104 protein-coding genes, 1 tRNA gene and 1 pseudogene (2 of these 106 only partly in view) are annotated in these 113,663 nt (G+C 70.0%); 69 read left to right on the top strand and 37 right to left on the bottom strand.

The genetic code is table 11. The annotated features are described in order from the left end of the window. A protein-coding gene (locus tag ACZ4S3_RS15960; protein WP_467933129.1) for an HAD family hydrolase crosses the window boundary here: on the bottom strand, positions 1-444 show its 5' portion. It extends 231 nt beyond the left edge of the window; the window shows 444 of its 675 coding nt (coding positions 1-444); the start codon lies at positions 442-444; its stop codon lies off the left edge, out of view. An 84-nt stretch (positions 445-528) separates the two neighbouring features. Further along, a complete protein-coding gene (locus ACZ4S3_RS15965; protein ID WP_467933133.1) occupies positions 529-1,476 on the bottom strand; it encodes a pseudouridine synthase in 948 nt (315 codons plus the stop codon). Between the two features lie 325 nt (positions 1,477-1,801). Here ACZ4S3_RS15965 and ACZ4S3_RS15970 point away from each other — a divergent pair, with 325 nt between their 5' ends. The 5 genes from ACZ4S3_RS15970 to ACZ4S3_RS15990 all read left to right on the top strand — a co-directional run bounded on the left by ACZ4S3_RS15970 (position 1,802) and on the right by ACZ4S3_RS15990 (position 9,314). Beyond that, positions 1,802-5,668, top strand: a complete 3,867-nt coding sequence (locus ACZ4S3_RS15970; protein ID WP_467933138.1) for an nSTAND1 domain-containing NTPase — start codon at positions 1,802-1,804, stop codon at positions 5,666-5,668. Positions 5,669-6,371: 703 nt separating this feature from the next. Beyond that, entirely contained in the window at positions 6,372-6,674 is a 303-nt protein-coding gene (locus ACZ4S3_RS15975) for a hypothetical protein (protein WP_467933143.1), read from the top strand. Then, positions 6,674-7,957, top strand: a complete 1,284-nt coding sequence (locus ACZ4S3_RS15980) for a hypothetical protein (RefSeq protein ID WP_467933147.1) — start codon at positions 6,674-6,676, stop codon at positions 7,955-7,957. The genes ACZ4S3_RS15975 and ACZ4S3_RS15980 overlap by 1 nt, the downstream gene beginning before the upstream one ends. Further along, complete coding sequence (locus ACZ4S3_RS15985) at positions 7,954-8,688, top strand: hypothetical protein (RefSeq protein WP_467933148.1); 735 nt, start codon at positions 7,954-7,956, stop codon at positions 8,686-8,688. The genes ACZ4S3_RS15980 and ACZ4S3_RS15985 overlap by 4 nt, the downstream gene beginning before the upstream one ends. Beyond that, a complete protein-coding gene (locus tag ACZ4S3_RS15990) occupies positions 8,685-9,314 on the top strand; it encodes a hypothetical protein (RefSeq protein WP_467933152.1) in 630 nt (209 codons plus the stop codon). Before ACZ4S3_RS15985 ends, ACZ4S3_RS15990 begins: the two co-directional genes overlap by 4 nt. 653 nt (positions 9,315-9,967) lie before the next feature. On the opposite strand, the gene ACZ4S3_RS15995 is transcribed toward ACZ4S3_RS15990, so the two are convergent. Next, positions 9,968-10,519, bottom strand: a complete 552-nt coding sequence (locus ACZ4S3_RS15995) for an EF-hand domain-containing protein (RefSeq protein ID WP_467933157.1) — start codon at positions 10,517-10,519, stop codon at positions 9,968-9,970. A gap of 277 nt (positions 10,520-10,796) precedes the next feature. Continuing rightward, complete coding sequence (gene hemC, locus ACZ4S3_RS16000; protein WP_467933160.1) at positions 10,797-11,768, bottom strand: hydroxymethylbilane synthase; 972 nt, start codon at positions 11,766-11,768, stop codon at positions 10,797-10,799. A 60-nt stretch (positions 11,769-11,828) separates the two neighbouring features. On the opposite strand from hemC (ACZ4S3_RS16000), the gene hemC (ACZ4S3_RS16005) reads away from it, so the two are divergent. Next, the gene (hemC, locus tag ACZ4S3_RS16005) at positions 11,829-12,764 is read left to right on the top strand and encodes a hydroxymethylbilane synthase (RefSeq protein WP_467933164.1); all 936 of its coding nucleotides are present in this window, start codon (positions 11,829-11,831) and stop codon (positions 12,762-12,764) included. Here the strand turns inward: hemC (ACZ4S3_RS16005) and ACZ4S3_RS16010 are convergent. The 4 genes from ACZ4S3_RS16010 to ACZ4S3_RS16025 all read right to left on the bottom strand — a co-directional run bounded on the left by ACZ4S3_RS16010 (position 12,751) and on the right by ACZ4S3_RS16025 (position 15,254). Continuing rightward, positions 12,751-13,713: a hypothetical protein gene (locus ACZ4S3_RS16010; protein ID WP_467933168.1), complete on the bottom strand. Its 963-nt coding sequence runs from the start codon at positions 13,711-13,713 to the stop codon at positions 12,751-12,753. The genes hemC (ACZ4S3_RS16005) and ACZ4S3_RS16010 overlap by 14 nt on opposite strands. Positions 13,714-14,128: 415 nt before the next feature. Further along, a complete protein-coding gene (locus tag ACZ4S3_RS16015) occupies positions 14,129-14,431 on the bottom strand; it encodes a hypothetical protein (protein ID WP_467933173.1) in 303 nt (100 codons plus the stop codon). Positions 14,432-14,475: 44 nt separating this feature from the next. Next, positions 14,476-14,844 (bottom strand): hypothetical protein, encoded by a 369-nt coding sequence (locus tag ACZ4S3_RS16020; protein WP_467933177.1) that lies wholly within the window; start codon positions 14,842-14,844, stop codon positions 14,476-14,478. Then, on the bottom strand, positions 14,838-15,254 hold the full coding sequence (locus tag ACZ4S3_RS16025) for an ATP-binding protein (protein ID WP_467933182.1): 417 nt from the start codon (positions 15,252-15,254) through the stop codon (positions 14,838-14,840). The genes ACZ4S3_RS16020 and ACZ4S3_RS16025 overlap by 7 nt, the downstream gene beginning before the upstream one ends. Before the next feature lie 1,054 nt (positions 15,255-16,308). On the opposite strand from ACZ4S3_RS16025, the gene ACZ4S3_RS16030 reads away from it, so the two are divergent. Together ACZ4S3_RS16030 and ACZ4S3_RS16035 are read left to right on the top strand one after the other, a co-directional pair. Continuing rightward, positions 16,309-16,749, top strand: coding sequence for a hypothetical protein (locus ACZ4S3_RS16030; RefSeq protein ID WP_467933186.1), 441 nt, complete (start codon positions 16,309-16,311; stop codon positions 16,747-16,749). Beyond that, entirely contained in the window at positions 16,740-17,249 is a 510-nt protein-coding gene (locus ACZ4S3_RS16035; RefSeq protein ID WP_467933191.1) for a GNAT family N-acetyltransferase, read from the top strand. The genes ACZ4S3_RS16030 and ACZ4S3_RS16035 overlap by 10 nt, the downstream gene beginning before the upstream one ends. On the opposite strand, the gene ACZ4S3_RS16040 is transcribed toward ACZ4S3_RS16035, so the two are convergent. Next, a complete protein-coding gene (locus ACZ4S3_RS16040; protein ID WP_467933197.1) occupies positions 17,236-17,490 on the bottom strand; it encodes a hypothetical protein in 255 nt (84 codons plus the stop codon). The genes ACZ4S3_RS16035 and ACZ4S3_RS16040 overlap by 14 nt on opposite strands. 59 nt (positions 17,491-17,549) lie before the next feature. Between ACZ4S3_RS16040 and ACZ4S3_RS16045 the strand changes: the two genes are divergently transcribed. From ACZ4S3_RS16045 to ACZ4S3_RS16065, 5 genes are all read left to right on the top strand, one after another. Beyond that, positions 17,550-17,879: a histone-like nucleoid-structuring protein Lsr2 gene (locus tag ACZ4S3_RS16045; RefSeq protein ID WP_467933200.1), complete on the top strand. Its 330-nt coding sequence runs from the start codon at positions 17,550-17,552 to the stop codon at positions 17,877-17,879. 466 nt (positions 17,880-18,345) lie between these two features. Then, positions 18,346-18,609: a hypothetical protein gene (locus tag ACZ4S3_RS16050; RefSeq protein ID WP_467933204.1), complete on the top strand. Its 264-nt coding sequence runs from the start codon at positions 18,346-18,348 to the stop codon at positions 18,607-18,609. Positions 18,610-19,054: 445 nt separating this feature from the next. After that, a complete protein-coding gene (locus ACZ4S3_RS16055; protein ID WP_467933209.1) occupies positions 19,055-19,291 on the top strand; it encodes a hypothetical protein in 237 nt (78 codons plus the stop codon). 163 nt (positions 19,292-19,454) lie between these two features. Further along, complete coding sequence (locus ACZ4S3_RS16060) at positions 19,455-19,718, top strand: hypothetical protein (protein ID WP_467933213.1); 264 nt, start codon at positions 19,455-19,457, stop codon at positions 19,716-19,718. Positions 19,719-20,304: 586 nt separating this feature from the next. Beyond that, positions 20,305-20,637, top strand: a complete 333-nt coding sequence (locus ACZ4S3_RS16065; protein WP_467933218.1) for a hypothetical protein — start codon at positions 20,305-20,307, stop codon at positions 20,635-20,637. A 119-nt stretch (positions 20,638-20,756) separates the two neighbouring features. Here the strand turns inward: ACZ4S3_RS16065 and ACZ4S3_RS16070 are convergent. Next, positions 20,757-20,844 (bottom strand) — tRNA-Leu (locus ACZ4S3_RS16070). A 307-nt stretch (positions 20,845-21,151) separates the two neighbouring features. On the opposite strand from ACZ4S3_RS16070, the gene ACZ4S3_RS16075 reads away from it, so the two are divergent. The 3 genes from ACZ4S3_RS16075 (at position 21,152) to ACZ4S3_RS16085 (ending at position 23,931) form a co-directional block, all read left to right on the top strand. Next, on the top strand, positions 21,152-22,477 hold the full coding sequence (locus tag ACZ4S3_RS16075; protein WP_467933221.1) for a M20/M25/M40 family metallo-hydrolase: 1,326 nt from the start codon (positions 21,152-21,154) through the stop codon (positions 22,475-22,477). A gap of 164 nt (positions 22,478-22,641) precedes the next feature. After that, a complete protein-coding gene (chpH, locus tag ACZ4S3_RS16080; RefSeq protein ID WP_467933224.1) occupies positions 22,642-22,875 on the top strand; it encodes a chaplin ChpH in 234 nt (77 codons plus the stop codon). A 168-nt stretch (positions 22,876-23,043) separates the two neighbouring features. After that, the gene (locus tag ACZ4S3_RS16085) at positions 23,044-23,931 is read left to right on the top strand and encodes a chaplin (RefSeq protein ID WP_467933228.1); all 888 of its coding nucleotides are present in this window, start codon (positions 23,044-23,046) and stop codon (positions 23,929-23,931) included. A 91-nt stretch (positions 23,932-24,022) separates the two neighbouring features. Here the strand turns inward: ACZ4S3_RS16085 and ACZ4S3_RS16090 are convergent, their stop codons facing one another. Further along, a complete protein-coding gene (locus tag ACZ4S3_RS16090) occupies positions 24,023-24,211 on the bottom strand; it encodes a DUF5703 family protein (RefSeq protein WP_400066394.1) in 189 nt (62 codons plus the stop codon). 47 nt (positions 24,212-24,258) lie between these two features. Here ACZ4S3_RS16090 and ACZ4S3_RS16095 point away from each other — a divergent pair, with 47 nt between their 5' ends. Then, positions 24,259-24,951 (top strand): hypothetical protein, encoded by a 693-nt coding sequence (locus ACZ4S3_RS16095; RefSeq protein ID WP_467933231.1) that lies wholly within the window; start codon positions 24,259-24,261, stop codon positions 24,949-24,951. Between the two features lie 164 nt (positions 24,952-25,115). Here the strand turns inward: ACZ4S3_RS16095 and ACZ4S3_RS16100 are convergent, their stop codons facing one another. Continuing rightward, the gene (locus ACZ4S3_RS16100) at positions 25,116-27,437 is read right to left on the bottom strand and encodes a helix-hairpin-helix domain-containing protein (protein WP_467933235.1); all 2,322 of its coding nucleotides are present in this window, start codon (positions 27,435-27,437) and stop codon (positions 25,116-25,118) included. Continuing rightward, the gene (locus ACZ4S3_RS16105; protein WP_467933239.1) at positions 27,434-28,417 is read right to left on the bottom strand and encodes an aldo/keto reductase; all 984 of its coding nucleotides are present in this window, start codon (positions 28,415-28,417) and stop codon (positions 27,434-27,436) included. The genes ACZ4S3_RS16100 and ACZ4S3_RS16105 overlap by 4 nt, the downstream gene beginning before the upstream one ends. A gap of 127 nt (positions 28,418-28,544) precedes the next feature. Here ACZ4S3_RS16105 and ACZ4S3_RS16110 point away from each other — a divergent pair, with 127 nt between their 5' ends. Both ACZ4S3_RS16110 and ACZ4S3_RS16115 read left to right on the top strand, forming a co-directional pair. Continuing rightward, positions 28,545-29,600 (top strand): LLM class F420-dependent oxidoreductase, encoded by a 1,056-nt coding sequence (locus ACZ4S3_RS16110; RefSeq protein WP_467933243.1) that lies wholly within the window; start codon positions 28,545-28,547, stop codon positions 29,598-29,600. Positions 29,601-29,857: 257 nt separating this feature from the next. Beyond that, a complete protein-coding gene (locus ACZ4S3_RS16115) occupies positions 29,858-30,646 on the top strand; it encodes a ferritin-like domain-containing protein (RefSeq protein ID WP_467933246.1) in 789 nt (262 codons plus the stop codon). A gap of 64 nt (positions 30,647-30,710) precedes the next feature. On the opposite strand, the gene corA is transcribed toward ACZ4S3_RS16115, so the two are convergent. After that, on the bottom strand, positions 30,711-31,703 hold the full coding sequence (gene corA, locus ACZ4S3_RS16120; RefSeq protein WP_467933249.1) for a magnesium/cobalt transporter CorA: 993 nt from the start codon (positions 31,701-31,703) through the stop codon (positions 30,711-30,713). Between the two features lie 59 nt (positions 31,704-31,762). Here corA and ACZ4S3_RS16125 point away from each other — a divergent pair, with 59 nt between their 5' ends. The 4 genes from ACZ4S3_RS16125 to mshC all read left to right on the top strand — a co-directional run bounded on the left by ACZ4S3_RS16125 (position 31,763) and on the right by mshC (position 35,403). After that, positions 31,763-32,461 carry a histidine phosphatase family protein gene (locus tag ACZ4S3_RS16125; protein ID WP_467933253.1) on the top strand — a complete coding sequence of 233 codons (699 nt, stop codon included), beginning with the start codon at positions 31,763-31,765 and terminating at the stop codon, positions 32,459-32,461. 122 nt (positions 32,462-32,583) lie between these two features. Further along, a complete protein-coding gene (locus ACZ4S3_RS16130; protein WP_467933257.1) occupies positions 32,584-33,174 on the top strand; it encodes a DUF3090 domain-containing protein in 591 nt (196 codons plus the stop codon). 5 nt (positions 33,175-33,179) lie between these two features. Continuing rightward, positions 33,180-34,052 carry an SCO1664 family protein gene (locus ACZ4S3_RS16135; protein ID WP_467934220.1) on the top strand — a complete coding sequence of 291 codons (873 nt, stop codon included), beginning with the start codon at positions 33,180-33,182 and terminating at the stop codon, positions 34,050-34,052. 121 nt (positions 34,053-34,173) lie between these two features. Then, the gene (gene mshC, locus ACZ4S3_RS16140) at positions 34,174-35,403 is read left to right on the top strand and encodes a cysteine--1-D-myo-inosityl 2-amino-2-deoxy-alpha-D-glucopyranoside ligase (RefSeq protein ID WP_467933261.1); all 1,230 of its coding nucleotides are present in this window, start codon (positions 34,174-34,176) and stop codon (positions 35,401-35,403) included. A 463-nt stretch (positions 35,404-35,866) separates the two neighbouring features. Here the strand turns inward: mshC and ACZ4S3_RS16145 are convergent, their stop codons facing one another. Together ACZ4S3_RS16145 and ACZ4S3_RS16150 are read right to left on the bottom strand one after the other, a co-directional pair. Next, entirely contained in the window at positions 35,867-36,340 is a 474-nt protein-coding gene (locus tag ACZ4S3_RS16145; protein WP_467933265.1) for a hypothetical protein, read from the bottom strand. Between the two features lie 74 nt (positions 36,341-36,414). Beyond that, positions 36,415-37,527 (bottom strand): PAC2 family protein, encoded by a 1,113-nt coding sequence (locus ACZ4S3_RS16150; protein ID WP_467933269.1) that lies wholly within the window; start codon positions 37,525-37,527, stop codon positions 36,415-36,417. A gap of 289 nt (positions 37,528-37,816) precedes the next feature. On the opposite strand from ACZ4S3_RS16150, the gene ACZ4S3_RS16155 reads away from it, so the two are divergent. From ACZ4S3_RS16155 to ACZ4S3_RS16190, 8 genes are all read left to right on the top strand, one after another. Further along, positions 37,817-39,148, top strand: coding sequence for an enolase C-terminal domain-like protein (locus ACZ4S3_RS16155; RefSeq protein ID WP_467933271.1), 1,332 nt, complete (start codon positions 37,817-37,819; stop codon positions 39,146-39,148). Next, the gene (locus tag ACZ4S3_RS16160) at positions 39,145-39,933 is read left to right on the top strand and encodes an SDR family oxidoreductase (protein WP_467933276.1); all 789 of its coding nucleotides are present in this window, start codon (positions 39,145-39,147) and stop codon (positions 39,931-39,933) included. Before ACZ4S3_RS16155 ends, ACZ4S3_RS16160 begins: the two co-directional genes overlap by 4 nt. Before the next feature lie 36 nt (positions 39,934-39,969). Next, entirely contained in the window at positions 39,970-41,001 is a 1,032-nt protein-coding gene (locus tag ACZ4S3_RS16165) for a sugar ABC transporter substrate-binding protein (protein WP_467933280.1), read from the top strand. 2 nt (positions 41,002-41,003) lie between these two features. Then, positions 41,004-42,599, top strand: coding sequence for a sugar ABC transporter ATP-binding protein (locus tag ACZ4S3_RS16170; RefSeq protein WP_467933285.1), 1,596 nt, complete (start codon positions 41,004-41,006; stop codon positions 42,597-42,599). A 22-nt stretch (positions 42,600-42,621) separates the two neighbouring features. Continuing rightward, positions 42,622-43,716: an ABC transporter permease gene (locus tag ACZ4S3_RS16175; protein ID WP_467933288.1), complete on the top strand. Its 1,095-nt coding sequence runs from the start codon at positions 42,622-42,624 to the stop codon at positions 43,714-43,716. 14 nt (positions 43,717-43,730) lie between these two features. Next, positions 43,731-44,741 (top strand): aldo/keto reductase, encoded by a 1,011-nt coding sequence (locus ACZ4S3_RS16180; protein WP_467933292.1) that lies wholly within the window; start codon positions 43,731-43,733, stop codon positions 44,739-44,741. Continuing rightward, on the top strand, positions 44,741-45,583 hold the full coding sequence (locus ACZ4S3_RS16185) for an amidohydrolase family protein (protein WP_467933297.1): 843 nt from the start codon (positions 44,741-44,743) through the stop codon (positions 45,581-45,583). The genes ACZ4S3_RS16180 and ACZ4S3_RS16185 overlap by 1 nt, the downstream gene beginning before the upstream one ends. Before the next feature lie 196 nt (positions 45,584-45,779). Further along, positions 45,780-46,547: a 3-oxoacyl-ACP reductase family protein gene (locus ACZ4S3_RS16190; protein WP_467934223.1), complete on the top strand. Its 768-nt coding sequence runs from the start codon at positions 45,780-45,782 to the stop codon at positions 46,545-46,547. Positions 46,548-46,636: 89 nt separating this feature from the next. Here ACZ4S3_RS16190 and ACZ4S3_RS16195 read toward each other — a convergent pair whose 3' ends face one another. The 6 genes from ACZ4S3_RS16195 to ACZ4S3_RS16220 form a co-directional block, all read right to left on the bottom strand. Next, the gene (locus tag ACZ4S3_RS16195; protein ID WP_467933301.1) at positions 46,637-47,308 is read right to left on the bottom strand and encodes a FadR/GntR family transcriptional regulator; all 672 of its coding nucleotides are present in this window, start codon (positions 47,306-47,308) and stop codon (positions 46,637-46,639) included. A 98-nt stretch (positions 47,309-47,406) separates the two neighbouring features. Then, entirely contained in the window at positions 47,407-48,447 is a 1,041-nt protein-coding gene (locus ACZ4S3_RS16200; protein WP_467933306.1) for a hypothetical protein, read from the bottom strand. Between the two features lie 180 nt (positions 48,448-48,627). Then, positions 48,628-50,232 carry a glycerol-3-phosphate dehydrogenase/oxidase gene (locus ACZ4S3_RS16205; protein ID WP_467933311.1) on the bottom strand — a complete coding sequence of 535 codons (1,605 nt, stop codon included), beginning with the start codon at positions 50,230-50,232 and terminating at the stop codon, positions 48,628-48,630. A 2-nt stretch (positions 50,233-50,234) separates the two neighbouring features. Continuing rightward, complete coding sequence (gene glpK / locus ACZ4S3_RS16210) at positions 50,235-51,797, bottom strand: glycerol kinase GlpK (protein WP_467933315.1); 1,563 nt, start codon at positions 51,795-51,797, stop codon at positions 50,235-50,237. Between the two features lie 49 nt (positions 51,798-51,846). Continuing rightward, positions 51,847-52,635, bottom strand: coding sequence for an MIP/aquaporin family protein (locus tag ACZ4S3_RS16215; protein ID WP_467933320.1), 789 nt, complete (start codon positions 52,633-52,635; stop codon positions 51,847-51,849). A gap of 227 nt (positions 52,636-52,862) precedes the next feature. Next, positions 52,863-53,627 carry an IclR family transcriptional regulator gene (locus ACZ4S3_RS16220; protein ID WP_467933325.1) on the bottom strand — a complete coding sequence of 255 codons (765 nt, stop codon included), beginning with the start codon at positions 53,625-53,627 and terminating at the stop codon, positions 52,863-52,865. Positions 53,628-53,865: 238 nt separating this feature from the next. Here ACZ4S3_RS16220 and metH point away from each other — a divergent pair, with 238 nt between their 5' ends. From metH to ACZ4S3_RS16240, 4 genes are all read left to right on the top strand, one after another. After that, positions 53,866-57,375: a methionine synthase gene (gene metH, locus ACZ4S3_RS16225; RefSeq protein ID WP_467933327.1), complete on the top strand. Its 3,510-nt coding sequence runs from the start codon at positions 53,866-53,868 to the stop codon at positions 57,373-57,375. A gap of 171 nt (positions 57,376-57,546) precedes the next feature. Further along, positions 57,547-58,248 carry an HAD family hydrolase gene (locus ACZ4S3_RS16230; protein WP_467933330.1) on the top strand — a complete coding sequence of 234 codons (702 nt, stop codon included), beginning with the start codon at positions 57,547-57,549 and terminating at the stop codon, positions 58,246-58,248. 375 nt (positions 58,249-58,623) lie between these two features. After that, entirely contained in the window at positions 58,624-60,231 is a 1,608-nt protein-coding gene (locus ACZ4S3_RS16235) for an ABC transporter substrate-binding protein (RefSeq protein WP_467933334.1), read from the top strand. Between the two features lie 157 nt (positions 60,232-60,388). Further along, positions 60,389-61,987 carry an ABC transporter substrate-binding protein gene (locus ACZ4S3_RS16240; protein ID WP_467933336.1) on the top strand — a complete coding sequence of 533 codons (1,599 nt, stop codon included), beginning with the start codon at positions 60,389-60,391 and terminating at the stop codon, positions 61,985-61,987. Between the two features lie 120 nt (positions 61,988-62,107). Here the strand turns inward: ACZ4S3_RS16240 and ACZ4S3_RS16245 are convergent, their stop codons facing one another. Both ACZ4S3_RS16245 and ACZ4S3_RS16250 read right to left on the bottom strand, forming a co-directional pair. Beyond that, complete coding sequence (locus ACZ4S3_RS16245; RefSeq protein WP_467933340.1) at positions 62,108-62,779, bottom strand: response regulator; 672 nt, start codon at positions 62,777-62,779, stop codon at positions 62,108-62,110. A 13-nt stretch (positions 62,780-62,792) separates the two neighbouring features. Further along, positions 62,793-63,764: a RecB family exonuclease gene (locus tag ACZ4S3_RS16250; protein ID WP_467933343.1), complete on the bottom strand. Its 972-nt coding sequence runs from the start codon at positions 63,762-63,764 to the stop codon at positions 62,793-62,795. Between the two features lie 175 nt (positions 63,765-63,939). Here ACZ4S3_RS16250 and ACZ4S3_RS16255 point away from each other — a divergent pair, with 175 nt between their 5' ends. The 3 genes from ACZ4S3_RS16255 (at position 63,940) to ACZ4S3_RS16265 (ending at position 67,145) form a co-directional block, all read left to right on the top strand. Beyond that, a complete protein-coding gene (locus tag ACZ4S3_RS16255) occupies positions 63,940-65,199 on the top strand; it encodes a site-2 protease family protein (protein WP_467933347.1) in 1,260 nt (419 codons plus the stop codon). 230 nt (positions 65,200-65,429) lie between these two features. Beyond that, a complete protein-coding gene (locus ACZ4S3_RS16260) occupies positions 65,430-66,365 on the top strand; it encodes a tRNA (adenine-N1)-methyltransferase (protein ID WP_467933351.1) in 936 nt (311 codons plus the stop codon). A gap of 192 nt (positions 66,366-66,557) precedes the next feature. Next, positions 66,558-67,145, top strand: coding sequence for a hypothetical protein (locus tag ACZ4S3_RS16265; RefSeq protein WP_467933356.1), 588 nt, complete (start codon positions 66,558-66,560; stop codon positions 67,143-67,145). 84 nt (positions 67,146-67,229) lie between these two features. Here ACZ4S3_RS16265 and ACZ4S3_RS16270 read toward each other — a convergent pair whose 3' ends face one another. After that, positions 67,230-67,517 (bottom strand): ferredoxin, encoded by a 288-nt coding sequence (locus ACZ4S3_RS16270; RefSeq protein ID WP_467933360.1) that lies wholly within the window; start codon positions 67,515-67,517, stop codon positions 67,230-67,232. A 249-nt stretch (positions 67,518-67,766) separates the two neighbouring features. Between ACZ4S3_RS16270 and arc the strand changes: the two genes are divergently transcribed. From arc to prcA, 6 genes and pseudogenes are all read left to right on the top strand, one after another. Continuing rightward, positions 67,767-69,533, top strand: a complete 1,767-nt coding sequence (arc, locus tag ACZ4S3_RS16275; RefSeq protein ID WP_467933364.1) for a proteasome ATPase — start codon at positions 67,767-67,769, stop codon at positions 69,531-69,533. Positions 69,534-69,810: 277 nt separating this feature from the next. Continuing rightward, positions 69,811-71,322 (top strand): depupylase/deamidase Dop, encoded by a 1,512-nt coding sequence (gene dop / locus ACZ4S3_RS16280; RefSeq protein ID WP_467933368.1) that lies wholly within the window; start codon positions 69,811-69,813, stop codon positions 71,320-71,322. A 203-nt stretch (positions 71,323-71,525) separates the two neighbouring features. Continuing rightward, positions 71,526-71,744 (top strand): ubiquitin-like protein Pup, encoded by a 219-nt coding sequence (locus ACZ4S3_RS16285; protein ID WP_363151457.1) that lies wholly within the window; start codon positions 71,526-71,528, stop codon positions 71,742-71,744. Between the two features lie 36 nt (positions 71,745-71,780). Then, positions 71,781-72,122: pseudogene (locus tag ACZ4S3_RS16290) on the top strand (endonuclease domain-containing protein); the annotation flags it as partial. Then, positions 72,074-72,919, top strand: coding sequence for a proteasome subunit beta (gene prcB, locus ACZ4S3_RS16295; RefSeq protein ID WP_467933372.1), 846 nt, complete (start codon positions 72,074-72,076; stop codon positions 72,917-72,919). The pseudogene ACZ4S3_RS16290 and the gene prcB, both read left to right, overlap by 49 nt. Positions 72,920-73,011: 92 nt before the next feature. After that, the gene (prcA, locus tag ACZ4S3_RS16300) at positions 73,012-73,887 is read left to right on the top strand and encodes a proteasome subunit alpha (RefSeq protein WP_467933376.1); all 876 of its coding nucleotides are present in this window, start codon (positions 73,012-73,014) and stop codon (positions 73,885-73,887) included. 33 nt (positions 73,888-73,920) lie between these two features. Here the strand turns inward: prcA and ACZ4S3_RS16305 are convergent, their stop codons facing one another. After that, the gene (locus ACZ4S3_RS16305) at positions 73,921-75,045 is read right to left on the bottom strand and encodes a LacI family DNA-binding transcriptional regulator (RefSeq protein WP_467933380.1); all 1,125 of its coding nucleotides are present in this window, start codon (positions 75,043-75,045) and stop codon (positions 73,921-73,923) included. A 122-nt stretch (positions 75,046-75,167) separates the two neighbouring features. Between ACZ4S3_RS16305 and ACZ4S3_RS16310 the strand changes: the two genes are divergently transcribed. The 10 genes from ACZ4S3_RS16310 (at position 75,168) to tatC (ending at position 83,613) form a co-directional block, all read left to right on the top strand. Continuing rightward, complete coding sequence (locus tag ACZ4S3_RS16310; protein WP_467933385.1) at positions 75,168-76,427, top strand: MFS transporter; 1,260 nt, start codon at positions 75,168-75,170, stop codon at positions 76,425-76,427. Between the two features lie 9 nt (positions 76,428-76,436). Continuing rightward, complete coding sequence (gene pafA, locus ACZ4S3_RS16315; protein ID WP_393541284.1) at positions 76,437-77,798, top strand: Pup--protein ligase; 1,362 nt, start codon at positions 76,437-76,439, stop codon at positions 77,796-77,798. A gap of 168 nt (positions 77,799-77,966) precedes the next feature. Continuing rightward, positions 77,967-78,956: an FKBP-type peptidyl-prolyl cis-trans isomerase gene (locus ACZ4S3_RS16320; RefSeq protein WP_467933393.1), complete on the top strand. Its 990-nt coding sequence runs from the start codon at positions 77,967-77,969 to the stop codon at positions 78,954-78,956. Positions 78,957-79,107: 151 nt separating this feature from the next. Further along, entirely contained in the window at positions 79,108-79,482 is a 375-nt protein-coding gene (locus ACZ4S3_RS16325; protein WP_467933397.1) for an FKBP-type peptidyl-prolyl cis-trans isomerase, read from the top strand. Positions 79,483-79,599: 117 nt separating this feature from the next. Beyond that, positions 79,600-80,568: a helix-turn-helix transcriptional regulator gene (locus tag ACZ4S3_RS16330; RefSeq protein WP_467933401.1), complete on the top strand. Its 969-nt coding sequence runs from the start codon at positions 79,600-79,602 to the stop codon at positions 80,566-80,568. Positions 80,569-80,584: 16 nt separating this feature from the next. Further along, the gene (locus ACZ4S3_RS16335; RefSeq protein ID WP_467933404.1) at positions 80,585-81,535 is read left to right on the top strand and encodes a helix-turn-helix transcriptional regulator; all 951 of its coding nucleotides are present in this window, start codon (positions 80,585-80,587) and stop codon (positions 81,533-81,535) included. A gap of 60 nt (positions 81,536-81,595) precedes the next feature. After that, the gene (locus ACZ4S3_RS16340; RefSeq protein ID WP_467933409.1) at positions 81,596-81,856 is read left to right on the top strand and encodes a hypothetical protein; all 261 of its coding nucleotides are present in this window, start codon (positions 81,596-81,598) and stop codon (positions 81,854-81,856) included. Positions 81,857-81,873: 17 nt separating this feature from the next. Then, positions 81,874-82,074, top strand: a complete 201-nt coding sequence (locus ACZ4S3_RS16345) for a hypothetical protein (protein WP_467933414.1) — start codon at positions 81,874-81,876, stop codon at positions 82,072-82,074. Between the two features lie 218 nt (positions 82,075-82,292). Then, a complete protein-coding gene (gene tatA / locus ACZ4S3_RS16350) occupies positions 82,293-82,583 on the top strand; it encodes a Sec-independent protein translocase subunit TatA (RefSeq protein WP_467933417.1) in 291 nt (96 codons plus the stop codon). Between the two features lie 115 nt (positions 82,584-82,698). Next, positions 82,699-83,613, top strand: coding sequence for a twin-arginine translocase subunit TatC (gene tatC, locus ACZ4S3_RS16355; RefSeq protein WP_467933421.1), 915 nt, complete (start codon positions 82,699-82,701; stop codon positions 83,611-83,613). A gap of 96 nt (positions 83,614-83,709) precedes the next feature. Here the strand turns inward: tatC and ACZ4S3_RS16360 are convergent, their stop codons facing one another. Next, positions 83,710-83,979, bottom strand: coding sequence for a hypothetical protein (locus tag ACZ4S3_RS16360; RefSeq protein ID WP_467933426.1), 270 nt, complete (start codon positions 83,977-83,979; stop codon positions 83,710-83,712). Positions 83,980-84,217: 238 nt separating this feature from the next. On the opposite strand from ACZ4S3_RS16360, the gene ACZ4S3_RS16365 reads away from it, so the two are divergent. After that, positions 84,218-87,037 (top strand): DEAD/DEAH box helicase, encoded by a 2,820-nt coding sequence (locus tag ACZ4S3_RS16365; protein WP_467933431.1) that lies wholly within the window; start codon positions 84,218-84,220, stop codon positions 87,035-87,037. Between the two features lie 112 nt (positions 87,038-87,149). Here the strand turns inward: ACZ4S3_RS16365 and ACZ4S3_RS16370 are convergent, their stop codons facing one another. Continuing rightward, positions 87,150-88,298, bottom strand: coding sequence for an LLM class flavin-dependent oxidoreductase (locus ACZ4S3_RS16370; protein ID WP_467933433.1), 1,149 nt, complete (start codon positions 88,296-88,298; stop codon positions 87,150-87,152). Between the two features lie 393 nt (positions 88,299-88,691). Here ACZ4S3_RS16370 and ACZ4S3_RS16375 point away from each other — a divergent pair, with 393 nt between their 5' ends. Further along, positions 88,692-89,354 (top strand): MerR family transcriptional regulator, encoded by a 663-nt coding sequence (locus tag ACZ4S3_RS16375; RefSeq protein ID WP_467933437.1) that lies wholly within the window; start codon positions 88,692-88,694, stop codon positions 89,352-89,354. Positions 89,355-89,405: 51 nt separating this feature from the next. On the opposite strand, the gene ACZ4S3_RS16380 is transcribed toward ACZ4S3_RS16375, so the two are convergent. Both ACZ4S3_RS16380 and ACZ4S3_RS16385 read right to left on the bottom strand, forming a co-directional pair. Further along, positions 89,406-90,263, bottom strand: coding sequence for a siderophore-interacting protein (locus tag ACZ4S3_RS16380; protein WP_467933441.1), 858 nt, complete (start codon positions 90,261-90,263; stop codon positions 89,406-89,408). A gap of 110 nt (positions 90,264-90,373) precedes the next feature. Next, positions 90,374-91,288 carry a 5'-3' exonuclease gene (locus ACZ4S3_RS16385; RefSeq protein WP_467934227.1) on the bottom strand — a complete coding sequence of 305 codons (915 nt, stop codon included), beginning with the start codon at positions 91,286-91,288 and terminating at the stop codon, positions 90,374-90,376. 228 nt (positions 91,289-91,516) lie between these two features. Here ACZ4S3_RS16385 and ACZ4S3_RS16390 point away from each other — a divergent pair, with 228 nt between their 5' ends. From ACZ4S3_RS16390 to ACZ4S3_RS16410, 5 genes are all read left to right on the top strand, one after another. Continuing rightward, entirely contained in the window at positions 91,517-92,671 is a 1,155-nt protein-coding gene (locus ACZ4S3_RS16390) for a quaternary amine ABC transporter ATP-binding protein (RefSeq protein ID WP_467933445.1), read from the top strand. Next, entirely contained in the window at positions 92,664-95,273 is a 2,610-nt protein-coding gene (locus tag ACZ4S3_RS16395) for an ABC transporter permease/substrate binding protein (protein ID WP_467933449.1), read from the top strand. The genes ACZ4S3_RS16390 and ACZ4S3_RS16395 overlap by 8 nt, the downstream gene beginning before the upstream one ends. A gap of 235 nt (positions 95,274-95,508) precedes the next feature. Continuing rightward, a complete protein-coding gene (locus ACZ4S3_RS16400) occupies positions 95,509-97,092 on the top strand; it encodes a TROVE domain-containing protein (protein WP_467933452.1) in 1,584 nt (527 codons plus the stop codon). Between the two features lie 138 nt (positions 97,093-97,230). Further along, positions 97,231-97,665, top strand: a complete 435-nt coding sequence (locus ACZ4S3_RS16405; protein WP_467933457.1) for a hypothetical protein — start codon at positions 97,231-97,233, stop codon at positions 97,663-97,665. Between the two features lie 44 nt (positions 97,666-97,709). After that, positions 97,710-98,456, top strand: a complete 747-nt coding sequence (locus ACZ4S3_RS16410; protein ID WP_467933461.1) for a helical backbone metal receptor — start codon at positions 97,710-97,712, stop codon at positions 98,454-98,456. A 2-nt stretch (positions 98,457-98,458) separates the two neighbouring features. Here ACZ4S3_RS16410 and ACZ4S3_RS16415 read toward each other — a convergent pair whose 3' ends face one another. Continuing rightward, positions 98,459-99,640, bottom strand: coding sequence for a TDT family transporter (locus ACZ4S3_RS16415; protein WP_467933465.1), 1,182 nt, complete (start codon positions 99,638-99,640; stop codon positions 98,459-98,461). Positions 99,641-99,710: 70 nt separating this feature from the next. Between ACZ4S3_RS16415 and ACZ4S3_RS16420 the strand changes: the two genes are divergently transcribed. Continuing rightward, positions 99,711-100,640, top strand: coding sequence for a LysR family transcriptional regulator (locus tag ACZ4S3_RS16420; RefSeq protein ID WP_467933467.1), 930 nt, complete (start codon positions 99,711-99,713; stop codon positions 100,638-100,640). Positions 100,641-100,652: 12 nt separating this feature from the next. Here ACZ4S3_RS16420 and ACZ4S3_RS16425 read toward each other — a convergent pair whose 3' ends face one another. Together ACZ4S3_RS16425 and ACZ4S3_RS16430 are read right to left on the bottom strand one after the other, a co-directional pair. After that, on the bottom strand, positions 100,653-101,993 hold the full coding sequence (locus ACZ4S3_RS16425) for a uracil-xanthine permease family protein (protein ID WP_467933471.1): 1,341 nt from the start codon (positions 101,991-101,993) through the stop codon (positions 100,653-100,655). Between the two features lie 3 nt (positions 101,994-101,996). Further along, positions 101,997-103,121: an aryl-sulfate sulfotransferase gene (locus ACZ4S3_RS16430; protein WP_467933475.1), complete on the bottom strand. Its 1,125-nt coding sequence runs from the start codon at positions 103,119-103,121 to the stop codon at positions 101,997-101,999. 115 nt (positions 103,122-103,236) lie between these two features. On the opposite strand from ACZ4S3_RS16430, the gene ACZ4S3_RS16435 reads away from it, so the two are divergent. From ACZ4S3_RS16435 to ACZ4S3_RS16445, 3 genes are all read left to right on the top strand, one after another. Next, positions 103,237-103,791 carry a helix-turn-helix domain-containing protein gene (locus ACZ4S3_RS16435; RefSeq protein WP_467933480.1) on the top strand — a complete coding sequence of 185 codons (555 nt, stop codon included), beginning with the start codon at positions 103,237-103,239 and terminating at the stop codon, positions 103,789-103,791. Between the two features lie 114 nt (positions 103,792-103,905). Further along, entirely contained in the window at positions 103,906-104,187 is a 282-nt protein-coding gene (locus ACZ4S3_RS16440) for a DUF1876 domain-containing protein (RefSeq protein WP_467933484.1), read from the top strand. Between the two features lie 257 nt (positions 104,188-104,444). Further along, positions 104,445-104,816: a hypothetical protein gene (locus tag ACZ4S3_RS16445; protein WP_467933488.1), complete on the top strand. Its 372-nt coding sequence runs from the start codon at positions 104,445-104,447 to the stop codon at positions 104,814-104,816. A gap of 6 nt (positions 104,817-104,822) precedes the next feature. On the opposite strand, the gene ACZ4S3_RS16450 is transcribed toward ACZ4S3_RS16445, so the two are convergent. The 3 genes from ACZ4S3_RS16450 to ACZ4S3_RS16460 form a co-directional block, all read right to left on the bottom strand. Then, entirely contained in the window at positions 104,823-105,521 is a 699-nt protein-coding gene (locus ACZ4S3_RS16450; protein ID WP_467933493.1) for a gamma-glutamyl-gamma-aminobutyrate hydrolase family protein, read from the bottom strand. A gap of 40 nt (positions 105,522-105,561) precedes the next feature. Next, positions 105,562-107,115, bottom strand: coding sequence for an amino acid permease (locus tag ACZ4S3_RS16455; RefSeq protein ID WP_467933498.1), 1,554 nt, complete (start codon positions 107,113-107,115; stop codon positions 105,562-105,564). A gap of 158 nt (positions 107,116-107,273) precedes the next feature. Next, a complete protein-coding gene (locus ACZ4S3_RS16460) occupies positions 107,274-107,993 on the bottom strand; it encodes a FadR/GntR family transcriptional regulator (RefSeq protein WP_467933502.1) in 720 nt (239 codons plus the stop codon). 73 nt (positions 107,994-108,066) lie between these two features. On the opposite strand from ACZ4S3_RS16460, the gene ACZ4S3_RS16465 reads away from it, so the two are divergent. From ACZ4S3_RS16465 to ACZ4S3_RS16480, 4 genes are all read left to right on the top strand, one after another. Beyond that, on the top strand, positions 108,067-109,434 hold the full coding sequence (locus ACZ4S3_RS16465) for a glutamine synthetase family protein (protein WP_467933506.1): 1,368 nt from the start codon (positions 108,067-108,069) through the stop codon (positions 109,432-109,434). A gap of 11 nt (positions 109,435-109,445) precedes the next feature. Beyond that, positions 109,446-110,825 carry an aldehyde dehydrogenase family protein gene (locus ACZ4S3_RS16470; protein ID WP_467933510.1) on the top strand — a complete coding sequence of 460 codons (1,380 nt, stop codon included), beginning with the start codon at positions 109,446-109,448 and terminating at the stop codon, positions 110,823-110,825. After that, positions 110,822-111,622: a 3-oxoacyl-ACP reductase gene (locus ACZ4S3_RS16475; protein WP_467933514.1), complete on the top strand. Its 801-nt coding sequence runs from the start codon at positions 110,822-110,824 to the stop codon at positions 111,620-111,622. The genes ACZ4S3_RS16470 and ACZ4S3_RS16475 overlap by 4 nt, the downstream gene beginning before the upstream one ends. 112 nt (positions 111,623-111,734) lie before the next feature. Continuing rightward, a complete protein-coding gene (locus ACZ4S3_RS16480) occupies positions 111,735-113,009 on the top strand; it encodes a haloacid dehalogenase-like hydrolase (protein ID WP_467933519.1) in 1,275 nt (424 codons plus the stop codon). Positions 113,010-113,045: 36 nt separating this feature from the next. Here the strand turns inward: ACZ4S3_RS16480 and ACZ4S3_RS16485 are convergent, their stop codons facing one another. Continuing rightward, on the bottom strand, positions 113,046-113,663 hold the end of the coding sequence (locus ACZ4S3_RS16485; RefSeq protein WP_467933522.1) for an amino acid deaminase/aldolase. 639 nt of this gene lie beyond the right edge of the window; only the last 618 of its 1,257 coding nucleotides appear in the window; the start codon falls outside the window, past its right edge; its stop codon occupies positions 113,046-113,048.

Raw genomic sequence — 113,663 nt, forward strand, 5'->3', positions numbered from 1 at the left:
CTTCTCCGCCACGATATGGACGCCCTTGAAGTGCGGCGTCAGCCCGGACGCCGCCACCTTCCGTTGCTGCTCCTCGGTGTCGCCCTTGGTCAGCAGCAGCAATTCATGCCGCCGCGCCAGTTCCCCCAGCGTCTCGGCCACCCCGGGAATCAGCTCCACCCGGTCCCCGTCGAACGCCGCCGCCCACCCCGAAATCCGCGCCGACTCCTCGGCCGTCGCCGCCCGCCCCCGCAGCCGCGCCACGCACTCCCCGAGGCTGCGCAGAAACACCTTGCTCCCGTACCCGTGCGTCAGCGCGTTCGCCGCCTCGATCCCGTCGAGCACGGCCCGCACGCCGTTCCGGTCGAGCCCGGGACGCACCATCCACTCCAGGAACTCATCGATGACCCGCTCGAAGATCACGTTGTTCTCCCACAACGTGTCATCCGCATCAAAGATCAGCACCGGCAGCTCCTCCCAGACTTCAGCGACGCGCGTACCCTACGCAGCACCGGGCCCGCCCCGCACCGCATATTCCGCCGGGGACCGTCACCCCACCGGGCAGGCGCCCCACACTGCCGGCCGCAGCCCGCTCTCGAACCGCCGCACCCGTCCGTCCACCGGATCCGTGAACTCCAGCCGTCTTGCGATCAGTTGCAGCGGCGCGGTGAAATCCCCCGGATCCGGACCCGGATCCTGGACGACCGGATAGAGCGGATCGTTCAGGATCGGCAGCCCGAGGCCGTTCATGTGCACCCGCAGCTGATGGGTACGGCCGGTAGCCGGCAGCAGCCGGTACCGCCCCAGCCCGCCCCGCCGCTCGACCAGCTCGATCCGGCTCTCCGCATTCGGCTCGCCGGCCTCCTCGCGGGCGGCCATCACCCCGCGCTCCTTCACGATCCGGCTGCGCACGGTCACCGGCAGCGCCACCCCGGGGTCGTACGGTGCCACCGCCTCGTACTCCTTACGCACCCGGCGCTCGGCGAACAGCCCCTGATACGCACCCCGGTCTTCGGGCCGTACGACGAACAGCGCCAGCCCCGCCGTCAGCCGGTCGAGCCGGTGCGCGGGCTGCAGCGCGGGCAGCCGGAGATCGCGCCGCAGCCGGGCCAGCGCGGTCTCGGTGATATGCCGCCCCCGAGGGGTCGTGGCGAGAAAGTGCGGCTTGTCGGCGATCACGATCCGCTCGTCCTGATGGACGATCCCCACCGCGAACGGCACCGGCACCTCCGGCTCGAAATCCCGGTGAAACCACACATATCCCCCGACCCGATACGGCTCACCCCCGCTCAGCGCCCCGTCCGCCCCCACGAACCGCCCCGCCCGCAGCATCGCCTCCACCCGCGCCACTCCGATCCCGCCCCGGAACCGGTCGACCAGATGGTCCCCGACCGTCCCCCAGGCCCCCTCCGGGTCGGCGGGCAGCCGTACCCGTACGGGGTCGATGCCGTCGCGCTGGGGGAGCGGGGCGGGCGGAAGGGCGGATCTGCGTCTCACAGGGCAAGAGAACCCCAGCTCGGCCGGGATTCTCAAGCCGGGCGGAGAAGAGACCGGCCGGGGCGACGGGCCCGCAGGACAGCCGCACTCTCCGCAGGCCGCCGCGGTATGCCCCGATTACCTGACGACCGTGCTCTGGTAACTCCCGCAACGCGTACGCACACTGTCCCTGGCACCAAGTCGCATTTCACACGTGCTTACCGGACTCGGGGGACGCGGGGATGGACCAGCAACGGGCAGCCTTAGCGGCGAAGACGACGGCGACGTCGGCGGCGACCACGGTGGTGAACCCGCGCGCCACCGCCCCCTGGGAGCAGGTGCTCCCGTGACGCCCCGCCAGGACCCCGGGGAGACGGCCGGGGACATCGAGCTGCACGCCTGGGCGACCGAGCGCGGCACCGTGTACCAGTCGGCGGGGGACATGGTCGTCGTCCGCGGCGGCGTGACCCAGCACCGGCACGAGCACTACCACTCCGGCGGCGAGGAGTCCGTCAGGACCACCACCCCCTCGACGGTCGAGGAGTGCCCCTACCCCGGACTGCGCCCGTTCGGCAGGGACGAGGCCGAGTGGTTCTTCGGCCGGGAGACCCTCGTCAGCAGGGTCCTGAACCGGCTCGAACTCTGCCTGACCGACCACAGCCCGCTGGCCGTCGTCGCGCCCTCCGGCGCCGGCAAATCATCGCTGCTGCGCGCCGGGGTGCTGCCGGCGCTGGCCAACGGCCGGCTGCCCGGCTCCGGGCGCCGGCCGCAGCTGCTGCTGACCCCCACCGCCGATCCGCTCGCGGCACTCGCCTCGGGTCTGAGCAGGCTCACCGGAGCCGACGAAGCACGGGTCACCGAGGCGATGAACGCCGCTCCCGGCAACCTCAACACCCTGATACGCGAACGGCTCCACCTCCCGCCCGACGGCAGGGTGGTCCTCGTCGTCGACCAGCTGGAGGAGCTGTTCACGCTCTGCCAGGACGAGTCCGTACGCCGCCGGTTCGTGGCGGTGCTCGTCGGCCTGACCGGCCCGCAGGAGCCCGTCGCACTGGCCGTCTACGGTCTGCGCGCGGACTTCTACGGCTCCTGCGCCGCCTTCCCCCACCTGCGCGACGCCCTGGTCAACCGCCAGATCATCGTCGGCCCGATGACCGACGACGAGGTGCGCAGGGCCGTGACCAGACCGGCCGAGCGCAGCCGGCTGTCGCTCGCGCCGGGGCTGGTGGACGTCATTCTGCGCGACCTGCGCGGCGCGGCCCGGCAGGACGAGGGCGCGTACGAGGCCGGCCGGCTGCCGCTGCTCGCGCACGCCCTGCGGTCCACCTGGCTCGAGCGCCAGGGCGACACCCTGACGGTGGACAGCTACCGCGACACCGGAGGCATCGACGGGGCGGTGGCGGCCACCGCCGAGGAGGAGTTCGGGAAGCTGAGCCCCTCCGCGCAGCAGGCGGCGCGGCTGATGTTCCTCGGCCTCGTCAGGGTCGGCGAGAACGGCGAGGTCACCCGCCGCCGGCGGACCCGCCGCGATCTGCTGCTGGCGGCCGCCGACCCGAAGGCCGTGCCGGACGTCGCCGAGCGGTTCACCCTCGCCCGCCTGCTCACCCAGGGCGTGCAGCGGGAGGAGGGCGTCGTCACCGTCGAGGTCACCCACGAGGCGCTGCTGTGGGCCTGGCCACGGCTGCGCAACGACTGGATAGGGGCGGGCAAGAGAGGCGTACCGGTCCGGCAGGAGCTGGAGGAGGCGGCCGTCGCCTGGGAGCGCGGCGGGCGCAAGGACGTGACGGCCCTGTACCGGGGGGCCCGGCTGGAGCTGGCCCGCACCTGGGCATCGGGCGCGAGCCCCGAGGACCGCACCCCGCTGGTCACCCGGTTCCTCGCCGCCTCCCAGCGGCAGCAGCGCCGCGGCCGGCGGCTGCGGCGCTGCGCGGTGGCCGTCGTCGTCGTCCTGGCGCTGCTCGCCTCGGGGCTGGCGGTGTTCGCGTTCGACCAGAGCCGCAACGCCCTTGAGCAGCGCGACAACGCGATCTTCGACCGGGTCAGCGCCGAGGCGGACCGCCAGCGCGAGACCAACGGTGCGCTCGCCGCGCAGCTCGACCTCGTCGCGTACCGGATGCGGCCGACGGCCGCGCTGCGCACGCGGCTGATGACGGCGGCGGGTTCGGTGCTGTCCACGGCGCTGCCGGGGCAGTTCGGCGTCAGCCCGGCGGTCGCCTTCGGCCCCAAGGGCCGGCTGGCCACCGGCTCGGGCACGCTGCGGTTCTGGGACACCTCCGACCCGGCCCGCCCGGCCCCGCTGACCTCCGCGCTCAGCGCCGGGAAAGGGGTCGACCTGAAGGCGGTCGCGTACAGCGCGCGGGGCGACCTGCTGGCCCGCGGCGGCTCGGACGGCACCCTACGGATCCTCGACGTCTCCGACGCCGGGCACCCGGTGGCGCTGTCCGCTCCGGTGCCGACGTCGAGGGGCTATGTGGTGAGCGTGAGCCTCAGTCCCGACAACCGGACACTGGCCGTCGGCACCGTCCTCCAGGCCGGCGGCACGACGACCGGCACCGTGCAGCTGTGGAGCATCGCGGACCCGAGACATCCGCGACGGCTGAGCACCGTGGTGTCCGTCCAGCGGCAGGGCATCTCCTCCGTCGCCTTCAGCGCGGACGGCGCCACCCTCGCCGTCAGCGGCGGCACCGGCCCGGGAAGCGACCACAGGCTGCTGGTGCGGCTGTGGGACGTGTCGGACCCGGCCCGCCCCACCGCGCTGGGCGGCGAGCTGAGCGGCCACCGGGGCGTCGTCAACAAAGTGGCGTTCAGCCCCGTCGCGCCGGTGATGGCCACCGCCGGGGGCGACAACAGGGTGCTGGTCTGGGACGTCTCGAACCGGCGGCGGCCGAAGGTCAGCAACACCCTGTTCCTCAACTCCCCGGGCAACTCCGTCGCCTTCAGCCCGGACGGGCGGCTGCTCGCCACCGGGGACAACTCCGGCAGCATCAGCCTCTGGAACGTCGGGGCCGCGGCGCAGACCAGGTCGATCGTCCCCACGCTGCGCGGACACACCACCGTCGTCAACAGCCTGTCCTTCGACGCCACCGGGCGCACCCTCGCCAGCGGCAGCGGGGACGGCAAGGTACTGCTCTGGCGGCTGCCCCCGACACTGACCGTCACGAGCGGCGGTATGGCGGTCACCGCGGCGGCGATGACCGGTGACGGGCGGCTGCTCGCGGTGGCCTCCGGCCCCTACGTCACCCTCTGGGACATCTCCGACCCGGCCCGCCTCACCCCCCTCGGCGGGCTCGTCCGGTTCCGCGCGGTCGTGGACGCGCTCGCCTTCAAGCCCGGGAAGTCCGGCAGCACCGTACTGGCCACCGGTGATCTCGGCGGAGGCGTGCGACTGTGGGACGTCTCGGCTCCGGCCCGCCCGGTGGAGGTCGGCGAAGCGCTGCCCGGTCAGACCAAACCGGTCTCCGCCCTGGCCTTCGACGCCGGCGGGCACACCCTGATCGCGGCCTCGATGATCCTCCAGGGCGGTTACGTCGGCGGGCTGCGCGCCTGGGACGTCGCGGACCCGGCCCGCCCCGCGGCGCTCGGCGGAGAGCTGCGCGGGCAGCAGTTGCCGATCAAGGGCATGGCCGCCGCGCCCGGCGGCGGCTACGTCTACACCGGGGACGTCTTCGGCGCCATCCGTGCCTGGCGGACGGGCGACGGGACCGCTCCCTCTTCGGCCGGCCGGCTGGCCAGCGTCCAAGTGATCGTCTCCCTGGCCGTCAGCCCGCGCTCACAGCTGATAGCGACGGGCAACGGGGACAGCAGGGTCCGGCTGTGGGACATGTCCCGGCCGAACTCCCCGACCGCCGCCGGGAAGCCGCTGCCCACCGGGGGCATCGTGAACAGCGTCGGCTTCGCACCGGACGGCAAGCTGCTCGCGAGCGGCAACGCCATCGGCCAGATCCGCCTGTGGGACACCTCCGACCCCACCCACGCCACCGCCTACGGCCTCCCGCTCACCGGCCACAACAACACGGTCTGGGCGCTGCTCTTCAGCCCGCGCGGCGGCCTGCTGGTCACCGGCGGCGACGACGGCACCGTACGCCTCTGGCAGACCGACACCGCCCGAGCCCGCGCCCTCCTGTGCACGTCGACGCGCCCGGCCATGACCCCCGCCCTGTGGAAGCGGTACGTGTCACCGGATCTGCCTTACACGCCGCCCTGCGGCACATGACTCCGCCACCCGCCGACACCATGACGGACCATCAAGCGCATATCCGATATCGAGAAGCAACCACCCCCTCAGTAGGAAAAGGCCGTTGGGAAAGTCTCGGAGAAAGGCCCTGCCGAGAAGACGGAGTCAGCTCGTGTGGCGCACTTCATTCCGGCGCGACACCGATGCCCGCAGTGCGAAGTGCCCATACGAGTACAGGAGTTCACCCCTCCCCAACGAAGGCAAAGCGCCTCATTGTTCACGAAGCCGGATGACGCCTTCGGCTGTCCCGCCGGGCGCGAGGCTCCAAGTGCGCTGAAATGACTGGGTTTCGGGGAATGCCTACCGGGACGTCAAGCTGCGGCCGGTACTGAAAGCCGCCCAAATGCTCCGGCCTCCGCGGGAGCCGGAAGATGGCAGAATTACGGCGGTGTCCGGAGGTGCGCAATGCCCCCTTCGGTCCCGCACTGGGCATACGTCCTGCCTACGGCCGTGGCGAGTTGGTGCCGAAATCACGCAATAACGGGGGAAGCATGATCGGCCGCATCGACGTAGACAGGTGCTTATAGCGCCGGAGATTGCCGTCGGGTTTATCCGCAAGGGGGATGAACCCGTTCCGGCCGCGGGTTGGCCGGCGTCTCCGCCGACCCCCGCCACTCCCCTTGCGTCGCGAGACGAGCCACCCCCCACCTCATCGCGCCCGCAAAACAAGAAAGCGTCACATATGGGTCAGCAATTCAAGGTCGACACGGACCAACTCACCCAGTTCGGCAACTCCTTGGGACACGCCCACACGGCCCTCAATGAGGCTCGCGAGGCCCTTGCGCACGTGCGGACCGGACAGATCGGCACCAATGAACTGGACGAAGCCTGCGACAATTTCAATATGCGCTGGCATCACGGTGCCAAAGAGCTCGGTGAGCGCGTCAAGGAAATAACGAAGGGTGTCCTGGCGAACCGGGACAACTACCTCGAAATCGAGAAGGCCCTCGATGCGGCGTTCAAGAAGCAGGGAGGCGCCCACTGATGGCCGCCGCTGACCCGTACCCGCACCTCGGCTGGAACCCCGTCCCCGGCGAACTGGGGGAGATCCAGGCTCTCGCCTCCAAGATCAAGAAGTCTGCCGACGCCCTCGACGATGCCCATCAACGCATCAAGCGGCTCCTCGGCGAGAGCGACCAGTGGCAGGGTGACGCAGCCAAGGCATTCCGCGAGGCCCTGGACGGCGATCTCCCGACCTACCTGATGAACGCCAACCACTCGCTGCGCAAGGCCCTGAAGCAGTTGGACAACTGGCACGACGACCTGAACGGTTACCAGGAGACGGCCCAGAAGTACGACGACGCCGCGCGGGAGAAGAAGACCGCCCTCACGGCCGCGAAGTCCCACCACGAAGCAGCCAAGAGCAACCCGGACCTCAAGCTCGCCCACCAGCACTTCGAAAGCAAGGAGGCGCTCGACGCGGCACAGGCACGGCTGGACAGCGCCGACAAGGAGCTGACGAACGCCGGCAAGGCGGTCGACGACGCCCAGGACGCCCTGGACGACATCATCAAGAAGGCGCACGCGCTCGAGTCCACGCACAGCGACCAGTCCTCGGCCATCGCCAAGGGCCTCAACGACGCCACCGACAAGCTCGCCCCCAAGGAGCCGGGCTGGCTCAGCAAGGCCCTCAGCTCGGTCGGGGAAGCACTCAAAGGCATCGGCTCATGGCTCAAGGAGCACGCCGGGACCATCGGCGCGATTGCCGGCCTGCTGGCACTCATACCCGGTCCCTGGTCACCGGCCCTGCTGGCGGTCTCCGTTCTGTGCAGTGCCGTCCAGTTGGGCAACGACATCCAGGGCGGCGCCCTGAAGGACCTGGCGCAATGGCCTCCCAACATGAAAACGCTGGGCGCCGCCACCTCGATCGGCGGTGACGTTCTCGGCATGCTGCCCGGCGTCGGTGTCGCCGCCCGCGCCGCCTCGGGAACCATCAAGGGCGCGAAGGCCGCCGCCGCGGCCGGGAAGGCGCTCTCGGCGACCGAGACGGCGGCCCAGTTCGGCAAGAACGCCGTCAAGGTCACCAGCCGTGTGGCCCACAGCGGCGCGGCCGGTGCCAGCGGCATGGAGCGGGGTCTCGCGGGAGCGGGCGCCGGCACCACGCTGTACGGCGACCTCGTGGAGCACAAGGTGATCGGGGAGAACGACACCCGCGACAACGCCAACCAGGTCGGCAACAGCGCCTCCACCTTCAACAAGCCGGCCTACAGCGGTGCGGTGGATGTCGCGAACGACGTCAAGAACCTGGCGACGGCGGTGTTCAAGTGATCGCGAACGACCCGTTCGGCTCGGCGGTGGCACCCGCACCGCCGCAGGAGCCCGCCGCCGAGATGTGGTTCTGGCCGCCCGAGGGGTACTTCCCCTTCCCCCTGGAGGACTGGCAGGAGCCCCTGGGGAGAGTCTGGGAGGCGCTCCGGGAGATCCCCGGCGCCGCCCAGGCCGATCCCTCCCCCCTCCAGCTGCTGGAGCTCTTTGGAGGCCTCCTGGGCATGCTGGAGACGCAGGACGTCATTCATCTCTCCCTCGGCGCCCACCCGCAGGAGGACGGCTCCGCCTTCATGCTGTCCGTGCTGACGGTGTCGGAACAGCCGCTCGAGGGCGCGAGACCCGCCCTGGCCCTCGCCGGGGCGCTCGAGGCCCTGGGCGCGGACGCCGCCACCCAGGCGAACATGGTTGACCTGCCCTGCGGCCCGGCTCTGCTCACCGACGGCGTGGAACGGGCTCCGGCACCGCCCACCGGTGACGGGACGGACCCCCACGACGCCGAGGACTCCGTCTGGCGCGGCACCGTACTGATCCCCAGCCCCACCGGATCGTCCGTTTACCTCATACAGCTCACCACGGCCGCCCTTGCACACGCGGCCGAGTACCGGGAGATTTTGCTGGCCATGGCCCACACCGTTACGTTCGATTCCCCGGACGGGCCGCATCCGGCCGACGATCCGGCCGCCCTCCGGCGACGAGAACTCGAGGAACACACGCGGAAGGCATTCGGATGAGTCGGAATAGCTTGCCGGCCGACGGCCCGCAGACACCCCCGATTCCGGGAAATGCCCTGGACGATCCGCGGATGCGGGAGATCTGCCGGTCCCTGCGCATACGGGTGTGGACCCGCCTGGTGCCGGCGATCCTGATCGCCGCCGCCGTCGGGGTACTCGCCGCCCTCGGCTCCCGCCCGGCCCGAATTGCCGCCATCGTGGTGGCAATCGCCTGTTGCGTCATGATCCAGATCGCCATCAGCAATGCCTTGTGGCTGCGGCGCATCGAACGCGTCCTGCGGGTCTACCCCTGGGAGCAGCGCCCCGGAGTCAAACGCCTCGACACCAACGAGCGACGGCCCCGGAGCCCCCATGTCGTCAAGCTCTCCCGGGGCTCCGGCGGATGGTCAGCGGAGATGGTCATGAGCCCGGTGCTCGGCCACCGCACGTGGGAGGCGGACATGTCCACGGCCATCTGGTTCGCCGGCGACGAACGCTTCGGCGGAGTGGTCGCCATTCCCGGTGGCGGGGCCCCGATGTTCACCAAGCCCCGGCAATGGGACCAGCTGGAAGCCCGCAGGGCCAAGGCCGGTGCCGATGAGGTGGGCCGCGCCCGGCGAGCCGGACTCGAGGGGAAGAAGTGGTAGCAGGCCTCATCGGCCCACCACTGGGTATCGCGCTCGCGCCGGCAAGAAGAACGAGCAGAACATGAGGGAGGCGCGCCCCACTCCGGGGCGCGCCTCCCTCATCCGTCGAACCCCCGCATGCAAAAAGGCCTGGTCAGCGTACTGACCAGGCCATTTTGGGAGAGTGCCCGAAGGGTGAGTTGGACCGATACCCCACGGATCACGCCGCTCACCGCCCGGACCGTCCGGGCCGAGAGCGACCCCACCCCACACGCGCCGGACAACGAAAAATCCCCACGGCGTCAAAGAAGCCGTGGGGATTTGATCTGTGTCCGAGGGGGGACTTGAACTCTCCTCTCGGACACCAGCAAATCAGGCGTCTGACCTGCGGAAACACCGGCCTGAAGGGGGCTAGTTACCTCTCAGGATTACATGTCCATTCCTGGGCGTTTCCGAGCGTTGCTGGGTGCTACTGGTCACGCACTGGTCACGTGGCCACCCGCGCCGTGTGGCAGATCATTACGGCCCGGTAGTCCCAGCCCGGACACCAGGAGGCAAGTAACCCGCCGGTAGGTTTGCGGCCGTTTCCTGGGACTGGGGGCCGCGTTAGCGTGCCGCCGTGGCGGCACGCTGACGCTGTCATCAGCATCCTCCGCTGGATGGAGCAGATGCGGTTAGACCTGTCCGAAGAAGAGGCTGCCCGGAGCATTCGGGTCGTTCGAGTAGTAGTACTCGTGGGCCGCCCGGATGAACTCCTGCCGGGAGATGTGGCCGTCCCCGTCGAGGTCCAGCCTGTGGAAGGTCTCGATGGCGTCGGGCTGGGAGATCTTCCAGACCTTCCTCAGGAAGTTCTCGAACTCTTCCTTGCTGACCTCGTTGTCGCCGTTGACGTCCATGCAGTCGAAGATCGCGTGGCCACAGCCCTCGACCATGTTGAGCCGACTGGTGTCGACGCTCACAAGGCGGTTGGCCTCCACGAAGTCTTCCTTCGAGAGCTTCTGCCCGTTCGGCTGCGCGTGCCGGACGAGCTCCTGCCAGTACATCTGATAGAAGGCCTGGATTCCGCCGGCCCGGGGATCGTTCTTGCCGAGGTGGAAGACGCTGATGTAGCGGTCGACGAGCTGCTGGTAGTCCGACCAGTCCACGTAGCCGTCATTGTTGGCGTCCAGGGTGTCGAATGCCCGTTCAATCTTGAGCCGGACGACGTCCGTTGCCGTAGTTGTCATGACTGTGTCCCTCCGAGGGGGTGAGCTTCATGGATGTCACGCTGGCCGCAGCCGCGACACCGCATAACGTAATTGATCCATTACGGAAAGTAGCTTCAAGATCGCGTCGGTGTCCCGGGAAACCCACATGCCATCCGATCCAGGTCTGCCCTACCTGGTGTCCAGCACCCCCTGGCCTCCCGCAGCAAATGCCGGATTTACTGCGGTAGCTCCTCTACCGTGATCATCGCGACCTGCGGCGGAGCGCTCGCATCCTGACCAGACCCGCCCGATTGATTCATTCAGTCGACCCGGTGGATGACGCCTGGCCCAGTTCACGGGCCCTGTGGTGGGTGAGTTGCTGGCATACAGCCATGGCCACCTGCGTGGCATCGTCCCCCGCGAGCCGGACATCGATCACCGTGCCGCCATCACTGCTGAAGGCGCGGGCGCGGACGGTGTACGTATTGATCTCGTCGCTGTGATTCGTGGTGCAGTACCCGGCCAACGGGGCGTTACAGAAGCCGCCCATCTGCCGCAGGACCAAGCGCTCACCTTCCGCCTCGACCTCCGTGTCCGCGTGGTGCAGCCTGAAGATCTTCCTTCGGGTCTCCATATCGTCCTTGCGGGTCTGAAGGGCGATGATGGCCGCTCCGAGCGGCGGGCAGATGATCTCCGGACTGATGCGCTCGCCGATCCGGTGAGCAAGCCCCAAGCGCTCCATGGAACAGGTAGCCACGATCAGCCCGTCCACGCCTCGGTCGCCCCGCTCCAGGGCCCGCAAGCGTTCGTGCACGGGGCCGCGCATGCGGACGACGTTGATGTCCGGGCGGTAGGCGCGGAGGGCTGCTGTGCGGCGGATGGAGGCGGTAGCGATGGTGGCGCCGGCCGGGAGGGTGTCCAGGGTGAGACCGTCGTCGCGGGTGACCAGGCAATCCCGGATGTCATCGCGGCGCAGGTACGCAGCCATCGTGAGGCCGGAGGTGTCGTGGGTCGGGGCATCCTTGAGGCAGTGGACAGCAACATCGATCTCGCCTGCGAGAAGGGCAGTCTCGATCTCCTCAGAGAAGACGCCGTCCTCTTCCAGTGCCGCGCGGCCCATCACGCGGTCGCCTCCAGCGCCGTAGAACGGACGTAAGACGGTGGGGGTGGGCGCCAGGCTCGCCAAGATGGGTGCGGTTTGAGCGAGGGACATCAGGGATGCGCGGGCGCCGATACGAAGAGGCTCCACCAGGTTTCTCCTTTGGTGACAATCTGTCGGAAACTGCATGCTTCTTGTGCAAGTAGGATTGAGCGCCAACGAGCCTGCTGATGCGAGGAGTTGAGCCGAATGAGCGACGTGGTGCGAATCGGTTCCAGGGCAAGCAAGCTGGCGAGGACGCAGGTCACGGAGTGGCTGGCACCTATTGCGGAGCAATTCCCCGGCGTCCGCTTCAAGCGGGAGATCATCCTCGAAGGCGGCGACCAGGACCGCATCACGCCCACCCTCGCGGAAGTGGCGAAGACCGCTGGCGGGTCTGCGTTCTCCACTAACCAGGAAGAGGCTCTGGTCACCGGCAGAGTCGACGTGATCGTGCACTCCCTCAAGGACCTGCCCACAAGCGTCTACGAGGGCACGACCCTGCTGACCACGCCCGGACCCCGCGAGGACGTTCGTGACGTGCTCTGCGGCGCCACCCTCGACGACCTCCCCCAAGGCGCTCGGGTAGGTACCGGAGCACCCCGGCGAGTAGCCCAGCTCCTCGCGTTGCGCCCTGACCTAGAGGTCATGCCGATCCGCGGCAACGTGCCGGGACGGCTGGCGCGCATCAAGGGCCGGGATCGCCTGGATGCGGTGGTTCTTGCGGCAGCGGGCTTGAACCGTCTCGGTCTCGTGCCTGACGTGCATCAGATCCTCGATCCGGTGGTGTACCCGCCGTCCCCGGGGCAGGGCGCGCTCGGCATCCAGGTCCGCATCGACTCCCCCGCCGCCCGGCTTCTGGCGGCGGCCGGAGAACCACAAGTCGATGCATGCGTACGAGCTGAACGCGCCCTTCTGGCCGAACTTCACGGAGGTTGCTCTGTCCCGGTGGGAGCCTGGGGAAGGATCGGAGCGGATGGCCTACTGCACCTATCCGCTGCCGTCACCTCCCTGGATGGAGCCACGCAGGTCACTGCCGCAAGCACCGGACCGACGGACGATCCGGAGAAGCTGGGAGCCTGCGTGGCTGCGGATCTCCTCGCGCAGGGCGCAGCCGGCATCCTCGCGTCGATCAGGAAGTCCTGAGCTCGCGGGCGATCTCCAAGGCGCCGTAGGTGATGATCCGAGTGGCACCCGCCCGCTTGAGGACCGTGTACGCCTCGATCAACCCCTTCATGTCCCGCCCGCCGTCCTCGCGACGGTCGGTCAGGCGCAGGTACTCACCGGACACGGAGAAGGGCACGAGGGGAACTGACACCTTGTCCTTGAGGTGGACGAGGGTGTCGACAGTGTGGAGAGCGGGCTCGGTCAAGATCATGTCCGCGCCTTCTCTCACCATCTCGCGTGCGACGTGAACGGCGAGCTCCGGCTGTTTCGGGTCGATCTGGAAGGCTCGCGCGCCAGACTGAGGCGTCGCCCCCATGGTGGCGCGGTACCCCTCGTACAGAGACGACGAGAAGATCAAGTGCGGCATGACTGCCACCTGCTTGTGGCCCGCCACGTCGAGCGCCTCGCGCACAGCGAAAACCGATTCGGGGATCATCGCGGCGGGACCGACGATGTCTGCGCCGGCATCTGCCTGCATCACTGCCTGGGCGCCCATGACTTCGCTGGTCTCCTCCACGTCCATCCCACGCTTATCGGCGAGCCAGCACTCGCCGGAGTCGTTGTGGCTGCACACGCAGGTCTCCGTCATCACGAGGACGCTGGGGGCTGCTTTCTTCGCCGCCCGAATGGCACGGGCCATGAGACCGGTTGGAGACGCAGCCTGGGAAGCGCGGACATCCCTGATCCTGGACCCGGCAAAGATCTTCACCGACCGCACGCCGAGGGACTCCAGGGCCTTGACGGTGCTCGGGACTTCTCCCACGGTCAGCGTGGGCATCGGGCGTGGCTCGGTGTCGTCGTCCTCGCGCATCAGAAAGACCATGCACAGGTCGGCCGGGGCCAACCCGGGTCCGTCGAGGAAGGTCCGAGCGGCTAAGCGATGAGCGGGCATGTGCTCCTCCTGCAAGGTCATGGCGGTTGACTGCATGGGGAATTTGAGCCTGCCTCGACCGCCTCACTCATGCCGTGGGGGAATACGGATCAGAGCGGGGCACCGCGGTCGGGGCGGGCGAACTGTGGTGCAGCGGGTCAGGCGCTATCGACCTGGTGGGCCGCGGCGGCCTCCCTGATGTGCCGGAGGCTGCGCTCCGCGTACTCCGGAGTGCCCCACTCGGCGGGAAGGCTTGCCCTGAAGACGCGGCCTGCCGCGTCGAGTTGGTGGTAAAGCTCTCGCTGCGTGACGTGCCGACACCACCACTCTTCGGCTGCCCACAAGACGCTGCGTGCACGGTCGAACAAGGTTGGAGCGGGCGGATTGAGCAGACGCTGAATGTTGCGCTCGCGGACGGAAAGCTCTGGCCGAGTGTGTTTGAGGCGGAGCGCGCGGGCGATGGCCGGGCCGCTCACTGCGGACCCAAGGAGGCGAGAAGCAGGGCCGCCAGGACCGCCAGCACTGCGAAGTACGTGTAAAGGACGTGAACCACGGCGGGGTGGTACCGGCGAAGGATCTTCAGGGCGGCGAAACCGGTCTTCCCCTCGGCCTCCGCCCGGAACCCGAACAGGGACACCCGCAGAACGGCTCGTTCCGTGGGGTGGTCAGCGGCTCCATGAAGTTCGGCGAGTGCGTCAAGCTCGTCGTAACGCTCAAAGTCTCGCCAGGTGGCGATGAGCGTGCGGATGCGGCGCAAGTTCCAGAAAGCGGACATGGCGATCGGTCTTCCTCTGAGTGAGCTCTTGCTTTCCGTGGCAGTCATGCCGTTGCGGGTAATCGACCGAGGCCGCGCAGCCCGTCAAGGACGCGGGCCAGAAGTGCCACATCCAGGTCGCTGGACCGCACAGCCGCTCGGCCCTCCTCGTACCAGTGGCCGAGGTGTTGCTTCCAAGCGACCTCAGCCCGCATGGTCTCCATGCGGATCTCCCCGAGCGTCTGATGTGACTCGATATGCAGGCGCAAGAGATCCGCGGGGGTCATCCGTACAGCCTCTGGAAAGGTCTGCGCATCGCGCTCGTCGAGCGGGCGTGCGGGGTTGAAGGCGAGTTCCACGCACGCGTACGGGGTCGGGTCGTTCGCAAGCTCTTCGGCCTGCATGAGGCGCAGCGTGAAAGGGGCGGTCAGCATTCGGCCGGCACCTCCAGCTCGGCCCAGACGACCTTGCCCCAGTGCTTCTTGTCGTACCCCCACTTCCAACTCAGGGTGTCGACCAGGAGCAAGCCGCGACCGTCTTCCGCGTTGCCGTCGGGCTGGGACATCACCGGGGCATCTCGGCTCTTGTCGACGACGCCGATCCGAATCACGTTGCCGGTCTCGCGTGAGATCAGGACACGGATCATGCGACACCGGGTGTGCTTGACAGTGTTGTTGACGAACTCCGAGACGATCAGCTTCCCGGCGTCAGCCAACTCGCCTACGCCCCAGGTGTTCAGGGTGGCGGAGATGAGCAGGCGGGCCCGGTGTGCCGATTCCGGCTCGCACGGCATGGTCTCGCTGTAGCCAGGCGCACCGGTCGCCTTGGGTCTTGCGGCTGTCATGGTCACGGGTCTTCCCTCCGGGGTGGTGGAGCCACCCGGCCTAAACGGGGGAAGGCCGGGTGCTCACCTCCATGCAGGCAGGCGCCGGGGGGCACCTCTTCACTGCGACGGCGGCGACCAGACAAGTCCACTCTTGGGGCATCGCGGGCAACAGGTGAAATGGGAGGCGGCGTCATCGCATGACCCCGGTGATTTTTACCTACGGACTGTCGCCGGGCGATCTCTCGGCGCTACCGTCGAGGTGTGACTGAGAACGTCAAGCTGGCAGCCCGCATGGATGAGCAGGGCCTCTCTCAAGCCGAGTTGGCGCGCAAGATCAATACGCAGGTGGAGACGCTGACCGGCTCTCCTGGATGCCTCACTGACCGGGACATTCGGCGCTGGCTCCGGGGTGAGACGAGATGGCCACAGGACCGCATCAGGCTTTGCGCCGAAGAGGTCCTTGAAGCGTCGTCCGAAGAGTTAGGTTTCATCCCACGACGCAAGCGAAGCACCACCGCACCACCGGAGGACGGGCCCGTGCACCGTCGTAAGTTCCTCACCGCCACCGGCGGTACCGCCCTGTCCGTTGTAGGGCCAAACAGCACCAGACTTGGCATGAGCGATGTTCACCGCTTCCAGGCGAATTATGAGCGCATCCTTGAACAGGACTGGCGTATTGGTGGCATGCGCACAGTGGAGAATCGGGCTGCCGAACTCGCCCTCCGTATCCAGTCGGCGTTGTCCATGGGGACTACATCGACTCGTGTCCGAAGACGGCTTCACTGTCTGGCCTCGGACGCGTCAAGCTCGGCGGCTTTCGCTGCCATCGACGCCAAGTCCCCCAAGCGGGCGCGCGCTCATCTTGACCGCGCAGTGACGTTCGCCGGTCTCTCGGGAGACAGTGAGACGCAGTACCACGTGTGGAACCACCTCGCCATGACGGCTTGTCAGCGTGAGGACTTCTCTGAAGGAGCGGCAGCCGCGGAGGTCATGAAGGCGTCTTCCGTCGCTCGTAGAGATCCCTTGTACGCGTCTCTGGGACACATGCGCAACGCTCGGGCCCCTGGCCAAGATGAATCAGCGGAGCGACACGCTACGGGCCCTGACTGCGTCAGAGAAGGCGTTCGCGCGGGCAGAAGGCAAGCAGCGTCCGCCGTGGCTGAGTTTCTACGACCAGAGTGAAGTGGACGGCCTGGCTGCAAGTATCTGGTTCCACCTAGGGGCCTATGACCGGGCAGAAGCGTTCTTCCATCGCACGCTTGCCGGCATCCGGCCCGACATGGTTCGGAACAGAGCCCTGTACTCGGCGCATCTGGCACTGTCCCAGGCAAACCAGGGAGAGCTGGAGCTTGCCTGTGCCACGGGCCTGCGTGCGTACGAGCTGCTGCCCGCGGGGGCAGGCTCGAAGCGGACCACTGACACGCTGATAAATGTACGGAAGGCTCTGGTCGCGTCAGGGTCGGGAGCGCCCGAAGTAACGGAATGGATTGAGAGGTCTCGGCAATGGAGCTGACACGCTATGGCCACGAGGACGCCCGGGATGTCAGGGCCATGCTCCTGGATATCCACGACGAGGCGTACGCCGACGACCCTGACGAGTTCCATTCCCGCGATCGGTTCGCCGAGTTCGTAGATGCCTGGTCGAACAAGGAGACATGGTCCTGCATCGTCGGCTTCGAAGAGGGGGCACCGGTCGGGTATGCCTACGGCGCGCTGTTCAGCCCTGGTGCGTGGTGGCGTGGAGTTGAGACGCCGGACTGGCTTGCGGAGGAGACTCAGGTATTCGCCCTGTCTGAACTCATGATCGTGCCGAGGTGGCGCAAGACAGGAGCCTCGGCCCAGATCCACGACGCGCTGATCAAGGCCCAGGACGCCTACGCCGTCACACTGTTCGTTGACTCGGCTCACCCGAAGGTTCAAGCACTGTACGAGAGCTGGGGATACCGCAAGTTCGACGAGTCAAGGCCCTTCGAGGACGCACCCTTGTACGCAGTCATGGTCAAGGAGCTGTGATCCCGGGGCCGCCGACGTCCCGCCTGCTGGAGAGGGCCGCCTGAGCGATCTTGGAGAGCGCCAGGGAGCGGTCGGCGTCGACGACGAGCCAGCCCCTCTCAAGAAGCGTCTGGAGCTGCGGTCGGACCTCGTCACCCAGCTCGTCCGCCAGGTCGTCGTCCGTCGGGGAGTCGCCGGCCCTCAGCCGCTCCGCGATGCGGAGCACGAGGGCCTCCTCTTCCGCTGTGATGTTGAAGTCCATGAGGCGAAGGTACGGGCGCAGCCTCATCAACGCCCTCTTTCCAGCCCTATGATTTCCGCATGGCACAGAAGATCGTCACCCTTTACATCGATGACCTCACGGGCGAAGAAGCTCAGGAAGCTGCCACCCACACGTTCTCGCTGGATGGGGTGTCGTACGAGATCGACCTGGGCCCCGAAAGCTACGAGCAAATGCTTCAAGCCTTCGGCCCGTTCCTCAAGGCAGGGCGAAAGGCCGGCAGGACCCGCAAGCCCTCAAAGGCCACTGCTGCCTCCAGCCGTGACGACAGCGCGGCCATCCGGGCATGGGCCAGGGAGGCCGGCTACACCGTTTCCGACCGCGGGCGTGTGCCGGCCGACGTGCGCGAGGCATACGCCAAGGCTCACTGACCTCTCGGTCCGGAGCCGCGAGCACCTGGAGACTGGCTGCCAAACTCAACGGTCGCCCACGCAAGGCGCTCGGCTGGGGAACCCCAGTCGAGCGCCTGTCTGTCAGGACGGACAGCACACCGCGGTGGTGGGCCCGAGATGTGGGAGTAATGACATTTCCTGCACCTGCCGAGGCTGATCCCTGACGGATGAACCAAGAACCGTGACGCAGGCCAACTATTAATTCATTCATGCATCGGCGAAGGCTCAGTGAGCCGCATACCACGAGGTACTGCGGCTCGGGTGCGGCTGTGGGCCGTCAAATGGGTGCTGTCCATGCTGGCGTGGTCGTGATGACTGCACCCATGAAGGTGAACGTGCAGGCGCGTCCTGGTCCCGTTTCGTTCTGGTTCGAATACGGCCGAAACACTGGTGGTGGCACGGCCAACGACAAGAGCAGCCGTGGCAGTCAATCAGAGGAGATGACATGACCGAGTCCGGGTGCGCCATGTTCAAACGATTGGCCAAGGAGGGACAGATCGCTATTGCTCATAAGGAATTGCAGATCCGCAGTCTCGACGACACGATCCGCCGCCTGCTCAGCACGCCCCCGGTTGACCAAAACCACGTTCAAGCTCTGGAGGCGCGTAAGCAGCTCCTGGAGAGCCAGCTTCCTGATGACCTCAATACGCAGGCGACACTCGAAGACGTGATTGCTGAAGTTTGCACTGAACCATTTCCAGGCTCATGACGTGGCCAGGGCCGCGGCATAGTGCAGCTTTGATTGCCTTGTGACAGGGCTGTCCGGATGAGCCGGCTCGGATGCAGGACAGGCGCGGTGATCCAAGATCATGTGGGTGTCTACGCCTCATGATCACGAACCGGACATCACGCGACCTTGCCGAGGCCCTGACCACGAGGCCCCAGCCAAGCGCCCTCACCCACGCTTGCCTCGCCGTTTCGCTTGATATGGGGCCAGGTTGTAGGCGGAAGCGCGTAAGCGCAGGCGGCACAGGGAGCACCGCTTCGTCAGGATGCGCCAGCAGCCAGGAAGTGCCACGATCGAATGTGTGGACCTCGCTGGGCGAGAAGCCCATGGCCCAGATTCACGGCACGCGGAAGTTTGGCACGGACGCCACCCTGGATTATTCGCAAGGGTGATGCGGCAAATAAGAGCATACATAGGAGGCACAGTTATGGCCAAGTCCAGCCCCATAGACTGCGCGTCGCTGAAAGCCACAGTGAAAAAGTGCCAGTCCGATATCAAGAGCGATCGACATCGAATTGTGGGGGTAGAAGATGAGCTCCGGCACGTTAAAGACCCGACCAAAATTGCGAAACTTAGAGAGGAATTGCATGCCCTGCAATCAGATATCCACGGGGCCGAGGCGCTCGAAGAACAAACTCTGATAGAAATTAACGAACGCTGCTGACCTCCCAGGGGCAGCAGTGTTCGACTAGGCATCCTCGGGTAGCGCCGGGGGGCGACTCCCTTCGTACTGGTAACACGATCACTGGCGGGGGCCATCGCGATGGTTGCAGCAAGCCAAGCGCTGCTACAGCACGGGACAGGAGAAGCAACGGAGGAGAAGAGTCATGACCCATCGCAGCGGACACTCATGTGACGGCCTACGGAGCCAGATCGCAGGGACCAAGGGGCTTATAGTGCGGGACGAACACCAAGTCAGCCTGAGGCGAGCAACGCTTGATCGACTGAAAAGTCAGCCGCATCCTGATCCAGAAAAAATCACAACAGCCCAGCAGGACTTGGACGCAGCATCGCAGAAGGTAGATGATGATCGACAAAACCTGGTGGATCTTCAAGACGAATTCGACACGATCTGCGCTGGCGGCCGCTAAGGCGAACCGGAGAAGAGCCTCCACGAGGAGGCTTTTCATGGAGGTATATACCCCCCCCGCACTAAATACGTACCTGTTATCGGCGTTGAACCGTATCGCCAGCCGCTCAAAGTGAAACCGAGGCCACTCCGCGGGTGGCCCAACAGAGGCTTCATTCACCGTGCTGGAGCCCAGATCCCCCAGGTTTTATGCCATAAAAGCCCGCAGAAATGTTTCTAAGGGCCTTGGATCGCATTCACTGAAGCCGGCGGGTACAACCGGGTCAGTCAGTGGCGCCGTGGTCCTTTCATACCCGTACACGGTCCGAGGAAGGCACCCCCGGTGGGTCCTCATTGAATGAATGAGCGCATTACCCCTGTCATGTGTGGGATAGGTCACGCAATTGATTCATTCACGCGGGCCACCCGAGGAGACGCACCCATCAGGGGAACGGACATTCCTTCGATTGCGGTGAGTGAATTATTTCCCGTTCATGATCACGCACGGTATAACTCCAGGCGGCTTCGCATGATCGTGATCACTTGAATAGCCATTAACTTCGCCGGTGAATGCATGCCACGCGCATGAACGCCTCGGGCAAGCCTGGGTGGATCACGGACTGCCGTTCGCCCGGGACGGCTTCAAGCTCCAGCGGGACGGCCGGGCCGGAGGCCCCCAGGACCCTGAGAAGGTGTCAGCACGCTGGCGCACCGCTCGGAACCGGCTAAAGCTCCCGGACAACTTCCGGCTGCACGACTGGCGCGCCTCGAAGATCACGAACGACTTGGACAGCCACGAGAACCCGGTGGAGGTCTCCGCCAACGCTCGGCACCACTCACCGGGCTACACGATGGCGCGGTACGGCAGGCGCCGCGCCGAGGGAGCCAAGAAGCTGGCCGCCTCCAGCGCCGCCCGCATTGGCCTGTCGTCCCTGGTCTGACCCCGCTGAGGCGGTGGTCACACCGCCGGTCACGGGAAGTCCAGAATCCTACTGGTCACGCTACTGGTCACACTGAGGGGCAAGAAACAGAAAAACCCCAGCTCAGCTGGGGTCTCTGGTGGTGTCCGAGGGGGGACTTGAACCCCCACGCCCGATAAAGGGCACTAGCACCTCAAGCTAGCGCGTCTGCCATTCCGCCACCCGGACAAGGTGTCTGCCGCTCCGGCGTGGCCGGTTCGACGTGGAAAACAATAGCAAACGATCCGGGGTGGTCGATCACCTGCTCGTCCGGCCGGCGGTGGGGCTGTGACCAGGGGATGTCGGGAGTATTGCGGCCTTGGGCGCGGGGGGCGGGAGGGGGAGGATGGCCGTGGACCCCCGCCGCGGACCGTGCTCCTTCGGGAGCGCGACGCGGCCGTGAACCAAGAGGAGGCAGTGTGAGCGAGCTCCGCGAGCGAACCAACGAGAGGTGCGAGTCCTGCGAATGCGGGGCCGAGCGAAGCGAGGTTCCGGCATGAGCGAGTCGCAGCCGGGCCGTACGGTCACGGGGGAGGACGAGGTCGTCGACCTGTGCCGGGACCTGATCAGGATCGACACCAGCAACTATGGGGACCACTCGGGGCCGGGGGAGCGGGCCGCTGCCGAGTACGTCGCGGAGAAGCTCGCCGAGGTGGGGCTGGAGCCGCAGATCTTCGAGTCTCACAAGGGCCGGGCCTCCACCGTGGCCCGGATCGAGGGGGAGGACCGTTCGCGGCCCGCGCTGCTGATCCACGGGCATACGGATGTGGTGCCGGCCAATGCCGACGACTGGACCCACCACCCGTTCTCCGGCGAGATCGCGGACGGGTGTGTGTGGGGCCGGGGCGCGGTCGACATGAAGGACATGGACGCGATGACGCTGGCCGTCGTACGCGACCGGCTGCGTACGGGGCGGAAGCCGCCGCGGGACATCGTGCTGGCGTTCCTCGCGGACGAGGAGGCGGGCGGTACGTATGGCGCGCGGTTCCTGGTGGACAAGCACCCCGAGCTGTTCGAGGGGGTGACGGAGGCGATCAGCGAGGTCGGCGGCTTCTCCTTCACCGTCAATGACCAGGTGCGGCTCTATCTCATCGAGACTGCCCAGAAGGGCATGCACTGGATGAAGCTGACGGTGGACGGCAGTGCCGGGCACGGTTCGATGATTCACAAGGACAACGCGATCACCGAACTGTCGGAAGCCGTGGGGCGGTTGGGGCGGCACGAGTTCCCGGTGCGGGTGACCAAGACGCTGCGGTCGTTCCTGGACCAGCTCGGGGACGCTCTGGGCACCGATCTCGACCCGGAGAACATGGACGGCACGCTGGCCAAGCTCGGCGGTATCGCGAAGCTGATCGGCGCGTCGCTGCGGAACACCGCCAATCCGACACAGCTGGGCGCCGGCTACAAGGTCAACGTCATTCCGGGGCAGGCCACCGCGCATGTCGACGGACGCTTCCTGCCGGGCTACGAGAAGGAGTTCCTGGCCGATCTGGACCGGATTCTGGGGCCGCGGGTCAAGCGCGAGGACGTCCACGCGGACAAGGCGCTGGAGACGACGTTCGACGGGGCGCTGGTCGACGCCATGCAGTCGGCGCTGCAGGCCGAGGACCCGATCGCGCGGGCCGTTCCGTACATGCTCTCGGCCGGTACGGACGCCAAGTCGTTCGATGATCTGGGCATCCGCGGCTTCGGCTTCGCGCCGCTGAAGCTGCCGCCGGAGCTGGACTTCGCCGGGATGTTCCACGGTGTGGATGAGCGGGTGCCGGTGGACGGACTGAAGTTCGGAGTGCGGGTGCTCGACCGGTTCATCGACCAGAGCTGAAAAGTGGTGGAGCCGCAGCTGAATCCGGTACGAAATTCCTGCCTTTCGTGCCGGGTTCGCTGAAATGGGTGAAAGCTGCGATGTGTTCGTAGCTTCAACGGCTCGGCCCTCGTTGCAGAGTGTGCGGTCCGCGGCTGGGATCGCATTGTCTACAAGGAGGAATAATGATCAAGAAGATCGTCGCAGCTGCGGCAGTCACCGGTGGTCTCGTGCTTGCCGGTGCGGGCCTGGCCGTTGCCGACTCGGGTGCTCAGGGCGCGGCCCTGAACTCCCCTGGTGTGGGGTCCGGTAACACCGTCCAGGTGCCGGTCCACGTGCCGGTGAACGCCTGTGGCAACACGATCTCCGTGATCGGGCTGCTGAACCCGGCCTTCGGCAACACCTGCATCAACAAGTGACGTTCTGACGTTCTTTGACGTTCTGCGTGAGCCCGTAAGGGCGTGATCCAGCTCGGCTCCGGAATGTATGCCATGCGTTCCGGAGCCTCTGGGTATTTCTGCACCGAGTGGATCTCCCAGGAGATCCACTCGGTGCATCCGGTACAGCACAAGGCAGGGGAACAACCTATGAGGCAGGTCGCAAGAAAGGGTCTGATCACGATCGCGGCCGCGGGTGGCGTACTCGCCGCCCTCAGCGGAAACGCATACGCGGACTCGGCGGCCGCGGGCGGCGCGGCGAATTCGCCCGGCGTGGGGTCGGGCAATTCGGTTCAAGTACCGGTCCACGCACCGGTGAACGTGTGCGGGAACACCGTCAACGTCGTCGGACTGCTCAATCCCGCGTTCGGGAACGACTGCGCCAACGGCGGCAAGCACGGGGGCAGTTACCACGGTGGACACGGCGGCGGGCACGGTCAGCACGGGGGCGGCCATGGCGGCGCCACCGCCGGAGGCGGGACCACGCACTCGCCCGGCGTCGCTTCGGGCAACACCGTCCAGGTGCCGGTCGACGTTCCCGTCAACGCCTGCGGCAACAGCGCCACGATCGGCGGGCTGCTGAACCCCGCATTCGGGAACGACTGCGGCAACGAAACCCGGCCGCAGCACCCCGGGAGCCCGCACCACCCGCAGCAGCCGCCCACTCCGGGGAAGCCCCACCACCCGGGGAAGCCGCACCATCCCGGTAAGCCCCACCACCCGGGGAAGCCGCATCACCCGGGTAAGCCGGAGCACCCGGGGAAGCCGGACCACCCCGGTAAGCCGGACCACCCCGGTAAGCCGGAGCACCCGGGCAAGCCGCAGACCCCTCCGGGTGGCCACGGCACCCCGGAAGGCCCGGGAGTGCGGCCGCAGACCGAGGTCCCGGGGAAGTCGGCGATCGTCTCGACGCCGAAGCCCGGCGCCGAGCTCGCCCACACCGGCACCGGGATGATCGGCTCCGCGGTACCGGCGAGCGCCGGACTGCTCCTCGGCGGGGCGGTGCTCTACCGCCGGACGCGCACCGCGCGCAGGTGATCCGCGCCACGTAGCGCGGAACACACACAACGGAGCGGGCCCTGGAGGTACGGGACCCGCTCCGTCTGCTGCATACACACCTTTTCGGCGATCACCACGTGGCGCGGAGCTGTCGGATGATCCGGCGGCGCAGCCGCACTCTGCGGCTCCCGTCGGGGTTGAGTCGAAGGCGGTCCAACTCCCAGTGTCCGTACTCGGCATGGTCGGTCAGCAGGCGTGTGGTGGCCGACCGGGAGACTCCCCGGGGCACATACACATCGCAGAATTCGTATTCCGGCATCGCATCTATTGTGCGGGACCGGCCCCGGTACGGATAGCGTCTGCACTATGTCTGATGCTGCGCAGCCTTCCGCTGCCGAGGTACGTGCCGCCGCCGAGGCGGTAAAAGCCGCGCTGGACCGTCACCTCGACGCGGTCGAACGCCGCTCGGGGCAGGACGATCCGGCCGTCTATGCCGCGTTCGACGAGCTCGCCGCGGCGGCTGAGGTCTATGACGAGCTGCTCTACGACACCTACGACGAGGTCACCCCCTTCGAGATCCCCGGGAACGAGGCGCTGCCCGCCTACGCGGGCCCCGCGGAAGCGAGCGCGCTCAGCGTGCTGATCCGGCGCGATTACACCGTCGCCGAACCGCAGCGGCTGCTGCATCAGGCGCAGCGCATCGCCGACCTCGATCCGGACGCCGTCGACGAGGGCGCGGTGAACGGCTCGGGCGAGGCCGCGGGCGTCGTCGGCACCAGCGTTCATGCGGCGCTCGGTGTGCTTTTCGGGGAGTTCGAACCCGACGAGATCGCCTCCCGGCACAAGGAGTTCGGTCTGGAGGAGGGCGACTCCACGCTGTGGGTGGCGGCCGTCGACGATCCCACCGAACCGGGGGAGTGGCTGTCCGCGCCGTTCGACCAGGCGGATCCCCAGCGGGTGGTGTGCCGCTTCGACGTCAGCTCGGTCTTCGATGAAGAGCTGGCCGATGACGAGGATGAGGACGACGATCTGCTGGGGACGTCCGGCCGGGGTCGCTGAGACAGGACCGCTGAGACAGGGATCGCTGAGACTGGGATCGCTGAGACTGGGATCGCTGAGCCAGGACCGGTGAGACTGGGACCGGTGAGGCCGGGGCGGGGAGGGGGACGGGCGCGCCGTTCCGTCCTCCCCGCCCCGGCGCTTCATCGGCCGGTGTGCGCGGCTCAGGCTTCCGCCGATGCCTCCGTCGCGGCCTCCATGGCCTGCATCTGCAGCAGGGTGCGCAGCCGGCTGGTGCGCTCCTTCACGGGGACCTCGGCGACCGCGCGCGGCAGGGCCTGGTCGGCGCCCTGGACGACCGAGAGATGCCGTTCGCCGCGGCTGAAGGCGGTGTAGACCCAGGCGCGGGTCAGGCCCTCGGCCGCGTCGCCGGGCAGCACGACCACCGCGGCGGGCCACCGCGCGCCGGCCGCCTGATGAGCGGTGAGCGCCCAGCCGTGGCGAACCGCTCCCGCCTCGACCTGCTCGCGTGGGACGACGACGGCGGTGCCGTCGCAGTCGAGACTCAGGCCCGCGGCGTCGGCGCCGGTGACCGTACCGGGGACCGTACGGCCGAGCGCGGCGGTGTAGGCGACGCGGTCACCGGGGTCGAAACCGCCGAACCGGCCGGGGCCGGGATTGAGCCGTTCCTTCAGGGCGGCGTTCAGCGCGCGGGTGCCGGCCGCGCCGCCGTGGCCGACGGTGATCACCTGGGTCCGGTCGGCGGGGACGCCGAACGCCCGGGGTACGGAGTCGGCGACGAGCTGGACGGTGCGGTGCACCGCCTCGCCGGCGTCGCGCACCGGGACGATCACCACCTCCTTGCCGGGCGCCTCGACCTGGCTCAGCTCGCCGACGCCGATGCCCGACACCAGCTCGCCGATCGGGCCGAAGTCCGGGGTACGGGAGGCGACCTGGGGGCAGCAGCGGGCCGCGAGGAGGTCGGCGAAGAGGCGGCCGGGACCGGCGGACCACAGGACGCCGGGGTCGCCGCTGAGGACCAGCCGGGTGCCGTCGGTCAGCGACTCGACGAGTAGCGCGGCGGTTTCCAGATCCAGCTGCGGCGCGTCCAGTACCACCAGCAGGTCGAGGGCGAGCGCGCCGTCCGCGTCCCGGCCGGGGCCCTCCTGGCCGGAGAGCAGTCCGGATACGGTGACCGCCGCCGCGTCCAGGCCCTCGGCGGCCGCGCCGGTCGAGGCCTCGGCGAGGTGCGCCGTCAGGCGCCGGCGGCCGTTCTCGGTGTGGGTGGCGCCGTAGGCCCGCAGGCCCAGGGAGCGGGCGGCGGCGATGAGCGCGGCGGGCTCGGCGCGGGCCGCCTCGGCGCCGGTGTGCGCCACCAGGCCGCTGCCCGCGGCGGCCCGGATCAGTTCGGCGGCGGACGGGGTGGGGGCGGCGGCCGCCGCGGCCTCCCACCCGGCGGCGGAGGGGCGGGCGGGCCGGGGGGCGGTTTCGCCGGGGGCCTCGTCGCTCTCGGCGTCGCTCTCGGCGTCGGCCGTCTCGGTGTCCGGGCCGTCCCCCGCGTCCACGCCGTCGCTCGCGTCCGGGCCGTTCGCCCCGGTCGTCTCCTCGAAGGCGTTGAGCAGCCGTGCCAGGCCGTCGGCCACGCTCTCCTCGGCCATCGCGAACCGGTCCAGGCCGAGCAGGATCCGTACCGGCCGCTCCTCGTCGTCGTCCTCGCTCGCCGCGGGACGGGCCTGGCCCGGGGTGTCCAGCGCGTCCTGGAAGACCAGCACCGCACCCTCGGCGATCGCCGTCTGGAGGGCGTCATCGGGATCCGGGACGGCCCGCTGGGCGAGCGCGGCGCGCAGCGCGGGCGCCTCCAGGGCGGAGTGGCCCGCCACGGCGGCCTGTTCCAGCAGCCACAGCACCAGGGCCTGGCCGCGCCGCTCGTCGTCCGGGCCGCAGGCGGGGCCGAGCAGTGCCCGCGCGAAGCCGTCGGCCTGCTCGGGGCGCACCCCGGGGACGCCGAGCAGCTGCCAGGGGTCGGCGCTCAGCGTCTCGGCGGCCCGCTCGCCCAGCGCCTCGGCGGTCTTCCCGGCCAGCGCCGGCGGCGCACCGCCGGCCGTCAGGATCTGCCGTACGCCCTCGATGCCGGGGGCCGTCGGCACGGCGGGACGGGGAGCGGGGGCGGGGGCTGTGGGCGGCGGGGCATCCGGGCCGTCCGGGGCGTCCGAGGTCGCGGGCCGGCCGGCCGCGGGCTGTGGTGCCGCCTCCGGTGCCGGACGGGGGCGCTCCGTCGGCCGGGCGGCGACCGGCTTGGCCGCGCGTGGCGTCTCGGCGAAGAACGAGGCGGCCGGCCGCTCGCCGCTCTCCACGGCCCGGACCGCCGCCGCAAGCTGCGCCGCCGTCGCCGCGGCCGAGCCGGCTGCCCCGGCGCTCACCTCACCCGTCTGCGCGGCCGCGTCGCCCGGAGCCTGCGCGGTGTCCTCGGCCGGCTGGGCATCCGTAGTGCCGGGCGCGGCCTCCTGCTCGGGCGGGGTCTCGCCGGCGAGGCGGTCGGTACTCACAGCGTGCTCCAGTCGTGATCGGGATAGTGGTGCACCGGAGCCGATACATCGTCCAGCGCCCGGCGGATCTCGTCAGGAAGACTAAGGGTCTCCACTGACAATGCCGCTCTGAGCTGCTGCGCTGTGCGGGCGCCCACGATCGGTGCGGTGACCGAGGGACGGTCGCGGACCCAGGAGAGCGCGACCTGGAGCGGGGTGACGGCCAGTCCGTCGGCGGCGGTGCTCACCGCTTCGACGACCCGGCCCGCCGTCTCGTCCAGATAGGGCGCGACGAACGGCGCCAGATGCTCCGAGGCGCCCCGCGAATCGGCGGGTGTGGCGTTGCGGTACTTGCCGGTGAGCACGCCGCGGCCCAGCGGGGAGGAGGGCAGCAGGCCCAGGCCGAGGTCGGCGGCGGCGGGCAGCACCTCGCGCTCGACGCCGCGCTGGAGCAGGGAGTACTCCATCTGCGTACTGGCCAGCCGGTTGCGTACACCGGGCGCCGCCAGCTGCCAGGTGGCGGCCTTGGCGAGCTGCCAGCCGGAGAAGTTCGCCAGGCCCACGTAGCGCGCCCGGCCGCTGGTGACGGCCAGGTCGAGGGCCTGGAGTGTCTCCTCCAAAGGGGTGTGCGGGTCGAAGGCGTGCAGCTGCCACAGGTCGACGCAGTCGGTGCCCAGCCGCTCCAGGGAGGCGTCCAGCGCGGCGAGCAGATGGCGTCTGGAGCCGTCGACGCGGCGGTCCGCCTCCAGGACGCTGCCGGCCTTGGTGGCGATCACCAGGTCATCGCGCGGAACGAGACCTTCCATCAGCCGGCCCAGGAGGTATTCGGCGCCGCCGTCGGCGTAGATGTCGGCGGTGTCGACGAGGGTGCCGCCGGCCTCCCAGAATGTCTTGAGCTGGTCGGCGGCTTCCTGCTCGTCGGTGTCGCGCGCCCAGTTGAGGGTGCCGAGTCCGAGGCGGGACACGCGAAGGCCCGTACGGCCGAGGTGCCTTTGCTCCATGGGCCTTGAGATTACGCGCCGCGAGGCGGGATCAGGGGACCTGTGGACAACCCGTCGATGACGGCCGGAGGCGGTGCGCGCTAGAGTCCCCGCAACAGCGACGTTACTGATCAGTAAGGGGAGCGGCATGAGGCTTGGCATCAACCTCGGCTACTGGGGTGCCGGGATGGACTCGGACAATCTCGCGGTGGCGCAGGAGGCCGACCGCCTCGGTTACTCGGTCTGCTGGGCCGCCGAGGCCTACGGCTCCGACGCCCCCTCCGTCCTGTCCTGGGTGGCCGCCCAGACCGAGCGCATCGACATCGGCTCGGCCATCCTCCAGATCCCGGCCCGTACGCCCGCGATGACGGCGATGACGGCCGCGACGCTGGACTCGCTCTCCGGCGGCCGCTTCCGGCTGGGCCTGGGTGTCTCCGGTCCGCAGGTCTCCGAGGGGTGGTACGGCGTCAAGTTCGACAAGCCGCTGGCCCGCACCCGCGAGTACGTCGACATCGTCCGCAAGGCGATGTCGCGCGAGCGTCTGTCCTACGAGGGCGAGCACTGGACGCTGCCGCTGCCCGGCGGCCCCGGCAAGCCGCTCAAGCTCACCGTGCACCCGGAGCGCGAGCACATCCCGCTCTACATCGCCGCGATCGGCCCCAAGAACCTCCAGCAGACCGGCGAGATCGCCGACGGCGCACTGCTGATCTTCCCCTCCGCCGACCACCTGGAGGAGACCGCGATCTCCGCCATCCGGGCGGGCCGCGAGAAGGCGGGCAAGACGCTGGACGGCTTCGATATCTGCCCGACGCTGCCGCTGGCCGTCGGTGCGGACAAGGACGTCAGCGCGCTGGCCGACATGTTCCGCCCGTACACCGCCCTGTACGTCGGCGGCATGGGCAGCCGCAAGCAGAACTTCTACAACCAGCTGGCCCGGCGCATGGGCTACGAGAAGGAAGCCGCCGAGATCCAGGACACGTACCTGTCCGGCGACAAGGACGGCGCGGCCGCCGCCATCCCGGAGCGGCTGATCGACCAGACCACGCTGCTCGGTTCCGTCGAGCGGATCGCGGAGCGGATGCAGGCCTATGCGGCGGCCGGGGTCACCACGCTGACGCTGGCTCCGGCGGGCTTCACGCTGGAGGACCGGCTCGCGTCGCTGCGGGCCGGCACCGAGGCCCTGGAGCGCGCGGGACTGGCCTGAGCGGCACCGGCGTAGGACGGCAGAAGGCCCGGCGCCGAGGGGCGCCGGGCCGGTGAAGCACTGCGGCCGTGGTGGGGGCTCGGGGGTCTTCCCCGCCACGGCCGTCACGCAGCACAACGCCCTGATGGCGTGCTGGTTACGCCCCTGCACCACAGGGCGGGTAGATCGAACGGGCGCATGAACCGGCACTGCGGTTGCCGCTCCCGGAAGGCCGCATTTGACTTGACTGCGGTGCGGCTTTCCGGAAGGTGGTACGGATGCTCTCGGCCAGGAGTGTGTTCCAGGAGATCGTCGACAACGACGATGCCTACCGTCTGTTCTGCTCCATCGCGGCCAGCGGGGAGTCCCAGGGCGGATGGGAGAACGGCCGGATCGCCGCACTGCTCCCCGCGTCGATGCGCGCACTGGCACCCAAGGTCACCCGGCACGGCGCCGACGAGGACAAGCACGGCCGGATCTTCCAGGCCCTGATGCGCAAGCGCGGGCTGACACCCACCCACGTCCCCGAGGCGACCGACTACACGATGCTCCTGGAGCGGCAGGGCATCGGCCTGGCCCACGACAAGCTGCGCCGCGACGAGCCGCTCACCGAGCTCGACATCATCACCTACCTCGCGCACAGCCGGGTCACCGAGCAGCGCGCCGCCGACCAGATGGAGATGCTCAAGTCCTGCTTCGGCGACCACCCCGAGGTGGGCAAGGCGATCCGGATGATCTCCCAGGACGAGGACAATCACCTCGCCTACTGCCATGAGGAGCTGCTGCGGCTGGCCCGCGCCGGGCACGGCCGGACCATTCAGCGGATCCTGCGCGACTGCGCGCTCGCCGAGATCGGCATCTACCGCGACGTCAGCCTGACGGTGATGGCCCACATGGGCCGCATCCTGGGCTGGCCGGCGGCCAAGTCCGGTGTGCTCTCCGCCGCGATCTGGGGGGTGTACGCCTATGAGCGGGCGTTCGGCTGGCGGCGGATGGTCGGTCTGCGGATGCCCGAGCGGCGCAACGCGCTGGGCGGGCCGGCCACCTCGGCTCCGGAATTCGCCTGAGGAGGGCGGGCCGAAGCCGCACACCGGCGTTCCGGGACCCGGCGCCGCCCCGGGCCGGGCCCGCTCACAGCCACCCGCGCCGCTTGAACAGCCGGTACAGGGACACCTCGATGGCGACCATCACCAGCACGATCCCCGGATAGCCGAACTGCCACTTCAGCTCGGGCATGTGCTCGAAATTCATGCCGTAGATACCGGCGATCAGAGTGGGTACGGCGGCCAGCGCCGCCCACGCCGAGATCTTGCGCATGTCGTCGTTCTGCCGCACGCCCATCTGCGCGAGATGGGCCGAGAGAATGTCCGAGAGCAGCCGGTCCAGGCCGTCCACCGACTCGATCGCGCGGGTGAGGTGGTCGTCCACATCGCGGAAGAACGGCCGGGCGTGGTCGTGCACGAACGGCACCCCGGGGTTGCGCAGGCGAGCCATCGGCTCCGCCAACGGGCCCGTGGCGCGCCGGAATTCCATCACCTCGCGCTTGAACGAGTAGATCTCCGCCGCGGTGTTCTTGGTGTCGCCGCGGACCGGGGAGAACACCTCGGCCTCCAACTCCTCCAGGTCCAGCTGGAGTTCGGTGGCGACCTCGATGTAGTGGTCGACCACCGCGTCGCTGACCGCATAGAGCACCGCGGTCGGGCCGTGCCGCAGGATCTCCGGCTGGTGCTCCAGCCGCTTGCGCACCGCGCGCAGCGGGCTGGCCGCGCCATGGCGGACGGTCACCACGAACGAGTCGCCGACGAAGACCATCAGCTCCGACGCCGTCACGGTGTCCGCGCTCACGTCGTAGGTGATCGGCTTCAGCACCAGGAACAGCGAGTCGTCGTACACCTCCAGCTTCGGCCGCTGGTGTGCGTTGAGGGCGTCCTCGACGGCCAGCGGATGCAGGGCGAACTGGCTGCTGACGCTGTCGAACTCCTCCTGCGTCGGCTCGTACATCCCCAGCCACAGGAAGGAGTGGCCTTCTGCCCGTGCCTCGTCCAGGGCATGCGAGAAGTCGGTCGCGCACTCGATGCGGCGACCTTCCCGGTAGACGGCGCAGTCCACGATCACACCTGGCATTCTCACCCGTTACCCGGCGGCCTGCCAGGAAGAGCCGCCGGGCACGTAGGGTTGCGGTCATGCCCACGCTGATCCTGGTGCGGCACGGCCGCTCCACCGCCAACACCTCCGGAGTGCTCGCCGGACGGCTGCCCGGCGTCGCCCTCGACGAGCGGGGCGCCGCCCAGGCCGCGGCGCTCCCCGCCCGGCTGGCGCACATTCCGCTGGCCGCCGCCGTCTCCAGCCCGCTGCAGCGCTGTCAGGAGACCCTGCGGCCGCTGCTGGCCGATCGCCCCGGTCTGCCGCTGTACACCGAGGACCGGATCAGCGAATGCGACTACGGGGACTGGGCGGGCCGCAAACTGGCCGAGCTGAACGACGAGCCCCTGATGGAGACCGTCCAGCGGCACCCGTCGGCCGCCGCCTTCCCCGGTGGCGAGTCGATGCGCGCCATGCAGGCCCGCGCGGTGGACGCCGTACGGGAGTGGAACGCCCGCATCGAGGAGCGGCACGGCGCCGAGGCGGCCTATCTGATGTGCTCGCACGGCGACATCATCAAATCCCTCGCCGCCGACGCGCTCGGCATGCACCTCGACCTCTTCCAGCGGATCTCCGTCGAGCCCTGCTCGGTCACCGCGATCCGCTACACCCGGCTACGGCCTTACCTCGTACGCCTCGGCGACACCGGTGACTTCGCCTCCCTGGTGCCCCCCGAGGACGGCGCCCCGGCCGCGGCCGGGCGGGACGCGGCTCTGGGGGGCGGTGCGGGAGCACCGTGATCAGTCGGCGCAGTAGGGTGGTGCGACGGCGCTGCTCTGCCGTATCCCTGTGAACCGCACGACGACCGCAGGACCGCGCAGCGACCGCAGTGCCCCCGAAGTCGAGCAATCGGAGCAGGACGTTGTCCCGTCAGGTGTTCTTCTACGACGCGCCGGACCGCTTCGTGGCCGGTACGGTCGGGCTGCCTGGGCGCCGTAGCTTCTTCCTCCAGGCCACCGCGGCCGGCCGCACCACCAGCGTCGCCCTGGAGAAAACCCAGGTCGCGGCCCTCGCCGAGCGGATCGATGAACTGCTGGACGAGGTGGTACGGCGCAGCGGCGGCAACGCCCCGGTGCCCGCCGTCTCGCCCACCGAGCTGTCCGACACCGCCCCGCTGGAATCGCCGGTCGAGGAGGAGTTCCGGGTCGGCACCATGGCGCTCGCCTGGGACGGCGAGGACGAGCGCATGATCGTCGAGGCGCAGGCGCTGGTCGAGCTGGAGGCCGAGAGCGACGAGGACCTCGCCGACGCCGAGGAGCGGCTCCTCCAGGACGACGAGAACGGCCCGCCGATGCTACGGGTGCGGCTGACCGGAATGATGGCCAGGGCATTCGCCAAGCGGGCCCTGGAAGTCGTCAACGCGGGCCGCCCGCCCTGCCCGCTGTGCAGCCTGCCGCTCGACCCGGAGGGACACGTATGCCCGCGCCAGAACGGATACCGACGGGACGCCTGAGCGCCATGGAGCCCGCCGTCGATCCGGCCCTGCCCGCGCCGGCGGACCCGCCGCAGGCCGCACAGGAGCCCGCCGGAGCCCTTGGCGACGCCTTTCTCGCCGACGGCGAGCTGACCGTCCGCGGCCAGATCCGCGAGGCGTCCAACGCCGTGCTCTACTGCACGGTCGAGCGCGACGGCCGTACCGCCTCCGCCGTCTACAAGCCGGTCGCCGGCGAGCGCCCGCTGTGGGACTTCCCCGACGGCACGCTCGCCCAGCGCGAGGTCGCCGCCTACGAGATCTCCCGGGCCACCGGATGGGACCTGATCCCCGCGACGGTGCTGCGCGACGGCCCGTACGGCACCGGCATGGTTCAGGAGTGGATCGAGCCGCCCGAGGGGGACGGGGCCGAGGTACCCGAACTGCTGGCCCTGGTGGAGGACGAGGAGCCGGGGCCGGGCTGGAAAGCGGTCGGCTTCGCGGACATCGGCGAGGGCCGCACCGCGCTGCTGGTGCACGCCGACCACCCCTGGCTGCGGCGGCTCGCCGTACTGGACGCCGTGATCAACAACGGTGACCGCAAAGGCGGCCATCTGCTGCCCGGCGCCGGCGGACGGCTCTTCGCCATCGACCACGGCGTCACCTTCAACGCCGAGGACAAGCTGCGCACGCTGCTGTGGGGCTGGGCGGGGGAGCCGCTGACCGAGGAGGCGCTGGAGGTCCTGCGCGGCCTTCAGGAGGCGCTGAAGGACGCGGCGCCGCTCGCCGCCCGACTGGCGGAACTGATCACGGATGCCGAGATCGAGGCGCTGCGGGGGCGGGTGGCCGCGCTGCTGAGCACCGGCAGGCACCCCGAGCCGGGCGGTGACTGGCCCGCCATTCCCTGGCCGCCGGTCTGATCCGGCGCACGGCCACCGATCGCCCGCAAGCACGCTTCGCCGCGGAACACAAGACCGCGAATTCGGCCAAGACCACCGGTCCGGTTCGTATGCGGAACATGCGTCCGGTTACGCTCAAGGCATGCATGCATGGCCCGCTTCTGAGGTCCCCGCCCTGCCTGGCCAGGGCCGCGACCTGAGGATCCACGACACCGCGACCGGCGGACGGGTGACCCTCGCCCCTGGTCCCGTCGCCCGTATCTACGTCTGCGGCATCACGCCCTACGACGCCACTCACATGGGGCACGCGGCGACCTACAACGCGTTCGATCTTGTTCAGCGCGTGTGGCTCGACACGAAGCGCCAGGTTCACTACGTGCAGAACGTCACCGACGTCGACGATCCGCTGCTGCAGCGGGCCATCGCCACGGGTGACGACTGGACGGCGCTCGCGGAGCGCGAGACCGCCCTCTTCCGCGAGGACATGACGGCCCTGCGGATGCTGCCGCCCCGCCACTACATAGGCGCCGTCGAGGCGATACCCGGCATCGTGCCGCTGGTGGAACGGCTGCGCGACGCGGGTGCGGCCTATGAGCTGGACGGCGACGTCTACTTCTCCGTCGCCTCCGACCCGCACTTCGGCGAGGTCTCCGGCCTGGACGCCGAGGCGATGCGGCTGCTGTCCGCCGAGCGCGGCGGCGACCCGGAGCGCGAGGGCAAGAAGAACCCCATCGACCCGATGCTGTGGATGGCCGCCCGCGACGGCGAGCCGAGCTGGGACGGCGGCTCGCTGGGCCGCGGCCGGCCCGGCTGGCACATCGAGTGTGTCGCGATCGCCCTGGACCACCTCGGCATGGGCTTCGACGTCCAGGGCGGCGGCTCCGACCTCGCCTTCCCGCACCACGAGATGGGCGCCTCGCACGCCCAGGCGCTGACCGGCGAGCACCCGTTCGCCAAGGCGTATGTCCACGCCGGGATGGTGGCCCTGAACGGCGCGAAGATGTCCAAGTCCAAGGGCAACCTCGTCTTCGTGTCGAAGGTGCGGCGCGACGGGACCGACCCGGCCGCGATCCGTCTCGCGCTGCTCGCCCACCACTACCGCGCCGACTGGGAGTGGACCGACGAGGTGCTGGAGGAGGCCGCGGAGCGGCTGGCGCGCTGGCGTGCCGCGGTCTCCCGCCCCGACGGCCCCTCCGCCGACGCCCTCCTGGAGGAGATCCGTACGGCGCTGGCCGACGACCTGGACTCCCCGGCCGCCCTCGCGGCCGTGGACCGCTGGGCCGCCGCGCAGCAGGCCGCCGGCGGCACCGACGAGGGCGCACCCGGCCTGGTCTCGCGCGCCGTCGACGCGCTCCTCGGCGTGGCCCTGTGACGCCCGCGCACTGACCCCCTACCGCCCCCGGGGCGCTTCCGCCGAGCGGCGGGGGCGCCCCTTTTCGATGAATGGCCGTGACCTGCCGGACGTCTTGGCCCGGCGTGCCATGGTGACGGCGGTCAGGCCGGCGGTCGGGGGGAGACGGGTTCGACGGGGGCTGCGTACCACTGCGCCGAGGCAGCCCTGCGTCGGGTCTCCGTGAGGTGGAGGTCGACGTGCCGGGCGAGGGCGAGCGTGTCCTGGGGGTCGTCGGCCCCGGCGGGATCCACCTCGTCCCAGCTCGAAGAGCGTGGGGCCGGCTCGAATATCACCGCGCAGGCCTGCCACGCCCACCCGGCGCCCGTTCCAATGGATTTATCCCAGGGCGCCGCCCCTCACCGTGGCGTCGACCCGGCGTACGGCGCCGGGTTCGGGCCTCGGGCGGCAAGCGTCAGGCGTCAGGCGAGGACCATCAGTTCCCCTACACGGCCTGGTCGGCGACGGCCCGCGCCAGTGAGTCGGCGTTCTCGCGCCGCAGGGTCATGAAGGCCAGGAACGAGCCGTCGCGGAAGTGCAGCCGGAAGCGGGCCATCAGCTGCAGACGGGGCCGCCGTTCGATGTGCGCGATCTCGTGGCGGGGCACGGCCCATATCAAGTGAGCCTCCCTGCCCGGGGCGACGGCAGCGGCGAGGCCGACCCGGTGGCTGCCGGCCCACAACAGGGTGCGGGGGAGGCCGGGCGGGCGTTCGGTGGGCAGGGCGCGGGCGAGGCTGTCCGCGTCGCCGCGCACCGCGCCGACCCGCGCGAGCTTGTTGCCGAGCGCCGCGCCCGGCCCGAACCCGACGCCGTTCGCTCCCGATACGGGGACCACGGCCGCCAGGTCGAGCAGATGCTCGTCCGGGGCCAGCAGGGGTGTGAGGGTGGCGGCGAATCGGGTCATCAGTTTCTTGGTCACCCAAGCACCGTAAGGGACGCCGCGGGGACCTTGAACTGCGGCCCGGCGGGCGGGAGTTCACCGCCGGGCGGACGTCAGCTGCCGTTGTCCCGCGGGCCGCCGTCCGGACCGCCGTCCGGGTCGTCGGACGTCTCCGGGGCATCCGAAGTGCCCTTGTCCTGGCCGGACCTGGGCTCGTGCGGATCCTTCGGGTCCTTCGGCTCGAAGGGCTCCTTCGGCTCCTTGGACACCGGGCGCGGCGGCCGGGTGCGGCCGCTGGAGGTATCGCGCAGATACGAGCCGTCGCGGCCGTCGGCCACCGCGCCGCCCTCGCTCGCCAGGCCCGGCCCGGCCTGGGGATCACGGCGGCGCAGATAGCGCTCGAATTCGCGGGCGATGGCCTCGCCGGACGCCTCCGGCAGCTCGGCGGTGTCCCGGGCCTCCTCCAGCGACTGGACGTACTCGGCGACCTCGCTGTCCTCGGCCGCCAGCTGGTCCACGCCCAGCTGCCAGGCGCGGGCGTCCTCGCTCAGCTCGCCGAGCGGGATGCTGATGCCCAGGAGGTCCTCCAGGCGGTTGAGCAGCGCCAGGCTGGCCTTCGGGTTGGGCGGCTGGGAGACGTAGTGCGGCACCGCCGCCCACAGGCTCACCGCCGGGACGCCCGCGTGGGTGCACGCCTCCTGGAGGATGCCGACGATGCCCGTAGGGCCTTCGTAGCGCGACTCCTCCAGGTCGAGCCGGGCCGCCAGATCCGCGTCGGAGGTGACGCCGCTGACCGGGACCGGCCGGGTGTGCGGGGTGTCGCCGAGCAGTGCGCCCAGGACCACCAGCATCTCCACGCCCAACTCATGGGCGAAGCCCAGGATTTCGTTGCAGAACGAGCGCCAGCGCATGCTGGGCTCGATGCCGCGGACCAGGACGAGGTCGCGCCGGCGCCCCTTGCCGCCCGCGTCGCCGACCCGGACGACGGAGAGCCGGGTCGTCGGCCAGGTGATCTTGCGTACACCGCCGTCCAGGAAGACGGTCGGGCGGTTCACCTGGAAGTCGTAGTAGTCCTCCGCGTCCAGCGCGGCGAAGACCTCGCCCTTCCATTCCCGGTCCAGATGTGCGACCGCGGCGGAGGCGGCGTCGCCGGCGTCGTTCCAGCCTTCGAACGCGGCCACCATGACCGGGTCGATCAGCTCGGGTACCCCCTCGAGCTCGATCACCCAGCGCCTCCTTCCGACCGGCCCGGCCGCTCCGTGCGGCCACCGGTTGCAGTTCCATTGCGTGCGTCCCCAACACTACGGCGTCCGCGCCGCCCACCCGCAGCCCCTGTGCACGAACGGGTGCTGATTCATCCGACCTGTTGCGGGGATGCTCGCTGTTACCCGCTCAACTTCCGTACGAGGTCTGGACGCGGTCTCGGGCGCGGGTCTATACATCGGATGACCGCGAAAGGTCCGATGTTCTTTCCGCGGCAACCCGGTGTTCCGCGATCTCTCAGGGGGCGTGCGCATGGCCGCAGACGACACCGTGACCGGGCTGGAGGTCCACGACGTCCGCTTCCCCACCTCGGAGCGGCTCGACGGCTCGGACGCCATGAACCCCGACCCCGACTACTCCGCCGCCTATCTCGTGCTGGGCACCGACGGCGGACCACCGGGGCACGGCTTCTGCTTCACCATCGGCCGCGGCAACGATGTCATGGCGGCCGCGATCCGGGCGCTGGCGCCGTATCTCGTCGGCCGCCCGGTGCCCGCCACCGCCGCCGACCTCGCCGCCCTGCACCGCGACCTCACCCATGACTCCCAGCTGCGCTGGCTCGGCCCGGAGAAGGGCGTCATGCAGATGGCGGCGGGCGCGGTGGTCAACGCCGCATGGGATCTGGCGGCCACCCGCGCGGGCCTGCCGGTGTGGGAGTTCCTCGCCGCGATGACCCCCGAGGAGCTGGTCTCGCTCGTCGACTTCCGCTACCTGACCGACGCGCTCACGCCCGACGAGGCGCTGGCGATCCTGCGCACCGCCGAGCCCGGCCGCGCCGAACGCGTCGCCCGCCTCAAGGCCGAGGGCTACCCCGCGTACACCACCTCGCCCGGCTGGCTCGGCTACGACGACGACAAGCTGGTGCGGCTCGCCAAGGAAGCGGTCGCCGACGGCTTCGGGCAGATCAAGCTCAAGGTGGGCGCCGACCTCGGCGACGACACCCGGCGGCTGCGGCTGGCCAGAGAGGCCGTCGGCCCCGGCGTACGGATCGCGGTGGACGCCAACCAGCGCTGGGACGTGGCCGAAGCGGTCCGCTGGATGACCGCGCTGGCGCCGTTCACCCCGCACTGGATCGAGGAGCCGACCAGCCCGGACGACGTCCTGGGGCACGCGGCGGTGCGCTCCGGGCAGCCGGTGAAGGTCGCCACCGGTGAACATGTCGCCAACCGCGTCGTCTTCAAGCAGCTGCTGCAGGCCGGCGCCGTGGACTTCGTCCAGATCGACGCGGCCAGGGTGGCCGGGGTCAACGAGAACCTCGCCATTCTGCTGCTGGCCGCGAAGTACGGCGTGCCCGTCTGCCCGCACGCCGGCGGGGTGGGGCTGTGCGAGCTGGTGCAGCACCTGGCGATGTTCGACTACGTGGCGGTGTCCGGCAGCTGGGACGACCGGGTCATCGAGTACGTCGACCATCTGCACGACCACTTCACCGATCCCGTGGTCGTCGAGCGCGGCCGCTACCGCGCCCCGGCCGCGCCCGGTTTCTCGGCCCGGATGAAGCCGGCATCCGTCGCGGCCCACCGGTTCCCGGACGGGCCCGTATGGCGCTCCCGCCTCAAACCGCACGAGCAGGAGGTCCCGGTATGAGCGAGGGACGGCAGCTCGCCGACTTCGAGGGGATGACCGCGCTCGTCACCGGTGGCGGCTCCGGCATCGGCGCGGCCACCGCCGCCCTGCTGCTGGCGCGCGGCGCCCGGGTCGCCGTGCTGGACCGCGACCCGTCCGGCGCGCCCCCGGGAACGCTCCAGGTCACGGCCGATGTCACCTCCGGTGCCGCCGTACGGGCCGCGGTCGACGACGCCGTACGGGAGCTGGGCGGCACCCTGCACACCCTTGTCGGCAATGCCGGAATCGGCGCCGTCGGCACCGTCGAGGACAACGACGACGCGGAGTGGAGCCGGGTCCTGGACGTGAATGTGCTGGGCCTGGTCCGCACCGCCCGCGCCGCGCTCCCGGCGCTCCGCCGCGCCGCCGCCGGGGCGCCGGGCAGCGTCTCCATCACCCACACCTGCTCCATCGCCGCCACCGCCGGCCTCCCGCAGCGCGCCCTGTACAGCGCCAGCAAGGGCGCGGTCCTCTCGCTGACCCTCGCGATGGCCGCCGACCACGTCCGCGAGGGCATCCGGGTCAACTGCGTCAACCCCGGCACCGCCGACACCCCCTGGGTCGGCCGCCTCCTCGGCCAGGCGGCCGACCCGGCCGCCGAACGCGCCGCCCTGAACGCCCGTCAGCCGATGGGCCGGCTGGTCACCGCCGCCGAAGTGGCCGCCGCCATCGCCCACTTGGCCTCCCCGGCCGCCGCCGCCATCACCGGCACCGCACTTGCCGTCGACGGCGGCATGCAGGGACTGCGCCTGCGCCCTGCCACCTGACCCGTAACAGCCGCACACCACGACCGAGGGACCACCATGAGACTGCGTACGACCGGCGCGGCGGCCTGTGCCGTGCTGCTCGCCACCGCCGCGCTCGCCGGCTGCAACCGCGGCAGCGATGCCGCGGGCGGCAAGGTCGGCATCGACATGCCCCGTACCGACACCGACTTCTGGAACTCCTACCAGCAGTACATCGAAAAGGGCCTGGACAAGGGCGAGGTCTCGGCGCTGCCCCTGTCCAACTCGCAGAACGACATCGCCAAGGTCGTCTCCAATGTGCAGGCGCTGACCGACCAGGGCGCCAAGGCGATCGTGATGGCCCCGCAGGACACCGGCGCCATCACCGCGGAACTGCAGCGCCTGGCGGAGAAGAAGATCCCGGTGGTGAGCGTGGACACCCGCCCCGACGAGGGCAAGGTCTACATGGTCGTACGGGCCGACAACCGCGCGTACGGCGAGAAGTCCTGCGACTACCTCGGCAAGCGGCTGGGCGGCAAGGGCCGGGTCGCCGAGCTGCAGGGCGACCTCAGCTCCATCAACGGGCGGGACCGCTCGCAGGCGTTCGCGGCCTGCATGAAGAAGAAGTTCCCGAAGATCACCGTGCACGAGCTCGCCACCGACTGGAAGGGCGAGGTCGCCTCCGCCAAGCTGCAGAGCCTGCTCGCCCAGCACAAGGACATCGACGGGATCTACCTGCAGGCCGGGGGCGCCTTCCTGCAGCCCACCCTCGCCCTTCTGGAGCAGAAGAAGCTCCTGCGGCCCGCCGGCACCCAGGGCCACATCACCATCATCTCCAACGACGGCATACCGGACGAGCTGGCCGCGATCCGCGCCGGCAAGATCGACGCCACCCTCTCCCAGCCCGCCGACCTCTACGCCAAGTACGCGCTGTACTACGCCAAGGCGAGCCTGGAGGGGAAGACCTTCCGGCCGGGGCCGACCGACCACGGCTCCACCATCGTGAAGATCAAGAACGGTCTGGAGGACCAGCTGCCGGCGCCCCTGGTCACCAAGGCCAACGCCGACGACAAGAAGCTGTGGGCCAACCAGCTAGAGAAGAAGAAGTAGCCGTGGCGGCCGGGATCGACCGGGCCGCGGTCCGTGCCGAGGCGATCGTCAAACGCTACGGGCCCACCGTCGCCCTCGACGGCGCCGGTCTGACCGTACGGCCGGGGGAGGCGCACGCCCTCGTCGGCCGCAACGGCGCGGGAAAGTCCACCCTGGTGTCCGTTCTGACCGGCATGGAGCGGCCGGACGCCGGAGCGGTGACTTTCGGCGGCGAGCCCGCGCCCGGCTGGGGCGACACCGCCGCCTGGCAGCGCAAGGTCGCCTGCGTCTACCAGAAGTCGATGACCGTGCCGGAACTGACCGTCGCGGAGAACCTCTACCTGGGCCGCTTCACCGGCCGGCGCGCCATCCGCTGGCGGGCACTGCGCGAGCGGGCCCGCGAGCTGCTGGCCGAATACGGCGTCGAGGTCGACCCGGCCGCCCGGATCAGGGAGCTGGGCGTCGAACAGCGGCAGTTCGTGGAGATCGCCCGCGCACTGTCCTTCGGCGCCCGGCTGATCATCCTCGACGAGCCCACCGCCCGCCTCGACGCGGCCGGCATCGGCCGGCTCTTCACCAAACTGCGCTCGCTGCGCGCCCAGGGGGTGGCCTTCCTGTTCATCTCGCACCATCTGCAGGAGGTCTACGAGCTGTGCGACACCGTCACCGTCTTCCGCGACGCCCGCCATGTGCTGACCGCCCCGGTCTCCGAACTGGCCAAGGACGCGCTCGTCGCGGCGATGACGGGCGAGGAGGCCGGCGCGGCGCGGCGGGTACGGGCGGCGGCGGGCACGGTGGGGGAGCCGGTACTGCGCACCGAAGCGCTGGCGCTGGAGGGCCGTTTCGAGCCGCTGGACCTGACCGTCCGGGCCGGTGAGGTGGTGGGCCTGGCGGGCGCCACGGCCAGCGGGAACACCGCCATCGGCGAGACCCTCGCCGGGCTGCGGACACCCGACGGCGGCCGGATCGCGGTGCGCGGCCGGCCGGTCCGTACGGGCAGCGTCCCGCACGCCCTGGACGCGGGCATCGGCTACGTACCCGAGGACCGGCACCGCGAGGGACTCATCCCGGGCCGCAGCGTCGCCGAGAACGCGACCCTGACCGTCGCCGACCAGCTGGGGCCGCTGGGGACCGTACTGCCCTCCAGAACCCGGGAGTTCGCCGGCCGCATGATCGCCTCGCTGGACATCAAGACCACCGGGCCCGCCCAGCCGGTGTCCGGGCTCTCCGGCGGCAATCAGCAAAAGGTCGTGATCGCCCGCGCACTGGCCCGTGACCCCGGTGTGCTGGTCGCCGTACGGCCCACCAACGGCGTGGACGTCAAGTCCAAGGACGCGCTGCTGGGAGTCGTACGCCAGGTCGCGGACGGCGGGCGCGCGGCCGTGATCGTCTCCGACGAGCTGGACGATCTGCGGATCTGCGACCGGGTGCTCGCGGTCTTCCACGGCCGGGTGATCGCCGAATTCGCGGCCGGCTGGCGCGATCACGAGCTGGTCGCGGCCATGGAGGGCATGGCGGGCGGGGACGCGGCGGACGGCCCGCGGACACCGGACACGGACGGCACGGAAGGCACGGAAGGCACGGAAGCAGCAAAGGCACGGAAGGCAGGAAGGGAATGAACGATAGGGAAGGCGCCGCGCCATGACCGAGGCCGCATCGACCGACACCGCATCAAATGGCACAGCACCGGCCGACACCGCATCAGCCGGCACCGCATCGCCGCCGAGTTCCCGGGCGAAGGAACCGCCCCCCGCCGGCCGCCGCCCCCGGGTGGACCTCGCCCGCTGGCGGGACTTCTCCCTCGTACCGGTGATCTTCGTCCTGGGCGTCATCGGCTTCATCGTCTCGCCCGCGTTCCTGACCGAGGACAACCTCGTCGGCGTCGTGCAGCAGTCCACGGAGCTGGGGCTGCTGGTGCTCGGCGAGGCGATCATCCTGATCAGCGGGCGGATGGACCTGTCGCTGGAGTCGACCATCGGGCTGGCCCCCGTGATCGCGCTGTGGCTGGTGATGCCCGCCCACGGCGCCCGCTTCGCCGGTCTCGAGCTCTTCCCCGCCTGGACGGCGATCCCGCTCTGTCTGGCCGTCGGCGCGGCGGTCGGCGCCGCCAACGGCTTCCTCATCCTCAAGCTGCGGGTCAACGGCTTCATCGCCACCCTCGGCATGCTCACCATGCTGCGCGGCCTCCAAGTGGGCATCTCCGAGGGCCAGTCCATCGGCAATGTCCCCGCGTCCTTCGCCTATCTGGGCAAGGCCGACTGGCTCGGCATCCCCGCCGCCGTCTGGATCTGCCTCGCCCTCTTCGCGCTCGGCGGCGCGGTCCTGGGCTATCTGCGGCACGGGCGCGCCCTGTACGCCATCGGAGGCAACCCGGAGGCGGCCCGCGCCGCCGGTGTACGGGTGGAGCGCATCACCTGGATCGTGCTGGCCGTCGGCGGGGTGCTCGCCGCCTTCGCCGGGATCCTCTACACCGGCCACTACGGCGCGGTGTCCGCCTCGCAGGGCAACGGCTGGATCTTCCAGGTCTTCGCCGCCGCGGTGATCGGCGGCATCAGCCTCAAGGGCGGCCGCGGCACCCTCTTCGGCGCGCTCACCGGCGTGCTGACGCTCCAACTCGTGATCAATGTGATGACGCTGGGCGGCGTGCCGCCGCTGTGGACGCAGTTCCTCAACGGCATGATCATCATCATCGCGCTGGTCATCTCCCGTTTCACCAGCGGCGAGAAGCAGGACTGAGAGGTTCCCGCACCATGTCGTATCCCCCTTACGGGCCACGGGAGTTGGGGCACACCGGCGTCACCGTCCCGCCCCTGGGGCTGGGCTGCGCGCCGCTCGGCAACCTCTACCGTGCCGTCCCCGAGGAGCGTGCGCAGGACGTCGTCCGCGCCGCCTTCGCCACCGGCGCCGCCTTCTTCGACACCGCCCCGCACTACGGCCTCGGCCTCTCCGAGGAACGCCTCGGCCGGGCGCTGCGCGGCCGCGACCGCAGGACGTACACGCTCGCCACCAAGGCCGGCCGCCGCCTGCGCCCGCTCGCACCGGGGGAGGAGGCCGACGGCCAGGGCTTCGTGGACACCCCCGCCCGCGCCCGGGTACGGGACTTCACCCGCGACGGTATCCGCGCCACCCTCGAGGCGTCCCTCGAGCGGCTGGGCGTGGACGCCGTCGACATCGTCTATCTCCACGACGTCGAGGACCATCTCCCCGAGGTGTACGGGACCGGCTTCCCCGCCCTCGCCGAGCTGCGGGACCAGAAGCTGGTGCGCGCCATCGGCTTCGGCATGAACCACAGCGATGTCCTGGCCCGCCTCGTGTCCGACCTCGATGTGGACGTCGTTCTGTGCGCGGGCCGCTGGACCCTCCTGGAACGCACCGCCTTCGATGATCTGCTGCCGGTGTGCGAGCGCCGTGGCACCTCGGTGGTCGTCGGCGGCGTCTATAACTCCGGCCTGCTGGCCGACCCGTCCCCCGGGGCCCCGTACAACTACGCGCCCGCGCCCCCCGGCCTCCTCCGCCGGGCGCGTCAACTTGCCTCTGTCTGCGCGGAGTTCGACGTACCGCTGATGGCCGCCGCACTCCGCTTCCCCTTCGCGCACCCGGCCGTCGCCTCGGCCGTCGTCGGGGCCGCCACGCCGGAGGAGGCCGGGCAGAACGCCGCCCTGTTCGCCCGGGACATCCCCGATGCGCTGTGGCACACACTGGTCGCACGCGGCCTGCTCGCCCCGGACCTGCCGCTGCCCCTCACCGCACCGGGAGCCTGATGCGCATCGATGCCCACCACCACCTGTGGGACCTCACCCGCCGCGGCCAGCCGTGGATGGACGGGCCGTGGGCCGACCCGATCCGCCGCAGTTACGCGCTGCCCGACCTCACCCCGCATCTGGCCGCGCACCGCCTCGAGGGCACCGTCCTCGTCCAGTCCTCGTCCTCGTACGACGAGACCGCCGATCTGCTGGAACTCGCGTCCGGGGACGGGCCGGTGTGCGGGGTCGTCGGCTGGGCCGACCTCACCGATCCCGGGCTCGCCGACGTCCTCGCGGCGCTGCCCCGCGGCCTGGTGGGCATCCGGCACCAGGTCCAGGACGAGCCGGACCCCGCATGGCTCACCCGCCCCGAGGTCCTGCGCGGCCTGGGCATCCTGGCCGACGCGGGCCTGGTCTACGACCTCCTGGTCACCCCGCGCGAACTCCCCGCCGCCGAGGCCGCCGTACGCGCCCTGCCCGGCCTGTCCTTCGTCCTCGACCACGCCGCCAAACCCGCCATCGCCACGGGCGCCTGGCAGCCCTGGGCCGACGGGATCGCCGCGCTGGCCGGTCACCCGCACGTCACCTGCAAACTCTCCGGCCTGGTCACCGAGGCCGACTGGTCCGCCTGGCGCCCCCAGCAGATCCTGCCCTACGCCCGTCACATCCTTGACGCCTTCGGGCCCGACCGCCTCCTCTTCGGCTCCGACTGGCCGGTGTGCACCCTCGCCGCCGACTACGACGACGTCCTCGCCCTGGCGGAGTCGGCCACCGGCCGGCTCACGGAGGCGGAGCGGGCGGCGGTGTTCGGGGGGACGGCGGAGCGGGTTTACGGGATCGGGGCGCCGGGCGGGGTCTGACGGCGGGGCGGGGCCCGCCCCGGGCGGGGCCCGGCCGCGGCCGCGCGGCGAGGCCCCGCCGTGCCGGGCCCGTCGACTTCCCGTCCGGATTCCGCCAGCTTCGCCCGCCGTGCCGTCGGACGCTGGAGTCGTGCCGCAACCACGAACGGGTGCGGCGCACGGACCCGACACGATCGAGAAGTACGAGGTGATGAGGATGGCGACAGCGGTGACGGCCTCCGGCATACGGCCGCTCGGCGGCAGGGTGGCGCTGGTGACCGGCGGGAGCCGGGGCATCGGGGAAGCGGTGGCGGTGCGACTCGCCGCCGAGGGCGCCGCGGTGGCGCTGACGTACCGGAGCCGGAAGGACCTGGCCCAAGAGGTGGTCGCGCGCATCGAGCGGGACGGCGGGCGGGCCTTTGCGATACGGGCGGACAGCGCCGACCCGGAGGAGGTGTGGGCCGCGGTCGCGGGGGTCGCCGACCAGTTAGGCAGGCTCGACATCCTCGTGAACAACGCCGGCATCAACGTGGTCGGACCGTTCGAGGGGCTCTCCGTGGCGGACGTCGACCGGGTGCTGGTGACCAATGTCCGCGGGCCCTTCCTGGTGACCCAGGCCGCGGCCCCGCATCTGGGCGAGGGCGGGCGGATCATCTCGATCGGCAGCTGTCTGGCCGAGCGGGTCGTCATCCCCGGCAGCACCCTCTACGCCACCAGCAAGGCCGCGCTCGTCGGTCTGACCAAGACGCTGGCCAGGGAGCTGGGACCGCGCGGCATCACGGCCAACCTCGTGCAGCCCGGCCCGATCGACACCGATATGAACCCGGCCGACGGCGAGAGCGCATCGACGCAGGCCGGACTGACCTCGCTCGGCTCCTACGGTCGGGCCTCGGACATCGCGGCGACCGTGGCCCACCTGGCGGGCGAGGGCGGGCGGTACATCACCGGCGCCACCATCACGGTCGACGGGGGCTTCGCGGCCTGAGGAACACGGCGGCGGGGGAGGGGCGGCAGGCGAGAAGGAGCGGCACAGCGGGGGTGGCACAGCGAGGAGCGGCACAGTGGGGGCGGCAGTCACAGTGACGCGCGCAGCCACTGCTCCACGCTGGCGATGTGCACCGTCGCCCAGGCCCGCGCCGCCTCCGCGTCCCGGTCGCGCAGCGCGCCGATGATCGCGCGGTGCTCGGTGAGGGTGCGGGCCACCGCGTCCTTCTGGGTCAGGCCGCGCCAGATCCGGGCCCGGGTGGTGGGACCGGACAGGCCCTCGAGCAGGGAGCAGAGCACGGAGTTGCCGGACGCGGAGACGATCCCGCGGTGGAACTCCAGGTCGCAGGCGACCAGGTCCTCGACGGACGGCTCGGGGCCCAGCGCGTTCAACTGCTCCTCCAGGGCGTCCAGTTCCTCCCCGGCTATCCGGCCGACCGCCATCGCCGTCGCGGCCGGCTCCAGGATCCGGCGTACGGCGAGGAACTCCAGCACCGTGTCATCGCGGTGGAAGTCCACCACGAAGCTCATGGCCTCCAGCAGGAGCTGGGGATCGAGGCTGGTGACGTAGGTGCCGTCGCCCTGGCGGACGTCCAGGATCCGGATGAGGGAGAGCGCGCGTACCGCCTCGCGCAGCGAGTTGCGGGAGAGGCCGAGCCCGGCCGCCAGCTCGCTCTCCTTCGGCAGCCGGTCGCCCGGCCGCAGCGCGCCGGAGACGATCATTCCCTTGATCTTCTCGATGGCCTCGTCGGTGACCGCCATGGCCGCCCTCCCCGCTCGGACCCGCCCGGATGCCGCCGCACCGCCCGCAGGGGCCGTAGGCCCAGGCCGGCGCGCAGACATCCGATGTCTGGGGGCCATTATGACCTGCCACGCCCTCCCCAGCCGCTCCCGTACGCGGACCAGTCCTCCTCCGTGGCCGCGAAATCCACATACAACGCCACCCCGAACCGCCGCCGGCCCAGATCTTCGCGGGTCAGCCCCAGCCGTATGCCCCGCACCGCGGCCCGTACGGTCTCCGCCGAGGCATGATGGCCGATGCCGTCGGTGTGGTAGAAGGGCAGCCCCATCAGGAGATCGGTGCCCGACCCGGTCGCCTCCAGCGCCAGCCGGGTCTGCTGCGCCAGATAGCCGCCGTAGAGGCTCTCCGTCGGCAGTCCGGTGTCGTACGACATCAGCGCTATCTGGTCGACACGGCGCGCCACTTGCCCGAAGAACCGCTGGGACAGCCATTTGCGATGGCCCGTCACCGCCCCCGTGGCCGTGTGCAGTCCGGGCAGCGGATCGATCTGATGGACCGCTACGGACAAGATCCCGCCCCGGCTGTGGACGGCGGGCCCGAGGCGATCGAGCAGGTGCAGATAGTCGGCGTTGTCGGAGTGCAGCGGCTCCACGTCCAGATGGACCCCGGCGAACCCGTCCGCCAGCACCTGACGGGCGCTCGCCACGATCGCCCTGCGGGCCGCGGCATCCGACAGCCGCAACCCGCCCCGCTCGCCCGCCTCGTACACCAGCCGGTCGCCCAGCCAGGCGTGCACCCTGACCGCCGGCAGCTCGCGGTGCACCGCGGCGATCAGCCGGCGCGCCCGCGGGTAGGCCTTACGGGCGGGCGGCAGGGTGCCGTCATGCTCCAACGGCCCGGCGTGGACGTAGAGATCACGGATTCCGGTGCCCTCGATACGCCGGCGCAGCGCGGCCACATCGGAGTCGTCCCGCCGCCCGTCCACCCAGGCGTGCCCGAGCCAGAAGGCGTCCCGTCCGCGCGTCGTGGCCTCCGGCGCGGCCGCCCCCGCGTACTGGGCGCGCAGCGCCGTCGCCGCCAGCGTCACCGGCAGCACGACCAGCACGGCCACCACCCAGGCCGCCCATTTCCCCGTACGCCGCAGCGTCCACCGAGCCATCGCAGTCCCCCCGTCGATCCGTCTCGGTGACCATCATCGCAGCCGTCACTGACAGTGACCATCCCGGCCGCGAGCTTGTGGACAACCGCATGCGGAGACGACGATGGGGCGGGCCACGGGCCCGCCCCATCGTCGTTCACCGCACGGCGATTTGATGCGCCGTCAGCGGATCGGTCCGGTTCAGCCCGCCAGCATGTCCTTGACCTTGGCCCGGACATCCTCCGTGTCGAGCCCGCGGATCATCAGCGTCGTACGGCGGCGCAGCACATCGTCGACCGTCTCGGCCCACTCGTGGTCGCGGGCGTAGGCGACCTGCGCCCAGATCTCCGGCGCGTCCGGGTGGATGCGCTCGGCCAGCGCCGGGTTCTCGTTGGCCAGCCGGGCGATGTCGAAGGACAGCGAACCGTAGTGGGTGGCGAGGTGGCGGGCGGTCTCCGGGGCCATCCGCGGGCCGGGCGTGCCGCCGTCGACCAGCAGCCGGTGGGCGACCGCGTTCGGGTTGGCGATACCCGGGAGCGGGAGCTTCTTCGGCAGGTGGGAGATCGGCTCCATGTCCTCGGCCAGCGGGTGGCCGGGCAGCGCGGCGAGCTTGTTCATGACCGTGCGGCCGATGTGACGGAAGGTCGTCCACTTGCCGCCGGCGACCGACAGCATGCCGCCGCTGCCTTCGGTGACGACCGTCTCGCGCTTGGCCTTGGAGGTGTTGCCGGGGCCGCCGGGCAGCACCCGCAGACCCGCGAAGGAGTAGGTGATCAGGTCACGGGAGAGCTGCTGGTCGCGGATGGAGAAGGCGGCCTCGTCCAGGATCTGGGCGGTGTCCTTCTCGTTGACCGCGACATCCGCCGGGTCGCCCTCGTACTCCTCGTCCGTGGTGCCCAGCAGCAGCATGTCCTCCCAGGGGAGGGCGAAGGTGATGCGGTACTTGTCGATCGGGGTGGCCAGCGCGGCCTTCCAGGGGGCGGTCCGCTTGAGGACCAGGTGGGCGCCCTTGGAAAGACGGATGGAGGGGGCCGCGTTCGGGTCCTCCATCTTGCGCAGGTGGTCGACCCACGGGCCGGTGGCGTTGAGGACCAGGCGGGCGCTGACGCCGAACTCCTGGCCGTCCATGCGGTCCTTGAGCTCGGCGCCGGTGACCCGGCCCTGGGTGAAGCGGAGCCCGGTGACCTCGGCGTGGTTGAGGACCGTGGCGCCGGCCGCGACCGCCGCGCGGACGGTCATCAGGGCCATCCGGGAGTCGTTCATCTGGTCGTCGCCGTAGACGGCCACGGCCTTGAGGTTGTCCGTGCGCAGCTCGGGAACGTCGCGCTGCGCCTTGGCCGCGGATATGACGTGGCCGACGCCGTCGCCGAACGCGGAGAGCGCGGAGTAGGCGAAGACGCCCGCACCGAGCTTGGCCGCGCCGTGCGGGCCGCCCTTGTAGACGGGCAGGTAGAAGGTCAGGGGGTTGGCGAGGTGCGGTGCCACCTGGCGGGACACCGCACGACGCTCGAAGTGGTTCTCCGCCACCAGCTTGACCGCGCCGGTCTGCAGGTAGCGCAGACCGCCGTGCAGCAGCTTGGAGGAGGCGGAGGAGGTGGCGCCGGCGAAGTCACCGGCGTCCACCAGGGCCACCCGCAGTCCGGCCTGGGCGGCGTGCCAGGCGGTGGAGATGCCCAGAATGCCGCCGCCGATCACCAGGAGGTCGTACGTCGCCTTGGAAAGCTGCTCCCGAGTCTCGGCGCGGCTCGCGTGCGAACCGTTGGCCGGGTGCGTCCCGAGTGCCGGGACGCTCTGCAGGGTGCTCATGTTTACTCCTCGTCCTCGATCCAGCCCATGGTCCGCTCGACGGCCTTGAGCCAGCTCTTGTACTCGCGGTCACGGGTGGCCGCATCCATCCGGGGGGTCCATTCGGCGGCCCGGCGCCAGTTGGCGCGCAGTTCGTCGGTGCTGGACCAGAAGCCGACGGCCAGTCCGGCCGCATAGGCAGCGCCGAGGCAGGTCGTCTCGGCGACCATCGGGCGCACCACGGGCGCGTCCAGGAAGTCCGAGATGGTCTGCATCAGCAGGTTGTTGGAGGTCATACCGCCGTCGACCTTGAGCGCGGTCAGCTCGACGCCGGAGTCCTTGGTCATGGCGTCGGTGATCTCGCGGGTCTGCCAGGCGGTGGCCTCGAGCACGGCGCGGGCGATGTGCGCCTTGGTGACATAGCGGGTCAGGCCCGCGATGACACCGCGCGCGTCGGAGCGCCAGTAGGGGGCGAACAGGCCGGAGAAGGCCGGCACGAAGTAGGCGCCGCCGTTGTCGTCGACCGTGCTGGCCAGCGTCTCGATCTCGGCCGCGCTGTTGATCAGGCCCATCTGGTCCCGCATCCACTGCACCAGCGAGCCGGTGACGGCGATGGAGCCTTCCAGGGCGTAGACCGGCTTCTGGTCGCCGATGCGGTAGCCGACGGTGGTCAGCAGGCCGTTGTAGGAGTTGACGGGCTCATGGCCGGTGTTCATCAGCATGAAGGTGCCGGTGCCGTACGTGGACTTGGCCTCGCCCTGCGCGAAGCAGGTCTGGCCGAAGAGCGCGGCTTGCTGGTCGCCGAGCGCGGAGGCGACGGGGACACCTGCGAGGACGCCCTCGGCGGTGGTGCCGTAGATCTCGGCGGAGGACTTGATCTCCGGCAGCAGGGCGGCCGGGATGTCCATCGACGTGAGGATCTTGTCGTCCCACGCGAGGTTGTGCAGGTTCATCAGGAGGGTGCGCGAGGCGTTGGTGACGTCGGTGACGTGGTGGCCGCCGTTGACGCCGCCGGTGAGGTTCCAGATGACCCAGGAGTCCATCGTGCCGAAGAGGATCTCGCCCCGCTCGGCGCGCTCGCGCAGGCCCTCGACGTTGTCGAGCAGCCAGCGGATCTTCGGGCCCGCGAAGTAGGAGGCCAGCGGCAGGCCGGTCTCGCGGCGGAAGCGGTCCTGGCCGACGTTGCGGCCGAGCTCCTTGCAGAGCGCGTCGGTGCGGGTGTCCTGCCAGACGATGGCGTTGTGGACCGGCTCACCGGTGCTCTTGTCCCAGAGCACGGTGGTCTCGCGCTGGTTGGTGATGCCGATGGCCTTGACGTCGGCGGCGGTGATCCCGGCCTTCTCGACGGCGCCGGCGACGACCTGCTGGACGTTGGTCCAGATCTCGGTCGCGTCGTGCTCGACCCAGCCCGGCTTCGGGAAGATCTGCTCGTGCTCCTTCTGGTCGACCGAAACGATCCGGCCGTCCTTGTCGAAGACGATGCAGCGGCTGGAGGTCGTGCCCTGGTCGATCGCCGCGATGAACGGGCCATGCCCGTGGGAGGAAGTGCCGTGGCCGTGCGAGGAGGTGGTGGGGGTGTCGCTCATGGTGTGCTCCAAGAAGTCTGTGCGGGCGGAGTCGGGGCGGCCGGGTGGCTCAGGCGAATGCCACCTGGTAGATGCCTCCGGCGATGGCTCCGCCGATGAGCGGGCCGACGACCGGGATCCATGCGTAGCCCCAGTCTGAACCGCCCTTGTTCGGCAGCGGGAGCAGCGCGTGCACGATGCGCGGGCCGAGGTCGCGGACCGGGTTGATGGCGTATCCGGTCGGGCCGCCGAGCGACAGACCGATGCCGACGACGACCAGTGCGACCAGCAGCGTGCCGATGGTGCCGACGCCCTTGCCGTTGTCGCTCAGTCCCAGGGTGAGGATCGACAGCACGAGCACGGTGGTGGCGATGATCTCGGTGGCCAGGTTCTGCACCGTGTGCCGGATCTCCGGGCCGGTGGAGAAGATGCCGAGCACCGGGCCGGCCTTGGGAGCGGCCTTCGGGTCGACCAGGCCCTCCTCGTGGGTGTGGTCGGCCAGCACGTCCTTGTCGGTCAGATGCGCCCGGAACTGTCCGTAGTACACGATCCAGACCAGCACCGCGCCGATCATGGCGCCGAGCATCTCGCCGGCGAAGTACACCGGCACCTGGTTCCACTCGATGCCGCCCTTGATGGCGAGACCGATGGTGACAGCGGGGTTGAGATGCGCGCCGGACTTCGCGGCGATATAGGCACCCGTGAGGACGGCGAAGCCCCACCCGAAGGCGATGGCGACCCATCCGGCGTTGAACGCCTTGGAGCGCTTGAACGTGACGGCGGCGCAGACGCCACCACCCATCAAAAGCAGAACAGCGGTACCGATGGTCTCGCTGATGAAGATGTCGGAGCTGGACACCCGCGACTCCTTTGTCCTTCGTCCAGGGGAAGGCGGACCCCGGGTCCCTCCGGTGGTCCGCGCCCTCCTAGAGGGCGATGGTCGGCCCGCGGCACTGCCCACCATAGCGAATATTGTCGTTAGGTGTTCGACAATGCCGACCGACGAACGGCAGTTTTGTTCACCGTAAGGACCCCGTCAAGGGTTCTGTGGCGAAAAACTTACGTGAACAAAAGGGCGGAATACGGTCAGAACCGACCTGCGCCAAGATCCCTTGACACGGCGCGTGCGCAATCCCTCACAGCGGCGATGATTTCCGGCCGCAGTTCACCCTCCTGGCAGACCCGTTCCACGGCCCCGGTGACGCCCACCGCGCCCACCGGCATCCGCCGCCGGTCATGGATCGGCGAGGCCACCGACGCGACGCCGTCCCAGGTCTCCTCCACGTCCGCCGCCCAGCCGCGCGCCCGGGTCAGATCCAGCAGCCCCTCGAACTCGTCCGTCCCGGTCACCGTGCGCGGTGTGAACGCCTTGCGCTCCACCTCGGCCGCCTCGCTGTGCGCCACCGGGTCGTACGCCGCGAGCACCTTGCCCAGCGCCGTGCTGTGCAGCGGGTGCATCGCCCCGACCTCCAGCACCTGCCGGCTGTCGTCCGGCCGGAAGACGTGGTGCACGATCAGGACGCCGTGCTGGTGCAGCACGCCCAGGTAGACGCTCTCCCCGCTGGAGCGGGCCAGGTCGTCGGTCCACACCAGGGCGCGGGCGCGCAGCTCGTGCACGTCCAGATAGCTGTTGCCCAGGCGCAGCAGCTCCGCGCCCAGCTGATAGCGGCCGGACGCCAGGTCCTGCTCGACGAAGCCCTCCTGCTGCAGCGTGCGCAGGATCCCGTGGGCGGTGCCCTTGGCCAGTCCCAGGGAGGAGGAGATATCGGAAAGTCCCAGCCGCCGCTCCCCTCCTGCGAGCAGCCGCAGCATCGCGGCTGCTCGCTCCAGCGACTGGATGGTGCGTGCCATCGGGCAACCTCCGGGGTATGCGGTTCGACAATGCCAAACGATATCGGCCCATGCCGACTCTTGGTTAGCGAACAGGGTCTGTCAATGATCATGGATAGTCCAGGGACCCCCCACCCGGCCCCGCTGTCCACGGCATGGAATGGGGAACCCCTGTACGGGACCGGCAGCTACGCTGGCCGGGTGCGCCCTCTTCCGGAGGACGCAAAGCCGACAGCCGTCGCAACCAGGGAGCATCTCCATGGCCTCGTACACGCCATCGTCCACCAGCACATCCCGAGTCGAATCACTGCGTGAGGCACTGGCCTCGCGGGTGGTGGTAGCCGACGGGGCGATGGGCACGATGCTGCAGGCGCAGGATCCGTCGCTGGAGGACTTCCAGCAGCTGGAGGGCTGCAACGAGATCCTCAACGTCACCCGCCCGGACATCGTCCGCTCGGTCCACGAGGAATACTTCGCGGTCGGCGTCGACTGCGTCGAGACCAACACCTTCGGCTCGAACTACGCGGCGCTCGCCGAGTACGACATCCCCGAGCGGGTCTTCGAGCTCTCCGAGTCCGGCGCGCGCATCGCCCGCGAGGTGGCGGACGAGTTCACCGCCTCCACCGGACAGCAGCGCTACGTCCTCGGCTCCATGGGCCCCGGTACCAAGCTGCCCACCCTGGGCCACGCCCCGTACGTGACCCTGCGCGATGCCTACCAGCAGAACGCCGAGGGCATGATCGCCGGCGGCGCCGACGCGCTGCTGGTGGAGACCACCCAGGACCTGCTGCAGACCAAGGCCGCGATCCTCGGCGCCCGCCGCGCCCTGGAGGCCACCGGCACCAACCTGCCGATCATCTGCTCCGTCACCGTCGAGACGACCGGCACCATGCTGCTGGGCTCCGAGATCGGCGCCGCGCTCACGGCCCTGGAGCCGCTGGGCATCGACATGATCGGCCTGAACTGCGCCACCGGTCCGGCCGAGATGAGCGAGCACCTGCGCTACCTCGCCCGGCACTCCCGCGTCCCGCTCGCCTGCATGCCGAACGCCGGTCTGCCGGTCCTGGGCAAGGACGGCGCCCACTACCCGCTGACGGCCGGCGAGCTCGCCGACGCCCAGGAGACCTTCGTCGCCGAATACGGCCTGTCGCTGGTCGGCGGCTGCTGCGGTACGACGCCCGAGCACCTGCGCCAGGTCGTCGAGCGGGTCCGCGGCGTCGCCCCCACCGCCCGTGAGCCACGGCCCGAGCCGGGTGCCGCCTCCCTCTACCAGACGGTGCCCTTCCGCCAGGACACCTCGTACCTGGCGATCGGCGAGCGCACCAATGCCAACGGATCGAAGAAGTTCCGTGAGGCGATGCTGGAGGGCCGCTGGGACGACTGCGTGGAGATGGCCCGCGACCAGATCCGCGAGGGCGCGCACATGCTCGACCTGTGTGTCGACTACGTGGGCCGCGACGGCGTCAAGGACATGGAGGAGCTGGCGGGCCGCTTCGCCACCGCCTCGACCCTGCCCATCGTCCTGGACTCCACCGAGCTTCCGGTGCTCCAGGCCGGCCTGGAGAAGCTGGGCGGCCGCGCGGTCATCAACTCCGTCAACTACGAGGACGGCGACGGCCCCGAGTCCCGCTTCGTGAAGGTCACCAAGCTCGCCCACGAGCACGGCGCGGCGCTGATCGCGCTGACCATCGACGAGGAGGGCCAGGCCCGCACGGTCGAGAACAAGGTCGCCATCGCCGAGCGCCTCATCGAGGACCTGACGGGCAACTGGGGCATCCACGAGTCGGACATCCTCATCGACTGTCTGACCTTCACCATCTGCACCGGCCAGGAGGAGTCGCGGGGCGATGGCATCGCCACCATCGAGGCCATCCGGGAGCTGAAGAAGCGCCATCCGGACGTGCAGACCACCCTCGGCCTCTCCAACATCTCCTTCGGCCTCAACCCGGCCGCCCGCGTCGTGTTGAACTCCGTCTTCCTGGACGAGTGCGTGAAGGCGGGCCTGGACTCCGCGATCGTGCACGCGAGCAAGATCCTGCCGATCGCGCGGCTGGAGGAGGAGCAGGTCAAGGCCGCCCTCGACCTGGTCTACGACCGCCGCGCCGAGGGCTATGACCCCCTCCAGAAGCTCATGGAGCTCTTCGAGGGCGTCAACATGAAGTCGATGAAGGCCGGCAAGGCCGAGGAGCTCCTCGCCCTGCCGCTGGAGGAGCGCCTGCAGCGCCGCATCATCGACGGGGAGAAGAACGGCCTGGAGGGCGACCTGGACGCGGCGCTGGCCGAGCGTCCGGCGCTGGAGATCGTCAACGAGATCCTCCTGGAGGGCATGAAGGTCGTCGGCGAGCTCTTCGGCTCCGGCCAGATGCAGCTGCCGTTCGTCCTCCAGTCCGCCGAGGTCATGAAGACCGCGGTGGCCTACCTCGAGCCGCACATGGAGAAGTCGGACGCGGAGGGCAAGGGCACCATCGTGCTCGCCACCGTCCGCGGCGACGTCCACGACATCGGCAAGAACCTCGTCGACATCATCCTGTCCAACAACGGCTACAACGTCGTCAACCTTGGTATCAAGCAGCCGGTCTCGGCGATCCTGGAAGCCGCCGAGGAACACCGCGCGGATGTCATCGGCATGTCAGGGCTGCTGGTCAAGTCCACGGTGATCATGAAGGAGAACCTGGAGGAGCTCAACCAGCGCAAGATGGCCGCCGACTTCCCCGTCATCCTGGGCGGCGCGGCCCTCACCCGCGCCTATGTCGAGCAGGACCTGCACGAGATCTACGAGGGCGAGGTCCGCTACGCCCGCGACGCCTTCGAGGGCCTGCGCCTGATGGACGCCCTCATCGCCGTCAAGCGCGGCGTGCCCGGCGCCGTCCTGCCCGAGCTCAAGCAGCGCCGCGTCCCCAAGAAGGACACGGCCGTCCTCGAAGTGGCGGAGCCGGAGGGCTCGGTGCGCTCGGACGTCGCCATCGACAACCCCGTCCCCGCCCCGCCGTTCTGGGGGACCCGCGTCGTCAAGGGCATCCAGCTCGCCGACTACGCGTCCTGGCTGGACGAGGGCGCGCTCTTCAAGGGGCAGTGGGGCCTCAAGCAGGCCCGCACCGGCGACGGACCGACGTACGAGGAGCTGGTCGAGACCGAGGGCCGCCCGCGGCTGCGCGGCTGGCTGGACAAGCTGCAGACCGAGAACCTGCTGGAGGCGGCCGTCGTGCACGGCTACTTCCCGTGCGTGTCCAAGGGCGAGGACTTGATCCTGCTGCACGAGGACGGCACCGAGCGCACCCGCTTCACCTTCCCGCGCCAGCGCCGCGGCCGCCGGCTGTGCCTGGCCGACTACTTCCGCCCGGAGGAGTCCGGCGAGCGCGATGTCGTCGGGCTGCAGGTCGTCACCGTCGGCTCCAGGATCGGCACGGAGACGGCCAAGCTCTTCGAGGCCAACGCCTACCGCGACTACCTCGAACTGCACGGCCTGTCCGTCCAGTTGGCCGAAGCCCTGGCCGAGTACTGGCACGCCCGGGTGCGCGCGGAACTCGGCTTCGCGGGCGAGGACCCGGCCGACGTCGAGGACATGTTCGCGCTCAAGTACCGCGGCGCCCGCTTCTCGCTGGGCTACGGCGCGTGCCCCGACCTGGAGGACCGCGCCAAGATCGCCGACCTGCTGCAGCCCGAGCGGATCGGCGTACAGCTCTCCGAGGAGTTCCAGCTGCACCCGGAGCAGTCCACGGACGCCATCGTCATCCACCACCCGGAGGCGAAGTACTTCAACGCGCGGTAGGGGGCGGGAGGGCCTCCCGGACGGTTTTCGTCCGCTTTCCTCCGTCCCATCGCGCACATCGGGCCGCGCAGTCGTACACTGGTCGGTCCGGTAGTGGCCGGTCGCAACCCCCGCCGGGGGCGGCGACCGGCCCTTTCGTCCCTTGAGGGGCGTCTCAACGGAGGTGGATGGATGACCAGCAGCATCCCCGCAGTCGGCACCCGCACGGCCGAGCCGGCCACCCTCCAGGCCGTCTTCCTCGATCTCGACGGCACCCTCGTCGACACCGAGGGGTTCTGGTGGGAGGCCGAGGCCGAGGTCTTCGCGGAACTGGGACACATCCTGGACGACGGCCACCGTGAGGTCGTCGTCGGCGGCCCCATGACCCGCAGCGCCGGCTATCTCATTCAGGCCACCGGCGCCGAGATCGGCCTCGCCGAACTCAGCGGGTTGCTCAACGCCCGCTTCGCCGCCCGGATCGGCCACGGGGTGCCGCTGATGCCGGGTGCGCGGCGGCTGCTGGCCGAGCTGAGAGCCCGTCAGGTGCCGACCGCCCTGGTCTCCGCCTCGCACCGCGCCATCATCGACCGGATGCTGCACTGGCTGGGCCGCGAGAACTTCGACCTGACCCTCGCCGGCGACGAGCTGGAGCGCACCAAGCCGCACCCGGACCCGTATCTGACGGCCGCCGCCCGGCTGGGCGTGGACCCGGAGTGCTGTGCCGTCATCGAGGACACCCTGACCGGCGTGACGGCGGGCGAGGCCGCGGGCTGCCGGGTCGTCGCGGTGCCCTCGGTGACGCCCATCCCGTCCGTCGAAGGCCGTACGGTCGTCGGCTCGCTGGAAGAAGTCGATCTGGCATTTCTCCGGGCACTCATCACGGAAAGCCGCTGAATCGTGTACTGAGCGTGTCGCCCCGGAAAACACCGAGAACTCAGGGCAGCGAGCCGCTCATTTTCCGTAACGAATATGTTGTCTGAATTCCCACGGCGCCCCGGGCAGCGAAATACGTGAGGTTTCTCACGTGCCGGGCCGTCGACAGTGGAGTCGACAGGTGTTCCAGGTGGTGCGCGTGGGGGATTCTACGGGGGTAAGTGTCCGGATTGGTGGGGCAACGTGCGAATCGTTCCACCGTCCGGATATCGGTCACCCCGTCGTCGTTATCCCGTGGCTATATTGATTCAACTCCGTTGTGTCCCGGACCGGCTGACCGTTCCTACTAATGTCGACGCGAGCAACACCTCTGCGCTGATAAGGAACCTGCCGACGATGAACCGCAAGACCTTGGTGCTGCCGGTCCTGGCCGGTCTGCTCGCCCCCGCACTCACCGCCTGCGGTGCCACGGACGGCGCGGGCGAAGGCGGCGACCCGATCGTCGTCGGGGTCACTGCCCAGATCGAGGCCACCAAGGCAGCGCCCGCCCCTCTCGACCCGGCACAGGCCTATGACGTCGACGCCTGGAACATGCTGCGCGGCACGCTCCAGACGCTGATGCGGCTGCCCCGCAGCGGTACCGCGCCGGTGCCCGAGGCGGCCGAGTCGTGCGGGTTCCGCGACACGCAGAACGAGCAGTACCGGTGCACCCTGCGCAAGGGGCTGACGTTCTCCAACGGGCATGCCCTGACGGCGCAGGACGTCAAGTTCTCCATCGACCGGATGCGGAAGATCGACGACACCAACGGCCCGGTGTCGCTGCTCTCCGGCATCGACCGGGTCGAGACGCCCGGCGACTCCGAGATCGTCTTCGACCTCAAGAAGCCGGACGCCACCTTCCCGCAGAAGCTCGCCACGCCGGCCGCCGCCATCGTCGACCCCGAGGTGTACCCGAAGGACCGCCTGTACGAGGGCTTCGACCTGATCGGTTCCGGCCCGTACACCCTCAAGACCGAACACTCCGCGGACCACATCACCAAGGCCGTCTTCACGAAGAACGCCTCCTACAAGGGCGGCATCACGACCAAGAACGACAAGGTCGAGATGCACTTCTTCCGTGACTCCACGGCCATGGAGAAGGCGCTGCGCAAGGGCGACGTCGATGTGGTGAACCGCGGTCTGACGCCGGACCAGATCAAGGGCCTGCAAAACGCCCGCGACCAGCACGTCACGCTGCTGACGACGCCCGGCCAGGAGATCCGTTACCTCACCTTCAACACCAAGGACCCCGAGGTCTCCGACAAGGCCGTGCGGCAGGCGGTGGCGCAGATCGTCAACCGCTCGCAGCTGGTGCGCGACGTCTACCCCTCCACCGGCGACCCGCTCTACTCGCTGGTCCCCACCGGCCTGACCGGCCACATCAACTCGTTCTTCAGCAAGTACGGGAACCCCAGCGTCGCCGCCGCCCGCAAGACCTTGCAGCAGGCGCACATCACCACCCCGGTGAAGTTCACCCTCACGTACACCAAGAACCACTACGGCTCCAGCACCGTCAACGAGTTCCGCGCGCTGCAGAGGCAGCTCAACGCCAGCAAGCTGTTCAGCGTCGACATCAAGGGCATCGACAGCTGGCAGCAGTTCCGCACCGACTCCTTGGCCGGCAAGTACACCGCCTACGGAATGGGCTGGTTCGCCGACTTCCCGGACGCGGACAACTACATCGCGCCGTTCATCGGCAAGGGAAACTTCCTCAACTCCCCCTACCACAACTCCAAGATCGAGTCGCAGCTGATCCCCGGCACCCGCCAGCAGACCGACCGCAACGCCGCCGCGGCCGGCTTCAAGCAGGCGCAGGACATCTTCGCCGACGACGCCCCGATCCTCCCGCTGTGGCAGGGCAAGCAGTACGTCGCCGCCCGCGACGACGTCACCGGAGCGGAGTGGGCCCTCAACTCCTCCTCGGCGCTGCAGATCTGGGAGCTGGGCCGCGGCGTCGCCGACTGACCACGGCAGCGTCCGTACGGACCCCGGCACGCGCCGCGGCAGACCCGCCGCGGCACCACCACGCACCGCCGCACGACCATGCAGCACCGCACCACCATGCAGCACCGCACCACCGCGATAGCGCACCACAGCGACACCGAACGTGAGGAACCACGTAGTGAGGCAGCGTGACCAGTGGCTGGCCGCCCCGATCGGAGCGGGGCTGGCGACAGCCCTCCTCGCACTCGCGGGATGCAGCGCCGATGACTCGGGGGCATCCGGCCACGGCGAGCCCGTCGTCATGGGAATGACGGACAAGGTCGTAGCCACCGACCCGGCCGCAGGCTACGACCCCGGTTCCTGGCTGCTGTTCAACAACGTCTTCCAGTCGTTGCTGAGCTTCCCCAAGGGCGGCACCCAGCCCGAACCGGAGGCGGCCAAGAGCTGCACCTTCACCGACACCCACAGCCAGATCTACCACTGCACCCTCAAGGACGGCCTCACCTTCAGCAACGGTGACTCGCTGACCTCGAAGGACGTCAAGTACTCCTTCGACCGCACCCGGCGCATCAAGGACAAGAACGGCCCCGCCGTGATGTTCTCCGCCCTCGACCGGGTCGACACGCCGGACGCCAAGACCGTCGTCTTCCACCTCAAGACGCCCGATGCCACCTTCCCCATGAAGATCGCCTCGGGCGCCGGCTCCATCGTCGACCACACCGCCTACCCGGCCGACCGGCTGCGCACCGACGGCAAGGCCGTCGGCTCCGGCGTCTACACCCTCGACGAATACGGTTCCGAGCAGGCCGTCTTCGGTATCAACGCCAACTACAAGGGCCCGGCCAAGGCCAAGAACTCCGGAATGACCGTGAAGTTCTACGGCTCCCCCGACAAGCTCAAGAAGGCCGTCCGCAGCGGTGCCGTCGATGTGGCCTACCGCGGACTGGCCATGCAGGACATCGCCGCCCTCACCAACGCCTCGCTCCGCGAACAGCACGGCACCCAGGTGATCGAGGGCAGCAGCGCCGAGGTCATGCACCTGGTCTTCAACTTCAAGGACCCGGTCGCCGGCAAGCTGGGCGTCCGCAAGGCGATCGCCTACCTCCTGGACCGCTCCACCCTGGTGCGCGACGTCTACCAGCACACCGCCGAACCGCTGTACTCCATCGTTCCCGCGGGCATCACGGGCCACAACACCGCCTTCTTCAACACCTACGGCGACCGGCCGCACCCCGACAAGGCGGCCGCCGCCCTGCGCGGCGCGGGCCTGACCGGCAAGGTGCCGCTCACCCTGTGGGCCACCCCCGACCGGTTCGGCCCCGGCACCGTCCCCGCCTTCAAGGAAATCGCCCAACAGCTCAACGCCAGCGGCCTGTTCAACGCCAAGGTGCGCAGCGTGCCCACCGACGAGTACGAAAAGGGCGTGGCGTCCGGCCGCTTCGGCGTCTACGTCAAGGGCTGGATCCCCGACTATCCGGACCCGGACAACTTCACCCAGCCGTTCTTCGGCAAGGACAGCGTGCTGTCCAACCACTACAACTCGCCGCAGATCACCGGCCGGCTGCTGCCCAAGACCGCCGATCAGCCCGACCGCGGCGTCACCAAGGAAACCTTCCGCGAGGTACAGGACATCGTCGCCCGCGACCTGCCGGTCATCCCGATCTGGCAGGGCAAGCAGTACGCCGTCGCCCGCGACGGGATCTCCGGCCTGGAATGGACGCTGGACTCCTCGACCGTCTTCCGGTTCTGGGAGATCAGCAAGGCCGCCGACGCCTGATCCGGCCCACGTGGGCCTGTGCAGGCATGACAGGCCCACGTAAGCCCGAGCGGATATGACACAGGGGCCGGTCCCGGGTAACTCCCCGGGCCGGCCCCACTCACGTCCTCACATCGGCAACTACTGCGCGCCGGGGCGCACCAGCCCGCTCTCGTACGCGTACACCGCCGCCTGCACCCGGTCCCGCAGCCCCAGCTTCGTCAGCACATGGCCCACATGCGTCTTCACCGTCGTCTCGCTGACGAACAGATCCGCGGCGATCTCGGCGTTCGACAGCCCGCGCGCCACCAGCTTCAGCACTTCCACCTCGCGCTCGGTGAGGGTGTGCAGGGTGTCGGGCAGCGGCTCCTCGCCCGAGGGCAGATGCCCGGCGTACTTGTCCAGCAGCCGGCGCGTGATGCTGGGGGCCAGCATCGCCTCGCCCGCCGCCACCACCCGGATCGCCTGCACCAGCTCATCGGCCGGCGCGTCCTTGAGCAGGAAGCCGCTGGCCCCGGCCCGCAGCGCCTCGACGACATATTCGTCCAGGTCGAAGGTGGTCAGCACCAGCACCTTGGCCGGGCCGTCCTTCGCCGGGCCGGTGATCTGCCGGGTCGCCTCGACGCCGTCCATCCGGGGCATCCGGATGTCCATCAGCACCACATCGGGCTGCAGCGCCCGCACCTGGTCCAGCGCCTGCAGACCGTCACCGGCCTCACCGACGACCGCCAGATCCTGCTCGGCCTCCAGGATCATCCGGAATCCCGTGCGCAGCAGGGGCTGGTCGTCGACCAGCAGGACGCGGATAGCCACGAGCTCTCCTTTGTTAGACCGGCTCCATTCTGCCCTGCTCCCCGGCGCCGTCCGCCGCGGGGCGGATGATCAGTGGATAGACCGGGGGAGTACCCCCGAATTCCGGGCAGTGCGCCTGGTGGTCGCACCAGCCGCACAGCTTGGTCGGCCGCGGCCGCCAGTCACCGGTCCCGGTCGCCAGCTGGATCGCCTCCCACAGCGCCAGCAACTTGCGCTCCACGCCGCGCAGATCGGCCTCGCTCGGGTCGTACGTCACCACATCGCCGCTGCCCAGATACACCAGTTGCAGCCGCCGCGGCACCGCACCGCTCAGCCGCCACATCACCAGCGCATAGAACTTCATCTGGAACAGCGCACCCTCGGCGAACTGCGGCCGCGGCGCCTTGCCGGTCTTGTAGTCGACGATCCGCACCTCGCCCGTCGGCGCGATGTCGACCCGGTCGATGAATCCCCGCAGCCGCAGCCCGGACTCCAGCACCGTCTCCACATACAGCTCGCGCTCCGCCGGCTCCAGCCGCGTCGGATCCTCCAGCGAGAACCACCGCTCCACCAGCGCCTCGGCCTCCGTCAGCCACTTCGCCAGCTGCTCGCCGTCCGCGTCGTCCGCGAAGAGCTCCGCCAGCTCCGGCCGCTTGGCCAGCAGCTTCTCCCACTGGCCCGGCACCATCGCCCGCGCGCCGGACGCCGTACGCTCGGCGGCCGGCGCGTCGAAGAGCCGCTCCAGCACCGCATGCACCACCGTGCCGCGGGTCGCCGCCGCGCTCGGCTTCTCCGGCAGCTTGTCGATCACCCGGAAGCGGTACAGCAGCGGACACTGCATGAAATCGCTCGCCCGCGACGGCGACAGCGCGACCGGCGCCTGCGCCCCGCCCGCCGCCCGCTCGCCGTCCGGCGCCGCCCGCTGGGCCCCCGGCCCGCCCGCGGTCTGCTGCGCGCCCTGCCCGCCCTGCGTGGCCGCCTCGGCCCCTTCGGTGCTCGTTCCCATGCCACAAGACCCTACGGCCCGCCACTGACAAGCGCGTACGGGTCAGCCGAGGCAGGGCCCCACGGCGGATCAGGTCGGGACGCTCCGCATACCATCGACGCCAGACCCCTTTGCCCTGCATGATCGGGAGATCACGCCACGCAGGCGCGAAGGCCGCATTCGACGAGGGGACGCCGTGGACGACAGCGGGAAGCCGCAGGACCCCCAGGAGTCCGTGCGGCACGCGCCGCCCGAGCCGCCCGAGCCGCCCAAGGACAGCAAAGAGCCCAAGGCGCCGGGCCGGAAGACGGGCGGCGGCATCCTCATGGGCCGGCCCTTCGGCGTGCCGGTCTATGTCGCCCCCAGCTGGTTCGTGGTCGCCGCCCTGATCACCTGGGTCTTCGGCGGCCAGCTCGAGCGCGTGCTGCCCGAGCTCGGCACGGCCCGCTACCTCGTCTCCCTCTTCTTCGCCGTCGCCTTCTACGCCTCGGTGCTCGTCCACGAGCTCGCCCATACCGTCGCCGCGCTCCGCTTCAAGCTCCCCGTACGCCGTATCCAGCTGCAGTTCTTCGGCGGCGTCTCCGAGATCGAGAAGGAAACCGAGACCCCCGGCCGGGAATTCGTGCTGGCCTTCGTCGGCCCGCTGCTCTCCCTCGTTCTGGCCGGCGTCTTCTACGTCGGCATGCAACTGGTCGAACCCGGCACCGTCCCCGGCGTCCTGCTCGCCGGCCTGATGATCTCCAACCTCATCGTCGCGGTCTTCAACCTGCTGCCCGGCCTCCCCCTCGACGGGGGCCGGATGCTGCGCGCCGTCGTCTGGAAGATCACCGGCAGGCCCATGACCGGCACCATCGCCGCCGCCTGGGTCGGCCGCGCGCTCGCCGTCACCGTCCTCATCGGCCTCCCGCTGCTCACCCACACCGGCGCCCTGGGCACCGCCCCCGCCTCGATCGGCGGCGCCGACTCGCTCACCGACGCCCTGCTCGCCGCGATCCTCGCCGCCATCATCTGGACCGGCGCCGGCAACAGCCTGCGCATGGCCCGGCTGCGCGAACGCCTCCCCGACCTCACCGCCCGCACCCTCACCCGCCGCGCCGTCCCGGTGGAGAGCGACACCCCGCTCTCCGAGGCGCTGCGCCGTGCCAACGACGCCGGTGCCCGCGCCCTGGTCGTCGTCGACCGCCAGGGCAGCCCCACCGCCCTCGTGCGCGAGGCCGCCATCGTCGGCGTCCCCGACCACCGCCGCCCCTGGGTCCCCGTGGGCACCCTCGCCCAGGACCTCAAGGACGGCATGCGGGTCTCCGCCGAACTCGCCGGCGAGGACCTCCTGGAGTATCTGCGCGCCACCCCGGCCACGGAGTACCTCGTCGTCGAGGAGACCGGCGAGATCTACGGCGTCCTGTCAACGGCCGACGTGGAGCGCGCCTTCGTCTCGGCGATGGCCCGGCACTCCTGACCGCGGCCCGGCACTCCTGACGCCACTCCTGACCGCACTCCCGACCCACGGGCTTCGCGCCCGGCATCCCCGGGTAACCCCGAGCCGGCCTGGGTAACCCCCAGCCGGGGGGGCCACCACGTTCGATTCGCCCTGTAGGGCCGCGGCCCCGGTGCGCCCGGCAGCCGCCCTGATGCCCGCCCGGCCGCCCACTGGTCCGGCTCGCCCCGATCGGCCGGTAGGCTGGTCACATGTCCGAACCGACCGGTGCCGCCCGCCGTCGCGGGCCCTTCAAGGTCGGGGACCAGGTCCAGCTCACCGACCCCAAGGGACGCCACTACACCTTCACGCTCGAAGAGGGAAAAAGCTTCCACACCCACAAGGGAGCCTTCCCCCACGACGAGCTGATCGGTGCTCCCGAGGGCAGTGTTGTCCGTACCACCGGGAACGTCGCCTACCTTGCGCTGCGCCCGCTGCTCCCCGACTACGTCCTGTCCATGCCCCGCGGCGCCGCCGTGGTCTACCCCAAGGACGCGGGGCAGATCCTGGCGATGGCCGACATCTTCCCCGGCGCCCGCGTCGTCGAGGCCGGTGTGGGATCCGGCTCGCTCAGCAGCTTCCTGCTGCGCGCCATCGGCGACGACGGCATGCTGCACTCCTACGAGCGCCGCGCCGACTTCGCCGAGATCGCCACCCAGAACGTCGAGCGCTACTTCGGCGGCTCGCACCCCGCGTGGACGCTCACCGTCGGTGACCTTCAGGACAACCTCTCCGACACCGACGTCGACCGCGTCATCCTCGACATGCTCGCCCCCTGGGAGTGCCTGGAGGCCGTCTCCAAGGCCCTGGTCCCCGGCGGCATCCTCTGCGCCTACGTCGCCACGACCACGCAGATGGCCCGCACCGTCGAGGCGATCCGCGAGCACGGCACCTTCAACGAGCCGTCGGCCTGGGAAACCATGGTCCGCACCTGGCACGTCGAGGGCCTCGCCGTCCGTCCCGACCACCGCATGATCGGCCACACCGGCTTCCTGCTCACCGCCCGCCGCCTCGCCGACGGCGTCGAGCCCCCGCTGCGCCGCCGCAGGCCCGCCAAGGGCGCGTACGGCGAGGATTACACCGGTCCGGGCAAGAACAGCCAGGCCACGGCATCCGGCGGCACCGACGCCGCCGCGGAGCGCGACTGACCGTCGCGATCCGGCCAACGAATCACCAGGCGCCGCCGACGAGTTCCCGCCACGGGAACCGTCGGCGGCGTTCATGCGTAGTCCTCGTGATCGGAGCGTAAAACTCCGGTCCCGCTGGTTCCGTGCCGCCGCCTCCTGTGGAACGATGCTGGGCACTCCCACCGCCACAGCTCTTCACAGGAGTTACCCCGCGTGCAGCCCTTGGCAGGCCAGGACCTTTTGCACACCCAGCCCCACCCCATGCACTGGCTTGCCACAGCCACCGCAGTCTCGGCGGTCGTCGCGGCCGCATCCTTCATCCAGCCGCCCGACGCCACGGCCACCACCGTGCACCGGACCGTATCCGGCCGGCAGGCCATCAGCGCCGCCCCGGATCCGGCCAAGGTCACCTTTCCGGTCAACTGTGGACCCAACCGCCTCGACGTGGTGAAGAAGTCCTCCGGCGACCTTGACGGCGACGGCACGCTCGAAACCGTCGCGGTGGTCCGCTGCCACTCCGAGACCGGCACGCCGCCCAGCGGCGTGTTCGTCCTTGCCCGGCCGACCGACCCCAAGGCCCCGCCCCGCGTCGTGGCGACCCTTCTCGCGCCCTCCCAGCAGCTCAGCGTCCAGGACTTCGCCCTGCGGGGCGGGGCGGTCTCCGCGACGCTCTCGGGCTACTCCACGTTCGATGTCCCGCGCTGCTGTCCCGACGTCCACAAGAGCGCCAAGTGGCAGTGGCGGGACGGGAAGTTCATCCAGAGTGAACTCCCCGCCGACGCGAGCACCCAGGGTGCGTGATCCGTCACTCGATGTGCGCGTAAGTGGGGCATCCCCTACGCTCCGCCTACGCCGTGTCTGTGTTGTGTCTACTCGGCGTTGCGGCTAGTCCGCGTCCGGCCCGTAGACCTCGACCAGGTCCGCGACCCGGCGCACATGAATGCAGTCCCCGGGGCACTCCTTCGCGGAGTCGCGCACGTCGTTGAGCAGCGGCAGCGGGACGGGCGTTGTGGCCCCTTTGTCCTGCAGCAGCTCGTCATCCGCGCTCTTGACATAGGCCAGGCCGTCGATATCGAGCTCGAAGACCTCCGGCGCGTACTGCACGCAGATCCCGTCGCCCGTGCACAGGTCCTGGTCGATCCAGACTTCTAGGGCTTCATCCTGGGCGGTCATCTCGCCTGCCGTTCCTGCGTACGTGAACCGTTTTTGTCTAAGTGGCGCCAGCCCTGACGGGTGTTGACCGACTCGACGATACAACCGCTCGCTTTCCGATGTTGTTGGGTGGGTATTCCCTTGGCGTGAGGACGTGCGCAAGGGTGAAGATCGGACACACCCCGACAGTCTTTTCGATCTAGGGGTTTCAACCTGCACCGGCCCAGGTAGGGTCAGGAAGCGTCCAGCTCCTTGGAGGAGGTGAGGACCGTGGCAGCCCACGACGACGACATCAACCGCGGCATCCGGCCGGGGCGAGGGTCTGAAGATCCAGCCGGCCAGGTTGCCTATCTTGAGCAGGAGATCGCCGTCCTGCGACGCAAGCTCGCCGACTCTCCGCGGCACACGAGGATTCTCGAAGAGCGGATCGTCGAGCTGCAGACCAACCTGGCCGGCGTTTCCGCCCAGAACGAGCGACTCGCCAATACTCTCCGCGAGGCCCGCGACCAGATCGTCGCGCTCAAGGAGGAAGTCGACCGGCTCGCGCAGCCCCCGGCCGGCTTCGGTGTCTTCCTGCAGGCGAACGAGGACGGCACGGCCGACATTTTCACCGGAGGCAGAAAACTCCGCGTCAATGTCAGCCCCAGCGTCGAGCTCGACGACCTCCGGCGCGGCCAGGAGGTCATGCTCAACGAAGCGCTCAATGTGGTCGAGGCCATGGAGTTCGAGAGCGCCGGCGACATCGTCACCCTCAAGGAAATCCTTGAGGACGGCGAGCGCGCCCTGGTCATCGGGCACACCGACGAGGAAAGGGTGGTGCGGCTCGCCGAGCCCCTGCTGGACATCACCATCCGCCCCGGCGACGCCCTGCTGCTCGAATCCCGCTCCGGCTACGTCTACGAAGTCATCCCGAAGAGCGAGGTCGAGGAACTCGTCCTCGAAGAGGTCCCGGACATCGACTACACCAAGATCGGCGGTCTGGGCGGCCAGATCGAACTGATCCGGGATGCGGTCGAGCTTCCGTACCTCTACCCCGACCTCTTCAAGGAGCACGAACTGCGCCCGCCCAAGGGCGTCTTGCTCTACGGCCCGCCCGGCTGCGGCAAGACACTCATCGCCAAGGCGGTCGCCAACTCCCTTGCCAAGAAGGTCGCCGAGGTGACCGGGCAGCCCGCGGGGAAGAGCTTCTTCCTCAACATCAAGGGCCCCGAGCTGCTCAACAAATACGTCGGTGAGACGGAGCGGCACATCCGGCTGGTCTTCCAGCGGGCCAGGGAAAAGGCCAGCGAGGGCACCCCCGTCATCGTCTTCTTCGACGAGATGGACTCCCTCTTCCGCACCCGGGGATCCGGCGTCAGCTCGGACGTGGAGAACACCATCGTCCCGCAGCTGCTCTCCGAGATCGACGGCGTGGAGGGCCTCGAGAACGTCATCGTGATCGGTGCCTCGAACCGCGAGGACATGATCGACCCGGCGATCCTGCGCCCCGGCCGCCTCGATGTGAAGATCAAGATCGAGCGTCCGGACGCGGAGGCGGCCAAGGACATCTTCTCGAAGTACCTCACGGCAAATCTCCCGCTGCACGCAGACGATCTCTCCGAGCACGGGGATTCCCGTACGGCCGCGGTCAGCGCGATGATCCAGTCGGTCGTCGAGCAGATGTACGCGGAATCCGAGGAAAATCGCTTCCTCGAGGTCACCTATGCCAATGGTGACAAGGAAGTCCTTTACTTCAAGGACTTCAACTCCGGAGCGATGATCGAGAATATCGTCGGACGTGCGAAGAAGATGGCCATCAAGGCTTTCCTCGAGCACAACCAAAAGGGCCTGCGGGTCTCCCATCTCCTCCAGGCATGCGTGGACGAGTTCAAGGAGAACGAGGACCTGCCCAACACCACCAACCCGGACGACTGGGCCCGGATCTCCGGCAAGAAGGGCGAGCGGATCGTCTACATCCGTACGCTGGTCACCGGAAAGCAGGGCGCCGACACCGGCCGCTCCATCGACACGGTGGCGAATACCGGCCAATACCTGTAACACCGCACTCCGGCTGCGGATGTCCTGCACGGGGCGTCCGCAGCCGGACGCTTTTCCGGGGCCGCACGGGCCGGCCCCCGTCAAGAGCGCGATGGACCAGGGAAAACCGGACTGGAGCAATGACTGTAATGATCTCCCCAGCGCCGCAAAGGCGTTCTAGGCTCTTCCATACCGCCGCGTCGCGCTGTGCGGGAGCGGGGAACGCATACGGACCGGAAGCGCAGCGGTACTTGAGCGCCGACCCCATCAGGGGGCGCCGCCGGGCAAGGAGGGCCGCATGACCGTACGGCGAGTAATGGGGATCGAGACGGAGTACGGGATCTCCGTCCCCGGCCACCCGAATGCCAATGCCATGCTCACCTCGTCCCAGGTGGTCAACGCCTACGCGGCCGCGATGCACCAGGAACGACGGGCTCGCTGGGACTTCGAGGAGGAGAACCCGCTGCGGGACGCCCGCGGCTTCGACCTCGCCCGCGAGACCGCCGACTCGAGCCAGCTCACCGACGAGGACATCGGCCTGGCCAATGTGATCCTCACCAACGGGGCCCGGCTCTACGTCGACCACGCCCACCCCGAATACAGCGCCCCGGAGGTCACCAACCCGCGTGACGCGGTCCTCTGGGACAAGGCCGGCGAACGGATCATGGCCGAGGCCGCCGAGCGGGCCGCCCAGGTCCCCGGGGCCCAGCCCATCCACCTCTACAAGAACAACACCGACAACAAGGGCGCGTCCTACGGCACGCACGAGAACTACCTGATGAAGCGGGAGACCCCCTTCTCGGACATCGTGCGCCATCTGACCCCGTTCTTCGTCTCCCGCCAGGTGGTCACCGGCGCCGGCCGGGTCGGTATCGGCCAGGACGGCCATCAGCACGGCTTCCAGCTCAGCCAGCGCGCCGACTACTTCGAGGTGGAGGTCGGGCTGGAGACGACCCTCAAGCGCCCGATCATCAACACTCGCGACGAGCCGCACGCGGATGCCGAGAAGTACCGCCGGCTGCACGTGATCATCGGCGATGCGAACCTCTCCGAGATCTCGACCTACCTCAAGCTCGGCACCACCGCGCTGGTCCTGTCCATGATCGAGGACGGCTTCATCGCCGTTGACCTGGCCGTCGACCAGCCCGTACGCACCCTCCACCACGTCTCGCACGACCCCACCCTGCAACACCTGATCACGCTCCGCAGCGGCCGCACGCTCACCGCCGTACAACTCCAGATGGAGTACTTCGAGCTGGCCCGCAAGTACGTCGAGGACCGCTACGGCGTGGATGCGGACGAGCAGACCAAGGACGTCCTGACCAGGTGGGAGGACGTGCTCGGGCGGTTGGAGAACGACCCGATGAGCCTGTCGGGCGAGCTGGACTGGGTCGCCAAGCGCGAGCTGATGGAGGGCTATCGCCGCCGCGACGGCCTCGACTGGGACGCGGCGCGGCTGCACCTCATCGACCTGCAGTACGCCGACGTCCGCGCCGAAAAGGGCCTGTACAACCGTCTGGCGGCCCGCGGCAAGATGAAGCGGCTGCTGGACGAGCCCGACGTCCAGCGGGCCCGGCTGAAGCCTCCGGAGGACACCAGGGCCTACTTCCGCGGCCGCTGCCTGGAGCAGTACGCCGATGACGTCGCGGCCGCCTCCTGGGACTCGGTCATCTTCGATCTCCCTGGCCGTGACTCCCTGCAACGGGTCCCCACGCTGGAGCCGCTGCGCGGAACCCGGAAGCACGTCAAGGAGCTCCTGGACCGCTGCCGCACGGCGGAGGACCTGGTGAGGACGCTTTCCGGTCGCTGACGTGCGGCGGGATCCGGCCGGATTCGTGGCGATCGACGGCTGATCCACGGCTGAAATGGCCGCGGTGCGGGAATCATCCAGAGGACTCCCGGACGTTGCACCAAGTGCGGGGCCGATGTCGGACCCTGCTTGTAGGGTCGGATCTTGAAGGTCACATCGAGCAAGGTCACATCGAGCGGGGCGAACCGAGCGGGGTGAGGGATATGGCGACCAAGGACAGCGGCGGCGGGCAGCAGAAGGCCACGCGTTCCACCGAAGAGGTCGAGGAGCAGACGCAGGACGCGCAGGCTTCGGAGGACCTTAAGGAACGCCAGGAGAAATTGTCGGACGACGTGGATTCCGTGCTGGACGAAATCGACGATGTGCTCGAGGAGAACGCCGAGGACTTCGTGCGGTCATTTGTTCAGAAAGGTGGCGAGTAGTCGCCAAATGTCCGTATTGCATCACGGGAGAAATACTCACGATGCAGACGGACATTGCAGGCGGATATCGTCGTCAGAGGTATTCGCCGGCAACAAATCCACGGCCGATGGACTGCGGGCGTACTGCCGGGAGTGCTCTGTGGAGTACTGCCGGCCGGCGCCCGGCGGCAAAGGGGTGAGCGCAGATGCGAACCCATGCATGTGGATCACGACCACCAGACGGGTAAGGTCCGAGGCGTACTGTGCTTCAGCTGCAACGCAGCCTTGGGTCAATTCAAGGATCGGCCGGACGTTTTGAGGCGGGCGGCCGAGTATCCGGAAGGAAACGTGTGGAAGCCAACACTCGAAGCACCGGGCGTCTGCCAGCAGCCTTCCTGACGCCTGGATCCTCCTCGTTCATGGACTTCCTCGGTGCGCACTCGCCCGATCTGCTGCCGGGCAACCGCCCGTTGCCGCCGGTGCAGGGAGCCATTGAGGCGCCGCACGGCACGACCATCGTGGCGGCGTCGTTCCCCGGTGGAGTGGTGCTCGCCGGCGACCGCCGGGCGACGATGGGCAACGTCATCGCGCAGCGCGACATCGAGAAGGTCTTCCCGGCCGACGAGTACTCCGCGGTCGGCATCGCCGGCACGGCCGGGCTCGCCGTCGAGATGGTCAAGCTGTTCCAGCTGGAGCTGGAGCACTTCGAGAAGGTGGAAGGCGCCCAACTCTCCCTGGAGGGCAAGGCGAACCGCCTGTCCACGATGATTCGCGGCAATCTCGGGATGGCCATGCAGGGCCTGGCGATCGTGCCGCTGTTCGCCGGCTGGGACGTCGACCGCGAGAAGGGCCGGATCTTCTCGTACGACGTCACCGGCGGGCGCTCCGAGGAGCACGGCTTCGCGTCGACGGGATCCGGTTCCGTCTTCGCCCGCGGTGCCCTCAAGAAGCTCTACCGCGACGATTTCACGGAGCATCAGGCCGCCACGGCCGTCGTTCAGGCGCTGTACGACGCGGCGGACGACGACTCGGCGACGGGCGGGCCCGATCTGGCCCGGCGGATCTATCCGATCGTGACGGTGATCACCGAGGACGGCTTCAAGAGGCTGACCGAGGCCGAGGTGTCGGAGATCGCCCGTGCCATTCATGAGCGCCGCCTCGAACAGCCCGACGGCCCGCGCGCCGCGCTGCTCTGATGGGACGGATGTTCCGGAAGGCCTTCCCGGATCACGCCGGGGAAGCCCCCACGCCAGTGAGAGAGCCATTGACAGAAAGGGACGGATAGCCGGTGTCGACGCCGTTCTATGTCTCACCCCAGCAGGCCATGGCAGATCGCGCCGAGTACGCCCGCAAGGGCATCGCGCGCGGCCGCAGCGTCGTGGTGCTGCAGTACACCGACGGCGTGGTCTTCGTCGCCGAGAATCCCTCCCGCGCCCTGCACAAGGTCAGCGAGATCTATGACCGCATCGCCTTTGCAGCGGTGGGCAAATACAACGAATTCGAGAATCTGCGGATCGGTGGCGTGCGCTACGCCGATCTGCGGGGTTACACATACGACCGCGCGGATGTGACCGCGCGCGGGCTGGCGAACGTCTATGCCCAGACGCTCGGCACGATCTTCTCCAGCGCCGCGGAGAAGCCGTACGAGGTCGAGCTGATCGTCGCCGAGGTCGGCAACGCCCCGGAGGACGACCAGATCTACCGGCTGCCGCACGACGGCTCGATCGTGGACGAGCACGGCTCGGTCGCGGTGGGCGGCAACGCCGACCAGATCAGCAGCTACCTCGACCAGCATCACCGCGAGGGCATGACGCTGGGCGAGGCGCTGAAGCTGGCCGTCGATTCGCTCTCGCGGGACACCAACGGCGGTGAGCGCACGCTGACCGCCGAGCATCTCGAGGTCGCGACGCTGGACCGTACGCGGCCGCAGCAGCGGAAGTTCAAGCGGATCCTGGGGCGTCAGTTGTCCCGGCTGCTGGACGAGCACCGTGCCGCGGACGGTGCGAAGCCGGCGGCGGACGACGACGCGGACACGGAGGGTGACGCGGCCGCAGGCGGGGCCGCCGAGACCTCCGGGAAGGACGCCAAGTCCGGTAAGCGGGATTCCGGTTCGGATTCCGGCGAGGGCGCGGAAGGCTCCGAGGGGTCGTCGGCCGGCTCGTAGGTCCGGGCGACACGCTCTGCGCGCCCCGGTGGGTCATCGCCCGCCGGGGCGTGCGCTGTTGTGGGCGGCGGCCGGCGGTGGGGCGGTGGAGCCGCGGGTGATCAGCTCCACCGGCAGTACGGGGGCCGGCACCCGGCCGCCGTCGAGTACGGCCATCAGGGCCCGCATCCCGGCCTCGCCGAACTCTTCGGCGGGCAGCCGTACGGTCGTCAGCTCCGGTTCGACCGCCACCGCGAGGGCCAGGTCGTCGAAACCGGTGACGGAGATGTCTTCGGGGATCCGCAGGCCCAAGCGCCGTACGGCCTTGCAGGCGCCGGCGGCGATGATGTCGTCGTCGCACAGCAGGGCTGTGGGGCGGGGGCCGGGGGCGGTGAGCGCGGCGTGTGCGGCATGCAGTCCGGCGTCGACGGCGAGGGCGGAGGGCCGGCGGTGCAGCACCGCGCCGGGAACGTCGGCGAGCGCCTCGGTGACGGCGCGGGCGCGCAGGGCGAACGTCCAGGAGTCCACGTCGGCCGCGAGGTGGGTGATGCGGCGGTGGCCGAGGCTGGTGAGGTGGGTCGCCAACTGGCGTGCGCCGTCGGCGATATCGAGGTTGACGGTGGCGGTGGCGCGGCTGTCGCCGGGGTCGCTGTCGAGCATCACCAACGGCAGTCCGGCGTCGCGCAGCGCGGTGAGGGCGCCGGCGGCCATGGAGGAGGCGATCACGCCGTCGAGGGTGGCCGCGGCGGAGTCGAAGGGGTCGCGCGCGGGGCCGATGCCTTCGGGGGAGGGGTAGAGCACCACGCCGAAGCCGTGGTCGGCGGCGACGCGGGCCGCGCCGGTGTAGACGCGGGCGAAGAATTCGGTGGTGAGGGCGGGGACGACGAGCAGCGCGGTGCGGGTGCGGCCCATGCGCAGGCTGCGGGCGGCGAGGTTGGGGCGGTAGCCGAGCTCGCGGGCGGCGGTGCGGACCGCTTCGGCCTTGGTGGGGGAGACCCGGCCGCGCCATTTGTCCCCGAGGACGAGGGAGACGGCGGCCTGCGAGACCCCGGCGGCCCGTGCGACGTCCCGGCTGGTGGCGCGGGCCGCGGCGGGGAGCCTGCCAGGGGGCGCGGCGCCGGCCGCTCCGGTGGAGCCGGTGCTCGCGCCCGGGGGTGTCGTGGCCTCGTGGCTGGTCACCGGGTGTGTCACTCCTTGCGTTCGGCCACTGCGGGGTGGACCGCGGGTTGCCGTCATGGTACGTATAACGGCGAAGGTTATACGTAACACCTCCGGGTCGGTCCGGACGGAAAGGGGCAGGGATGGCCGCGGGATATGCGGAGCTGCTGAGAACCCGGCATGCGGCCCGGCTGCTGGCCGGGACCCTGGTCGGCAGGCTGCCGAACGCCACCGCCGCGCTGGCCGTGGTCCTGTTCGTACGCGCCGAGGGTGGCAGCTATGCCCTGGCCGGTGTGCTCTCCGCGGTCTACGGCGTCTGCACGGCGATCGGCCAGCCGCTGCTCGGCCGTGCCGTGGACCTTTACGGCCAGCCGCGGGTGATGCTGCCCGCCTCGGTGCTCTCCGCCCTGGGGATGGCGCTGCTCGCCCTCGTCGGCCTGGATGTGCTGTGGCTCGCCGGTGCCGCCATGGTGATCGCCGGTTTCTTCACCCCGCCCCTGGAGGGCGGCCTGCGCGCCCTGTGGCCCGGCGTCCTCGAACGCCCGGACCGGGTGCATGCCGCGTATGCGCTGGACGCGGTGGCGCAGGAAGTCATGTTCGCGGTGGGGCCGTTGCTGGTGACGCTGTGCGTGGCGGCCTGGTCGGCGGGGGCGGCGCTGCTGGTGATCAATCTGATCGGGGTGCTCGGCGCGCTGTCCGTCGTCGTCTCCGAGCCGTCCCGTCAGTGGCGCAGCGGGCCGCGCGAGGCGCACTGGCTGGGCGCGTTGCGCTCCGCCGGCCTGCTCGTCCTGATCGGTGCGTTCTTCTTCGTCGGGCTGGCGCTCGGGTCGATAGGGGTGGCGGCGGTGGCGTACGCCGACGAGCACGGCGGGGGGATGGTCTCCAGCTATCTGCTCTCCGCGCTCGGTGTCGGGGCGCTGGCCGGTGGCATCGTCTACGGCGCCCGCGAGTGGCCGGGGCGGCCGGAGAGCCGGCTGCGGCTGCTCATCGGGTTTCTGGCGCTGGGGTATCTGCCGCTGGCGCTGGCTCCGGGTGTGGTCGGCATGACGGCGCTGACCGGTGTCGCCGGTGTGTTCCTGGCGCCCGCGCTGGCCTGTGCGTTCGTGGTGGTGGACCGGCATGCGCCCAAGGGCACGGTGACGGAGGCGTTTTCGTGGCTGGTGACGACGTTCGGTGTCGGATCGGCGGTGGGGGCCTCGGTGGCGGGGCCCGCGGTGGAGGGCGGCGGTTCGGCGGCCGGTTTCGCGGTGGCGGGTGCCGGGGGAATCGCGGCGCTGCTCGTCCTTTTGTCGACGAAGCGATTTCTGGGGGATCCGGTGCAGCGTACGGCGGGTGCGGCCCCGGCGGAAAATGATCGAAACGGGGCCGTCGAACCCGGTTTCAGAGCAGGCCATCAGGCGTAATGTTCAGTCATGGACCGCCGCATTTTCGGGCTGGAGAACGAGTACGGCGTCACGTGCACGTTCAGGGGACAGCGCCGACTGTCACCTGACGAAGTGGCGCGGTACCTCTTCCGCCGTGTTGTGTCATGGGGCCGCAGCAGCAATGTCTTCCTGCGGAACGGCGCCCGCCTGTACTTGGACGTGGGATCGCATCCGGAATACGCAACTCCCGAGTGCGACAACGTGACCGAGCTGGTCACCCACGACAAGGCCGGTGAGCGCATTCTCGAGGGCCTGCTCGTCGATGCCGAACGCCGCCTGCACGAGGAGGGAATCGCGGGCGACGTCTATCTCTTCAAGAACAACACCGATTCGGCGGGAAACTCCTACGGCTGCCACGAGAACTATCTCGTCGCGCGCCATGGTGAGTTCTCCCGGCTCGCGGACATCCTCATTCCGTTCCTCGTCACCCGTCAGCTGCTGTGCGGCGCGGGCAAGGTGCTGCAGACCCCGCGCGGCGCCGTTTACTGCGTCAGCCAGCGCGCGGAGCACATCTGGGAGGGCGTCTCCTCGGCGACGACCCGCTCCCGGCCGATCATCAACACCCGCGACGAGCCGCATGCGGACGCCGAGCGCTACCGCCGGCTGCATGTCATCGTCGGCGACTCCAACATGTCCGAGACGACCATGCTGCTCAAGGTCGGCGCCACCGATCTCGTCCTGCGCATGATCGAGGCGGGCACGGTCATGCGCGATCTGACGCTGGAGAACCCGATCCGCGCCATCCGTGAGGTCAGCCATGACATCACCGGCCAGCGCAAGGTGCGCCTCGCCAGCGGGCGGGAGGCCTCGGCGCTCGAGGTGCAGCAGGAGTACTACGAAAAGGCCGTCGACTTCTGTGAGCGGCGCGGAATCCGTACGGGTACCGTCGAGCAGGTTCTGGAGCTGTGGGGCCGCACCCTGGAGGCAATCCGCGACCAGGAGCTGGACCGTATTTCCACCGAGATCGACTGGGTGATGAAACATCAGCTCATCGAGCGGTATCGCACAAAGAACAACATCACCATGTCCCACCCACGAGTGGCGCAGATAGACCTCGCGTATCACGACATCCACCGCCGCCGGGGGCTTTACTACCTCCTGGAGCGGAAGGGACAAGCGGCGCGGATCTGCAACGACTTGAAGATCTTCGAGGGCAAGTCGGTGCCGCCGCAGACCACCCGCGCCAGGCTGCGCGGCGATTTCATCCGGCGGGCTCAGGAACAGCGCCGTGATTTCACCGTCGACTGGGTGCATCTCAAGCTCAATGACCAGGCGCAGCGCACGGTCCTGTGCAAGGACCCGTTCCGTTCGGTGGACGACAGAGTGGAGAAGCTGATCGCCGGGATGTAAACGGCGCGGAAATACGGCAGGGTGCCGGGAGCGGGTTCGCTCCCGGCACCCTGCCGTGTGCGGACTTGCTGTGTACGGACTTGCTGTGTTGCGCAGGGAAACGCGCACAGGGACAGGTCGTAGAGTGGCGGACATTGCCCACCCACCCCCCGAGCCCGAGTTGGACTGATGAACCTCACGAAGAACACCCGTCGTGCCGCCGTCGCCGCGCTGGCCGTGCCCATCATGCTGTTCGCCGCCGCCTGCGGCTCGGACAACGGCAGCGGCTCATCGGACGCAGCCGTGGTCAAGGTGGACGGCAAGGCGGGCTCGCAGCCCAAGATCAGCGTGCCGAAGGGCGCCAAGCCCGCCGACAAGGCCGTTACCAAGACCCTCATCGAGGGCAAGGGCGCGGTCGTCAAAAAGGGTGATGTGGTCCGGCTGGACTTCTCGGCGCAGTCGATGAAGGGCCAGAACCTGGGCAGCAGCTGGGCGCCGCAGCCGGGCGCCAAGCCGGGTGGGCCGCGGACCCAGGTCGTCAGCGAGGTCACCGACCAGATGACCCAGCAGACGCTGCCGCAGAAGGTGATGGCGGCGGTGGCCGGGCAGAAGGTCGGCAGCCGCTTCGAGGTCGAGGGCACCGCCAAGGCGCTGATCGGTGAGGGCCTGAACCCGCAGTCCGGCATCAAGCCGGGGGACGGCCTGGTGTGGGTCGTCGATGTGGTCGGCGCGAAGAAGGTGGACAAGAAGGCGAAGGCCGAGGGCACGCAGGCGGCGCCGGAGAGCGGCATGCCCGAGGTGAAGGCCGAGGGCGACAAGGCCGCGACGATCACCGTCCCCAAGGGGGAGAAGGCTCCCAAGGACCTCAAGCAGCAGGTCCTGATCAAGGGCAAGGGCCCCGAGGTGAAGGCCGGGGACGGGCTGATCGCGCAGTACACCGGTGTGAAGTGGGAGGACGGCAAGAAATTCGACTCGTCCTGGGATCACGGCGGCGCGGCGGCGTTCCAGATCGGCACCGGCCAGGTCGTCAAGGGCTGGGACCAGGCGCTGGTCGGCAAGCACGTCGGTGACCGGGTGGAGATCGTGATTCCGCCGAAGCTGGCCTACGGCGCGAGCCCGCAGCACGAGCTGGCCAAGAACACCCTGGTCTTTTCGGTCGACATCGTCGGCACGGTCTGAGCCGGACGGTCTGGGCCGGACGGTCCGAGCCGGCACCGGCCGCAGCGGCCGCAGCGGCCGGGTCCGAGCGGGCCCGGCCCGAGCGGCAAGTCCGGCAAGATCTGCAAGACTGGCGCCGTAATCGTAAAGATTCGTAAGTAGGAGCACATTCGTGAGCATCGACAAGCCCGAGATCGACTTCCCCGAGGGCCCGGCGCCCACCGAGCTCGAGATCGTTGACCTGTGGGAGGGTGACGGGGCGGTCGCCAAGGCCGGGGCCTTCGTCAAGGTCCACTACGTCGGCGTCGCCTTCAGCACCGGCGAGGAGTTCGACGCGAGCTGGAACCGCGGCAACCCGCTGGAGTTCCAGCTCGGTGCCGGCCAGGTCATCTCCGGCTGGGACCAGGGTGTGCAGGGCATGAAGGTCGGCGGCCGTCGCCGGCTGACCATCCCCGCGCACCTCGCGTACGGCGACCGTGGCGCCGGCGGCGGCCGCATCGCCCCCGGCGAGACGCTGATCTTCGTCTGCGACCTGATCTCCGTCTGAGACCGCGTCCGACGCACACCAGGGGCCCGTGCCATCCGTGGCACGGGCCCTCGGCTTTGCCCGGAGCACCCCGAGCGGTACGGTCAGCGCTCGGGAGTTCCACGAGAGAGGGCGTCGATGGCCATTGCGAAGGCCGAGCGGCTGATGAACCTGGCGCTGTGCCTGCTGGGGACGCGACGCCCGCTGACCAAGCGCGAACTCAGGTCGTCCATCGAGGCCTATATCGAGGCCAACAGTGATGACTCCTTCAACCGCATGTTCGAGCGGGACAAGGACGATCTGCGCGAGCTGGGCCTGGTCATCGAGACCGTGGACGCCATCGACGGTGAGGTCGGCTATCTGGCCCGCCGCGACAGCAACCGCCTCCCGCCGATCACCCTGGACGCCGAGGAGGCCGCGGCCCTGGGGCTCGCCGCCAAGATCTGGCAGCAGGCGCGGCTGGCCGGGGCCGCCAGCGGTGCGCTGCAGAAGCTGCGGGCGGCCGGTATGCCGCTGGCCGAAGACGGTGAGGACTACGACGCCGGGCAGCCGCACAGTGCCCTCGAGCCCCGTATCCCGGCCCATGAAGCCGCCTTCGAACCGCTGATGCTGGCCTGCCGCGACCGCCGCCCGGTGGTCTTCGACTACCGCAAGGGCAACGCCGCCCACCCCGAGCAGCGTCAGGTCGAACCCTGGATCCTCGAGTGCTGGCGCGGCCACTGGTACGTGGCGGGCTGGGACCGCGGGCGTCAGGCCGAGCGGGTCTTCCGGCTCTCCCGGATCACCGGCAAGGTCCGTTCCCGGCAAGGGGCGTTCACCGCTCCGGTGCCCGATCACGTCACCGTACGGGAGACGGTCGAGAGCTGGGCCGGGGAGACCGCGACCGGCACCGCCCGGATCAAGCTCCGCGCCGACCACGGCTATCCGCTGCGGTCCCGCGCGCTCACCGTCAGGGACCTGGGTGACGGCTGGGACGAGCTGGAGATCCCCAACGGGCACGGACTCGACGCCTGGCTGGTGGAGTTCGGACCCGATGTCGTGGTGCTGGAGCCGGCCGAACTGCGGGCCGATGTCATCGACCGGCTGCGCGCCGTGGCCAAGGGCTGAGAGGGATACGTAACCCATGGCGACGAATGCGATCGACCAGACCCGCCGGATGCTGTCCTTGGTGACCTACCTGCGCGAGCGCCCCGGCGCCCGCGTCGGCGATGTCGCCCGCGCCTTCGGCATCTCCGAGGACGAGCTGATCGCCGACCTGGACGTCCTGCCCATGTGCGGTACGAGCTTCCGCGGCGGCGATCTCCTGGACATCGACACCGACGGCGACCGCATCTGGTGGCACAACCCCGACGATGTGGCCGAGCCGCTGCGGCTGGCGGCCGACGAGGCCACCGCGCTGCTGGTCGCGGCCCGCGCCGTGGCCACCTTGCCCGGTCTGCGGGAGGGCGACCGGCAGGCGCTGCTGCGCGCCACCGCCAAGCTGGAGGCGGCGGCCGGCGAGGCGGCCGGCGCCAGCGCCCGGCTGTCGGTGACCTTCGAGTCCGAGGGCGGCGTGTTCGCCGACGTCGACCGCGCCATCGCCGAGCGGCGCCGGCTGTGGCTGCGCTACTACTCCCCGGCCCGCGACGAGCTGACCGAGCGCGAGGTCGACCCGATCCGCCTCTTCGCCGTCGGCCACACCTATGTAGAGGCCTGGTGCCGGCTCTCGGAGGCGCGGCGGACCTTCCGTCTCGACCGGGTCGCCGAGATCAAGCTGCTGGACGCGCCCGCCGACCCGCCGCCCATCGAGCTGCGCGATCTGTCGGAGGGACTGGTCCAGCCCGCGGCCGAGGACCCCGAGGTGTCCGTCGAGGTCGGGCCCGGCGGCCGTTGGGTCGCCGAGTACTACCCGCACGACAGCGCCGAGGAGCTCCCCGACGGCGGGCTGCGCATCACCCTGCGGACGCCCGACCCGGCGTCGCTGCGGCGCCTGGCGCTGCGGCTGGGCCGGGACGGGCGGATCGTGGCGCCGCAGGCGCTCGCCGACAGCGCGCGGCGGGCGGCGACCGCGGCGCTCGCGGCGTACGGCGAGTGAGCGCGGCGTAGCGGTCGCCGTAAGGGCCCAGCGATATCCGTATGGAGGAGGCAGCGAAGGATGACGACCACGATGGCGGGCACCACCATGGCGACCACGACCGCTCCGGTGCTCTTCAAGGCGGCCTGTCCGGACTGCCGGGGCCGCTTCGAACTGGCCTCGGACGCCTTCCGGCTGGCCATCGGCGCCAGCCGCCGTACCACCTTCTACTCCTTCACCTGCCCCGACTGCGGCCGCGCGGTGCGCCGGCCGGCCGGTGAGCGGATCGTCGAGCTGCTCACCGGCGGCGGGGTACGCACCCTGCGGCTGCACACGGGCTGACAGATAGGCTCGCCCCCATGCTCTGGCCCATGATCGCTGTTGCCCTCGGCTTCCTGGGGATCGCCGTGCTCGGCATCCTCGCCGTCCGTGTCTTCGTCGAGGTGGGGCGGCTCGCCCGGCAGGTCGGCGCGGCGTCGGCGCGGATCCAGCGGGCCGCCGAGGACCTTGAGCGGGCGGCGACGCCGCTGGCGTCCTCCCTGGATCTGACGAAGAAGTGACGCCGGGCGGGCGGGCCTGACCTGCCGTTCCCCGTGGGCGGTACGCTGTTGCACAGGGCCGATGGTCGAGGCGCGGCCCCGCAACCGGGAGTGCGCACAGGGGTTGCCCCGTATTCACCCGTGAGCGCTACGATCGCTGCAAGTACGGCGGGCGGACGGATGTCCGGCCAAGTCAGATAGTTCCATCCCCAGCCGCCTCGGTGAGAAGGTAAATACTTATGTTCGGTGGCAAGATCGGCACAATGGAGCTCGTCCTCATCGTTGTCGTCCTTCTTCTTCTGTTCGGCGCGAAGAAGCTTCCCGACATGGCCCGCTCGCTGGGCAAGTCCGCCCGCATTCTCAAGAGCGAGGCGAAGGCGATGAAGTCCGAGGCTTCGCAGAAGCAGGAAGCTCCCGCCGACCCGCCGGCCGATGAGTCGCAGGCCGAGCGCAAGACCATCAAGGCCGCTCCGGGCGATGCGACCAGCGCGCGGCCGGTCGCCGATCCCGAGCACACCGCGCAGCGCTGACCGAGGGCTTGACCGTGGCGGCGGCCGGGCCGCCGCATGTGGCATGAGATGAGGACGAGGGTTGCGCAAGTCTGCCCCTGAAACGCGCGCGAAGGAGAAGGACCCCGAGGGGCGTATGCCGCTCGTGGAGCATCTGCGTGAGCTGCGCAACCGGCTGGCCAAGGGCGTGCTGGCCATCGTCATCGCGACGGTCGTGGCGGCGTTCTTCTACGAAGCGCTGATCAATTTCTTCACCAAGCCGGTGCTCCATTCGGTCGGCTGTCATGCGCTCTTCACCGACGTCGCGAAGCTGGACCAGGGTAAGACCTGCGCCAACATCGTGATGATGGACCTGCTCGGGCCGTTCACCCTCGCCCTGAAGGTGTCCTTGGTGGCGGGCGTCGTCCTGTCCTCGCCGATCTGGCTCTACCAGCTGTGGGCTTTTCTCGCGCCCGGTCTGCACCGGCATGAGAAGCGCTACGCGATGAGCTTTGTCGCCGCCGGATTCCCGCTGTTCGCGTGCGGCGCCTATTTCGCGTACTGGACGCTGCCGACCACGGCGAAGGTGCTGATCAGCTTCACCCCGAAGGGCGTCGGCAACCTCCTGCCGCTGGACAAGCTGCTGGACCTGATCACCCGCATGGTGATCGTCTTCGGGCTGTCCTTCGAACTGCCGCTGCTACTGGTCATGCTGAACTTCGCCGGGATCATCACCGGCAAGCGGATGCTGGGCTGGTGGCGGGCGATGGTCATGGGCATCACGGTCTTCTCCGCCATCGCGACGCCCAGTACGGACCCGCTCACCATGCTCGCGCTGGCCGTGCCCATCGCGCTGCTCTACTTCGTCGCGGTCGGCGTCGCGCTCTCCAACGACCTGCGCCGCAAGCGCCGGCAAGACTCCGGGCCCGCCGACGACGAGGCCTCCGAACTGGATCTGACGCCCGAGGACATCGGCGAGCTGGAGCCGGTGGCCGGGCCCGCCGCACTGACCGAGGGCAGGAACGCCGACGGCGGCGACCGCGGCCGCAGCGGCTACGACGACGTCACCTGACGCCGCGGCACGCAGGACGTAGGAAACGACAAGGAGGCGGGGAGCCCGAGGGCTCCCCGCCTCCTTTGCCGTGCGGCGGGCGCGGTGGTCAGGCCGTCAGCACTTCTTCAGGCCCTGCAGGGAGCCGGTGCCGCGGTAGTACAGGCTCTTGTTCGGCTTGATCGTGTGGCAGCTGCTGTCCGGCCACCAGCGCTCGGCTGTCTTCACGCGGATCGACGACTTGCAGCCGTTGTGGATGTTCACCGCGTTCTTGCTCAGGTACCACGTCGCGCTGACGCACTTGCCGAACTCCGAGCTCGCAGCGGCCGCCGGGCCGGCCGTGGCCATCGGGATCCCCACCGCGGTCACGGCGAGCGCCGCGGTCACCGTTGCTGCCTTGAACTTGTTCGTCGTTCCCCTTCGTCGCGGGGGCGCACGCCCCCTCCCATCCCGCCCGCGGTACGCGCGAAATGATCTTGATGAGTACAGGCAGACCGTTATGGGTGATCGAAACGGGTTTCGGCTGGTCCGATGGGTTCGGGGGTTTCGGCCGTCCACCGGTCGGTAAAGGGGCCTGATAAAGATCCGGTCGTTGTCAGAGGTGGCCGGTAGGCTCGTAAGCACGATGACCGAGGACATGTCCCCTGCTGAGCGCTATGCCGCCGCCAAGCTCCGGGCGGCCGAGCAGGCCACCGCACTCACCCCTTTCCGAGAGATGTACGACTTCGATCTGGACGCGTTCCAGATCGAGGCGTGCAAGGCCCTGGAGGCCGGCAAGGGGGTGCTGGTCGCGGCCCCGACCGGATCCGGCAAGACGATCGTCGGCGAATTCGCCGTCCACCTGGCCCTGGAGCAGGGCCGTAAATGCTTCTACACCACCCCGATCAAGGCGCTGTCCAACCAGAAGTACCAGGACCTGGTCAAGCGTTACGGGGCCGACAAGGTCGGCCTGCTGACCGGCGACAACAGCGTCAACTCCGAGGCGCCGGTGATCGTGATGACCACCGAAGTGCTGCGGAACATGCTCTATTCCGGCTCGCAGTCCCTGATAGGCCTCGGCCATGTGGTCATGGACGAGGTGCATTACCTCTCCGACCGCTTCCGGGGCGCCGTCTGGGAAGAGGTGATCATCCATCTTCCCGATTCGGTGACGCTGGTGTCGCTGTCGGCCACGGTCTCCAACGCCGAGGAGTTCGGCGACTGGCTGGACACGGTCCGCGGTGACACCGAAGTGATCGTCGCCGAGCACCGGCCGGTGCCGCTGTGGCAGCACGTCCTGGCGGGCCGGCGGATGTACGACCTGTTCGAGGAGCGGGACGGCGGCCAGGGCGGGGGGCGTCGCGAGGTCAACCCCGACCTGGAGCGGCTGGCCCGGATGGAGAACAGCCGGCCGACGTTCGGCCGGGACAAGCGGCGCGCCCGCACCATGCGCGAGGCGGACCGCGAGCGCGAGCGGCGCCAGCGCAGCCGGATCTGGACGCCCAGCCGGCCCGAGGTGATCGACCGCCTCGACAACGAAGGCCTGTTGCCCGCGATCACCTTCATCTTCAGCCGCGCCGGCTGTGAGGCGGCCGTCCAGCAGTGCCTGGCGTCGGGCCTGCGGCTCAACGACCAGGAAGGCCGCGAGCGGGTCCGCCGCATCGTGGAGGCGCGTACGGCCGGCATCCCGGACGACGACCTCCATGTGCTGGGCTACTTCGAGTGGCTGGAGGGCCTGGAGCGCGGCATCGCGGCGCACCACGCGGGCATGCTGCCGACGTTCAAGGAGGTCGTCGAGGAGCTGTTCGTCCAGGGGCTGGTCAAGGCCGTCTTCGCGACCGAGACCCTGGCCCTGGGCATCAACATGCCCGCACGGTCGGTGGTGTTGGAGAAGCTGGTGAAGTGGAACGGCGAACAGCACGCCGACATCACGCCCGGCGAATACACCCAGCTGACCGGCCGCGCCGGGCGCCGCGGCATCGACGTCGAGGGCCACGCCGTGGTGCTGTGGCAGCGCGGCATGAACCCCGGCGCGCTGGCCGGCCTGGCCGGGACGCGTACGTACCCGCTGCGGTCCTCCTTCAAGCCGTCGTACAACATGGCGGTCAACCTCGTCTCGCAGTTCGGCAGGCACCGTTCGCGGGAGCTGCTGGAGATGTCCTTCGCGCAGTTCCAGGCCGACAAATCGGTGGTCGGGATCTCCCGCCAGGTGCAGAAGAACGAGGAAGGGCTGGAGGGTTATCACGAGTCGATGACCTGCCATCTCGGTGACTTCGAGGAATACTCCCGGCTGCGGCGGGAGTTGAAGGACCGTGAGACGGAGCTCGCCAAGCAGGGCGCGGCGCAGCGGCGGGTGTCGGCCGCGGCCGCGCTGGAGAAGCTGAAGCCGGGCGATGTCATCCATGTGCCGACGGGCAAGTACGCGGGTCTCGCGCTGGTGCTGGACCCCGGTATGCCCTCGGGCCGTACGGACCGGCACCGCGGTTTCGAGGCCCAGGACGGCCCGCGGCCGCTGGTGCTGACCGCCGAGCGGCAGGTCAAGCGGCTGGCGTCGATCGACTTCCCGGTGCCGGTCACGGCGCTGGACCGGATGCGGATCCCCAAGTCCTTCAACGCCCGCAGCCCGCAGTCGCGCCGCGATCTGGCGTCCGCGCTGCGCACCAAGGCGGGGCATCTCGTACCGTCCCGGCACCGCAAGCCGCGCGCGGAGGCCGCCGACGACCGCGAGATCGCCCGGCTGCGTACGGAAATCCGCGCGCATCCCTGCCACGGCTGCGCCGAGCGCGAGGACCACGCCCGCTGGGCCGAGCGCTACCACCGGCTCAAGCGCGACACCCGCCAGCTGGAGCGCCGGATCGAGGGCCGGACGAACACCATCGCCCGCACCTTCGACCGGATCTGCGCGCTGCTGACCGAGCTGGACTACCTCGAGGACGACACCGTCACGGAGGAAGGCCGGCGGCTGGCCCGGCTCTACGGCGAGCTGGATCTGCTGGCCAGCGAATGCCTGCGGGACGGCGTCTGGGAGGGGCTCGGCCCGGCGGAGCTGGCGGCCTGCGCCTCGGCGCTGGTGTACGAGGCACGGCAGGCGGACGACGCGGTGGCCCCCAAGCTGCCGTCCGGCAAGGCCAGGGACGCGCTGGCGGAGATGGTGCGGATCTGGGGGCGGCTGGATGCCCTGGAGGAGGACCACAAGATCAATCAGGCGGAGGGCGTCGGCCAGCGCGAGCCGGACCTCGGCTTCGCCTGGGCCGCGTACCGCTGGGCGTCGGGCTTCGGTCTCGACGAGGTGCTCCGGGAGGCGGAGATGCCGGCCGGTGACTTCGTGCGCTGGTGCAAGCAGCTGATCGATGTCCTCGGCCAGATCGCGGCGGCGGCCCCGGCCGGCGGCTCGGTGGCGCGTACGGCCCGTAAGGCGGTCGATGGCGTGCTGCGGGGCGTGGTGGCGTATTCGTCGGTCGGCTGAGCCGCAAGGAGCGATGAGGTGAGCGCCCGCCCCCTGGCCGAGGGGGCGGGCGCCGTCACGTTCTCCGGGCGGTCGGCTACAAAGCCGGCTGCCAAACCGGCTACAAAACCCGCTACGAAACCGGCGACGCCACCGGCTGAACCGCCGACCGCTCCGCCGTCCGTTCCGCCGCCCGCTCCGCGTCCCGCTTGGCGACCTCCTCGCGGACGATCGGGATCACATACCTGCCGAAGTCGATCGCGTCGTCCAGCAGGTCGTAGCCGCGGGCGGAGAGGATGTCCACGCCCAGGTCGTAATAGTCCAGCAGCGCCTGCGCGACGGTCTCCGGGGTGCCGACCAGAGCGGTGGAGTTGCCCGCGCCGCCGGTTTCCGCGGCGGTCGGGGTCCACAGCGCCCGGTCGTGCCGCTCGCCGGCGGCGGCCACCGCGAGCAGCCGCTGGGAGCCGGCGTTCTGCGGATTCTTCAGCCCCTGATGGCGGTTGAGCGGCGCGCCCGCCTTGCGGGCCCGGATCCGCGCCAGGGTGTGGTGCGCCTTCTCCCAGGCCAGTTCCTCGGTGGGCGCGAGAATCGGCCGGAAAGCGACCTGGATGCGCGGCACATCGCTGCGGCCCGCCGCCTGCGCCGCCGCCTTGACCGAGGCGATCTGCTCGGCGGTCTGGGCCAGCGGCTCGCCCCACAGGCAGTAGATGTCCGCCTCGGCGCCGCCGGCCGCGTACGCCGCTGCCGACGAGCCGCCGAACGACACCTGCGGATGCGGCTGTTGCACCGGGAAGGTGTCCGAGACGAAGTCATGGAAGCGGTAGTGGGTCCCCTCGTGGTCGAAGGGCTCATGGCTGGTCCAGATCTTCTTCACGATGCGGATGTATTCGCGGGTGCGGGCGTAGCGCTCGTCCTTGCCGAGCGTGTCGCCCTCGCGGCCCTGCTCGTGGTCGTTGCCGCCGGTGATGAAGTGCACGGCGAGCCGGCCGTCGCTGATCCGGTCCAGTGTGGCGAAGGTCTTCGCGGCGAACGTCGGATAGGAGACGTTGGGGCGGTGCGCCACCAGGAGCTGCAGGGTTTCGGTGCGGGCGGCGATATAGGCGGCGGCCGGGGACGGATCGGGGGAGCCGGAACCGTACGCGAACAGCACCCGGTCCCAGCCGTATTCCTCGTGGGCGCGGGCCAGCTTGAGCGTGTAGTCCTTGTCGAAGGATGCGCCGGAGCGGGGGGTGACTTCGGATCCGTCGTGGGTTGCGGCTATGCCGAGGAACTCGACAGGCATGGGATGGCCTCGTCTTCTCGTAGATCATGCGGGGCATGCGGGCCCGGGAGGGCGGCATGCGGGCGTACGGAACTGCCGTACGGGGGTGGTGCGCTACGGAGAAGTCAGCGGCAACAGGAGGCCGACCACACCCGGCCGAAGTCGATGTGGTCGCGGGTGACCAGCCGCTGCTGAGGACGCATGGGCTCAGTGGAACAAAGAGATGTATGCGCCGTCAACCAATTCTTTCGGCGGGGGAGTTGGCGCGGGATGCCGCCTTGTACGCGCTGCGCGACGAGGGCGGCGCACCGTTGCCTGCCGCCGAGCTCATGAGGGGCGGATCCCTCCGGTGTGCTCGCTGGATAGCCCGGCTATCTATCATGGCTGGTGAACCAGGCGAGGAAAGGGCGGCGGATGCGCATCGGGGAACTGAGCCGGCAGACGGGTGTGCCGGTCCCGACGATCAAGTACTACGTGCGGGAGGGACTGCTTCCCGCGGGCCGGCTGACCAGCCCCAATCAGGCGAGCTACGACGACATACACATCCGCAGGCTCCGGCTGATCCGGGGGCTGATGGACGTCGGCGGGCTGTCCGTCTCGGTCGTGGGCGAGGTGCTGGCCGTCGTCGACTCGCCCGAGGAGTCGGTGCACAAGGTGCTGGGCGCGGCCCAGGAGGCCATCACCCCGCCGTCCGTGGGGGAGCCGGCGGGCCTGGACGGGGCGCGGCGTGCGGTCGCGGAGCTGCTGCGCCGCCGTGGCTGGCGGGTCGACCCGGACCATGTGTCCGCCGAGGCGCTGGCCGTCGCGCTGGCCACCTTCCGCGGCATCGGGCACGGCGCCTTCGAGGAGGTGCTGGACGACTACGCCGAGGCGTGTGAGCGCATCGCCGCCGCCGATCTGGCGTTCGTGGGGCGCAATGCGGAGGTCGACACCCTGGTGGAGAGCGTGGTGGTGGGGACCGTGCTGGGCGATGCGGTGCTCAGCGCGATGCGGCGGCTGGCGCATGTGGACGGCTCGGCGCGGCGCTACGACGAGGGCGCCCGTGCCGGGTCCGGGGGAGCGGACCCGGAGCACTAAGGCCTGTCCGGTGGATCAGGGTCGGACAGGCCAGGCGCCCTCGGCAGTGGTTCAGGAGGCCGTGGCCGGTGCGGATTCCTGTTCCGCCTCCACCCGCTGGTTCCAGTCGCGCTTGGACGCCTGCCAGCCGTCCTCGTCGTGGCCGGCGCGCCAGTAGCCGGAGATGGACAGGTCCTCGCGGGGGATGTCGCGCTCGATGCGGAGCAGGCGGCGCAGCTCCTTCACGAAACCGGCCTCGCCGTGGACGAACGCCTGGACCCGGCCGGTCGGGAACTCCCACTCCCTTACGGCGGCGACCAGTTCACGGCCCACCGGGGCGCCGCCGCGGTGGAGCCAGGTGATCTTGGCGCCCGCCGGGGCATCGAGTTCCTGGCGCTCCTCGGGGCCCGCCACCTCGATGAAGGCGTGCACCGGTACGCCCGCAGGCATCCGGGCGAGTGAGGCGGCGATGGCCGGCAGCGCGCTCTCGTCGCCCGCCAGCAGATGCCACTCGGCGTCGGCGGCCGGGACGTAGGCGCCGCCGGGGCCGAGGAAGGAGATCTCGTCGCCCGGCTTCGCCGCGGCCGCCCACGGGCCGGCCAGTCCCTCGTCGCCGTGCACCACGAAGTCCAGGGCCAGCTCGCGGGCCGCGGCGTCCCAGGAACGCACGGTGTACGTACGGGTTCTGGGCCACTGGTCGCGGGGGAGGTCGGCGCGGATCCGGGCCATGTCGAACGGCTCGGGGTAGCTGACCTCGGGCAGCGGGAAGACCAACTTGACGTAGTGGTCGGTGTATTCGCCCGCCGCGAAGTGCGCCAGGCCGTCGCCGCCCAGCACCACGCGCACCATGTGCGGGGTCAGCTGCTCGGTGCGCACCACGTGGCTGCGGTGTAGTGCGGGCTGTTTACGGGCGGGACGTTCTGCTGCCACGGCATTCCCCTGACGTGATCGCCGGATGGTGGAACCTGCTCAGACACTGCTCGCACATGGCCTGGTTCGGACATGACCCATGGTTTCTTAGGTATGCCTAACCTAACAGGTTACCGGTGCAGGGTGGTGAGCAATCGCTGCAAGGATCCGCCCAGGCCCCACTGCGCCGCGAGCGCTTCCAGGCGCTCGGGGTCGGCCGGTTCGGCGGGCAGGGTGTGATCGACGTCGGGCACCGGGGCGTCGGTGGCCACGCGGACGACCTTCGGCGCGACCTCGACGTACGGGCGCGCCTCGGTCAGCCGCTTGCGCTGCGCCGGCGTCAGTTTCGAGGCCGGGTCGTCGGCGGCGGCCATGATGCCCGCCAGATCGCCGTAAGCGGCCAGCAGCTTGGCGGCGGTCTTCTCGCCGATCCCCGGTACGCCGGGCAGACCGTCGCTGGGGTCGCCGCGCAGCAGCGCCAGATCGGCGTAGCCGGAGCCGTCCACGCCGTACTTCTCCCGCAGCAGCGCCCCGTCGGTGATCTGGAGCGTGCCGACGCCCTTGAGGGGATACAGGATGCGGATGCCGCGCTCGTCGTCGACCAGCTGGAAGAGGTCGCGGTCGCCGGTGACGATGTCGACCGGGCCCTTGGCCTGCGCCGTCAGGGTGCCGATGATGTCGTCGGCCTCGTAGCCCGCGGCGCCGATACGGGCGATGCCGAGCGCGTCCAGGACCTCCTCGATGACCGGAACCTGCGGGGAGAGGGTGTCGGGAACCTCTTCCTCGTCGGGCTCCGCGGACCCTGCCGGGGCCTCCTCGGCGACTCGGTGGGCCTTGTACGAGGGAATCAGGTCGACCCGCCACTGGGGCCGCCAGTCGAAGTCCATACAGGCGACCAGATCGTCGGGGTGGTGGTCCTGGACGAGCCGGGCGATGAAGTCCAGCAGCCCGCGCACCGCATTGACCGGGGTGCCGTCCGGGGATTTGACCGATTCCGGTACCCCGAAATAGGCGCGGAAGTAGAGAGAAGCGGTGTCGAGGAGCATCAGGCGTCGAGTCACACCCCGCATGATGCCGTATGCCCCATACGTCGCACGGATGTGATGTAGAACACCGTCTTGTTTGCGCCCCATAAAGAAGGGCAGGCGCGCAGCCGGAGCGAACCCGGTAGCGAATTCCACTATTCCAGCCGGTAACGGCGGGCCGAACCCGCGCCGCTCCACGACCTGCCTGCGGGGGTGGCAGGTCGTACTCGTGCGACAAGAGAGGTATATGTGTCCAGGCTGCAAGCCGAGCACCTGTACAAAGTGTTCGGCAGACGACCCGAGGACGCGGTCCGGAAGCTCGAAGGCGGCGCAAGCCGCGAGGATCTGCGGGCCGAAGGCACCACCGCCGCCGTGATCGATGCGTCGATCGAGGTGGACGAGGGCCAGATATTCGTCGTCATGGGTCTGTCCGGATCCGGTAAGTCCACGCTGCTGCGCACGCTCAACGGGCTGCTGGAGCCGACCGCCGGGACCGTCCGGTTCGACGGCCAGGACCTGACCTCGCTCAGCGACAAGGAGCTGCGCAAGGTCCGCTCCGAGAAGATCTCCATGGTCTTCCAGCACTTCGCGCTCTTCCCGCACCGCAGTGTGCTGGAGAACGCCGCCTACGGGCTCGAGGTGCAGGGCATACCGCGCGCCGAGCGCGAGAAGCGCGCCACCGAGGCGCTCGAGCTCACCGGGCTCAAGGGCTGGGAGAAGTCCTGGCCCGACGAGCTCTCCGGCGGAATGCAGCAGCGCGTGGGCCTGGCCCGTGCGCTGGCCACCAACGCCGATCTGCTGCTGATGGACGAGTCCTTCAGCGCACTCGACCCGCTGATCCGCCGCGATATGCAGGACCAGCTGCTGGAGCTGCAGAAGACGCTGAAGAAGACCATCGTCTTCATCACCCACGACCTGAACGAGGCCATGCGGCTCGGTGACAAGATCGCGGTGATGCGCGACGGCCGGATCGTGCAGATCGGCAGCGCCGAGGACATCCTCGTCCGCCCGGCCAACGACTACGTCGCGTCCTTCATCCAGGACGTGGACCGCACCCGCGTGCTGACCGCCGGCGCGGTCATGGACGAGGTCGGTACGGTCCTGGGCACCACCACGCCGGACGGCAAGAAGCTGGGCACGGCCGCGGAATTCCAGGCCGCCGCGCCCGCCACCGTCAGCGTCGACACCCCGCTCGCCGAGCTGTTCACCCCCTGCTCGACCAGCACCGTCCCGGTCGCCGTCACCGACGAGAAGGGCAAGCTGGTCGGCGCCGTACCGACCGCCAAGCTGCTCGCCGTACTCGGGGACACCGCCCGGCAGGACACCACCGTCCCGGCCCAGGCCGCGGACGGCAAGGCATCCCTGGACAAGACGGCCGAGGGCAAGGTGATCGCCGGTGCCTAGGATCCCGATAGGCAGCTGGGTCAGCGACGCGGTCGACTGGCTGCGCGACAACCTCAGCTGGCTCTTCGACCTCGTCACGCACGTACTGAACGGCCTGTACGGCGCGATCCACACGGTCCTCGCCGCGCCCGCGCCGCTCATCCTCGCCGGCATCCTCGCCGTCATCGCCTGGTGGCTGCGCGGACTGCCGGCCGCCCTGCTCACCTTCCTCGGCTTCGCGCTGATCGACTCCATCGAGCAGTGGGACGAAACCGTCTCGTCGCTGTCGCTGGTGCTGGTGGCCTGCCTCATCACGATCGCGGTCGCCATCCCGCTGGGCATCCTGGCGGCCCGCAGCCGCGCCGTCGGCGGCGCGCTGCGCCCGGTCCTCGACCTGATGCAGACGATGCCCGCGATGGTCTACCTGATCCCCGGCATCCTCTTCTTCGGCCTCGGTGTCGTCCCCGGCATCGTGTCGACCATCGTCTTCTCCATGCCGCCCGCGGTCCGCATGACCGAACTGGGCATCCGGCAGGTCGACGAGGAACTGGTCGAGGCGGCCGACGCGTTCGGCACCCACCCGCGGCGCACGCTCTTCCGCGTCCAGCTGCCGCTGGCGCTGCCCACGATCATGGCCGGTATCAACCAGGTCATCATGCTGGCGCTGTCCATGGTCGTCATCGCCGGCATGGTCGGCGGCGGCGGTCTGGGCGGGTCCGTCTACAACGGCATCAGCTCCGTCGACGTGGCGCTGGGCTCCGAGGCCGGCCTCGCGGTCGTCATCCTCGCCATGTACCTGGACCGGATGACCGGCGCGCTCAACCAGCGGGTCTCCCCGCTCGGACGGCGCGCACTGGCCAAGGCCCAGGCCGCACTGGGCGGATGGAAGTTCCTCCAGTGGAAGCCCGCCACCTCCGTGGCGATGGCCGGCGTGGTCGTGCTGGCGCTGCTCGCCGGCGGGATGAGCTTCATGGGCAAGGACAGCGGCGGCGCCGGCGGCACCAGCGACGGCAATGGCCGTCCGGTCAGCCTCGGCTACGTCAACTGGGACGAAGGCAAGGCCACCACGTACCTGTGGAAGGAAATCCTCGAGCAGCGCGGCTACAAGCCCAAGGTCCAGGCCCTGGAGGCCGGTCCGCTGTTCGCGGGGCAGGCCCGCGGTGACATCGACGTACAGACCAATGCCTGGCTGCCGACCACGCACGCCGAGTACTGGAAGAAGTACCACGACAAGCTCGAGGACCTGGGCGCCTGGTACGACAAGACGTCCCTGGAGATCGCGGTCCCGTCCTACATGAAGGACATCAAGACGCTCGCGGACCTCAAGGGCAAGGCCGGCGAGTTCGGCGGCAAGATCACCGGTATCGAGCCGGGCGCCGGCGAGATGAAGATCCTCAAGGACAAGGTCCTCAAGGACTACGGTCTGGACGGCGCGTACAAGGTGCAGGAGTCCAGCACCTCCGCGATGCTCGCCGAGCTGGACCGCTCGATCCACGCCAAGAAGCCGATCGCGGTCACGCTGTGGTCCCCGCACTGGGCCTACAACAAGTACCAGCTCACCAAGCTGAAGGACCCCAAGGGCTCGTTCGGCTCCGGTGACAGCCTGCACATGCTGGGCCGTAAGGGCTTCGCCAAGGATGAGCCGCAGGTCGCCAAGTGGATGAAGAACTTCCACCTGGACGAGAAGCAGCTCACCAGCCTCGAGGACGACGTCAAGACCGCCGGTGTGGGCCATGAGCAGGACGGCGTGCGCGCCTGGCTCAAGAAGAACCCGGGCCTGGTCGACAAGGTCGCCCCGTCCGCCCACGCCGCCTACGCCAAGGGCAAGGACGCGGGCAAGGCGCCGAACATCGGCTACCCCGCGTGGGACGAGGGCGTCGCCACCACATACCTGTGGAAGAACATCCTGGAAAAGCGCGGCTACAAGCCGAACATCCGCAACCTCGACGTCGGCCCGATGTGGACCGGACTGTCCACGGGGCAGATCGATGTGGAGACCGACGGCTGGCTGCCGGTCGCGCAGAAGCAGTACTGGGACAGGTACAAGAAGGATGTCGTCGACGTCGGCGCCTGGTACGACAAGACCTCGCTGGAGATCGCGGTCCCGTCCTACGTCAAGGGCGTCAAGACCCTCGACGATCTGCGCGCGCACAAGGACGAGTTCAAGGGCAAGATCATCGGTATCGAGCCGGGCACCGGCGAGATGAAGCGCCTGCACGACGTCGTCCAGCCCGCCTACGGGCTGAAGGACTTCCAGGTCACCGAGGCCGGCACCGGCGCCATGCTCACCGAGCTGGAACGGGCCTACGCCAAGAAGGAGCCCATCGCGGTCGTCCTGTGGTCCCCGCACTGGGCGTACAGCAAGTACGACCTGACCAAGCTCAAGGACCCCAAGGGCACCTGGGGCGCCAACAACCAGATCAAGACCGTCGGCAACAAGAGCTTCCCCAAGAAGTTCCCGGAGTTCGCCGGCTGGCTCAAGAACTGGAAGATGAGCCCCGAGGAACTCGGCAGCCTGGAGAAGGACATCCAGGACGCCGGTAAGGGCCACGAGGACAAGGGCGTGCAGAAGTGGATCGATGCCCACCCGGGCATCGTCGACAAGATGGCGCCGGTGAAGTAGCCGGACCTCTCCCGCCACGCGAGCCCCGCCGCCCGGTACCCACCGGGCGGCGGGGCTCGCCGTTTGCGTACGGCGGCCCGGCCGAAAACCGGATGACGGCCGGTCACCGGCCCTCCTACGCTCGACCCCGTGAACGCGCCTCCCGGTGCGAAGACGACGGTTACTTCTCACCCCAATGGGCGGGCATACGGTCCGTCGTCGCCCTTGATCTCGGGAGGTTCAACTCGGGGGAGACATGAGCGAGTTCAACCGTGATGCCGCGCGCGGCACCACTCGCACCCTGACCTATGAGGGCGGCGCCGCCCGCACCCGCACCGCCAAGGACGACCTCGTCCTCCTCGCGGTGGTCAACATGGCCGGCGAGCAGACCTTCTACGAGAAGGCAGGCGACCGCGACACCCGCTTCGTCGAGCTGGTGCGCACCGTCGCCGTCCAGGACACGGACGGGGAGTGGACGGCCCGTTTCATCGGCTGGCTGCGCGGCGCCGCCCAGATGCGCTCCGCCTCGCTGGTCGTCGCCGCCGAAGCGGTCGCGGCCCGGCTGGCCGCCGGCCTGCACGGCGGTAACCGCCGCCTGGTGGACGCGGCCTGTCTGCGCGCCGACGAGCCCGGCGAATTCCTCGCCTACTGGCGGGGCCGGTACGGCCGTACGGTTCCCAAGCCCGTCAAGCGCGGCCTGGCCGACGCCGTCCGCCGCCTCTACACCGAGCGCTCACTGCTCAAGTACGACACCGACAGCCACGGCTACCGCTTCGCGGACGTCCTGGAGCTGACGCACCCCGCGCCCGACCCCGCCAAGACCTGGCAGGGCGACCTCTTCCGGCACGCCCTCGACCGCCGGCACCGCCGCGAACAGCCCGCACCCGCATCGCTGACGACCGTCCGCGCCCGCGCCGCCCTGATGGACCTGCCGGTCGCCGAGCGGCGCGCCCTGCTCGGCCGCCCGGACGCGGCCGGGGCGCTGCGCGCGGCCGGGATGACCTGGGAGGCGCTGGCCGGCTGGCTGCAGGGGCCGATGGACGCCGAGGCGTGGAGCGCGGTACTGCCGTCGATGGGGTACATGGCGCTGTTGCGTAATCTGCGCAATGTCGACGAGGCGGGGGTGTCCGACGACCTCGCCCAGGCCGTCGCCGACCGGCTCGCCGACCCCGCCGAGGTCGCCCGCTCCCGGCAGTTCCCCTACCGCTTTCTGTCCGCCTACCGCGCCGCGCCGTCGCTGCGCTGGGGCCACGCCCTGGAGAAGGCGCTGACCGCCGCCACGGCCAACATCCCCGAGCTGCCCGGCCGCACCCTGGTGCTGGTCGACACCTCCGGCTCCATGGGCGGCAAGGTCTCCGCCCGCTCGGCGATCCGGCACGCCGACGTCGGCGCGCTGTTCGGGGTCGCGCTGGCGCACCGCGGCTGCGCCGTCGACCTGGTCGGCTACGCCTCCGGGCACTTCCGGCACCCGCTGACCGCGGGCGGTTCGGTGCTGCGCGACACCGAGGCGTTCTGCGCCCGGATCGGCGAGGTCGGCCACGGCACGGAAACCGTCGCCGCGCTCCAGGCGACGTACGACGGACACGACCGGGTGGTGCTCATCTCGGACATGCAGACCTTCGGCCACCGGCAGGGCGGCTGGAACGTTCCCGCCTCCGAGGCGATCCCGGCGACGGTGCCGATGTTCGGCGTCAACACCACCGGCTACGCCGCCGCGGCGATCGACACCGGGGCGCCGCTCCGGTACGAGATCGGCGGCTTCAGCGACAAGCTGTTCACGATGGTCGGGCTGCTGTCGGGGGCGGGGCGGGCGCGGTGGCCGTGGGAGGAATCCCGGTAGCCGCGGCCGCCCTGATGGAGTATCGCCTCCACCGTGCGGCCGCGCCCGCGTAGCGACGCGGGGCGGGCGGTGATTCGCTCCTCTTGCGCCGGTCATACCGCGCGGCCGCCGAAGCCGCGGCCGGCGCAGGAGGCGACCGTGAACCCTGCACGTACGGCTGCCGTCGCCCTGACCGGCGCGGCCATCCTGGGACTTGCCGCGCCCGCCGCATCGGCGCTGGTCGAACCGGACCCGATGGCGGCCGGGCAGCGGGTGAGCGTCAGCGACGGCAAACGCTGCGCGGCGGACCGCGGTGCCACGGCCGCCTCGACGCTCTTCGGGTCGGTCGTCCTCGAGCCGGCCGAGCGGGGGATGACCGCCGATACGACGGTCGCCCGGAGCGCGTCGCCCGGCCACTACCACGTCACCGTCGCCTGCGGCTCCGGTGGCGATCGGTTCACCGAGACCGTGACCGTACGGGACGGCCGGGCCGAAGGCGTGAACGCGAGCCAGGCCGCCGGCGGACTGGCCCTGCTGGCGCTGGCGGCCGGCGCGGCGTATCTGCTCCGGCGCAACGCCAACGCCCGGCCCTGAGAGCCGAGTTCGGCCCCGTGTGCGCGCCCGCGTACGGTAGGGAGATGACCTCCCGGCCCCCTGGCAGCTCCGTCCGGCGCGTGGTGTCCCTGGTGCCCTCCCTCACCGAGGCGGTGGCGGCCGGCGCACCTGAGCTGCTGGTCGGCGCCACCGACTGGTGCAGCCACCCCGCCGGGCTCGACGTCACCCGTATCGGCGGCACCAAGAACCCCGACACCGCCCGTATCGCCGCCCTCGCGCCCGACCTCGTGATCGCCAACGAGGAGGAGAACCGCCCCCAGGACCTCGGCGCGCTGCGGGCCGCCGGGCTGAATGTCCTGGTCACCGAGATCCGGACGCTCGACCAGGCGCTGAGCGAGCTGGCACGGGTGCTGGTACGCGGCTGCGGGCTGCCCCGGCCCGACTGGCTGGACGCCGCCGAGGCCGCCTGGCGGGACCTGCCCACCGGGGCGGCGCAGCGGAGCGCGGTGGTGCCGATCTGGCGGCGGCCGTGGATGGTGCTGGGGCGGGACACCTTCGCCGGTGATCTGCTCGCCCGGCTCGGCGTACGCAATCTCTACGCCGGCCACGCCGACCGCTATCCCCGCATCCCCCTCGACGAGCTCACCGCCGGCGCCGCCGACCTCGTCGTGCTGCCCGACGAGCCGTACCGCTTCACCGCCGGGGACGGGCCGGAGGCGTTCCCCGGCCTGCCCGCCGCGCTGGTCAGCGGGCGCCATCTCACCTGGTACGGGCCGTCGTTGGCGCAGGCTCCCCAGGCGCTGGCGGCGGCGCTGGCCGCGGCGCGGTAGGCCTACCTGCCGGCGGGCCGGGGCCCGGGGGGCGCGAGGAGCTGACCGCGCGCGAGCCCCAGCGCGGTGCGCGTACCGGCCACCGCCACCGCCGTCACCAGGACGGCGAACAGCGCCACCGCGAGCCAGTCGAACGCGGCCAGCCCGGTGTGCCGGGCCAGCGCCGCGGCGCCGGTGACGCAGGTCCCGAGGGGGAAGGTGAAGCCCCACCAGGTCATGGCGAAGCCCATGCCGTTGCGGAACGCCCGCACCACCATCGCGGTGGCGATCGCCAGCCACAGCAGCGCAAAGCCCATGACGGGCACGCCGTAGAGCACCGCGAAGGCGCTCATCGCGTGGGCGTACGGGGCGCCGACGGCCCCGGGCGCGGCGTCGGCGAGGTTGTTGACGGCGGTGGTGGACTGGCCCAGCGGGCCGAGGATCAAAAACAGCGTCGGGGTCAGCGCGAGCGGCAGCGGGCCGTGGTGGAAGAGCCGGGTCAGGACGAGCGGCAGCACCAGCAGCGTCGCGAGCAGCGACATCCCGAACAGCGCGTAACAGGCCAGCAGCATCCCCGCCCGGTCCTGCCCGGCCGGCAAATGCGCCACCAGGGCCGGGCCGGTCGCCGCGCTGACCATGGGAGCGACCAGCGGCAGGATCCACACCGGCGAGGCGCTGCCCGGCTCGATGCGGTGCCGGGTGACCATCAGATACGGGATCGCGGCGGCGGCCGCCAGGCCGATGACGGTGCCCAGGGTCCACAGCACGGCGTCGGCGCGCAGCGCGGCCGCCGCGCCGATCACGTCCCGGCCGACCGCGAGCGTCCCGGCGCCGACGGCGAGCAGCGCCATCGACAGGCAGCCGTAGAACGGCGCGACCGCCGGATCCAGCAGCTGCCGCCGGGCCTGGTCGCCGTGCCGCACCCAGTGCACGGTGCGGGCGCCCAGCAGCGTCACCAGCATCAGTGCCGACAGCGCCCAGACCAGGTCGTAGGCCCCGCGCAGCCCGGGGGCGTGGAGCGGCAGGGCGGCACCGGCGTTGGCGACGATCGCGGTGCCCATCACGGCGGCGTACCAGTTCGGCCCGAGGTGGCGGACGGAGGGGGCTGTGTCGTTGGTGCCGGTGCCGGTGCCGGTGCCGGTGCCGGTGCCGGTGCCGGTGCCGGTGTCCGGAGCCAGGGAAGGTGCTTGCGCGAGGACTGTCATGACTTGAGCGTCGCCCTCCCGGACCCTGCCCACCAGAACCCTCCTGCCTATGAGGGCATAAGCTGGGTTTATGTGCAGCGCAGACGCCGGGCCCGCCGTACCCCTCGCGCACCGGGTCCCCGACCTCGGTGCGCTGGAACTGCTGCTCGCCGTCGCCCGGCTCGGCAGCCTGGGCCGGGCCGCCCGCGAGATGGGCATCACCCAGCCCGCCGCCAGCAGCCGGATCCGCTCGATGGAGCGGCAGCTCGGCGTGGGGCTGGTGGAACGCTCGCCGCGCGGCTCGCGGCTCACCGACGCCGGGGTGCTGGTCACGGACTGGGCCCGGCGGGTGGTGGAGGCGGCCGAGGCGTTCGACGCCGGTGCCCAGGCGCTGCGCGGGCGCCGCGACTCCCGGCTGCGGGTGGCCGCCAGCATGACCATCGCCGAATATCTGCTGCCCGGCTGGCTGATCGCCCTGCGCGCCCGGCGCCCCGGGACCGCCGTATCGCTGCTCGCGGGCAACTCCAGCGCGGTCGCCGAGCGGCTGCTGGCGGGCGAGGCCGACCTCGGTTTCGTCGAGGGCCTGGACGTGCCCGCGGGTCTGGACGGCGCGGTCATCGGCCACGACCGGCTGATCGTGGTCGCGGCGCCCTCCCACCCCTGGTCCAAGCGCCGCAGGGAGCTGACCGCCGCCGAACTGGCCGCCACCCCGCTCATCCTGCGCGAACGCGGCTCCGGCACCCGCCAGGTGCTGGACGCGGCGCTCGCCCGTCACGGCGGCCTGGCCGACCCGCTGCTCGAACTCGCCTCCACCACCGCGGTGAAGGCCGCCGCGGTCAGTGAGGCCGCACCCTCCGTCGTCAGCGAACTCGCCGTCGGGGAGGAACTGACCTCCCGCCGTCTGGTGGAGATCCCGGTGCACGGCCTGCGGCTGGGCCGCGATCTGCGGGCCGTCTGGCCGGCCGGTCAGCGGCCCGCGGGCCCGGCCCGGGAGCTGCTGGGGCTGACGCAGGGGGGCTGAGCCGCCCGGCCCTCAACCGGCCCGGGATTCGGCCGGGTCGGGTTCAGCGGGGCCGGGGCCGGGGTGCGATGCGGCCCGTGTACCGGGTGCCGCCCGCGTGAAGAGGGCCGACAGCACGATCGCCGTCAGGGCGGCGGCCGGTACCCCGCTGCCGAACAGGGTGCGGGCCCAGCCCGGCAGCGGCGCGTACAACTGCGGGGCCAGGACGGGGAGCAGGCCCGCCAGCAGGGTCAGCGCGACGACGGTGGAGGCGGCGCGGTCGGCGAGATCGGTGCGGCGGAGCATGCCGATGCCCATGGCCGCGATCACCGCGTAGATCACCAGGGCGGCGCCGCCGACCACCGGGGCGGGCAGCGCGGCGAGCAGCCGGGTGACGGGCGCGAGCAGACCGCTCAGCACGAGCAGCAGACCGGCCCCGGCCGTCACGAACCGGCTGCGGACGCCGGTGAGCTGGACGATCCCGATGTTCTCCGCACTGGTCACCATGACGGAGCCGCCGAACAGCCCGGCACCCAGCGAGGCGACCGCGTCCGCGCGGGCGGTACGCGGGACATCGCGCGCCGGGTCCGGGGTACGGCCCACCGCCTCGCTGTTGAGCACCGTCTGGCCGGTCGCCTCGGCGAGCGAGGCGAGGGCGAAGACCATCAGCGGGAGCGCGGCGAGCAGGTCGAATCGTGGGGCGCCGTAGGGGAAGAGCTGGGGCAGCGAGAACACCGCGTCGCCCGGCACCACACGGAACGCGGAGCCGGTGAGCGCCGCGGTGACGGTACCGGCCACCATGCCGGCCAGCACCGACAGCTGCCGCCACACCCCGCGCAGCACCAGGAAGCACAGGGTCGTCGTGGCGATGGTGACCAGTGCGAGCCGGCGCCCCGCGACCGCCATGGGCGCCGCGACATGAACCATGGTGACGCCGATGACCAGCACCGTCGCGCCCATCACCAGCGGCGGGAAGAACCGCAGGAGCCGCCCGTACAGCGGCAGTACGGCCAGCAGCAGCGCGGCCGCGAGCAGGACGGACCCGGAGGCGGTGGCCGCGCCGTGGGCGTGGGCGATCTCCAGGAAGATGGCCACCGCCGCGCCGCCCGGCAGCATCATGAACGGCAGCCGGGCACCGATCCGCAGCACCCCGAAGGACTGCAGCAGCGCGCCGGCCCCGCACAGCACCAGGGTGGCGCTGAGCAGGGACGCGGTGCGGCCGGGCGGCAGGTGCAGACCGGCCGCGATCAGGTAGACCGTGGAGACCGGTGCCGCGATCATCGCGAGGACGTGCTGCGCCGCCAGCGGCAGCAGACGCAGCAGCGGCAGCCGTTCCTCGACCGGGGGCGCGGCGGGTGCCGGGGGCGCGGTCATCGCTCACACCCGCCGCTTCAGCCAGGGCAGTTGCCCGGCGTCGTAGCGGTAGGCGCGGAAGACCGCGTTGTTCAGGGACGGGAAGAGCGCGCCGACCTCCGGCTCGCGGTAGCTGCCGAACTGCGGGACGACGTACTCCCAGCACAGCAGCCCCTCGGCGGTCACCTCGAAGAGCCGGCCGGCGGGGGAGTCGGTGATCAGCGTGTTGCCGTTGGGCAGCCGCTGCGCGCTGCCCATGAACGGCGCGAAGAACGCCTCGCGCGCCGGGTCGTGGTACTCCCACACCACCTTCCCCGAATGCCGCTCCACCTCGATGACGCGCGAGAACGGCACGTCCTGTCCGGGGCGGAAGACGCCGTTGTCGAAGATCAGGATGTTGCCGTTGGGGAGCTCGGTGGGGTGATGCTGCTGGGAGACCAGCCCCGGTCGCGTACGCCACAGGATCTCGCCGGTCGCCCGGCTGATGATGATCACCGCGGAGACGCTGCGCAGGCTGGCCAGGATGTTGCCGTCGGCCATCGGCAGGACGGAGTTGATCAGCGGCCAGTGTTCGCGGGAGTAGTCCGGGTGCAGGGCGTACTCGTCGCGGTCGAGGTGATCGCCGGCCCGCCAGGACCACAGCAGCCGGCCGTCCCCGTCGACCTCGCGGATGGTGTCGGCGTGGACCGTGCCGCCGTCCGGCTCGGAGCCGGCCACGCCGCCGCGCACCGCCGCCGCCCGCTCTCCCGTCAGCGGCTCCAGCGCGGTGTAGAGGATCCGCCCGTCGCCGTAGTGATGCGCATCGTGGTGCTGGAGCGGATCGGTGAACTCCCGCAGCACCGTGCCCTGGGGGTCGATCTCCTGCATCAGCCCGCCGCGGTACTTGTGCCACATCGGGAACAGCGCGTCCTGGTCCGGGAGCGTGGCGTTGTAGGCGAGGTTGCCGTTCGGCAGGATCCGGGCGTGCCGGCCGGGGCGGTGCGGCAGCTGCCAGCGGTGCACGACGGTGCCGAGCAGATCGATGAGCAGCACCTTGCCGCCGCCGGTCAGCGGCGCATAGAGGGTGTAGCCGCCGTGTGCGGCCTGTTCGTCCAGCGCGATCAGGCCGGTGCCGCGGCGGCGGCGTGTGTTTTGATCGACTGCGGTCATGGTGATTCCCCTGGTCAAACGTGGCGTCGTCAAACTTTGTTTGATGGGATCAAACAGCGTAGACGCTAGGGGCGCGCTGTTGCAGACGTGTGAACGCATCAATAAGGAGCGGGCGATGAGCGAGGCGGCGGAAAGTCCCCGGGTCGGGGCCGGGGTGCGCAGACGCCGCCGCGCCCTCGAGATGACCTTGGCGGAACTCGCCCGCCGCACCGGTCTGTCCGCCCCCTTCCTCAGCCAGGTCGAGAACGACCGCGCCCGCCCCAGCATGCGCTCCCTCCAGAAGATCGCCGATGCGCTGGAGACCACCGCGGTCCGCCTGCTGGCCGCCGCCGACGGCCCCCGCACCGTCGATGTCGTACGCGCCGATTCCGCGGCCGTCCCCGAGGACGGCGACCGAGGCCGGGTGCGTCCCCTGGTGCGCGGCCGGCAGCAGCTGCACGCCCTGGAGTTCACCGGCCGCCACGACTGGCAGCGCGAATTCCGGCACCCGCACGACGAGTTGATGTACGTGATCGAGGGCCGTGTGGAGGCCGAGGCGGAGGGCGGCCGCCACCAGCTCGGACCGGGTGACACGTTCTACTGCTCCGGCGGCGTCACCCACCGCTGGCGCTCACTCGTACCGGAGAGCCGGGTCCTGCTGGTCGGCGTGGCGGACGACTTCCGCGGTTAGGGCCTGTCGTTTGGATCAGGTCGGGCAGGCCCTGGCGCGCGCCCGCCGGGGCACGTGGTGCGCGGGTGCGGGACCAGGCGCACGCTGGTAGCAGCGGTTCCGGAGGTGAGCGTCATGGTGAAGATGCAGACGGCTGTCGGATGGCATGTCGAACTGGAATTCGAGGAGGATACGCACCGCACCCGGGCGGCCGCCCTGGTGCGGCTCCCTGACGGGAGCGAGGTGCGGTCCCACGGATACGCCAGCCGGCATCCGGCCGATTCGGACCAGCCGAGGGTCGGCGAGGAGGTCGCGGGCGCCCGTGCGCTCAATGAGCTGGCGATGCAACTGCTGACCAAGGCGCACGACGAGATCGACGCGGCGTCCGGCCGGACGTCGTACCCGCTGACGCACTGACCGGCTGCGTCGGCCGAGCGGGGCGCCGAGGCGGCGAGGCCGCGCGGGCCCTGCCCGGCCGGCGGGCCGTGGGCAAGGTGGTGCTCAACGTCGGGTGGTGCTCAACATCGGCCCACCGGCGGCCAGTTGAGCCATGCACCCGTCTTCCCGGGTGCCGGAACCGCATTGATCACCCTCCTCGTGTTTCGCTAGTGTGTGCGAACCGTCGACGTGTTTCCAAGGCACTCGACACCACGCACAAGGGGGAACAACCACACATGAGGCTCAAGTTCATCGCGCCCGTCATCGCCTCGGCGGCCCTGATCGGCACCGCCATGACCAGCGGGGTCGCCACGGCCGGTACGCCCACGGCCGCGCACGGGGCCACCGTGGCCAAGTCCGCGGCGGTCCAGTGCGCTGCCTATATCGGGGCGACCGAGAGCGTGAAGATTCGCGCGAAGAAGTCCCTGAAGAGCACCGCGCTCGGTCTGTTCCCGAAGAACGCGAAGGCCTGCTCCGCCGGGAGCGAGCACTCGGGGTCCGGGGCGACCTACCACGTCTGCGGGAAGACGGACGCCTTCTACTTCCAGATCAAGTACAGGGGCATCCAGGGCTGGATTCCCGCCACCTGCACGATGAATTACAGCTGACCGCGGTCACACCACCGGGGACGCCCCACGCGCCGCCGCCACCAGCGCGTTCATGACGCGCGGGTCGTCCCCGGCCTCCGGGTGCCACTGCACGGCCAGCGCGAAGCCGTGCGCGATCGGCAGTTCCAGGGCCTCGACGGTGCCGTCCTCCGCGTAGGCCGAGGCCACCAGCCCGCGGCCGAGCCGGTCCACCGCCTGATGGTGGTACGTCGGTACGGAGACCGGCTCGGGCAGCGTGCGGTCCAGCAGGGTGCCGGGGACGGGCTTGATCTCGTGCCGGGCGAAGACCCCGGGCGGGCCCGCATGTCCGTCGAGGTGCTGGATGAGGGTGCCGCCCAGCGCCACGTTCAGCAGCTGAAGGCCCCGGCAGATGCCCAGCAGCGGTACGCCGGCCGCCAACGCGGCCTCGATCAGAGCCAGTTCCCAGGCGTCCCGGTCCAGCGCGGGCGGGCCGGTCCGCGGATGCGGCTCCGCCCCGTACCGCGCCGGCTGGACGTCCGCGCCGCCGGCGATGACCAGTCCGTCCAGCCGGGCGACGACCGCGGCGGCGGTGGCCGGGTCGCCGGGTGGCAGCAGGGCCGGGAGGCCGCCCGAGCGCTGCACGTGCCGGGGATATCCGGCGGGCACCAGCGCGGCGGGCAGCGTCCAGACCCCCCACCGGGCCTCTTCCTGGTAGGTGCTGATGCCGATGAGGGGCTGGGACACGGATCCTCCGGTGGGGTGCTGGTGCGTTCCGGCGCGGTTCTCAGAATTCCAGTTCGTGCTCGATGGCGGCCAGCTCCTCCTCCGAGCCCTGGACCTTCGGGCCGGTGAACCACTTGCGGGCCGACACCAGCCACCAGGTGCCGGCGAAGCCGAGGACCAGGAGGACGGCGAGCGGGGTGTAGTTGAAGTTCTCCGCCGTGACCGGGCTGGTGGTCGGGAGCATGAAGAGGACGGTGATGACCACCGTCCAGCCGACGGCGATGACGCCGACGGGCTTGCTCCAGCGGCCGAGGTGCCAGGGGCCGCGCTGGAAGCGGTCGCCCTGAAGCAGGCGGAGGATGACCGGCAGGACGTAGGCGATGTAGAGGCCGATCACGGCGATCGAGGTGACGGCCGCGTACGCCGTGGCGTTCCACAGGTACGGCAGGCCCAGCACGAAGGCGCCGCCGGCGGCCAGCCACACCGCGTTGGTCGGGGTCTTCGTCCGCTTGTTGATGCGGTGCCACAGCTGCGAGCCGGGCAGTGCGCCGTCCCGCGAGAAGGCGTAGATCATGCGCGAGTTGGCGGTGACCGACGACATACCGCAGAAGAACTGGGCACCGATGGCGACCAGGAGGAGCAGTTTGCCGCCGGTGGCGCCCAGCGCGTCGATGAAGATCTGCGCCGGGGGCACGCCGGTCTTGCTGGCCAGCGCGCCGTCGTAGTTCTGGATGGCGAAGGTGATGCCGACCAGCAGTACCCAGCCGGCGACCAGGGAGACCAGGATCGACATCACGATGCCGCGGGGGCCGGCCTTGGCCGCGTCGACCGTCTCCTCGGTCATATGTGCCGAGGCGTCGTAGCCGGTGAAGGTGTACTGCGCGAGCAGCAGTCCCAGCAGTCCGACGTAGAGACCGGAGTGCCAGCCGGTGTTGTTGGTGAAGTGGGTGAAGACGAAGGAGGCGGACTGGTGCTTCGAGGGCACCACGACCAGGGCGCCCACGATGACCAGCACACCGAAAACGTGCCACCACACGCTGACGTTGCTCAGGAGGGAGGCCAGCTTCACACCGAGGGTGTTGAGCAGACCGTGGGCCAGCAGCACGATGCCGAACAGCATGATCGTGTGCACCGGGGTGGCGGCGAAGCCGAACTGCAGGTCCAGCAGCGCGTTCATGAAGGACGCGGCGCCGAAGTCGACCCCCGCGGTCACCGCGACCTGGCCGAGGAAGTTGAACCAGCCGGTGAACCACGACCACGCCGGGCCGTGCGAGGGGGCCAGTTTCGCCGCCCAGTAGTACAGGCCGCCCGCCGTCGGGTAGCTGGAACAGACCTCGGCCATGGCCAGGCCCACGAACAGGGTCATGAGGCCGACCAGCGGCCAGCCCCAGGTGATCAGGGCGGGCCCGCCCGTGTTCATGCCGAAGCCGTACAGCGTCAGGCAACCGGAGAGGACCGAGATGATCGTGAACGAGACGGCGAAATTCGAGAACGCCGACATCGAGCGGGTGAGCTCCTGGGCATAGCCGAGCTCGTGGAGGCGCTGTTCGTCGCTGGACAGATGAGGCGGGCGATGTTCCTGGTCTGGGCTTGTCGCGTGCTCGTTGATGGACATCACGCCTCCGGGGGGACTCGAGGATCCGCGGCGGGTACGGCCGTCAGCGAACCGCTACCAGCCCCGCAATAAAGGTATGAGCCGATACCTTTGCCTCCGGGGCGGCCGAGTGCAAGGCCTCGGAGGGAAAATCTCGTAACAGACAGGTTTCGGGGGCCTCACGACAGAAAGCCGCGCAGCAGTGCCGCGGTCCCGCCGCAGTGCTCCCGCATCACCTCGCGCGCACCGTCCGCATCGCCCTCCAGGACGGCCTCCACCAGGGCGGCGTGCTGGGTCTGCGAATGCTCCAGATTGCGCACCAGCAGCGGGATGCAGTCCAGGAGGTCGTTCACACCCGCCCGTACGGCCGCGTACTGGGCGGCCAGCGACGGCGAACCGGACAGCTCCGCCAGCGTCAGATGGAGCAGGGTGTCGTGCCGGCGGTAGTCCGCGAGCGGGGCGTCCTGGGTCGCCGCCAGCGCCGCGCGCAGCCGGTCGGCCTGCTCGTCGGTCAGTCCGTGGGCCGCGCACAGCCCGGCCGCGCCCACCTCCAGGACCTCCCGGAAGCGCAGGGTGTCCTCGACGTCGATCTTCTCGATCCGGCGGCGCAGCTCCGCCTCGCCGCCCTTCTCCGTGCGCGCCCGCACGAACGTGCCGCCGTAGCGCCCGCGCCGGCTCTCCACCAGGCCCTCGTCCTGCAGTACCTTCAGCACCTCGCGCAGGGTGACCCGGCTGATCTGCAGCCGCTCCGCCAGCTCCCGCTCCGCGGGCAGCCGCTCGCCCTGGGGCACCAGGCCGAGCCGGACGATCTGGAGTATCTGCTCCAAAGCCTCCTCGAAACCGTTGCCCGCGCGCACCGGCCGCAGCACGGGTGCCAGCCGGTCAGCCGCACCGTCCATCGATACCCCTTCCCAATCAATGGTTCGTGTGCCTACCTTATGACCTCCGGATGCAGTGACAGGAGGCAACACCGTGGCAGACCGCACGCCCCCACTCTCCGTCGAGGAGCTCAGAGTCCTCGTGGACGCCGGGGAGATCGACACTGTCGTCCTCGCCTTCACCGATATGCAAGGCAGGCTCCAGGGCAAGCGGTTCGCGGCCCGATATTTCCTCGACACCGTCCTCGAACACGGCACGGAGGGCTGCAACTACCTCCTTGCCGTGGACGTCGACCTCAACACCGTCGACGGCTACAAGATGTCCTCCTGGGAGCGCGGCTACGGCGACTTCGCCATGCACGGCGACACCGCCACCCTGCGCCGCACCCCCTGGAACCCCGGCACCGCCCTGATCACCGCCGACCTCGCCTGGCACGACGGCTCCCCGGTCGTCGCCTCGCCCCGGCAGATCCTGCGCCGCCAGCTCGACCGGCTGGCCGAGCGCGGCTGGAGCGCGCACGTGGGCACCGAGCTGGAGTTCATGCTCTTCAAGGACACCTACGAGGACGCCTGGTCGCGCGGCTACCGCGGCATGAACCCCGCCAACCAGTACAACGCCGACTACTCCGTCCTCGGCACCGGCCGGGTCGAGCCGCTGCTGCGCCGTATCCGCAACGACATGGGCGCGGCCGGCATGACCGTCGAGTCCGCCAAGGGCGAGTGCAACCTCGGCCAGCACGAGATCGTGTTCGTCTACGACGAGGCGCTCACCACCTGCGACCAGCACAGCATCTACAAGACCGGCGCCAAGGAGATCGCCGCCCAGGAGGGCATGGCGCTCACCTTCATGGCGAAGTACGACGAGCGCGAGGGCAACTCCTGCCATATCCACCTCTCGCTCCAGGACGAGGACGGACGGCCGGTGATGGCCGACGACAGCGGTCAGTACGGCATGTCGACGACCATGCGGCACTTCCTCGCGGGCCAGATCGCCGCGATGCGCGACTTCACGCTCTTCTACGCCCCCAACATCAACTCCTACAAGCGCTTCCGCCCCGGCTCCTTCGCGCCCACCGCCGTCGCCTGGGGCCCGGACAACCGCACCTGCGCCCTGCGGGTGGTCGGCCACGGCCGCTCGCACCGCCTGGAGAACCGCCTGCCCGGCGGCGATGTGAACCCCTACCTCGCGGTCGCCGCCATGGTCGCGGCCGGGATGTACGGCATAGAGCACGAGCTGGAACTCCCCGAGGCGACCACCGGCAACGCCTACGCCGGCGACGCCGCGCACGTCCCCACCACCCTGCGCGAGGCCGCCGAGCTGTGGGAGAACAGCCCGATCGCCCGCGCCGCCTTCGGTGACGAGGTCGTCGAGCACTACCGCCACATGGCCCGCGTCGAGCAGGACGCCTACGACGCCGCCGTCACGGACTGGGAGCGCTTCCGCTCCTTCGAGCGCATGTAAGGAACCCGACCGTGTCCAATGGTCTGCACGAACTGAACATCCTCAATCCGGCCACCGAAGAAGTGGTGGCCACCGTCCCCACCACCTCTCCCGCCGAGGTTGACGCCGCCGTCCGGCGGGCCGCCGCCGCCCAGGCCACCTGGGCGGCGGTGGCCCCCGGCGACCGGGCCCGCGTGCTGCGGCGCTTCGCCGAGGTCGTCGACGCCCACATCAAGCCGCTCGCCGAACTGGAGCTCCAGGAAGCGGGCCACCCCCTGGCCAACGCGGAGTGGGAAGCGGGCAACGTCCGCGATCTGCTGTACTACGCGGCCGGGGGAGTGGAGCGCCTGAACGGGACGCAGATCCCGGTCGCGGGCGGACTGAACATCACCATCCAGGAGCCGCTCGGCGTCGTCGCCGTCATCGCCCCCTGGAACTTCCCGATGCCGATCGCCGCCTGGGGCACCGCCCCCGCGCTCGCGGCCGGCAACGCCGTCCTCCTCAAGCCCGCCGAGACCACCCCGCTCACCGCGCTCCGGCTCGCCGAACTGGCGCTGGAGGCCGGGGTGCCCGAGGGCCTCTTCCAGGTCCTGCCGGGCGAGGGCCCGGTCACCGGCACCGCGCTGGTCGACCACCCGGGCGTCGCCAAGGTCGTCTTCACCGGCTCCACCGCCACCGGCCGGCACGTCGCCGCCCGCTGCGCCGAGCAGACCAAACGGCTGACGCTGGAGCTCGGCGGCAAGAGCCCCAACATCATCTTCGCCGACGCCGACCTCGAGGCCGCCGCGGCCGCCACCCCCGGCTCCTTCCTCGACAACACCGGCCAGGACTGCTGCGCCCGCAGCCGCATCCTCGTCCAGCGCACGGTCTACGACCGCTACATGGAGCTGCTGGAGCCCGCCGTCAAGGCGTTCACGGTCGGCGACCCGGCCGATCCCGCGACGCAGATGGGCCCGCTGATCTCCGCCGCCCAGCGCGAGCGCGTACGGTCCTACGTCCCCGAGGACGCCCCGGCCGCCATCCGCGGCGAGGCCCCGGCGGGCAAGGGCTTCTGGTACCCGGCCACCGTCCTGGAGGGCCGCCCCGACGACCGCAGCGCCGTCGAGGAGATCTTCGGCCCGGTCGCGGTCGTCATGCCCTTCGACGACGAGGCCGACGCGGTACGGCTCGCCAACGCCACCGACTACGGCCTCTCCGGGTCCCTGTGGACCCGCGACGTCGGCCGGGCGCTGCGCGTCTCGCGCGCCGTCGCCGCCGGCAATCTCTCCGTCAACTCCCACAGCAGCGTGCGCTATTGGACCCCCTTCGGCGGGTTCAAGCAGTCCGGCCTCGGCCGCGAGCTGGGCCCGGACGCGCTGTCCGCCTTCACCGAGACCAAGAACATCTTCATCAGCACAGAGGAGAGCAAGTGAGCGACCAGACCGCAGTGTGCCGCCGCCTCGTCGGCCGGACCGCCGTGATCACCGGAGCCGGCAGCGGGATCGGCCTGGCCACCGCCCGCCGCCTGGCCTCCGAGGGCGCCAACGTCGTCTGCGCCGACATCGACGAGACCGCTGGCAAGGCGGCCGCCGAAGAGGTCGGCGGCACCTTCGTCAAGGTGGACGTGACCGACTCCGATGAGGTCGAGGCGCTCTACAAGACTGCCTTCGACACCTACGGCTCGGTCGACATCGCCTTCAACAACGCCGGCATCTCCCCGCCCGACGACGACTCCATCCTCACCACCGGCCTGGACGCCTGGAAGCGCGTCCAGGAGGTCAACCTCACCTCGGTCTACCTCTGCTGCAAGCACGCGCTGCCCTACATGCAGCGCCAGTTCGAGCAGACCGGGCGCGGCGGCTCCATCATCAACACCGCCTCCTTCGTGGCCGTGATGGGCGCCGCCACCTCCCAGATCAGCTACACCGCCTCCAAGGGCGGCGTGCTGTCCATGTCCCGCGAGCTGGGCGTGCAGTTCGCCCGCGAGGGCATCCGGGTCAACGCGCTGTGCCCGGGACCGGTCAACACCCCGCTCCTGAAGGAGCTGTTCGCCAAGGACCCCGAGCGCGCCGCGCGCCGACTCGTCCATGTCCCCCGTGGCACCTTCGCCGAGCCGGCGGAGATCGCCTCCGCCGTCGCCTTCCTCGCCAGCGACGACTCCTCCTTCGTCAACGCCGCCGAATTCCTGGTCGACGGTGGTATCGCGGGCGCGTATGTCACCCCGGTGTAAATGCTTGCTGTTCACTTCCGGGTAAGCCCCACGGCAGCCGGGCGTCGCAGAACGCCCGGCTGCCATGCGTTAACGTCCGCCTTCGATTCCCCGTTCGACAGGAGTGCGTTTCATGCTCAACAAGCGTCGCTGGCTGGCAGCAGGTGCCGCCCTCGCGGTCGTGGGAGGCGGCGTCGCGGTCGCCCAGACGGCCGCCGCGGGCCCGGCCCCGGCCCGGCACAACTGCCCCACCCTCCATGTCTCCAAGGGCTGGTACGGCCACAACCGCGCCAAGCTGCAGAAGATGATCGACGAGCGCGGCAGCTGCTCGGGATCCGACGGCGCGAAGCCGGTCGCGACCTTCGACTGGGACAACACCGTCGTCAAGAACGACATCTCCGACGCCACGCTGGCCTGGATGCTCAAGCACGACAAGGTGCTGCAGCCCACCAGCTGGAAGGCCACCAACAAGTGGCTGACCGCTGACGCCCACCGCGCGCTCACCAAGGCCTGCGGCACGTCCGTGCGCCCCGGCCGCCCGCTGCCGACATCGACCGACACCGGCTGTACGGACGAGATCCTCGACGTCTACCAGGACGAGAAGACCTCCGACGGCAAGACCGCGTTCGCGGGGGAGTGGAATCACCGGCGCACGGTGCCCTCGTACGTCTGGATCACCCAGCTCTTCGGCGGCCGCACCCCGGCACAGCTGACCGCGCTCGCCCGCCAGGCACGCACCGAGAACCTCGCCGCGCCGATCGGTACGGAGCAGAAGGTCGGCACGCACACCATGGCCGGGTACGTGCGCTACTACGACCAGCAGCGCGACCTCATCCACACGCTCCAGAAGGCCGGCTTCGACGTCTACATCGTCTCCGCGTCCTCGGAGCCGGTCGTGCGGGCCTGGGCGCCCGGCGTGGGAATCGACCGTGACCACATCGTCGGCATCCGCAATGTCGTCCGCCACGGCAAGCTCACCTACGGCGTCCAGGGCTGCGGCGACGTCAAGGACACGCACGGCGAGGTCCTGACGTACATGGACGGCAAGCGCTGCTGGATCAACCAGGCGATCTACGGCGTCAAGGGCGCCAAGGCCTGGAAGCAGCAGGACCGGGCGCACCGCCCCGCCCTCGCGGCGGGCGACGCCGAGACCGATGTCACCTTCGTCCGCGACGCCACCGGCGCGCACCTGGCCATCAACCGCAACAAGACCGAACTGATGTGCCGCGCCTACGACAACAGCGACGGCCGCTGGATCGTCAACCCGATGTTCATCGAGCCGAAGAAGCGCCAGAGCGCCCCGTACCCCTGCTCGACCGCCGGCGCGGTCCGGCCGGACGGCAAGCTCGCGCCGATCCACCGCCCCGACGGTTCGGTGATCCCGGACCAGCAGGACACGGTGTACTGAGCGCACCGACCGTAGAAGGCCGGGGGCCGCACCGCGTCACAGGAAGGTGCGGCCCTCTCCCCGGTACGTCGGCACCGTCTCCACCACCCGGTCCCCCTCGATCAGCGCCAGCTGCGCGAACCGCTCGCACAGCTCACCGGCCTTGGCGTGGCGGAACCACACCTTGTCGCCGATCGCCAGCCCGTTGGCGGCCGCCCCCAGCAGCGGCGTCTGCACCTCGCCGGGCCCCTCCTGCGGGTCGTAGCGCAGCCCCGCGGGCAGATACGGCTCCGGCAGCCGGTCCGCGCCCGCCGCCCCCGACGCCGGATAGCCGCCGCCCAGGACCGTGACCACCCCCGGCCCCGGCCGCCGTACCACCGGCTGGGCGAACAGCGCCGCCGGACGCCCGCTGAACGAACGGAAGTTGTCGAACAGTCGCGGCACATACAGCCCCGACCCCGCCGCGACCTCGGTGACCGCCGCCTCCGAAGCGGTGTGCTGCACGCTCCCCGTCCCGCCGCCGTTGACGAACTCCAGCCGCGGGGCCACCGCCCGCACCGCCCGCACGGCCTCCCAGCGCCGCTGCGCCAGCTCCTTGCGCGCCGCCGCCTGCATCACCCGGATCGCCCGCGAGAACACCGGCTTGCCGGCGACCTCGTCGCCCACTCCCGCCAC

This window comes from Streptomyces sp. NPDC028368 (assembly GCF_055565615.1).

Coding starts and splice junctions, on each gene's coding strand:
- ACZ4S3_RS16330 (WP_467933401.1), top strand. CDS start 79,600: ATGGCCATTGCGAAGGCCGAGCGGCTGATGAACCTGGCGCTGTGCCTG.
- ACZ4S3_RS16050 (WP_467933204.1), top strand. CDS start 18,346: ATGACCGAGTCCGGGTGCGCCATGTTCAAACGATTGGCCAAGGAGGGA.
- ACZ4S3_RS16075 (WP_467933221.1), top strand. CDS start 21,152: ATGAGCGAGTCGCAGCCGGGCCGTACGGTCACGGGGGAGGACGAGGTC.
- ACZ4S3_RS16060 (WP_467933213.1), top strand. CDS start 19,455: ATGACCCATCGCAGCGGACACTCATGTGACGGCCTACGGAGCCAGATC.
- ACZ4S3_RS16425 (WP_467933471.1), bottom strand. CDS start 101,993: ATGACCGCGCCCCCGGCACCCGCCGCGCCCCCGGTCGAGGAACGGCTG.
- ACZ4S3_RS16180 (WP_467933292.1), top strand. CDS start 43,731: ATGTCGTATCCCCCTTACGGGCCACGGGAGTTGGGGCACACCGGCGTC.
- ACZ4S3_RS16445 (WP_467933488.1), top strand. CDS start 104,445: ATGAGGCTCAAGTTCATCGCGCCCGTCATCGCCTCGGCGGCCCTGATC.
- ACZ4S3_RS16310 (WP_467933385.1), top strand. CDS start 75,168: ATGGCCGCGGGATATGCGGAGCTGCTGAGAACCCGGCATGCGGCCCGG.
- mshC (WP_467933261.1), top strand. CDS start 34,174: ATGCATGCATGGCCCGCTTCTGAGGTCCCCGCCCTGCCTGGCCAGGGC.
- ACZ4S3_RS16410 (WP_467933461.1), top strand. CDS start 97,710: ATGACCTCCCGGCCCCCTGGCAGCTCCGTCCGGCGCGTGGTGTCCCTG.
- ACZ4S3_RS16165 (WP_467933280.1), top strand. CDS start 39,970: ATGAGACTGCGTACGACCGGCGCGGCGGCCTGTGCCGTGCTGCTCGCC.
- ACZ4S3_RS16085 (WP_467933228.1), top strand. CDS start 23,044: ATGAGGCAGGTCGCAAGAAAGGGTCTGATCACGATCGCGGCCGCGGGT.
- ACZ4S3_RS16175 (WP_467933288.1), top strand. CDS start 42,622: ATGACCGAGGCCGCATCGACCGACACCGCATCAAATGGCACAGCACCG.
- ACZ4S3_RS15975 (WP_467933143.1), top strand. CDS start 6,372: ATGGGTCAGCAATTCAAGGTCGACACGGACCAACTCACCCAGTTCGGC.
- ACZ4S3_RS16460 (WP_467933502.1), bottom strand. CDS start 107,993: ATGGACGGTGCGGCTGACCGGCTGGCACCCGTGCTGCGGCCGGTGCGC.
- ACZ4S3_RS16270 (WP_467933360.1), bottom strand. CDS start 67,517: ATGACCGCCCAGGATGAAGCCCTAGAAGTCTGGATCGACCAGGACCTG.
- chpH (WP_467933224.1), top strand. CDS start 22,642: ATGATCAAGAAGATCGTCGCAGCTGCGGCAGTCACCGGTGGTCTCGTG.
- ACZ4S3_RS16195 (WP_467933301.1), bottom strand. CDS start 47,308: ATGGCGGTCACCGACGAGGCCATCGAGAAGATCAAGGGAATGATCGTC.
- ACZ4S3_RS16045 (WP_467933200.1), top strand. CDS start 17,550: ATGGCACAGAAGATCGTCACCCTTTACATCGATGACCTCACGGGCGAA.
- hemC (WP_467933164.1), top strand. CDS start 11,829: ATGAGCGACGTGGTGCGAATCGGTTCCAGGGCAAGCAAGCTGGCGAGG.
- ACZ4S3_RS15990 (WP_467933152.1), top strand. CDS start 8,685: ATGAGTCGGAATAGCTTGCCGGCCGACGGCCCGCAGACACCCCCGATT.
- ACZ4S3_RS16035 (WP_467933191.1), top strand. CDS start 16,740: ATGGAGCTGACACGCTATGGCCACGAGGACGCCCGGGATGTCAGGGCC.
- ACZ4S3_RS16155 (WP_467933271.1), top strand. CDS start 37,817: ATGGCCGCAGACGACACCGTGACCGGGCTGGAGGTCCACGACGTCCGC.
- ACZ4S3_RS16415 (WP_467933465.1), bottom strand. CDS start 99,640: ATGACAGTCCTCGCGCAAGCACCTTCCCTGGCTCCGGACACCGGCACC.
- ACZ4S3_RS16020 (WP_467933177.1), bottom strand. CDS start 14,844: ATGCTGACCGCCCCTTTCACGCTGCGCCTCATGCAGGCCGAAGAGCTT.
- ACZ4S3_RS16190 (WP_467934223.1), top strand. CDS start 45,780: ATGGCGACAGCGGTGACGGCCTCCGGCATACGGCCGCTCGGCGGCAGG.
- ACZ4S3_RS16095 (WP_467933231.1), top strand. CDS start 24,259: ATGTCTGATGCTGCGCAGCCTTCCGCTGCCGAGGTACGTGCCGCCGCC.
- ACZ4S3_RS16030 (WP_467933186.1), top strand. CDS start 16,309: ATGAATCAGCGGAGCGACACGCTACGGGCCCTGACTGCGTCAGAGAAG.
- ACZ4S3_RS16230 (WP_467933330.1), top strand. CDS start 57,547: ATGACCAGCAGCATCCCCGCAGTCGGCACCCGCACGGCCGAGCCGGCC.
- pafA (WP_393541284.1), top strand. CDS start 76,437: ATGGACCGCCGCATTTTCGGGCTGGAGAACGAGTACGGCGTCACGTGC.
- ACZ4S3_RS16285 (WP_363151457.1), top strand. CDS start 71,526: ATGGCGACCAAGGACAGCGGCGGCGGGCAGCAGAAGGCCACGCGTTCC.
- ACZ4S3_RS16335 (WP_467933404.1), top strand. CDS start 80,585: ATGGCGACGAATGCGATCGACCAGACCCGCCGGATGCTGTCCTTGGTG.
- ACZ4S3_RS16160 (WP_467933276.1), top strand. CDS start 39,145: ATGAGCGAGGGACGGCAGCTCGCCGACTTCGAGGGGATGACCGCGCTC.
- ACZ4S3_RS16015 (WP_467933173.1), bottom strand. CDS start 14,431: ATGTCCGCTTTCTGGAACTTGCGCCGCATCCGCACGCTCATCGCCACC.
- ACZ4S3_RS16420 (WP_467933467.1), top strand. CDS start 99,711: ATGTGCAGCGCAGACGCCGGGCCCGCCGTACCCCTCGCGCACCGGGTC.
- ACZ4S3_RS16400 (WP_467933452.1), top strand. CDS start 95,509: ATGAGCGAGTTCAACCGTGATGCCGCGCGCGGCACCACTCGCACCCTG.
- dop (WP_467933368.1), top strand. CDS start 69,811: ATGACCGTACGGCGAGTAATGGGGATCGAGACGGAGTACGGGATCTCC.
- ACZ4S3_RS16040 (WP_467933197.1), bottom strand. CDS start 17,490: ATGGACTTCAACATCACAGCGGAAGAGGAGGCCCTCGTGCTCCGCATC.
- ACZ4S3_RS16370 (WP_467933433.1), bottom strand. CDS start 88,298: ATGCCTGTCGAGTTCCTCGGCATAGCCGCAACCCACGACGGATCCGAA.
- ACZ4S3_RS16455 (WP_467933498.1), bottom strand. CDS start 107,115: ATGTCCATCAACGAGCACGCGACAAGCCCAGACCAGGAACATCGCCCG.
- ACZ4S3_RS16440 (WP_467933484.1), top strand. CDS start 103,906: ATGGTGAAGATGCAGACGGCTGTCGGATGGCATGTCGAACTGGAATTC.
- ACZ4S3_RS16340 (WP_467933409.1), top strand. CDS start 81,596: ATGACGACCACGATGGCGGGCACCACCATGGCGACCACGACCGCTCCG.
- ACZ4S3_RS16375 (WP_467933437.1), top strand. CDS start 88,692: ATGCGCATCGGGGAACTGAGCCGGCAGACGGGTGTGCCGGTCCCGACG.
- ACZ4S3_RS16090 (WP_400066394.1), bottom strand. CDS start 24,211: ATGCCGGAATACGAATTCTGCGATGTGTATGTGCCCCGGGGAGTCTCC.
- ACZ4S3_RS16200 (WP_467933306.1), bottom strand. CDS start 48,447: ATGGCTCGGTGGACGCTGCGGCGTACGGGGAAATGGGCGGCCTGGGTG.
- ACZ4S3_RS16185 (WP_467933297.1), top strand. CDS start 44,741: ATGCGCATCGATGCCCACCACCACCTGTGGGACCTCACCCGCCGCGGC.
- hemC (WP_467933160.1), bottom strand. CDS start 11,768: ATGCAGTTTCCGACAGATTGTCACCAAAGGAGAAACCTGGTGGAGCCT.
- ACZ4S3_RS16220 (WP_467933325.1), bottom strand. CDS start 53,627: ATGGCACGCACCATCCAGTCGCTGGAGCGAGCAGCCGCGATGCTGCGG.
- corA (WP_467933249.1), bottom strand. CDS start 31,703: ATGCCAGGTGTGATCGTGGACTGCGCCGTCTACCGGGAAGGTCGCCGC.
- ACZ4S3_RS16260 (WP_467933351.1), top strand. CDS start 65,430: ATGTCCGAACCGACCGGTGCCGCCCGCCGTCGCGGGCCCTTCAAGGTC.
- ACZ4S3_RS16105 (WP_467933239.1), bottom strand. CDS start 28,417: ATGGAGCAAAGGCACCTCGGCCGTACGGGCCTTCGCGTGTCCCGCCTC.
- ACZ4S3_RS16345 (WP_467933414.1), top strand. CDS start 81,874: ATGCTCTGGCCCATGATCGCTGTTGCCCTCGGCTTCCTGGGGATCGCC.
- ACZ4S3_RS16385 (WP_467934227.1), bottom strand. CDS start 91,288: ATGCTCCTCGACACCGCTTCTCTCTACTTCCGCGCCTATTTCGGGGTA.
- ACZ4S3_RS16430 (WP_467933475.1), bottom strand. CDS start 103,121: ATGACCGCAGTCGATCAAAACACACGCCGCCGCCGCGGCACCGGCCTG.
- ACZ4S3_RS16320 (WP_467933393.1), top strand. CDS start 77,967: ATGAACCTCACGAAGAACACCCGTCGTGCCGCCGTCGCCGCGCTGGCC.
- ACZ4S3_RS16235 (WP_467933334.1), top strand. CDS start 58,624: ATGAACCGCAAGACCTTGGTGCTGCCGGTCCTGGCCGGTCTGCTCGCC.
- ACZ4S3_RS16110 (WP_467933243.1), top strand. CDS start 28,545: ATGAGGCTTGGCATCAACCTCGGCTACTGGGGTGCCGGGATGGACTCG.
- ACZ4S3_RS16250 (WP_467933343.1), bottom strand. CDS start 63,764: ATGGGAACGAGCACCGAAGGGGCCGAGGCGGCCACGCAGGGCGGGCAG.
- ACZ4S3_RS16365 (WP_467933431.1), top strand. CDS start 84,218: ATGACCGAGGACATGTCCCCTGCTGAGCGCTATGCCGCCGCCAAGCTC.
- ACZ4S3_RS16480 (WP_467933519.1), top strand. CDS start 111,735: ATGCTCAACAAGCGTCGCTGGCTGGCAGCAGGTGCCGCCCTCGCGGTC.
- ACZ4S3_RS16115 (WP_467933246.1), top strand. CDS start 29,858: ATGCTCTCGGCCAGGAGTGTGTTCCAGGAGATCGTCGACAACGACGAT.
- ACZ4S3_RS16010 (WP_467933168.1), bottom strand. CDS start 13,713: ATGCAGTCAACCGCCATGACCTTGCAGGAGGAGCACATGCCCGCTCAT.
- ACZ4S3_RS16205 (WP_467933311.1), bottom strand. CDS start 50,232: ATGAGCACCCTGCAGAGCGTCCCGGCACTCGGGACGCACCCGGCCAAC.
- ACZ4S3_RS16135 (WP_467934220.1), top strand. CDS start 33,180: ATGGAGCCCGCCGTCGATCCGGCCCTGCCCGCGCCGGCGGACCCGCCG.
- ACZ4S3_RS16435 (WP_467933480.1), top strand. CDS start 103,237: ATGAGCGAGGCGGCGGAAAGTCCCCGGGTCGGGGCCGGGGTGCGCAGA.
- tatC (WP_467933421.1), top strand. CDS start 82,699: ATGCCGCTCGTGGAGCATCTGCGTGAGCTGCGCAACCGGCTGGCCAAG.
- ACZ4S3_RS16125 (WP_467933253.1), top strand. CDS start 31,763: ATGCCCACGCTGATCCTGGTGCGGCACGGCCGCTCCACCGCCAACACC.
- glpK (WP_467933315.1), bottom strand. CDS start 51,797: ATGAGCGACACCCCCACCACCTCCTCGCACGGCCACGGCACTTCCTCC.
- tatA (WP_467933417.1), top strand. CDS start 82,293: ATGTTCGGTGGCAAGATCGGCACAATGGAGCTCGTCCTCATCGTTGTC.
- ACZ4S3_RS15995 (WP_467933157.1), bottom strand. CDS start 10,519: ATGACAACTACGGCAACGGACGTCGTCCGGCTCAAGATTGAACGGGCA.
- ACZ4S3_RS16055 (WP_467933209.1), top strand. CDS start 19,055: ATGGCCAAGTCCAGCCCCATAGACTGCGCGTCGCTGAAAGCCACAGTG.
- ACZ4S3_RS15980 (WP_467933147.1), top strand. CDS start 6,674: ATGGCCGCCGCTGACCCGTACCCGCACCTCGGCTGGAACCCCGTCCCC.
- metH (WP_467933327.1), top strand. CDS start 53,866: ATGGCCTCGTACACGCCATCGTCCACCAGCACATCCCGAGTCGAATCA.
- ACZ4S3_RS16025 (WP_467933182.1), bottom strand. CDS start 15,254: ATGACAGCCGCAAGACCCAAGGCGACCGGTGCGCCTGGCTACAGCGAG.